The sequence below is a fragment of the Xanthobacter variabilis genome, assembly GCF_043831965.2.
Taxonomy (GTDB): Bacteria; Pseudomonadota; Alphaproteobacteria; order Rhizobiales; family Xanthobacteraceae; genus Xanthobacter.
The window spans coordinates 2,326,370-2,436,597 of the sequence record NZ_CM195533.1; the positions used below are offsets into that span (position 1 = coordinate 2,326,370).

105 protein-coding genes, 4 tRNA genes and 1 riboswitch (2 of these 110 running past the window's edge) are annotated in these 110,228 nt (G+C 67.3%); of the genes, 71 read left to right on the forward strand and 38 right to left on the reverse strand.

The genetic code is table 11. From position 1 onward, the window contains the following. Positions 1–341, forward strand: the 3' end of a protein-coding gene (gene uvrB / locus V5F26_RS10030; protein ID WP_394945845.1) for an excinuclease ABC subunit UvrB. Its footprint begins 2,407 nt before the window's first position; 341 of the gene's 2,748 nt are visible here — the last part of the coding sequence; its start codon lies beyond the left edge, outside the window; its stop codon occupies positions 339–341. Between the two features lie 141 nt (positions 342–482). Here the strand turns inward: uvrB and V5F26_RS10035 are convergent, their stop codons facing one another. Then, positions 483–1,322 carry a hypothetical protein gene (locus V5F26_RS10035; protein ID WP_394945846.1) on the reverse strand — a complete coding sequence of 280 codons (840 nt, stop codon included), beginning with the start codon at positions 1,320–1,322 and terminating at the stop codon, positions 483–485. A 258-nt stretch (positions 1,323–1,580) separates the two neighbouring features. Here V5F26_RS10035 and V5F26_RS10040 point away from each other — a divergent pair, with 258 nt between their 5' ends. Next, entirely contained in the window at positions 1,581–2,210 is a 630-nt protein-coding gene (locus tag V5F26_RS10040) for a trimeric intracellular cation channel family protein (protein ID WP_394059232.1), read from the forward strand. A 15-nt stretch (positions 2,211–2,225) separates the two neighbouring features. Here the strand turns inward: V5F26_RS10040 and V5F26_RS10045 are convergent, their stop codons facing one another. After that, a complete protein-coding gene (locus V5F26_RS10045; protein WP_394059233.1) occupies positions 2,226–2,639 on the reverse strand; it encodes a DUF930 domain-containing protein in 414 nt (137 codons plus the stop codon). Positions 2,640–2,840: 201 nt separating this feature from the next. On the opposite strand from V5F26_RS10045, the gene V5F26_RS10050 reads away from it, so the two are divergent. Beyond that, a complete protein-coding gene (locus tag V5F26_RS10050) occupies positions 2,841–3,395 on the forward strand; it encodes a DUF2478 domain-containing protein (RefSeq protein WP_394059235.1) in 555 nt (184 codons plus the stop codon). A gap of 64 nt (positions 3,396–3,459) precedes the next feature. Here V5F26_RS10050 and V5F26_RS10055 read toward each other — a convergent pair whose 3' ends face one another. Further along, positions 3,460–4,932 carry an MFS transporter gene (locus tag V5F26_RS10055; protein WP_394059237.1) on the reverse strand — a complete coding sequence of 491 codons (1,473 nt, stop codon included), beginning with the start codon at positions 4,930–4,932 and terminating at the stop codon, positions 3,460–3,462. Positions 4,933–5,148: 216 nt separating this feature from the next. On the opposite strand from V5F26_RS10055, the gene V5F26_RS10060 reads away from it, so the two are divergent. Continuing rightward, entirely contained in the window at positions 5,149–5,895 is a 747-nt protein-coding gene (locus tag V5F26_RS10060; RefSeq protein ID WP_394945847.1) for a hypothetical protein, read from the forward strand. A 244-nt stretch (positions 5,896–6,139) separates the two neighbouring features. Further along, positions 6,140–6,496, forward strand: a complete 357-nt coding sequence (locus tag V5F26_RS10065; RefSeq protein ID WP_394059240.1) for a c-type cytochrome — start codon at positions 6,140–6,142, stop codon at positions 6,494–6,496. A 26-nt stretch (positions 6,497–6,522) separates the two neighbouring features. Here the strand turns inward: V5F26_RS10065 and V5F26_RS10070 are convergent, their stop codons facing one another. Further along, complete coding sequence (locus tag V5F26_RS10070; protein ID WP_234052175.1) at positions 6,523–6,969, reverse strand: GtrA family protein; 447 nt, start codon at positions 6,967–6,969, stop codon at positions 6,523–6,525. Between the two features lie 289 nt (positions 6,970–7,258). Between V5F26_RS10070 and carB the strand changes: the two genes are divergently transcribed. Both carB and greA read left to right on the forward strand, forming a co-directional pair. Continuing rightward, the gene (carB, locus tag V5F26_RS10075; RefSeq protein ID WP_394945848.1) at positions 7,259–10,624 is read left to right on the forward strand and encodes a carbamoyl-phosphate synthase large subunit; all 3,366 of its coding nucleotides are present in this window, start codon (positions 7,259–7,261) and stop codon (positions 10,622–10,624) included. A 243-nt stretch (positions 10,625–10,867) separates the two neighbouring features. After that, entirely contained in the window at positions 10,868–11,341 is a 474-nt protein-coding gene (gene greA, locus V5F26_RS10080) for a transcription elongation factor GreA (protein WP_234052173.1), read from the forward strand. A 915-nt stretch (positions 11,342–12,256) separates the two neighbouring features. Here greA and V5F26_RS10085 read toward each other — a convergent pair. Further along, a complete protein-coding gene (locus V5F26_RS10085; protein ID WP_234052172.1) occupies positions 12,257–13,183 on the reverse strand; it encodes a LysR family transcriptional regulator in 927 nt (308 codons plus the stop codon). Between the two features lie 97 nt (positions 13,184–13,280). Between V5F26_RS10085 and V5F26_RS10090 the strand changes: the two genes are divergently transcribed. Together V5F26_RS10090 and V5F26_RS10095 are read left to right on the forward strand one after the other, a co-directional pair. Then, complete coding sequence (locus tag V5F26_RS10090) at positions 13,281–13,727, forward strand: CidA/LrgA family protein (protein ID WP_394945849.1); 447 nt, start codon at positions 13,281–13,283, stop codon at positions 13,725–13,727. After that, entirely contained in the window at positions 13,714–14,412 is a 699-nt protein-coding gene (locus V5F26_RS10095; RefSeq protein WP_394059248.1) for an LrgB family protein, read from the forward strand. The genes V5F26_RS10090 and V5F26_RS10095 overlap by 14 nt, the downstream gene beginning before the upstream one ends. On the opposite strand, the gene V5F26_RS10100 is transcribed toward V5F26_RS10095, so the two are convergent. Beyond that, positions 14,369–15,481 (reverse strand): COX15/CtaA family protein, encoded by a 1,113-nt coding sequence (locus V5F26_RS10100; protein WP_394945850.1) that lies wholly within the window; start codon positions 15,479–15,481, stop codon positions 14,369–14,371. The genes V5F26_RS10095 and V5F26_RS10100 overlap by 44 nt on opposite strands. A gap of 184 nt (positions 15,482–15,665) precedes the next feature. On the opposite strand from V5F26_RS10100, the gene V5F26_RS10105 reads away from it, so the two are divergent. Continuing rightward, entirely contained in the window at positions 15,666–15,884 is a 219-nt protein-coding gene (locus tag V5F26_RS10105) for a DUF2842 domain-containing protein (protein WP_370640725.1), read from the forward strand. 43 nt (positions 15,885–15,927) lie between these two features. On the opposite strand, the gene V5F26_RS10110 is transcribed toward V5F26_RS10105, so the two are convergent. Then, positions 15,928–17,379: a hypothetical protein gene (locus tag V5F26_RS10110; RefSeq protein WP_394945851.1), complete on the reverse strand. Its 1,452-nt coding sequence runs from the start codon at positions 17,377–17,379 to the stop codon at positions 15,928–15,930. 115 nt (positions 17,380–17,494) lie between these two features. Then, complete coding sequence (locus V5F26_RS10115) at positions 17,495–18,313, reverse strand: enoyl-CoA hydratase (RefSeq protein WP_394059252.1); 819 nt, start codon at positions 18,311–18,313, stop codon at positions 17,495–17,497. A 123-nt stretch (positions 18,314–18,436) separates the two neighbouring features. On the opposite strand from V5F26_RS10115, the gene V5F26_RS10120 reads away from it, so the two are divergent. From V5F26_RS10120 to rpsI, 3 genes are all read left to right on the forward strand, one after another. After that, entirely contained in the window at positions 18,437–18,892 is a 456-nt protein-coding gene (locus tag V5F26_RS10120) for a PaaI family thioesterase (RefSeq protein ID WP_394059254.1), read from the forward strand. A 215-nt stretch (positions 18,893–19,107) separates the two neighbouring features. Next, complete coding sequence (gene rplM, locus V5F26_RS10125; protein WP_234052165.1) at positions 19,108–19,569, forward strand: 50S ribosomal protein L13; 462 nt, start codon at positions 19,108–19,110, stop codon at positions 19,567–19,569. A gap of 1 nt (position 19,570) precedes the next feature. Then, the gene (gene rpsI, locus V5F26_RS10130) at positions 19,571–20,053 is read left to right on the forward strand and encodes a 30S ribosomal protein S9 (RefSeq protein WP_234052164.1); all 483 of its coding nucleotides are present in this window, start codon (positions 19,571–19,573) and stop codon (positions 20,051–20,053) included. Positions 20,054–20,222: 169 nt separating this feature from the next. Here rpsI and V5F26_RS10135 read toward each other — a convergent pair whose 3' ends face one another. Continuing rightward, complete coding sequence (locus V5F26_RS10135) at positions 20,223–20,555, reverse strand: hypothetical protein (RefSeq protein ID WP_234052161.1); 333 nt, start codon at positions 20,553–20,555, stop codon at positions 20,223–20,225. A gap of 206 nt (positions 20,556–20,761) precedes the next feature. Here V5F26_RS10135 and V5F26_RS10140 point away from each other — a divergent pair, with 206 nt between their 5' ends. Next, positions 20,762–21,550: a hypothetical protein gene (locus tag V5F26_RS10140; RefSeq protein ID WP_394945853.1), complete on the forward strand. Its 789-nt coding sequence runs from the start codon at positions 20,762–20,764 to the stop codon at positions 21,548–21,550. Here the strand turns inward: V5F26_RS10140 and V5F26_RS10145 are convergent. The 4 genes from V5F26_RS10145 to V5F26_RS10160 form a co-directional block, all read right to left on the reverse strand. Continuing rightward, a complete protein-coding gene (locus tag V5F26_RS10145; RefSeq protein ID WP_394945854.1) occupies positions 21,522–22,046 on the reverse strand; it encodes a DoxX family protein in 525 nt (174 codons plus the stop codon). The genes V5F26_RS10140 and V5F26_RS10145 overlap by 29 nt on opposite strands. Then, positions 22,043–22,813, reverse strand: coding sequence for an HvfC/BufC family peptide modification chaperone (locus tag V5F26_RS10150; protein WP_394945855.1), 771 nt, complete (start codon positions 22,811–22,813; stop codon positions 22,043–22,045). The genes V5F26_RS10145 and V5F26_RS10150 overlap by 4 nt, the downstream gene beginning before the upstream one ends. Before the next feature lies 1 nt (position 22,814). Beyond that, complete coding sequence (gene bufB, locus V5F26_RS10155) at positions 22,815–23,702, reverse strand: MNIO family bufferin maturase (RefSeq protein ID WP_394945856.1); 888 nt, start codon at positions 23,700–23,702, stop codon at positions 22,815–22,817. Positions 23,703–23,808: 106 nt separating this feature from the next. Then, on the reverse strand, positions 23,809–24,084 hold the full coding sequence (locus tag V5F26_RS10160) for a BufA1 family periplasmic bufferin-type metallophore (protein ID WP_394059260.1): 276 nt from the start codon (positions 24,082–24,084) through the stop codon (positions 23,809–23,811). 198 nt (positions 24,085–24,282) lie between these two features. On the opposite strand from V5F26_RS10160, the gene V5F26_RS10165 reads away from it, so the two are divergent. From V5F26_RS10165 to V5F26_RS10195, 7 genes are all read left to right on the forward strand, one after another. Beyond that, the gene (locus V5F26_RS10165; protein ID WP_394945857.1) at positions 24,283–24,870 is read left to right on the forward strand and encodes a sigma-70 family RNA polymerase sigma factor; all 588 of its coding nucleotides are present in this window, start codon (positions 24,283–24,285) and stop codon (positions 24,868–24,870) included. Further along, complete coding sequence (locus tag V5F26_RS10170) at positions 24,867–25,505, forward strand: NrsF family protein (protein ID WP_394945858.1); 639 nt, start codon at positions 24,867–24,869, stop codon at positions 25,503–25,505. Before V5F26_RS10165 ends, V5F26_RS10170 begins: the two co-directional genes overlap by 4 nt. Positions 25,506–25,807: 302 nt before the next feature. Next, complete coding sequence (locus tag V5F26_RS10175; protein ID WP_234052147.1) at positions 25,808–26,032, forward strand: hemin uptake protein HemP; 225 nt, start codon at positions 25,808–25,810, stop codon at positions 26,030–26,032. A gap of 259 nt (positions 26,033–26,291) precedes the next feature. Further along, entirely contained in the window at positions 26,292–28,025 is a 1,734-nt protein-coding gene (locus V5F26_RS10180; protein WP_394945859.1) for an ArnT family glycosyltransferase, read from the forward strand. Further along, entirely contained in the window at positions 28,022–28,930 is a 909-nt protein-coding gene (locus V5F26_RS10185; RefSeq protein ID WP_394945860.1) for a phosphatase PAP2 family protein, read from the forward strand. Before V5F26_RS10180 ends, V5F26_RS10185 begins: the two co-directional genes overlap by 4 nt. Further along, positions 28,924–29,673, forward strand: a complete 750-nt coding sequence (locus V5F26_RS10190) for a glycosyltransferase (RefSeq protein ID WP_394946472.1) — start codon at positions 28,924–28,926, stop codon at positions 29,671–29,673. Before V5F26_RS10185 ends, V5F26_RS10190 begins: the two co-directional genes overlap by 7 nt. Further along, on the forward strand, positions 29,673–30,002 hold the full coding sequence (locus tag V5F26_RS10195) for a lipid-A-disaccharide synthase N-terminal domain-containing protein (protein WP_234052139.1): 330 nt from the start codon (positions 29,673–29,675) through the stop codon (positions 30,000–30,002). Before V5F26_RS10190 ends, V5F26_RS10195 begins: the two co-directional genes overlap by 1 nt. A 25-nt stretch (positions 30,003–30,027) precedes the next feature. Here V5F26_RS10195 and V5F26_RS10200 read toward each other — a convergent pair whose 3' ends face one another. Continuing rightward, positions 30,028–30,951 carry a bestrophin family protein gene (locus V5F26_RS10200; protein WP_394945861.1) on the reverse strand — a complete coding sequence of 308 codons (924 nt, stop codon included), beginning with the start codon at positions 30,949–30,951 and terminating at the stop codon, positions 30,028–30,030. 15 nt (positions 30,952–30,966) lie between these two features. Continuing rightward, on the reverse strand, positions 30,967–32,166 hold the full coding sequence (metC, locus tag V5F26_RS10205) for a cystathionine beta-lyase (protein WP_234052137.1): 1,200 nt from the start codon (positions 32,164–32,166) through the stop codon (positions 30,967–30,969). Positions 32,167–32,326: 160 nt separating this feature from the next. On the opposite strand from metC, the gene V5F26_RS10210 reads away from it, so the two are divergent. The 4 genes from V5F26_RS10210 to V5F26_RS10225 all read left to right on the forward strand — a co-directional run bounded on the left by V5F26_RS10210 (position 32,327) and on the right by V5F26_RS10225 (position 36,969). After that, a complete protein-coding gene (locus tag V5F26_RS10210) occupies positions 32,327–33,337 on the forward strand; it encodes an amino acid ABC transporter substrate-binding protein (protein WP_234052136.1) in 1,011 nt (336 codons plus the stop codon). Between the two features lie 131 nt (positions 33,338–33,468). Beyond that, positions 33,469–34,764 (forward strand): amino acid ABC transporter permease, encoded by a 1,296-nt coding sequence (locus V5F26_RS10215; RefSeq protein ID WP_394059271.1) that lies wholly within the window; start codon positions 33,469–33,471, stop codon positions 34,762–34,764. A gap of 4 nt (positions 34,765–34,768) precedes the next feature. Continuing rightward, the gene (locus V5F26_RS10220; RefSeq protein ID WP_394945862.1) at positions 34,769–36,178 is read left to right on the forward strand and encodes an amino acid ABC transporter permease; all 1,410 of its coding nucleotides are present in this window, start codon (positions 34,769–34,771) and stop codon (positions 36,176–36,178) included. 14 nt (positions 36,179–36,192) lie between these two features. Further along, complete coding sequence (locus tag V5F26_RS10225) at positions 36,193–36,969, forward strand: amino acid ABC transporter ATP-binding protein (protein WP_394945863.1); 777 nt, start codon at positions 36,193–36,195, stop codon at positions 36,967–36,969. A gap of 71 nt (positions 36,970–37,040) precedes the next feature. On the opposite strand, the gene panC is transcribed toward V5F26_RS10225, so the two are convergent. Then, positions 37,041–37,889 carry a pantoate--beta-alanine ligase gene (gene panC / locus V5F26_RS10230; RefSeq protein WP_394945864.1) on the reverse strand — a complete coding sequence of 283 codons (849 nt, stop codon included), beginning with the start codon at positions 37,887–37,889 and terminating at the stop codon, positions 37,041–37,043. Positions 37,890–38,067: 178 nt separating this feature from the next. Between panC and V5F26_RS10235 the strand changes: the two genes are divergently transcribed. Together V5F26_RS10235 and V5F26_RS10240 are read left to right on the forward strand one after the other, a co-directional pair. Further along, complete coding sequence (locus V5F26_RS10235) at positions 38,068–38,811, forward strand: vWA domain-containing protein (protein WP_394945865.1); 744 nt, start codon at positions 38,068–38,070, stop codon at positions 38,809–38,811. Between the two features lie 167 nt (positions 38,812–38,978). Then, the gene (locus tag V5F26_RS10240) at positions 38,979–39,740 is read left to right on the forward strand and encodes a DnaJ domain-containing protein (RefSeq protein ID WP_394945866.1); all 762 of its coding nucleotides are present in this window, start codon (positions 38,979–38,981) and stop codon (positions 39,738–39,740) included. Positions 39,741–39,759: 19 nt separating this feature from the next. Here V5F26_RS10240 and V5F26_RS10245 read toward each other — a convergent pair whose 3' ends face one another. Beyond that, the gene (locus V5F26_RS10245) at positions 39,760–41,592 is read right to left on the reverse strand and encodes a serine hydrolase (protein WP_394945867.1); all 1,833 of its coding nucleotides are present in this window, start codon (positions 41,590–41,592) and stop codon (positions 39,760–39,762) included. Positions 41,593–41,904: 312 nt separating this feature from the next. On the opposite strand from V5F26_RS10245, the gene V5F26_RS10250 reads away from it, so the two are divergent. The 4 genes from V5F26_RS10250 (at position 41,905) to V5F26_RS10265 (ending at position 46,096) form a co-directional block, all read left to right on the forward strand. Further along, entirely contained in the window at positions 41,905–42,237 is a 333-nt protein-coding gene (locus tag V5F26_RS10250; RefSeq protein ID WP_234052124.1) for a phasin family protein, read from the forward strand. Between the two features lie 345 nt (positions 42,238–42,582). Then, a complete protein-coding gene (gene clpS, locus V5F26_RS10255; protein WP_234052218.1) occupies positions 42,583–42,909 on the forward strand; it encodes an ATP-dependent Clp protease adapter ClpS in 327 nt (108 codons plus the stop codon). 203 nt (positions 42,910–43,112) lie between these two features. Beyond that, positions 43,113–45,566 carry an ATP-dependent Clp protease ATP-binding subunit ClpA gene (clpA, locus tag V5F26_RS10260; RefSeq protein WP_234052121.1) on the forward strand — a complete coding sequence of 818 codons (2,454 nt, stop codon included), beginning with the start codon at positions 43,113–43,115 and terminating at the stop codon, positions 45,564–45,566. 200 nt (positions 45,567–45,766) lie between these two features. Continuing rightward, complete coding sequence (locus V5F26_RS10265; RefSeq protein ID WP_234052119.1) at positions 45,767–46,096, forward strand: hypothetical protein; 330 nt, start codon at positions 45,767–45,769, stop codon at positions 46,094–46,096. A gap of 156 nt (positions 46,097–46,252) precedes the next feature. Here the strand turns inward: V5F26_RS10265 and V5F26_RS10270 are convergent, their stop codons facing one another. Genes V5F26_RS10270 through pabB form a run of 3 tightly spaced genes read right to left on the reverse strand, consistent with a single transcriptional unit; the run spans position 46,253 to position 49,007 of the window. Then, positions 46,253–46,819, reverse strand: coding sequence for a GNAT family N-acetyltransferase (locus V5F26_RS10270; protein ID WP_394945868.1), 567 nt, complete (start codon positions 46,817–46,819; stop codon positions 46,253–46,255). Then, positions 46,819–47,613 carry an aminotransferase class IV gene (locus tag V5F26_RS10275; protein ID WP_394945870.1) on the reverse strand — a complete coding sequence of 265 codons (795 nt, stop codon included), beginning with the start codon at positions 47,611–47,613 and terminating at the stop codon, positions 46,819–46,821. Before V5F26_RS10275 ends, V5F26_RS10270 begins: the two co-directional genes overlap by 1 nt. Next, positions 47,610–49,007: an aminodeoxychorismate synthase component I gene (pabB, locus tag V5F26_RS10280; protein ID WP_394945872.1), complete on the reverse strand. Its 1,398-nt coding sequence runs from the start codon at positions 49,005–49,007 to the stop codon at positions 47,610–47,612. Before pabB ends, V5F26_RS10275 begins: the two co-directional genes overlap by 4 nt. 243 nt (positions 49,008–49,250) lie before the next feature. On the opposite strand from pabB, the gene V5F26_RS10285 reads away from it, so the two are divergent. Both V5F26_RS10285 and V5F26_RS10290 read left to right on the forward strand, forming a co-directional pair. Then, positions 49,251–50,000, forward strand: a complete 750-nt coding sequence (locus V5F26_RS10285; RefSeq protein ID WP_394059285.1) for an AzlC family ABC transporter permease — start codon at positions 49,251–49,253, stop codon at positions 49,998–50,000. Continuing rightward, positions 49,997–50,344, forward strand: coding sequence for an AzlD domain-containing protein (locus tag V5F26_RS10290; RefSeq protein ID WP_234052111.1), 348 nt, complete (start codon positions 49,997–49,999; stop codon positions 50,342–50,344). The genes V5F26_RS10285 and V5F26_RS10290 overlap by 4 nt, the downstream gene beginning before the upstream one ends. A gap of 4 nt (positions 50,345–50,348) precedes the next feature. On the opposite strand, the gene rfbC is transcribed toward V5F26_RS10290, so the two are convergent. Beyond that, positions 50,349–50,909: a dTDP-4-dehydrorhamnose 3,5-epimerase gene (gene rfbC / locus V5F26_RS10295; protein ID WP_394059288.1), complete on the reverse strand. Its 561-nt coding sequence runs from the start codon at positions 50,907–50,909 to the stop codon at positions 50,349–50,351. A 125-nt stretch (positions 50,910–51,034) separates the two neighbouring features. Continuing rightward, positions 51,035–51,142: riboswitch (TPP riboswitch) on the forward strand. Between the two features lie 111 nt (positions 51,143–51,253). Between rfbC and thiC the strand changes: the two genes are divergently transcribed. Further along, entirely contained in the window at positions 51,254–53,137 is a 1,884-nt protein-coding gene (gene thiC / locus V5F26_RS10300) for a phosphomethylpyrimidine synthase ThiC (protein ID WP_394059289.1), read from the forward strand. A gap of 437 nt (positions 53,138–53,574) precedes the next feature. Then, positions 53,575–54,705, forward strand: coding sequence for a GSCFA domain-containing protein (locus V5F26_RS10305; protein ID WP_394059290.1), 1,131 nt, complete (start codon positions 53,575–53,577; stop codon positions 54,703–54,705). 450 nt (positions 54,706–55,155) lie between these two features. Here V5F26_RS10305 and V5F26_RS10310 read toward each other — a convergent pair whose 3' ends face one another. Then, positions 55,156–56,154, reverse strand: a complete 999-nt coding sequence (locus tag V5F26_RS10310) for an aldo/keto reductase (RefSeq protein WP_394945873.1) — start codon at positions 56,152–56,154, stop codon at positions 55,156–55,158. Between the two features lie 20 nt (positions 56,155–56,174). After that, positions 56,175–57,053 (reverse strand): NAD(P)-dependent oxidoreductase, encoded by an 879-nt coding sequence (locus V5F26_RS10315; RefSeq protein ID WP_394059294.1) that lies wholly within the window; start codon positions 57,051–57,053, stop codon positions 56,175–56,177. A gap of 158 nt (positions 57,054–57,211) precedes the next feature. On the opposite strand from V5F26_RS10315, the gene V5F26_RS10320 reads away from it, so the two are divergent. Then, the gene (locus tag V5F26_RS10320; protein ID WP_394945875.1) at positions 57,212–58,147 is read left to right on the forward strand and encodes a LysR family transcriptional regulator; all 936 of its coding nucleotides are present in this window, start codon (positions 57,212–57,214) and stop codon (positions 58,145–58,147) included. An 18-nt stretch (positions 58,148–58,165) separates the two neighbouring features. Here V5F26_RS10320 and V5F26_RS10325 read toward each other — a convergent pair whose 3' ends face one another. Both V5F26_RS10325 and V5F26_RS10330 read right to left on the reverse strand, forming a co-directional pair. Further along, complete coding sequence (locus V5F26_RS10325) at positions 58,166–59,527, reverse strand: (Fe-S)-binding protein (RefSeq protein WP_394945876.1); 1,362 nt, start codon at positions 59,525–59,527, stop codon at positions 58,166–58,168. A gap of 59 nt (positions 59,528–59,586) precedes the next feature. Next, the gene (locus V5F26_RS10330; RefSeq protein ID WP_394945877.1) at positions 59,587–60,591 is read right to left on the reverse strand and encodes an LLM class flavin-dependent oxidoreductase; all 1,005 of its coding nucleotides are present in this window, start codon (positions 60,589–60,591) and stop codon (positions 59,587–59,589) included. A gap of 393 nt (positions 60,592–60,984) precedes the next feature. Here V5F26_RS10330 and V5F26_RS10335 point away from each other — a divergent pair, with 393 nt between their 5' ends. Further along, complete coding sequence (locus tag V5F26_RS10335) at positions 60,985–61,836, forward strand: NADPH-dependent oxidoreductase (RefSeq protein ID WP_394945878.1); 852 nt, start codon at positions 60,985–60,987, stop codon at positions 61,834–61,836. A gap of 130 nt (positions 61,837–61,966) precedes the next feature. Here V5F26_RS10335 and V5F26_RS10340 read toward each other — a convergent pair. From V5F26_RS10340 to rlmB, 3 genes are all read right to left on the reverse strand, one after another. After that, positions 61,967–62,042: transfer RNA gene (locus V5F26_RS10340), tRNA-Thr, on the reverse strand. A gap of 288 nt (positions 62,043–62,330) precedes the next feature. Continuing rightward, a complete protein-coding gene (locus V5F26_RS10345) occupies positions 62,331–63,998 on the reverse strand; it encodes an MFS transporter (RefSeq protein WP_394059301.1) in 1,668 nt (555 codons plus the stop codon). A gap of 344 nt (positions 63,999–64,342) precedes the next feature. Beyond that, the gene (rlmB, locus tag V5F26_RS10350; RefSeq protein ID WP_394059302.1) at positions 64,343–65,191 is read right to left on the reverse strand and encodes a 23S rRNA (guanosine(2251)-2'-O)-methyltransferase RlmB; all 849 of its coding nucleotides are present in this window, start codon (positions 65,189–65,191) and stop codon (positions 64,343–64,345) included. A 289-nt stretch (positions 65,192–65,480) separates the two neighbouring features. On the opposite strand from rlmB, the gene V5F26_RS10355 reads away from it, so the two are divergent. The 19 genes from V5F26_RS10355 (at position 65,481) to V5F26_RS10445 (ending at position 88,638) form a co-directional block, all read left to right on the forward strand. Beyond that, positions 65,481–65,565: transfer RNA gene (locus V5F26_RS10355), tRNA-Tyr, on the forward strand. A gap of 252 nt (positions 65,566–65,817) precedes the next feature. Next, positions 65,818–65,891 (forward strand) — tRNA-Gly (locus V5F26_RS10360). A gap of 131 nt (positions 65,892–66,022) precedes the next feature. Next, on the forward strand, positions 66,023–67,213 hold the full coding sequence (tuf, locus tag V5F26_RS10365; RefSeq protein ID WP_234052099.1) for an elongation factor Tu: 1,191 nt from the start codon (positions 66,023–66,025) through the stop codon (positions 67,211–67,213). 578 nt (positions 67,214–67,791) lie between these two features. Continuing rightward, positions 67,792–67,868: transfer RNA gene (locus V5F26_RS10370), tRNA-Trp, on the forward strand. Positions 67,869–68,123: 255 nt separating this feature from the next. Then, positions 68,124–68,321 (forward strand): preprotein translocase subunit SecE, encoded by a 198-nt coding sequence (secE, locus tag V5F26_RS10375; RefSeq protein ID WP_234052098.1) that lies wholly within the window; start codon positions 68,124–68,126, stop codon positions 68,319–68,321. Positions 68,322–68,339: 18 nt separating this feature from the next. After that, positions 68,340–68,870, forward strand: a complete 531-nt coding sequence (gene nusG, locus V5F26_RS10380; RefSeq protein WP_234052097.1) for a transcription termination/antitermination protein NusG — start codon at positions 68,340–68,342, stop codon at positions 68,868–68,870. Between the two features lie 168 nt (positions 68,871–69,038). Then, positions 69,039–69,257: a cysteine rich repeat-containing protein gene (locus V5F26_RS10385; RefSeq protein WP_394945879.1), complete on the forward strand. Its 219-nt coding sequence runs from the start codon at positions 69,039–69,041 to the stop codon at positions 69,255–69,257. Between the two features lie 266 nt (positions 69,258–69,523). After that, a complete protein-coding gene (gene rplK, locus V5F26_RS10390; protein ID WP_234052095.1) occupies positions 69,524–69,973 on the forward strand; it encodes a 50S ribosomal protein L11 in 450 nt (149 codons plus the stop codon). Between the two features lie 5 nt (positions 69,974–69,978). After that, a complete protein-coding gene (gene rplA, locus V5F26_RS10395; RefSeq protein ID WP_234052094.1) occupies positions 69,979–70,677 on the forward strand; it encodes a 50S ribosomal protein L1 in 699 nt (232 codons plus the stop codon). Positions 70,678–71,280: 603 nt separating this feature from the next. After that, positions 71,281–71,799, forward strand: a complete 519-nt coding sequence (gene rplJ, locus V5F26_RS10400) for a 50S ribosomal protein L10 (RefSeq protein ID WP_234052093.1) — start codon at positions 71,281–71,283, stop codon at positions 71,797–71,799. A gap of 72 nt (positions 71,800–71,871) precedes the next feature. Continuing rightward, complete coding sequence (rplL, locus tag V5F26_RS10405; protein ID WP_234052092.1) at positions 71,872–72,252, forward strand: 50S ribosomal protein L7/L12; 381 nt, start codon at positions 71,872–71,874, stop codon at positions 72,250–72,252. A gap of 283 nt (positions 72,253–72,535) precedes the next feature. Further along, a complete protein-coding gene (gene rpoB / locus V5F26_RS10410; protein WP_394945880.1) occupies positions 72,536–76,612 on the forward strand; it encodes a DNA-directed RNA polymerase subunit beta in 4,077 nt (1,358 codons plus the stop codon). A gap of 99 nt (positions 76,613–76,711) precedes the next feature. After that, complete coding sequence (gene rpoC, locus V5F26_RS10415) at positions 76,712–80,908, forward strand: DNA-directed RNA polymerase subunit beta' (RefSeq protein WP_394057447.1); 4,197 nt, start codon at positions 76,712–76,714, stop codon at positions 80,906–80,908. A gap of 1,211 nt (positions 80,909–82,119) precedes the next feature. Beyond that, positions 82,120–83,136, forward strand: a complete 1,017-nt coding sequence (locus V5F26_RS10420) for a L,D-transpeptidase (RefSeq protein ID WP_394945881.1) — start codon at positions 82,120–82,122, stop codon at positions 83,134–83,136. Continuing rightward, on the forward strand, positions 83,136–84,026 hold the full coding sequence (gene mepA / locus V5F26_RS10425; RefSeq protein WP_394945883.1) for a penicillin-insensitive murein endopeptidase: 891 nt from the start codon (positions 83,136–83,138) through the stop codon (positions 84,024–84,026). The genes V5F26_RS10420 and mepA overlap by 1 nt, the downstream gene beginning before the upstream one ends. 17 nt (positions 84,027–84,043) lie before the next feature. Next, positions 84,044–84,952: an alpha/beta fold hydrolase gene (locus V5F26_RS10430; protein WP_234052087.1), complete on the forward strand. Its 909-nt coding sequence runs from the start codon at positions 84,044–84,046 to the stop codon at positions 84,950–84,952. 181 nt (positions 84,953–85,133) lie between these two features. Further along, on the forward strand, positions 85,134–86,183 hold the full coding sequence (locus tag V5F26_RS10435) for a GHMP family kinase ATP-binding protein (RefSeq protein WP_394057454.1): 1,050 nt from the start codon (positions 85,134–85,136) through the stop codon (positions 86,181–86,183). 15 nt (positions 86,184–86,198) lie between these two features. Beyond that, positions 86,199–87,464 carry an HAD-IIIA family hydrolase gene (locus V5F26_RS10440; protein WP_394057456.1) on the forward strand — a complete coding sequence of 422 codons (1,266 nt, stop codon included), beginning with the start codon at positions 86,199–86,201 and terminating at the stop codon, positions 87,462–87,464. A gap of 13 nt (positions 87,465–87,477) precedes the next feature. Further along, a complete protein-coding gene (locus V5F26_RS10445) occupies positions 87,478–88,638 on the forward strand; it encodes an AGE family epimerase/isomerase (protein ID WP_394057458.1) in 1,161 nt (386 codons plus the stop codon). Positions 88,639–88,651: 13 nt separating this feature from the next. On the opposite strand, the gene V5F26_RS10450 is transcribed toward V5F26_RS10445, so the two are convergent. After that, complete coding sequence (locus V5F26_RS10450) at positions 88,652–90,073, reverse strand: exopolysaccharide biosynthesis polyprenyl glycosylphosphotransferase (protein WP_394945885.1); 1,422 nt, start codon at positions 90,071–90,073, stop codon at positions 88,652–88,654. Positions 90,074–90,349: 276 nt separating this feature from the next. Between V5F26_RS10450 and V5F26_RS10455 the strand changes: the two genes are divergently transcribed. Both V5F26_RS10455 and V5F26_RS10460 read left to right on the forward strand, forming a co-directional pair. Beyond that, complete coding sequence (locus tag V5F26_RS10455) at positions 90,350–90,592, forward strand: hypothetical protein (RefSeq protein ID WP_234052082.1); 243 nt, start codon at positions 90,350–90,352, stop codon at positions 90,590–90,592. Beyond that, the gene (locus V5F26_RS10460) at positions 90,589–90,801 is read left to right on the forward strand and encodes a type II toxin-antitoxin system HicB family antitoxin (protein ID WP_394945886.1); all 213 of its coding nucleotides are present in this window, start codon (positions 90,589–90,591) and stop codon (positions 90,799–90,801) included. The genes V5F26_RS10455 and V5F26_RS10460 overlap by 4 nt, the downstream gene beginning before the upstream one ends. Positions 90,802–90,808: 7 nt before the next feature. On the opposite strand, the gene V5F26_RS10465 is transcribed toward V5F26_RS10460, so the two are convergent. Further along, the gene (locus V5F26_RS10465; RefSeq protein WP_394057462.1) at positions 90,809–91,153 is read right to left on the reverse strand and encodes a hypothetical protein; all 345 of its coding nucleotides are present in this window, start codon (positions 91,151–91,153) and stop codon (positions 90,809–90,811) included. Positions 91,154–91,243: 90 nt separating this feature from the next. Here V5F26_RS10465 and V5F26_RS10470 point away from each other — a divergent pair, with 90 nt between their 5' ends. The 4 genes from V5F26_RS10470 to V5F26_RS10485 are packed head-to-tail and all read left to right on the forward strand — an operon-like array spanning position 91,244 to position 93,734. After that, complete coding sequence (locus V5F26_RS10470) at positions 91,244–92,263, forward strand: threonine aldolase family protein (protein WP_394945887.1); 1,020 nt, start codon at positions 91,244–91,246, stop codon at positions 92,261–92,263. Further along, the gene (locus V5F26_RS10475; RefSeq protein WP_394945888.1) at positions 92,263–92,778 is read left to right on the forward strand and encodes a hypothetical protein; all 516 of its coding nucleotides are present in this window, start codon (positions 92,263–92,265) and stop codon (positions 92,776–92,778) included. The genes V5F26_RS10470 and V5F26_RS10475 overlap by 1 nt, the downstream gene beginning before the upstream one ends. After that, positions 92,775–93,233 carry a thioredoxin family protein gene (locus V5F26_RS10480; protein WP_394945889.1) on the forward strand — a complete coding sequence of 153 codons (459 nt, stop codon included), beginning with the start codon at positions 92,775–92,777 and terminating at the stop codon, positions 93,231–93,233. The genes V5F26_RS10475 and V5F26_RS10480 overlap by 4 nt, the downstream gene beginning before the upstream one ends. 33 nt (positions 93,234–93,266) lie before the next feature. Beyond that, positions 93,267–93,734 (forward strand): SRPBCC family protein, encoded by a 468-nt coding sequence (locus V5F26_RS10485; protein WP_394945890.1) that lies wholly within the window; start codon positions 93,267–93,269, stop codon positions 93,732–93,734. Between the two features lie 62 nt (positions 93,735–93,796). Here the strand turns inward: V5F26_RS10485 and V5F26_RS10490 are convergent, their stop codons facing one another. From V5F26_RS10490 to V5F26_RS10500, 3 genes are all read right to left on the reverse strand, one after another. Beyond that, entirely contained in the window at positions 93,797–95,008 is a 1,212-nt protein-coding gene (locus V5F26_RS10490; RefSeq protein ID WP_234052075.1) for an ABC transporter substrate-binding protein, read from the reverse strand. Between the two features lie 124 nt (positions 95,009–95,132). After that, positions 95,133–95,939, reverse strand: coding sequence for an SDR family NAD(P)-dependent oxidoreductase (locus V5F26_RS10495; protein ID WP_234052074.1), 807 nt, complete (start codon positions 95,937–95,939; stop codon positions 95,133–95,135). A gap of 64 nt (positions 95,940–96,003) precedes the next feature. Continuing rightward, on the reverse strand, positions 96,004–97,551 hold the full coding sequence (locus tag V5F26_RS10500) for a class I adenylate-forming enzyme family protein (protein WP_394057468.1): 1,548 nt from the start codon (positions 97,549–97,551) through the stop codon (positions 96,004–96,006). A 211-nt stretch (positions 97,552–97,762) separates the two neighbouring features. On the opposite strand from V5F26_RS10500, the gene V5F26_RS10505 reads away from it, so the two are divergent. Both V5F26_RS10505 and V5F26_RS10510 read left to right on the forward strand, forming a co-directional pair. Then, positions 97,763–98,320: a LuxR C-terminal-related transcriptional regulator gene (locus V5F26_RS10505; RefSeq protein WP_394057469.1), complete on the forward strand. Its 558-nt coding sequence runs from the start codon at positions 97,763–97,765 to the stop codon at positions 98,318–98,320. A gap of 146 nt (positions 98,321–98,466) precedes the next feature. Then, entirely contained in the window at positions 98,467–98,919 is a 453-nt protein-coding gene (locus V5F26_RS10510; protein ID WP_234052071.1) for a hypothetical protein, read from the forward strand. 3 nt (positions 98,920–98,922) lie between these two features. On the opposite strand, the gene V5F26_RS10515 is transcribed toward V5F26_RS10510, so the two are convergent. Then, positions 98,923–99,417, reverse strand: coding sequence for a GNAT family N-acetyltransferase (locus V5F26_RS10515; RefSeq protein ID WP_234052070.1), 495 nt, complete (start codon positions 99,415–99,417; stop codon positions 98,923–98,925). 350 nt (positions 99,418–99,767) lie between these two features. Between V5F26_RS10515 and V5F26_RS10520 the strand changes: the two genes are divergently transcribed. After that, positions 99,768–100,739, forward strand: a complete 972-nt coding sequence (locus V5F26_RS10520; protein ID WP_394057473.1) for a glutathione S-transferase family protein — start codon at positions 99,768–99,770, stop codon at positions 100,737–100,739. Positions 100,740–100,892: 153 nt separating this feature from the next. Further along, positions 100,893–101,591 carry a VIT1/CCC1 transporter family protein gene (locus tag V5F26_RS10525; protein WP_234052068.1) on the forward strand — a complete coding sequence of 233 codons (699 nt, stop codon included), beginning with the start codon at positions 100,893–100,895 and terminating at the stop codon, positions 101,589–101,591. Positions 101,592–102,827: 1,236 nt separating this feature from the next. On the opposite strand, the gene V5F26_RS10530 is transcribed toward V5F26_RS10525, so the two are convergent. Both V5F26_RS10530 and V5F26_RS10535 read right to left on the reverse strand, forming a co-directional pair. Beyond that, positions 102,828–104,015 carry an FAD-dependent monooxygenase gene (locus tag V5F26_RS10530; protein WP_234052067.1) on the reverse strand — a complete coding sequence of 396 codons (1,188 nt, stop codon included), beginning with the start codon at positions 104,013–104,015 and terminating at the stop codon, positions 102,828–102,830. A 38-nt stretch (positions 104,016–104,053) separates the two neighbouring features. Further along, positions 104,054–104,314: a zinc-finger domain-containing protein gene (locus V5F26_RS10535; protein WP_234052066.1), complete on the reverse strand. Its 261-nt coding sequence runs from the start codon at positions 104,312–104,314 to the stop codon at positions 104,054–104,056. Positions 104,315–104,447: 133 nt separating this feature from the next. Here V5F26_RS10535 and V5F26_RS10540 point away from each other — a divergent pair, with 133 nt between their 5' ends. From V5F26_RS10540 to V5F26_RS10560, 5 genes are all read left to right on the forward strand, one after another. After that, entirely contained in the window at positions 104,448–105,671 is a 1,224-nt protein-coding gene (locus V5F26_RS10540) for a hypothetical protein (protein WP_394945891.1), read from the forward strand. Positions 105,672–105,719: 48 nt separating this feature from the next. After that, positions 105,720–106,472, forward strand: a complete 753-nt coding sequence (locus V5F26_RS10545) for an alpha/beta fold hydrolase (protein WP_234052064.1) — start codon at positions 105,720–105,722, stop codon at positions 106,470–106,472. 105 nt (positions 106,473–106,577) lie between these two features. Continuing rightward, positions 106,578–107,480, forward strand: a complete 903-nt coding sequence (gene cysE / locus V5F26_RS10550; RefSeq protein WP_394945892.1) for a serine O-acetyltransferase — start codon at positions 106,578–106,580, stop codon at positions 107,478–107,480. A 162-nt stretch (positions 107,481–107,642) separates the two neighbouring features. Further along, positions 107,643–107,855 (forward strand): DUF3126 family protein, encoded by a 213-nt coding sequence (locus tag V5F26_RS10555; RefSeq protein ID WP_234052062.1) that lies wholly within the window; start codon positions 107,643–107,645, stop codon positions 107,853–107,855. A 473-nt stretch (positions 107,856–108,328) separates the two neighbouring features. Next, positions 108,329–109,201 (forward strand): cation diffusion facilitator family transporter, encoded by an 873-nt coding sequence (locus V5F26_RS10560; protein WP_394945893.1) that lies wholly within the window; start codon positions 108,329–108,331, stop codon positions 109,199–109,201. A 22-nt stretch (positions 109,202–109,223) separates the two neighbouring features. Here the strand turns inward: V5F26_RS10560 and V5F26_RS10565 are convergent, their stop codons facing one another. Both V5F26_RS10565 and fdhD read right to left on the reverse strand, forming a co-directional pair. Continuing rightward, positions 109,224–109,454 (reverse strand): formate dehydrogenase subunit delta, encoded by a 231-nt coding sequence (locus V5F26_RS10565; RefSeq protein WP_394057482.1) that lies wholly within the window; start codon positions 109,452–109,454, stop codon positions 109,224–109,226. Further along, positions 109,444–110,228 carry the 3' portion of a formate dehydrogenase accessory sulfurtransferase FdhD gene (fdhD, locus tag V5F26_RS10570; RefSeq protein WP_394057484.1) on the reverse strand. 100 nt of this gene lie beyond the right edge of the window, so the window shows 785 of its 885 coding nt (coding positions 101–885); the start codon falls outside the window, past its right edge; the stop codon is at positions 109,444–109,446. The genes V5F26_RS10565 and fdhD overlap by 11 nt, the downstream gene beginning before the upstream one ends.

The following is a 110,228-nucleotide window of genomic DNA, read 5'->3' on the forward strand; positions in this document are numbered from 1 at the left end:
AGGCGGCGGAAACGCCGTTGCCGCCGGCGCAGGAGCCGGTTGCGGCTGCTCCAATCAGTGGGCAATCCGGCGCAGGGGCGCCCGCCAAGGCGCCGTCCACCGCGCCGGCAAGGGCGCCGGCAAGGGCGAAGACGGATCTTGAGGCGGCGCTCGAAGGGCTGGCCGAGAAGCCGGTGCCTTACAAGGCCCCCCGTGCCTCCCGCGCCCACAAGCCGTCCCTCGACGACATGGGCCCCGGTACCGATCGCGCCGTTCCCCTCGCCGAGGACGCGTTCCGCCCCGGCCCCCGGCCGGACCTCGGCACGAAGGGCTATCGCAAGGGCGGTCGGCGGAAAGGCTAGGGCGGGAAGGCTCGTGAGCTCGACTCTCGAGCCTTCGCTCAAGCCGCGAAGGAGGTGACAGGCCTCCTCTTCGAGGTGGATGCTTTAGTCATCGGCTCGCCCCACGCTGGCGCTCAGAGGGGGAGCTGGGGGCTGCGGCCATCAAAACGTGACGTTCAGCGTGATGCCGCTTCTGTCGACCAGGTCCCTTTGCTCTCGGAGCGGAACGGTATCGTAGAGCGCGGGCACGCATTCGACAACGTTCTCGATCAGGTCCAGCGGTTTTACTTTCTCCGCCTTGAGGCTGCCAAGCTCATTGTCGCTCAATACGAGTTGAACGATGCCGACGCGGTATCGTTCGGCATAATACATCATTCCTTTCGGCATTGCTTCTCCATCATTGGAGACTCTGTAGCAGAACCAGGATCTGTTGCTAAATCGCTTGTGTGAGATGGCTTCAAAAATGAATTGCTGCCAATTGTCGGCACTCAATTTCACCTCGCACGAGGCCAAATCGATGTCGACCGCTCCGAAAAGCTCGACGCGATCAGCGCCGATGATGTCGGGATTGCCCCATTTCCCTCCACTTTTTAGATTTGACATATCCTTGGATTTATATCCCTTCTGCTGGAGCCAAAGCTCCACCAGTGGGTATAAATCTTTTTCGCGGACATCAATCTCTTGTCCTTTTTCTAGCTTTACCACCTCTTTCTCGGGAATGTCGCATGTCTCGCCTTCCGGGGGTAAGGGTTCATACCAATATCCGCGGTGCGGGCCTCCGCTTTTGATCCCGGAATTCGCGTCGCTGTTGGCGGCGGTGCTGATGTAGGACAGGATGGTCCCATCCGTCGCATCGACGCTCAGCTCATTTGCCTCAATCTTTTTTCGAATGTGTTTGATAATGTCTGAGCTGTGCTGAGTTTTTTCGGGGCCATTGCACTTTTTTCCATTCAGGTATTCTTCAACTGCGCGAACTATGGTGTCGTAAGTTGAGCTTGCCACGGGCCTCATCCCTTATTTTGAAATCGTTGTGTCAATGTGCGGACGGTAGGGATGTATGTAGCTTGTCGCGTCGCGGTTGTGCTCGCAAGGCTGTTGAGGCGGGGGGTATGCCCGGGCCATTGGATGCGGGGCTGAGGTCCGCGCGATGCGTAATCCGCGAGCGACGGCTCGCCAAGCCCCGCGAATGCGGTGGTTGGTGAGGTCCGCCCAGGATGTGTTACCTCTGGGTGTCGCAGTCGCCATAACGGGGGGCGAGGCATGGAAACGACGCTCTTCTTTAAGGCGATCTATATCGTCGCCATCGTCGCGGAAGCCATGACGGCGGCGCTGGCGGCCGGGCGGCGGGAGATGGACTGGGTGGGCGTGTGCCTGCTGGGTTCAGTCACGGCGCTGGGCGGGGGCTCGGTGCGCGATGTGCTGCTGGGGCGCCATCCCTTGACCTGGATCGAGCATCCCTCCTACCTGCTCATCACGTGCGCGGCGGCGCTCGGCACCATCGGCATCGCGCGCTACATGCACCATTTGCGGCACATGTTCCTGTTTCTCGATGCGGTGGGTCTTGTCGTGTTCACCATCATCGGCTGCAACATCGCCATGGGGCTCGGCATGCCGGTGGTGGTGGTCATCGCCTCGGGCATGATCACCGGTTGCGTCGGCGGTGTGCTGCGCGACGTTTTGTGCGCGGATGTGCCTCTGCTGTTCCGCGCCGAGCTCTACGGCACCGTTTCCATCGTCACCGGAGGGCTTTACGTGGCCGGGGCGCAGCTCGGCGTGTCCCATGATCTGCTGATGATCGGGGCCATGCTGGTGGGGCTGGGCCTGCGCCTTTTGGCCCTGCACTATGGCTGGCGCATGCCCAGGTTCGTCTACACGAACGACCTGCACTGACCATGCGCGGGCGGCTCAGGGCACCAGGTAATGGGCGGACCAGTCCGCCCGCGGCACCTCGTGGCCGAGCACGTAGCTGAATTCCTTGATGTCCATTCCGTCGGCGGAGGTGCGGCAGCGGTAGGAGAGACGGTACCAGTGGCCAGAGCTGCGCACGGCGGCGCCGGGGGCCACGATGTTGTCCGCGCCCACCTTGGTGTCCGCGAAGGCGTAGGCGACCAGCTCGTCCGGGCGCATGTCGTGATGCTCGCGGCTGATCACCCCCATGGCGCGCGCATTGCAGCGCTGTTCGACGCGGGCGGCGGGGGCAAGATGCAGGATCATCTGATCGCGCTTGGGCGTGGTCGCCGAGGCGGGCCCCATGCCGGCAAGGCTCGTAGACAGGATGAGGGCAGTCGCCGCCGCGACATGACGATGGCTGGTCTTCAAGGGATGTCGTCCTCGCTGGGGAGCCGGTCAGGCAGGCCGACTTAAGTCGAATCTGTGGCGAGGATGAGGACAGGCGCGGTTCCGTCGAGCGCCTCGGTGAATGAACGCGTCTGGCGCCCGCGGGCCGCACTCTGCTATGGTTCGATATATACCAACACGATACAGCGCCATGGGCGGCCTGCGCCCGTGCGGAAGATGGCCATGGTGGACGTTTCAAGCCGGCCCACGATCCTTGCCGTTCAAGGCGCCGATCGGGAGGTGATCCAGTCTCTGCTCGCCGAGGCCGCACGCCGGCTGCGGGCGGACGGCGTGCATGTGCTCGGCGTGGTCGAGGACATGGTACCCGGCATCGCCCATCACGAGGTGATGCTGCTTGATCTCGCCTCCGGCGCCACCCACCGCCTGCACCAGGATCTCGGCCCCGGTTCATCCGGCTGCGCGCTGGATCCAGAGGGGCTGGCGGCCGCCTGCGCCGGGGTGGAAAACGCTATTGCCGCGCGCCTCGCCCAAGGTGGCGCGGGGGCGGATACCGTGGTGATCCTCTCCAAGTTCGGCCGCCAGGAAGCGGAGGGGCGCGGCCTCACCTCCGCCTTCCACGCGGCGGTGGCGGCGGAGTTCTCGGTTCTCACTTCGGTTTCCCCCTCCGTGGCGGGCGAGTGGGTCAATTTCGCTGGTGACATGGCCCGCGTGGTGCCCGCGGAACTCGATGAGGTGGATGCCTGGTGGCACGCAGTGCCCGCGGTGGCGCCCCTTTAGCGCGCTGGGGCCTCCCTGGGGGCGCGTTTTCCGCGCGCCCCGTCCCGTGTCGTCCGGTTGGGCCTCAGGTGCCGATGTCGTCCAGGCTGCGGCCCTTGGTTTCGATGCGGAACGCATAGGTCACCACCGCGCCCAGCACGGATGTGCCCACCAGGATATAGAGCAGGGTCGCCGTTCCGATTTCCGCCAGCAGGATGGGAAAGAGGAAGGCGGTGGTCACCGCCCCGATCTTCGCGAAGGCCGCGGCGAAGCCGGCACCCATGCCGCGAATGTGGGTGGGGAAGACCTCTCCGGCCAGCAGGTAGGTCTGCGCGTTGGGGCCGAGATTGGTCATGAAGTTGAACAGCATGAAGCCCGCGAAGATGAGGGTGATGCGCGGCCCGTCAGCATAATAGGTGGACAGGGCGGCGATCAGCAGGCCCGCCGCGCAGCCCAGGAACCCCACGATCTGGAGCGGAATGCGCCCCACCCGGTCGGCCAGGACGACCGCCGCGCCGATGCCCACCAACAGCAGCAGGTCGATGGCGGCGGCCCCTTCCGCCGCCAGCTCGTCATGGAGGATGAGCGCGCTCAGGTGCTGGTCGTGGCTGGCGGCCATGCCCAGCGACGCCGCCAGGATGGTGGGGGTGAAGATGCCGATGCCGTAGGTGCCCAGGTCCTGCAGGAACCAGGGCACGGAAGCCAGGATGGTGGCGCGGCGGTTGCGCGCGTTGAATAGGGCGGAGGGGTGGCGCTCATCCTTCGAGTGGGCCTTGTGCTTCGAGGCGAGCTTGATGTGCTTGGGATATTGGGGCTTGCGCTTGAGCAGCTTGTGCGCCTCGCGCTCGGCTTCGGTATGGCGGCCGTGCACCATCAGCCAGGACGCGCTTTCGGTGACGTAGAAGCGCCCGATGACCACCGCCAGCGCCGGCAGGATGGCCACCGCGTACATGAGCCGCCAGCCGGTCACGTCGGAGAGATTGGAGAGCACCAGATAGCCCACCAGCGTGCCCAGGAGCGCGCCCACCGCCTGGAAGCCGAAGGCGCCCAGCACCAGCCGCCCGCGCGCGCTGGTGGGGATGCTCTCCGAGATCACCATGTGGGCGGTGGGATAGTCGCAGCCGAGAGCCACGCCCATGCCGAACAGAAAGGCCACCGTCCAGCCCAAGCTGGGGCTGACCGAGAGCAGGGCGAGGAAGATGATGAAGATCACCATCTCCACGATGAACATGACCTTGCGCCCGAACTGATCGGCCAGCCCGCCCAGGAGCAGCGCGCCCACCAGGATGCCGGCGAGGCTCGCCGCGCCCACCAGGCCGTGCTGGAAGGCATCCATGCCGAATTCCTTCGACATCAGCGGCATGGCCACGCCGGTCATGAATACGACGAGGCCCTCGAAGAACTTGCCCGCCGCGGCCAGCCACCAGATGCGCCATTGCATCGAGGTCATAGGCACGGCGGCGACAGGCGTGCCATCGGGCCACGCCGGCGCCTCGTCGATATAGTCCTGAACCGAGCGGGCGGCCGTGGCCGCCGTGTTCCCACTCATGTCGTTCATGGTGGCCCCCCTTCGTCAACCATGAGGGAAACCTCTTTACCGTGAAGCCGTTGTGACGTTCGAGGCCCCTGGCGGGTGGCTCCGCGACTCGCTATGGGTGGAACAAGGCGCAGGTGCATCCGGGAACGGCGGTGGGGGCCGCTGCAGCCGGCTCGCCGCGACCGCCCGGTCCGCCGCGTGTGGGCCGCTCTGTCCTCCGGTTGCACGAGGCTGCCCATGACCATGAAATCGCGCATCAATCCCGCATCGACGACCGTGTCGCGCCCCACGGCCGGCCTGTCCGCCGCGGCCCTCCTGGTGCTGTCCGCGACCGTGCTTTCCGCCTGCCAGGGCTCGCCCGACAGCTGGGGCACCGGCGTCGTGAAGCAGACCGACGGCTTCGGGGATTATTCCGAGACCGTGGTTTCCATCCCTAAGCCAACGGCGGGCCCGCGCCAGTTCCAGTGCACCGGCCCCTTCGCGCCCAACACCACGGCGCTCAACCTCGCCGCCGATTTCGGCCAGGCCAATGTCGTCACCGGCACCGTGACGTCGCCGGACGGCAATTCGTCGCCGGGCGTGGTGGTGCTGCCCAACGATCCCGGCCTGGCCATGGAGATTTCTTTCAAGGACCCGGCCAATCTGGCCTCGCCTCGGCGGATCTCCTTCACTGAGGAAAGCGCCTGGAGCGTGAACGGCATCCGCATCGGCTCCACCATCGCCGATCTGGAGAAGGCCAATGGCGGTCCGTTCCGGGTGCAGGGGTTCGGCGGACAGGCCGGTGGCGTGGTGGCCGACTGGCAGGGCGGGCGCCTCTCCAATATCGGTGGCGGATGCCGGCCCGGCGTCCAGCTCGCGCTGCCGGCGACCGTGAGCTCCGCCGTACAGGGCAAGCTTTCCGGACCGGGGCGCATTTCGTCCGGCGACGCCAACTTGCGGGCGGCGAATCCGACTGTGGGCGTGTTCTGGATCAACTACCGCTGAGGCGGGCGTAGCTGAACCCCGCGTTCACTGGTGCCTTCCCTTCCGGCAGCGTCAAGATGCCCGTGGGGCAGGGCGGCCCGCTGGCGCCCGTAATCTGGACACTTTCCAGGCTGCTGACTACCGTCCCTCCCCGGCTGGGCGGCTGATGGGGGGCCTGTTGGACGTTCGGACCGATGGACCGTGACCCGGACCGCACGGGCCTGCCGAAGAGGGCGGTGGTGCGGCCGTTTCCCTGGAGATCCGAATGTCGAGGCTTCTGATCGGCGCTGCCGCCGTGGCGCTGTTGTTCACGACGTCTGCCCAGGCGGCCGATGCGCCGCGCGCCTTCAACGCGTGCAAGGCCTGCCACCGGGTGGAGCCGGGCAAGAACCTGGTCGGCCCCACCCTGTTTGGCGTGGTGGGGCGCAAGGCCGGCACCGAGCCGGGCTTCAAGTACAGCCCCGCGATGGAGGCTGCCGGCTGGACCTGGGACCCGGAGAACCTCAGCGCCTACATCGCCGATCCCAAGAAGACGCTGCCGGGCAACAGGATGGCGTTCATCGGCCTCAAGAATCCGGAGGATGTGAAGGCCGTCGTCGCGTATCTTGAAACCCTGAAGTGAGCCTTCGCCGGTGCGGCGCGCGGGGCTCAGGCCCCATGAGCGCCGCGCCGTGCCCCGGCGCGATGGGCGAAGGCCCAGACGCGGTAGCCCGCAAAGGTCCACACCATGGTGATGCCGGTGGTGATGACCTGGGCCAGCAGGTAGAACACCCCCAGCCGGTGAACCAGCAGATCCATCAGCAGCCCGTTGAGGGCGAACGAGATGAGCGCCACCACCATGAAGCGTGGAACGGCGCCCGCATGGGTGCGGGTCGATTCGAAGGTGAAGGCGCGGTTCAACAGGTAGGAGACGATGGCTCCCACCACCGCGCCGAGGGAGGAGGCCACCACCGGGCCGGCAATATCGCGCTCCACCACCAGCGCCAGGGTGGCGAAATGGGCGCCCGTGGCGAGGACGCCAACCCAGGCGAATGATGCGATCTGCAGGATCAGCGGCCGGTAGCGCCGGGCGAGGGCCGCGAGATTTGCGTGCAAGACGTGATGCTCCCGCAGGGCAGGAATGGGAAAGACGTCTTCCGTCGCCGGAAATTATGGTCTAAGGAAGCCCATCAGTGAGCCGGCACGCACGATTTTTCGCGCGTCACGCCGGCTTGAACCGCATCCGCCGCGCTCGTGCGCCTCGTCCTCGAGCGGTGGACTGTTCCTATAGGGGGCGCGCGACCCGCGGCCCTTTTTTTGCGCCTGAAGCATTTCTCTCCGGCCGTTCCACGGCTCGGGAGAGGTGCATGCCAGGGGCCAAGGTGAGCCAGAGCGCCAGAGAGACATGCCGAAACGCACAGATCTCGAAACCATCCTCATCATCGGCGCCGGCCCGATCGTCATCGGCCAGGCGTGCGAGTTCGATTATTCCGGCACCCAGGCGGTGAAGGCGCTGAAGGAGGAGGGGTACCGGGTCGTCCTGGTGAACTCCAATCCCGCGACCATCATGACCGATCCGGACATGGCGGACGCGACCTATATCGAGCCGATCACCGCCGAGATTGTCGCCAAGATCATCGAGAAGGAGCGCGGTGACCGCTCCAAGGGCTTCGCCCTGCTGCCGACCATGGGCGGGCAGACCGCGCTGAACTGCGCGCTGTCGCTCAAGAAAATGGGCACGCTGGACAAGTTCGACGTCGAGATGATCGGCGCCACGGCCGAGGCGATCGACAAGGCCGAGGATCGCGAGCTGTTCCGCGAGGCCATGACCAAGATCGGCCTTTCCACCCCCCGCTCGCGCCAGATCAAGACCCTGGCCCAGGCGCTGGACGCGCTGGAGGAGGTGGGGCTGCCCGCCATCATCCGCCCGTCCTTCACCATGGGTGGCACCGGCGGCGGCATCGCCTATAACAAAGCCGAGTTCATCGAGATCATCGAGCGCGGCATCGATGCTTCCCCCACCAATGAGGTGCTGGTGGAAGAGAGCGTGCTCGGCTGGAAGGAATATGAGATGGAGGTTGTCCGCGACAAGGCGGACAACTGCATCATCATCTGCTCCATCGAGAACATCGACCCCATGGGCGTGCACACCGGTGATTCGATCACCGTGGCGCCGGCCCTGACGCTGACGGACAAGGAATACCAGATCATGCGCGACGCCTCGCTGGCGGTGCTGCGCGAGATCGGTGTGGAAACTGGCGGCTCCAATGTGCAGTTCGCGGTCAATCCCGCGGATGGGCGCCTCATCGTCATCGAGATGAACCCGCGCGTCTCGCGCTCCTCGGCGCTGGCGTCGAAGGCCACCGGCTTTCCCATCGCCAAGGTCGCGGCGCGCCTCGCCGTGGGCTACACCCTCGACGAGATCGAGAACGACATCACCGGCGGCGCGACTCCGGCTTCCTTCGAGCCCACCATCGATTATGTGGTGACCAAGGTTCCGCGCTTCGCCTTCGAGAAGTTCCCGGGCGCCGAGCCGACCCTGACCACCGCCATGAAGTCGGTGGGCGAGGCCATGGCCATCGGCCGCACCTTCGCCGAATCGCTGCAGAAGGCGCTGCGCTCGCTGGAAACGGGCCTCACCGGCCTCGACGACATCGAGATCGAGGGCCTCGGCCAGGGCGACGACAAGAACGCCATCCGCGCCGCCTTGGGCACGCCCACTCCGGATCGCCTGCTCTATGTGGCCCAGGCCATGCGCCTCGGCCTGTCCGACGAGCAGATCCACGCCGCGTGCAAGATCGACCCCTGGTTCCTGGGCGAGATCCGCTCCATCGTGGAAGCGGAGGAGAAGATCCGCCGCCTGGGCCTGCCCGCCACTCCCGGCGCCTTCCGCAAGCTGAAGGCCATGGGCTTCTCGGATGCGCGGCTCGCCACCCTCACCCGCCGCACCGAGGCGGACGTGCGCGCCCAGCGCCGCGCCCTCGACGTGCATCCGGTCTATAAGCGCATCGACACCTGCGCCGCCGAGTTCGCCTCGCCCACCGCTTATATGTATTCGACCTACGAGACCCCGTTCGCGGGCCAGCTCGCGGACGAATCGCGGCCGTCCGACCGCGAGAAGGTGGTCATCCTGGGCGGCGGGCCGAACCGGATCGGCCAGGGCATCGAGTTCGACTATTGCTGCTGCCACGCGGCCTTCGCCCTTGAGGACGTCGGCTACGAGACCATCATGGTCAACTGCAACCCGGAGACCGTCTCCACCGACTACGACACCTCCGACCGGCTTTATTTCGAGCCGCTCACCGCGGAGGACGTGCTGGAGCTGATCGAGCGCGAGCGGACCAATGGCAAGCTGAAGGGCGTGATCGTCCAGTTCGGCGGCCAGACCCCGCTGAAGCTCGCCAAGGCGCTGGCGGACGCGAACGTGCCGATCCTCGGCACCTCGCCCGACGCCATCGACCTCGCGGAGGACCGCGACCGCTTCAAGCACCTGCTGGAGCGGCTGAACATCCGCCAGCCCGCCAACGGCATCGCCTATTCGGTGGAACAGGCGCGGCTGGTGGCGTCCGACCTCGGCTATCCCATGGTGGTGCGCCCCTCCTACGTGCTGGGCGGCCGGGCCATGCAGATCATCCGCGAGGAGAGCCAGCTCGGCGACTACCTGCTGGAAACCCTGCCGGGCCTGGTGCCCCAGGAGATCAAGGCCCGCTATCCCAACGACAAGACCGGCCAGATCAACACGGTTCTCGGCAAGAACCCGCTGCTGTTCGACCGCTATCTGTCGGACGCGATCGAGGTGGATGTGGACGCCCTGTGCGACGGCACGGATGTGTTCGTGTCCGGCATCATGGAGCACATCGAGGAGGCGGGCATCCATTCGGGTGACAGCGCCTGCTCGCTGCCGCCTTACTCCCTGAGCCCCGAGATCCTGGCGGAGCTGGAGAAGCAGACCGCCGCCATGGCCCTGGCGCTGGGCGTCGGCGGCCTCATGAACGTGCAGTACGCCATCAAGGACAAGGATGTGTATGTCCTCGAGGTGAACCCGCGCGCCTCCCGCACGGTGCCGTTCGTGGCCAAGGTGATCGGCCTGCCCATCGCCAAGATCGCGGCGCGGGTGATGGCGGGGGAGAAACTCGCCTCGTTCGGGCTGACCAAGCCGAAGTTCGACCACATCGCCATCAAGGAGGCGGTGTTCCCCTTCGCCCGCTTCCCGGGCGTGGACACCGTGCTCGGCCCGGAGATGCGCTCCACCGGCGAGGTGATGGGGCTGGACACCGATTTCGGCGTGGCCTTCGCCAAGAGCCAGCTCGGCGGCGGCACCAAGGTGCCGCAGTCGGGCACCGTGTTCATCTCCCTGCGCGAGCAGGACAAGGCGCGCATCCTGCCTTCGGTGCAGATGCTCCAGAGCCTGGGCTTCAAGGTGATCGCCACCTCCGGCACCCAGCGCTTCCTGGAAGAACACGGCGTCGCCGCCACCAAGATCAACAAGGTGCTTGAAGGTCGCCCGCATATCGTGGACGCCATCAAGAACGGCGAGGTGCAATTGGTGTTCAACACCACCGAGGGGGCGCAGGCTCTTGCGGACAGCCGCTCGCTCCGGCGCGCGGCCCTCTTGCAGAAAGTGCCGTATTACACCACGCTGTCGGGTGCCGTCGCGGCGGCGGAGGGGATCAAGGCCTATGTGGGGGGCGACCTGAAGGTGCGCCCGCTCCAGGACTATTTCCACGCCGATCATAATCCGCTCGTGCGGGGCAAGTCCTCCGTCGCCTGACGGATGGACGGGGAGAGTTGAGCAGCGCGGGCGTTTCGGCGTCCGCGCATTCTTGTCGTTTGGTCTCCTGTGTCTGGCAGGCCGGTCGCTTCGCGCCGGCCAGGGCGACCGGCCGATTGGGCCGGTGGGGGCCACGGTCCGTGCCGCAGGGTTCCGCGTTGCGCGGGCACGGAGGATTTCAGGGCGGCAGGCCGCCGGGCGGCGTGTCGCGCGCATCAGTTTCGGGAGGTCTTGAAAGGACCCATGGAGAAGATTCCCATGACCGTCGGCGGCTATGCCGCCCTCGCGGAGGAGTTGAAGAAGCGTCAGCAGGTGGAGCGCCCGCGGATCATCACCGCCATCGCCGAGGCGCGCGCTCACGGTGACCTGTCTGAAAACGCCGAATATCACGCCGCCAAGGAACTGCAGTCGCTCAATGAAGGCCGCATCGCCGAGCTCGAGGACAAGCTGTCCCGGGCCGAGGTCATCGATGTGTCCAAGCTCTCCGGTGACGTGGTGAAGTTTGGCGCCACCGTGACCCTGGTGGACGAGGACACGGAGGAAGAAAGGGTGTGGCAGATCGTCGGCGACAGCGAAGCTGACGCCAAGGCGGGCCGTATCTCCATCTCCTCGCCCATGGCGCGCGCGCTCATTGGCAAGAAGAAGGGTTCTTCCGTGGAAGTGGTGACGCCGAAGGGCGCTCGCTCCTTCGAGATCGTCGAGGTGCGCTGGTCCTGACCGCGCCGAGCCTCGCGCCAGGCGGGGCGATGACTGCCGGGACCTAATCCGGTTTCCGGTCGGTACCATGGCGGCGCCGCCGTGCCTTGCCTCGATGGCCTCCATCGGGGGCGGAGGCGAGGGCGGCGCCGCCCGCACATCTCCTCTGAATACGCGGGTCATGCTCCGCTTCCTGGCGGCCAAGGGCCGCACGGTCTGCGCGGCGTTTGTGCTGCGACGGCCGTGGTTCCATCGCGGCCGCCGCGCCTTCCGGGCGCGAGGGCACGCGTATCTAGGGGCGGGGGGCTGGCCATGTCCGGTACTTCCGCTGCGGCTGAAGCCGGTCCTTGCTTGGCTGTCGCAGGGAAATCCTCCTGGCCATTGCGCGGGCCCGTTTTTCGAGCAAACCGTTGTCGGTTCTGCTCGAAAACGCTCCGGGCGGAGGTCCCTCCGTCCCGCCTCGGTGTGGGCTGGTTGCCGTTGGGTCTTGGTGCCAGCCGACTTTCGCAGCAGCCTGCGGAGCCTGTGGTCCCCCAAGGTGTTCCTGAAGCCGCAGGGCGGGGGCATAACTTGGGAATGCGGACCCGGCGGCGCGCCAAAGGGGCGATGCCTTGAGGGCGATGCCTTGGGCGGGGCCCCTCGACTGTTTCAGATTTTCATGGACGTGGCGAAGCCGTTTAGTCGGCTGTTTTCGCGGGCATCCACTGCCCAAGCGGGTTCCGGCCCCGCTTGCAGGCGCGCCAGCCGCGAAGGCGAACGACCCGCGACGCCAGGGCGGTCGCGGCTGGTTCACTCATCCGGAACCGGGGGAGAAGGCCGCATTACCTCTTGTTGCCTGAGTGCTGGTCGGCCGGCGACGGGCCCATCCGCGAGCAAGTTCTCATCCCTGTGGCGAGGTTCGCGGAATCGCGGACGTTGGCTCCCGGTTCGCGCGGATCAGGACCGCGGCGCGGCCGGCGGTGCGCCGGTGCCGCTGTCGGGCGTTGCGCCATAGACTTCGCGGGTGAGCTCGACCCAGGCGCGCGCGGCGCGGGAGAGGTAGCCGCCCCGGCGCCACACCAGGGCCATGTGCCATTGGGTGTCGGGTTCGTCCAGCAGCACCAGGGAAACGGCCGGCGTGCGGCGCAGGCTGGCGATGGTCTGCGGTAGGAAGGCCACGCCCAGCCCCGCGCCCACCAGCTCCACGATGAAGTCGATCTGCCCGCTGCGGGCCGCCACCATGGGGGCGAATCCGGCACGATCGCAGGCGTCGATCAGTACCTTGTTGAGCGCGAAGCCCCGCTCGAACAGGATGAAGGGCGATGCGGCGAGCGCCGCGATGCCCACCGCGCGCTCGCCCGCCAGGGGATGGTCCTTGGGCATCACCACCATCAGCGGCTCGCAGCGCACCGGCTGAAAGTCGAAGTCGTCCGAGGTGGGCAGCAGCGAGGCGGCAAGCTCCACCTCGCCCGCTAGCACGATCTCCTCCAGCCGCTTGGAGCCTTGTTCTGTCAGGCGGATGTCGATGCCCGGATAGCGCGCCCGATAGATGGCGAACAGAGGCGCGAACAGGGTGCTGGCGCCCAGCGGCGGCAGGCCCAGGCGGAGCGTGCCGGTCTTCAGCCCGCGCAGGTCCGCGAGCTCGGCGATCATGTCGTCGCGCTCGGCCAGCATGGTGAGGGCGCGGCGGTAGACAATCTCGCCCGCCGCGGTGAGCATGCTCTTGTGGCCGATGCGGTCGAGCAGGGGCACCCCCAGCTCGTCCTCCAGCTGCTTCACCGCCTTGGAAATGGTCGGCTGGGTCGCGAAAACCACCTTGGCGGCCTGGGAAAAGCCCCCCTGGCGTACCACCTCCACGAAGGCCCTGAGCGTGCGAAGTTCCATACCATTCAAATACGGAATGGACTGAATTCAGTCAATTCATTTTCATAATAGACAGGGCACGCCTATCTTATGGGTAACGGCACTGGAGGTGCCTCCCATGTTTACCAAAATGCCTGATCCGGCGCGCGCATTTCGGCGCAGCGCTCTCCTATTCCGCGCGGCGCTCCATCGCTCCGGCCTGCTGCAGATTGCCGTTCTGGCGCTGTTCTGGATGCTGGGCGAGGCGCTGGTGCGGCTGGCTCATCTGCCCTTTCCCGGCGGCATCGTCGGCATGGCGGTGGTGCTGGCGCTGCTGATCTCCGGCTTCATCCGCCCCATCGCGGTGCGACGCGGCGCGTATTGGCTGATCGCCGAAATGCTGCTGTTCTTCGTGCCGGCGGTAATGGCGGTGCTGGACCATCACGAATTCATCGGCCTGCTGGGCCTCAAGATCGTCGCGGTCATCCTGGTGGGCACGGTGCTCGTGATGGGCGGCACGGCCCTCACCGTAGACCTGTGCTACCGCTGGCGCGCGCGGCGGGAGGAGACCCATGCCGGCGCTTGACCTGATTGAGACGACGGTCCTGTGGTCCGCCGTCACCATCGGCTGCTATCTGGTGGCGCGCTTCATCGCCCGCCGGTGGCGGTTCTGGTGGACTTCGCCCTTGCTGCTCACGCCGATCATGGTGGGGCTTGTCGCCGTCAGCCTGCATGCGGGCTATTCCGAATACATCCGCTCCACCCATTGGTTGGTGTTGATGCTTGGCCCGGCGACAGTGGCCTTCGCCATTCCCATCTATGAGCAGCGGGCGGTCATCCGCCGGCATTGGCCGGTGCTGCTGCTGGGCGTGCTGGTGGGCAGCTCCATCGCCATGGTCGCGGCCTTCTTCATGGCCTCATGGCTCGGCCTGTCCTCCACCATGCAGCTGTCGCTGATGCCGCGCTCCACCTCCACCCCGTTCGCCATGGCCGTGTCCGACGATATCGGCGGCCTGCCGGACCTGACGGCGGTGTTCGTGATCCTCACCGGCGTCTGCGGCGCGGCCCTGGGCGAGTTGCTGCTGAAGGTGATGCCCCTGCGCTCCTCTTTGGCCCGCGGCGCGCTGTTCGGCATGGGCGCCCACGGCGCGGGCGTGGCCAAGGCGCACCAGATCGGGGGCGAGGAAGGGTCCATCGCCGGTCTCGTGATGGTGCTGGCCGGCCTGTTCAACGTGATGATGGCCCCTGTGGTGGCGTTCCTCCTGCGCTGAGGGGCTGGCGCGTCACATCCACCGCGTGCGCCGTGGCGGCGATCAGCACCACCGTGGCGCCAAGCTGATGGGCCAGGGCGATCGGCAGCGGCACATGCAGCAGAAGCGTCGCGATGCCGAGCCCCGCCTGCGCGCTCACCAGCACCAGCAGCCCCGCCGCCCCACGCCCCGCGCGTGAGCGGCGGGTATCGACAGCGTGCAGCAGCGCCAGCGTCCATAGGCCATAGGCGATCATGCGGTGATCGAACTGCACCGTGAGGGCATTCTCGAACAGATTGCGCCACCACGGCCGCGCCGCGCCGAGCTGCTCCAAAGACGGGACGAATGACCCGTCCATGAGGGGCCAAGTGTTGAAGGCGAGCCCCGCATCAAGGCCAGCGACCAGCCCTCCGGCGAAGACCTGCACCAGCACCAGCGCCACCAGCGCCACCGCCGTCGCGCGCTGTCGCAAGGGCGCGCTCGGGCCTTCACGGGCGGGCACGAGGGTGCGCGCCACGGCCACTGTGGCGGCGAGGATGATGCAGGCGAGGGTGAGGTGCACGGCCAGCCGATAGGGGCTGACGGAGGTGCGGTGCACGAGGCCCGAAGCCACCATCCACCACCCCACCGCGCCCTGCAGCCCGCCGAGGGCGAACAGGCCGAGGCAGCGGGCCAGCAGCCGCCCCCGCACGGCGCCGGTGATCACGAAATACAGAAAGGGCAGCAGGAAGGCGATGCCCACCAGCCGCCCCAGCAGGCGGTGCGCCCATTCCCACCAATAGATGCGCTTGAAGCCGTCGAGCCCCATGCCGCGGTTGAGGGCCTCGTATTGGGGAATGGTCTTGTAGCGGTCGAACTCGGCCTGCCAGTCGGCTGCGGAAAGCGGGGGGATGACCCCTGTCACGGGTTTCCATTCAGTGATGGAAAGGCCGGATTCGGTCAGCCGGGTGGCCCCGCCCACCACCACCATGGCGACGATCAGCAGCGCCACGCCATAAAGCCAGAACCGCACCCGCCACAGCGCAGGCGCGAGAGGACGCGCGGGGGATGAAAAGGGCGCGGCCGCGGCTCCACCTCTCGCCGGTCCCATGGAGGTGGGAACGGCTCGGGGATGGGCAACATCGCGCGAAGCCTGCCACGCAGCGTGGCCGCCTGGATCCGGCATGGCGTCTCTCCCAGCCGGCGGGCCATTCTGTCGTGGCTCTCACCGTGGATCCGTTATAGAGGGCAGTCGCCGGCCCTCACAAGGCGATCGCGAACAGGAGAGACGGGAGATGATGCCTCAGCGCATCCGCAAGCTCATCGGCACGGTGCTGCTGCTGGTTCTGGTGGTGGTGTGGGCGCTCGGGGCCATGGCGGTCGCGCAAGGGCGCGTCACCGAGCTGCACTGGGCGCTGCAAACCGTGTGCTACGTGCTGCTGGGCACCTTGTGGGTGATCCCCGCCGGCGCCCTCATCTGGTGGATGGAGCGCCCGGACCGGCCCAAGGCCTGAGGCGCGTTTTCGCGCTTCCGCCACGCCGGCCTTGCCGCCGATCTCAGGCGGCGCGCTTGCGCAGAATCAGCGGCTCCTCGGCGATGGGCTCGGGCGGCAGGATCTCCTCCTGGGCCAGCTCCTCGGCCACCGTCTCGCCGGTGGCGAAGCGCAGCATCACGATGCGGGACAGGCGCATGGCGGCCAGCGCGTCGAAGCTTTCCACCGCCGCCGTACGCGGTGCGGTGTCGGCGGTCAGGCACACCACCAGCGGGTCGCAGCCCGCGAAGGCGGCATCGTCCGGCTCCAGGCGCGGATTGGCCATCACCACGTAATCGTAGGTTTCGCGAAGGGCCTGCAGGACGGCGGCGAGCCGCTGCGTGTCCGCCTCGTCCGATGCGGTGCCTTCGCCCTGCGTGCCAGTGGCGGAGGTCCAGCCGGGGGGCAGGTGGCCGGGCGGAATCACATGGGCGCGCGAATGGGGGTCGCGATGCACCGCCTCGCCGAAATGGGCGCGGCCCAGGATGAGCTCGCGAAGGCCCGGGGCTCCCACTTCGCAGCCGATGTCGACCAGATCTGCGGTGTCGGCTGCCTGGTCGAGCACCACCAGCACCACGCCCGCCTCGTCACCCAGCCGGCGGGCCAGGGCGCGGGCGCAGCGGCCGGCGGCATCGGGCAGGCCATCGGAAGTCACGCAGATGAGGCGGCCGCGCACGCGCACCGGGCCCTCGGCCCAGGTGGTGGCATGGGGCAGGAGCTGGTCCACGGCGGCGTCCAGTTCCAGCCCGCGCGCGGCGGCGCCGTCGAGCCAGGTGATGCGGTGGGGCGTGTCGAGCTGGCGCGGCAGCGCCTCGCGCGCAAGGATGCCCTGGGGCAGGGGCTCGCGCCGCTGCTGCCGGCGGCCCAGCAGGAAGGTGACGGCGGCGGCCGCGAGCAGCGTGAAGGGCAGGGGCCCGGGCACGTCGGGCGTGAGCGGCGCGATCGCGGCGGCGCCCCGGCTGAGGCCCGGCAGATCGGAGGCGGCGGCCGGGCGCGCCTCAAGGTCGAGGGCGGCCGACACATAGGCATCCGCGAGGCGGGCCGCCAGGGCGGGGGAGGGGGCGGCGACGGCGAGATCGTATCCGCGCCCGCCATTCACGGGCACGATGGACACATCCTGCACCACCCGGCGGGCCGCGATGCCGGTGAGCGAGGCGATATCGGCGCTGGCCGCGGCCGGGAACAGGCTGTCGGAGGCCAGCCGCGCCACCTCGCCGGGCGCGAGCTTCTCCAGCGCATCACGGGCGAGCTCGCGGGAGCCGAGCACCTGGGCAATGCCGCGCACGGTGGCCGCGGGCGGCTGGGTGGCGACATCAAAGGAGAGGTTGGCGGTGGCGGTGAAGCGCAGCGGCAGCGCGCTGACGAGCGCCAGCGCCGCCAGACCCGCCGCGACGGCATTGAAACCGCTGAGGCGACGGGCGCGCGCGGGCGCCGCCAGTGCGACGCTCGATCCGATCTCGGCGACGTTCATTGCCATGCGCCGCTGTCCCGCTCCTGCCACCGCGCCATGCGGCTGCTTCTAGCGGACAGGAAAACCCGTTTATGGTTGAGAGATGGTTAAAGCGACGCGCGGCGGCTTGTTGCCCCGTCGCTCACCGGTCCTCCCAGCTGGGTGCGCGCTTGCCCAGAACGGCGGAAATGCCTTCCTCCGCATCGCGCGCCAGCATGTTTTCGGTCATCACGCGGGAGGCGTAGGCATAGGCCTCGTCCAGCCCCATTTCGATCTGGGCGTGGAAGGCCGCCTTGCCGAGTTTCACCGGCACCTGCGACTTTTCGGCGATTCGCCGCGCCAAAGCGGTGGCGGCCGCCAACGCGGAGCCCTTTTCCACCACGCGGTTCACCAGGCCCATGCGGAAGGCGTCCTGCGCCTCCACCCACTCGCCCAGCAGCAGCATCTCCATGGCATGCTTGCGGGACACGTTGCGGGTGAGGGCGACCATGGGCGTGTGGCAGAACAGGCCGATATTGACGCCCGGCGTGCAGAAGCGGGCCTCGGCCCCGGCCACGGCGAGGTCGCAGCTCGCCACCAGCTGGCAGCCGGCGGCGGTGGCCATGCCCTCCACGGCGGCGATGACCGGCTGGGGCAGGCGGACGATGGCGGTCATGAGGGTGGAGCAGCGCTTCAGCACATCCTCGAAATAGACGCGGCCGCGATCGGCATCGCCGCGGTGGCCCTGGATCTCCTTCAGATCGTGTCCGGCGGAGAAGACCGGCCCTTCCGCCGCCAGCACCACCGCGCGCACGGCGGGATCGGCGCCGATGTCCGCAAGCGCCGAGGTGAGGGCCGCCATCATGGCTTCCGACAGGCTGTTGCGGGATTGCGGCCGCGCCAGGGTGAGGGTGGCGACGCCGTCGGCCACCTCGGTCTTCAGGATGAGGCCATCGGCGGCGGTGGCGGGGTGCGCGGACATGGGCAATCCTCCCGGGGATGCTGATGCTTGATCTTGTGGCGCGGCATTCTATGCACAGGGGCGTGCCCCATGCGAGCCGCGCGGCGCGGGTGGGGCGAGAATGACAATAAAGGGAGGAAAATCATGGGGATGGAGCCCGCCACCGCCTCTGCGATGAGCATCGCGGAGCTGGAGCAGTTCCTGCACGGGGAGTTCCCGCAGGCGTTCGGGCCCGGCAAGCCGCACCATATCGAGACCGTGGGCCGGCGCGCCGCCACCATCCGGCTCGATGCGGACGAGGAGCATCTGCGCCCCGGCGGCACCGTGTCCGGCCCCGCCTTGATGGCGCTGGCCGACATTGCCGTCTATGTGGCGCTGCTGGGAGAGATCGGGCCGGTGGCGCTGGCGGTGACGACGAATCTCTCCATCAATTTCCTGCGCAAGCCCGCCCCCGGCGCGATTTATGCCGATGCGCGGCTGATCAAGCTCGGCAAGCGCCTCGCGGTGGGAGACGTGGGCATCCGCAGCGCCGGTGTGGACGATCTCGTGGCCCATTGCGTGGCCACCTATTCCATCCCCGACCGGCCTGCGAAGGGCTGATGCGGCGGGAATAGGCCCAACTTTCTGCGAAATCAGAGCCTTTTTGAGTGGTGTTAAAATACCAAAATAATAAGCCATTGTTTTACAATGACTATTCAAGGTGGGCTGACGTTGACGAGTCCGCGGGCCTCGGATACAAGCCGCCTCCATCGCCACAGGGGCCCGCGGATTTTCGTTCCGGGTCCGTGCGGCAGTCACAATCGGAAAACGACCCCATGAAGACGTATTCGGCCAAACCCGCCGATATCGAAAAGAAGTGGGTGGTGATCGACGCCAGCGGCCTTGTTGTGGGTCGTCTCGCTTCCATCATCGCCATGCGCCTCAAGGGCAAGCACCTGCCCATCTACACCCCCCACGTGGACTGCGGTGACAATGTCATCGTCGTGAACGCTGAGAAGGTGGTGTTCACCGGGCGCAAGAAGGACCAGAAGGCGTACTATCACCACACCGGCTTCCCGGGTGGTATCAAGGAGCGTACCGCCAAGTTCATCCTCGAGGGCCGCTTCCCTGAGCGCGTCATCGAGAAGGCGGTGGAGCGCATGCTCGCCCGTGGCCCGCTCGGCCGCAAGATCCTCGGCAACCTGCGTGTTTACAAGGGCCCGGCCCATCCGCACGAGGCCCAGCAGCCTGTCGCCCTCGACGTGGCCGCGCTCAACCGCAAGAACGTGAGGAACTGACATGGCCGAGGTTCTCCAGTCCCTCGAAGATCTTGGCGGCGCCGCCATCACCACCGAGGAAGTGTCCGCTCCCGTCCATGTCCAGAAGCTGGACAAGTACGGCCGCGCTTATGCCACCGGCAAGCGCAAGGACGCGGTGGCCCGCGTGTGGGTTCGTCCCGGCACCGGCAAGATCACCGTCAATGATCGCGACATCGAGGTGTATTTCGCCCGTCCGGTGCTGCGCCTCATGATCAACCAGCCGTTCCAGGCTGCGGCCCGCGAAGGCCAGTATGACGTGATCTGCACGGTCACCGGCGGCGGCCTCTCCGGCCAGGCCGGCGCGGTGCGTCACGGCATCTCCCGCGCGCTCACCTATTACGAGCCGGAGCTGCGCACCCCCCTCAAGAAGGGCGGCTTCCTCACCCGCGACAGCCGCGTGGTCGAGCGCAAGAAGTACGGCCGGGCCAAGGCGCGTCGTTCGTTCCAGTTCTCCAAGCGCTGATCCGCGCTTCGGGTTTGCAGTGTCGAGAAACGGCGGGGGCTTCCCCCGCCGTTTTTCTTTTGCGCCCTGGTCCGCGCCCTTCTGGGGTCGCGGACCAGGGCGCAAAAGAAAAAGGGCCGCCTGGCGATGCCGGCGGCCCTTTTCGTATGGTTTGCCCTCGCGGGGCGCATCAGAAGCTCGGCGTGTTCCCGGCCAGCGGGCTCCACGAGCCGTTATTGGTGGGGTCGCCGGGCGGGCCGGAGCCGTAGCCACCGGACAAATCGGGCGGGAACACGTAATCGTTGTTCTCGCCCCGGCCGATCTTCACGTCAGGGCGGATGGCCGGGCCTGGGCCCGGATCCAGATAATTGCCCTGGGGAATCACCGGCAGCTGGATCACGTTCGGCGTGATAACCACATGCGGCCGCGAGGCCGTTTGCGCCAAGGCCACAGTGGTGAGGCTGGCAAGACCCGCCAGCAGCATCATGGTGTGTGCGCTGGACCCCAACCTGATTGTGAGCATGGCTCACCTCCGCCTCGAACCCGAACAGTCATTGTCGCGTTGAAGCATGTTCGCGCGAGGGTGTGAAGGCCCTGCCGGCTCCACCCGTCCAGATTTAACCCGCCGGCGCGACGTTCTGGCGGGGCCGAGCCGAATCTGTTTCGCTCGCGAGGATATCGGGACCGGGACAGTGGGGGCGGATCGGCATGGCGGCATGGAGAAGCTGGATGGCCGCAGGGCTGTGCGCCGGGACATGGGCGCTCGTGGCGGCGGATGCGGTGGCCTTGCCGAGCCGGATCATCCTGCTGCGCCACGGCGAGAAGCACGACGCCTATCGCCTGTGCGCCGTGGGCGACCTGCGGGCGCAGGCGCTGGCCGCGCAATATCTCGGCCGGGAGGCCGCCACCAGCCTGTTCGGCCCCGGCGAGGCGCCCAAGGCGTTCTTCGCCATGACCCTCCACACGCTGGAAACCATCGCTCCTTCGGCGCGCAGCTGGGGGATGCCGGTCAATCTCTTTCCCGCGCTGCCGGATGCCTCGGGCGCCATCGCCGAGACGGTGCTGAACGGGCAGACCCAGCAGCTCGCCCGCGACCTTCTCACCGATCCGCGCTGGGATGGCGCCACGGTGGTGGTGACCTGGGAGCACGACCATATCGCCAAAACCCTGTCCGGCCACGGCAAGAAGAGCACAGAGCAGAAGGACAGGGCGGCCGCCAGGGAGGCCGCCCGTACGCCCGCCGAGCTGGAAGCCGTCGTCGCCAAGGATGACGCCCGCCCCGAGGCGCCCTCCACGCTCTATGACCTGTTCGGCCTCGCCCGCTTCAGGGAAGCGCTGAGCGATTGGCCGAGCGAGACCTATGACTATTTCTGGATCATCGATTTCGATCCGGCGACCCGGCAGGCCGCTTCGTTCCGGATGGTGAAGCAGAGCTACGGCGCCCCCTATGCCGGCGTGCCGCAGAACGACTGGGGCCAGCCCGAGGGCCTCACATCGGCGAGCGGCTGCCAGCTTTAGCGGCCTCTGCCCGGCAGAAGAACCGGCCCAGCAGGTGGTCCAGGCTGAAGCGTCCCGGTCCGCGTGCCACCAGCAGCAGGAACAGGGTGGCCCAGGCGCCGTGGGTGGGCCAGGCATCGGGATAGACGAAGATCTCGATCACCATCGTCATGCCCAGCAAGGCGAGGGCGGAAAGGCGCGTGGCGAGGCCCAGCACCAGCAATATGGGAAAGCTCAGCTCCGCTGTGGCCGCCGCGTGGGCGGCCAGCCAGGGGTCCAGCAGCGGCAGGCGGTATTCCTCCTGAAACAGGAACACCGCATTGTCCGAGACGCGCCAATGCTCATCGAGTTTGGTGAGCCCCGATTGCCAGAACACGGCTGCCGGAAAGATCCGGGCGCCGACGGCGATGAGATCGTAGGGCACGGCTTCCGCCCGGCGCCTCAGTCCGCGCAGCCATATGGCGAGCGGGGCCAATGCGGGTGCGGAGCCGGTGGGGAAAGTGGTCTTGATGGTCATCGCTGGTCTCCTTGTGGCGGGCTCGCGCGCCGCAGGGCGCCAGCGTCGAGCAGTGGCGGCAGCGCGCCGGCCAGGCCGCCCACGGGCTCCATGGCCTCGGACAGCGCGGCGAGGGACAATGGCGTTTCGAGCAGGGACAGAAGCTGATCCCCGCCCGCCGGCAGCCCCGTCAGCATCACGTCCAGCTCGGGCCGGGTGACGAGCGCGCTCTCACCGGCCCAGTGAGAGAGGGGGGTGAGGGGCAGGTGCCCGGCATTCATCCGCCACAGGGTCACCACCGGCCACGGCGAGCACAGCCAGCGGGCGGCGGGGTGACGGGCGAGGGCGAGCGGCGCCGCCTCCTGCGGGCTGAGGCCCGCCAGGCCGGCACGTGTTTCGGGCGGGGCGTCGGCGGAATGGTATGAATCGACCATCAGCCGTTCCAGCCGCGCCACGTCGGGCAGATAGGGCAGCTCCGCGGCGGGCGGGAAGCGCGCGAGGAAATCGGCGAACCCGGCGCCATAATCGGCCAGCACCGGGGATGTGGGCGGGGCGGCGGTGACGAAGGCGCGGGCGGCCGCGGCGAAGAAGTCATCACCCACCAGCTGACGCACCACGGGAAATGCGACGGCCAGGGCCTCGGACAGGGTGACACCCACCGTGTTGCGGTGGATGGCGAAGCGCCGGGCCACCGCGTCACCACCGGCGGCGGTGAGGCCGGGCGGCGGCGCGCCATCGGGCGCGAGCAGGGCGTGGGCGAAGCGCTCATCGGCATGGAGGGCGGGCATGTCAGGCCGCCTTTCGCGCTTGGAGAAGCTGGGCGCCGGCGTGCTCCGCCTCGGCCCGCAGGGTGGGCCAGTCGGGCACGTCATTGTCCCATTCAATCAGCGTGGCGACGGGACCCGTGCGGCGCAGCACCTGCCCATAGAGTGCCCACACCCGTGCCGCCACGGGGCCGCCATGGGCGTCCACCAGCAGCGGGGCGGTCCCGGGGCTTGCCGCGGGCGCGTGCCCAGCCAGATGGATCTCGCCCACGCGGTCGAGGGGCAGGGCCGCCAGCATCCGGTCCGGATCGAGGCCATGGTTGATGGCGGAAACGAACAGGTTGTTCACATCCAGCAGCAGCCCGCAGCCGGTGCGGCGGGTCAGCTCCGCGAGGAACTTCCCTTCGGGAATCGTGCTTTCCGCGAAGGTGAGATAGGTGGCCGGATTTTCGATCAGAATCGGGCGCTTGAGAGCCTCCTGCGCCTGCTCCACATGGGCCGCCACGATGGCCAGCCGCTCTGGCGTATAGGGCAGGGGCAGAAGGTCATTCAGGAACATGCCGCCATGGCCGGCCCAGGCCAGATGCTCGGAAAAACTCTCCGGCTCATAGCGTTCGCACAGGCGGGCGAGGCGCGCGAGGTGGGCGCCATCGAGGGGCCCTGAGCCGCCCAATGCGAGCCCCACCCCGTGGATGGACAGGGCGTGGTCACGCCGCAGCCGGGCGAGCTGCGCGTGGGGCCGCCCGCCTTCGCCCATATAGTTTTCCGCATGGACCTCGAAGAAGGCGAGCGGCTGGGGCGCGGAGATGATGTCGGCGAAATGCTGCGGCTTGAAGCCGACCCCGGGGCCGGGCGGCAGGGCCGGGGCGCGTGCGGCACCGCTGCGTTGGGGCATCATGGAAACCTGGGACATTTCGAACCTCCCGGAAGTCGCTTGCGCCAGCGGCCCCCTCCCGCGGGAGGGGGTCGGGCCAGAGGCCGTCGCCCCTTGCGGGAGGGGCGATGCTTCGGAGCGCGGATCAGGACTTGATGGGCATCAGCGCGCCCATGCCGTGGGGCGTCTTGATGCTGACGCAGGTGCCCTTGGGCACGAGCTTCCAGGAATTGCCCTGGTAATCCACCTTGGAGGTGCCGGCGCAGGTGGTGCCGGGGCCGGCGGCGCAGTCGTTCTGGCCCTTCAGGGCGACGCCGTAGCACTTCTCCTTGCCGGCATCCTGGGCGGCGGCCGGCGCCGACACGGCGGCGAGGGTGGCGGCCAGAGAGCCGAGGACGGCGAGAGTGGCGACAGGCTTCATGGGTCTTCTCCAGTTTCAACACCGGCCACGCTCATCGCGGCCATGACCTGAATTCGCCGCCATGCCGGCACCCGTTACGCCGATCACGCGCCTGTGTTCCCATCACCGGTCGCGACGTGCGAAATGGCGGGGCCGGGCTGCGGGATGTAACGTTCCGCTCTTTGCCGGCGAAGAAGAGGGGTGCCGTCCCGCGCCACCATGACCCGAGCCGTCGACACCGCGACCGCCCAGGCCGCTTCCAGAAGCGAGCAATGGGCCGACTTGATGCGCTCCGCTCTGAACGGGGACGCGGCCTCCTATCGCCAGCTGCTGGTGGCGCTGGCGCCGGTGCTGCGCACGGCCGCCCGGCGCATTCTGGAGCGCGCCGGGCACGGCACGGGGGATGTGGAGGACGTGGTGCAGGAAACGCTGCTCGCCCTTCATCTCAAGCGGCAGAGCTGGGATCCCGCCTCGCCGCTGATGCCCTGGGTTTGGGCGATCGCCCGCCACAAGGCGCTGGACGTGCTGCGCCGGCGGGGGCGGCGGGCGGAAGTGCCCATCGACGAGCTGGAGGCCGTGCTGGCCGATACGGCCGAGGTCGATGACGGATTGGCGGGGCACGATGTGGCCCGCCTCACGCAGAGCCTCTCGGGGCGCGAACGGGAAGTGGTGGAGGCGGTCTACCTGTCGGGGGCGAGCACCAAGGAAGCGGGGGCGCGGCTGGCCATGAGCGAGGGCGCGGTGCGGGTGGCGCTGCACCGGGCATTGAAGCGCCTGGCCGCCATCTATGGAGGAGGAGAGCCATGAAAACCGACGAGCTGATCCTCGCTTTGTCTGCCGATGTGCGCCCGCGCGGGCCTTCGCTTGCGGTCGCCCTCGCCGTGGCCGTCACCTTGGGCGCGATCGCTGCCGCCATCGGCATGCAGCTGACGCTGGGCATCCGGCCGGATGTCCTGGCGGCTCTCGGCTCGCCGCGCTTCCTCTTCAAGTTCGTGGAAACGGCGGCTCTGGCGGTGGTGGCGGTGCGCCTGGCGGCTCGCATGTCGCGCCCCGGCGCCGAGCTTTGGTCCGCCGAGGTGGGGCTGTTCGTTCCCGCCTTGCTGCTGTTCACGGCCGTGGTTCTGGAGCTGGCCAGCGTGCCCGAGGCGGCGTGGGAGCGCCGGCTGGTGGGCACCAACTGGGCAGTGTGCCTTATGGCGGTTCCCGCCTTCTCCTTGGTGCCGCTGGGCCTGCTGCTGTGGGCGCTGCGGCGGGGGGCGAGCGAATCGGGTGCGCTCACCGGCCTGGTCGCGGGGCTGGCGGCTGGCGGCATCGGCGCCTTCTTCTATGCGGCGCACTGCCCCGATGATTCACCGCTGTTCGTGGCGGTCTGGTACACCATCGCCATCGCCGGAGTGGCGGGGCTGGGCGCGCTGCTGGGCGCGCGCATTCTGCGCTGGTAGGGCCTGCCCCGCAATCGGGGCCGGCGCCGCGCGGATCTGAGCCAAAGACCCGAAAAGATACCTACGCCAAAGCGCGGGGCAACGCGCGGGGGCAAGGCGCGGAGGAGCTACGGCGCGGGCGCGCGCCTGCCCGCCGCCGCGCGCCCTATCGACATGCGAATGCCATATTGCGAGTTGATCCGAACAAGCTCGTGTATTATCCAAATAAGACGGTCGGAAGAAGCAATATTGAATGCTTCTAATGTGGCCAATTAGAATTGAATACTGTGAATATCCAAACGGGCAATTTGGAGCGATTCAAAATGACCAAGCAAGATTATCTTCAGGCCACCTGGTCCGCGGATCGGTCCTCGGCCGAGGGCTGGGCGGGCGGTGCCATTTCCAGCGCGCGGGCCATTCCCATGGTGGATGCGCAGCTCGACAGCCGAGACCTGTTCGCCGCCGGGCGGCTGATCACCATCGCCCATGGCGACCAGACCTATCAGCTGCGCCTTACGGCACAGAACAAGCTGATCCTGACGAAATAGGCCGCGACCGGCGGCCTTCTGGGCGGGGCCGGCAGCCGGCCTTGAGGCCGCATCGGGCTGGCGCCGCTGTCCGCGGGGCGGGATGCTGCCTTGCGGCGAGGTGGTAGCGGCGTGGCAATTCGCGCCTTTCCTTCGCCCTTTTCCTTTGCCAGAGGTCCGCCGGCTGGGGGAAGGGGCTGCGGCTTCTCTCCGCCGGGCCTTTCCGGTGTGGGCGGTTCTGCTATTGTCCGCGCCCAATTCGAGCGGATCCGACCAAAGCATGGCCATCTCTGAGCCCGCCCCCCATCAGGGCCGGGCGTTCGACCTCGACCTTCCGCGCCGCCTTCCGCGCGTGCTTGACCGCGCCGCGGCGAGCCATAAGCGGGCCTGCCTGCTGCTCGTCATCGTGGCGCTGGCCGCCTTTCTGCCCGGCTTCTTCTCGCTGTCTCCCATCGACCGAGACGAGTCCCGCTTCGCCCAGGCCACGAAGCAGATGCTGGAGAGCGGCAACTACGTGGACATCCGCTTCCACGTGCAGGTCCGCTACAAGAAGCCGGTGGGCATCCACTGGCTCCAGGCCGCATCGGTGAAGCTGGGCGAGGCGATCATCGGCCCCTCGGCGCGAACCTCCATCGCCTTTTATCGCCTGCCTTCGCTCATCGGCGCCATTGGCGCGGTGCTGCTCACCTACTGGACGGCGCTGGTGTTCGCCTCCCGGCGCGGCGCGCTGCTCGCGGGCCTGATGATGGCGAGCTGCGTGCTGCTGGGGGTGGAAGCGCGGCTCGCCAAGACCGATGCGGTGCTGCTCTTCACCATCATGGCGTGCATGGGGGCGTTGGCGCGGGCCTATCTGAAGGCGCCCGGCGAGCGTATGAGCGATTTCAAGCTCTCCGCCATCTTCTGGACCGCCATGGCCGGCGGCATTCTGGTGAAGGGGCCCATGGCGCCCCTGTTTATCGCCCTGCCGGTACTGGCGCTCGTCATCGCCGGGCGCTCGGGGCGTTTCCTCAAAGCGCTGAAGCCGTTGATGGGGCTGTTGTGGTGCCTGCTGCTGGTGCTGCCCTGGTTCATTGCCATCTATTATGTCACCGCCGGCAAGTTCTATGAGCTCGCCGTGGGCGTGGACATGCTCGGCAAGGTGACGGAAGGGCAGGAGGGCCATTGGGGGCCGCCCGGCACCTATCTCCTCGCGGTTTGGGGCACTTTCTGGCCCAGCGTGGTGCTGGCCGCCATGGCGCTGCCGTTCGGCTGGCGCGCGCGGCGCGAGCCGGCGGTGCGCTTCCTGATTGCCTGGGTGGTGCCCACCTGGATCGTGTTCGAGATCGCGGCCACCAAGCTGCCCCATTATGTTCTGCCGCTCTATCCGGGGCTCGCCATCCTCGCCGCCATGGCGCTGGAGCGCGGCGCCCTGGCCAAGGCGGGCAGCCGGCTCGCGGGGCTGGTGTGGCTGTGGCCAGTCATGGCGGGGCTGCTGGCGGTGGGGCTGGGCGGGGCCTATGTGTGGCTCGGCAGCGGCTTCGGCCTGCTCGCCTGGCCGCTGCTTCTGGTCGCTGTGGCGCTGGCGGTGATCGCCGCGCGGGCCATGGCGCGCACGGGCGCGGAAGGGGCTTTCCTCACCATGGTGGCGGGGGCGCTGTTCCTCTATCTCGGCGTCTACCAGATGCTGCTGCCGCAGATGCGGGCGGTGTGGATCTCCGAGCGGCTGGCGGCCATCGCCGCCGAGAGCGGATGCCCGGCGGAGAACATCGCCTCGGTGCCTTATCAGGAGCCCAGCCTGGTGTTCCTGGTGGGCACGAAAATCAATTATGTCGGTCCGCTGGAGGCGGCCGACCTTCTGAAGAAGGGCGGATGCGCGCTGGCTTTCATCGATCGCCGGATGCAGCCCTTCTTCGAGGCGCGGGCGGCGACGCTGAAGTTGAAATACAGCGCCATCGCCACCGTGGAAGGCTTCGCCTATAACGGCGGCCGGCCGGTGAGCATCACCGTGTACCGCTCGCAGGAGGCCGCCGAGTGAGTTCCGCCCTGCCGCCCCGCGAGCTGCTGCGCCGCCTGGCCGAAGGTGGACGTGACGTGATCGTCGATGCCGTGCTGGCCTTCCGCGACCTCTGGCGCCGCCCGGTCCGCATGCCGCAGCCGAAAATGGTGCGCGGGGGCCTGCTGGAGATCGTCGCGCTCGCGGCGCTGGTGGTGGGGGTGGTGGCGACGTGCATGCTGCTGGTGGATCCGCTGGCGCCCGGCCTGCGGGCCCGCCTGCCGGTGAGCGCCCTCATCCTCACCGAGCGTCTCACGGCCCTGGGCCTCGGTGGCGTCGTGCTTTGGCCGCTGGGCCTGGCGCTGGCGGCGGTGCTGGCGCTGCGGCGCTACCTTGCGGCCGCGTTCGACGACATGGGCCGGCGGGTGGCGAGCGCGCTGCTGGCGCGGATCGGCTTTCTGTTCGTCTCGGTGGCGGGCGCCGGCCTGCTGGTGACGGTGGTGAAACGCCTCATCGGCCGGGCCCGGCCCCATGTGGCCCTGCGCATGCCGGGGCCGGAGGCGCAGCTCACCTTCGACTGGCTCTCGTGGAAAGCGAGTTATGCGTCGTTTCCATCGGGCCACAGCACCACCATCTTCGCCACCGCGGTGGCGTTCGGCCTGCTGTTTCCCCGGGCGCGGGGGCCGCTGATCGCCCTCGCGGTGGTGGTGGCGGCGACGCGGGTGCTGCTCGGCGCCCATTATCCGAGTGATGTCATCGCCGGCGCGGCGGTGGCGACGACCTTCGTCCTGTGGACGGCGAAGGTCTTCGCTTCGCGCCGGCTCGTATTCCGGGTTGACGCGCGCGGCGCCATCACGCCCATGGCAGGGCCGTCCGCGCGCCGGCTCGGGCGGCTGCTGCCCTGGAGCGGCCGCTTCCCCGTGTCCCTTGAAGAGGCGAGATCGTGACCTCCGCTGATGCACCCACCGCCATCGTCCCCCGCCTCTCGGTGGTGATCGCCGTTCGGGACGAGGCGGAGAACATCGCCCCGCTCATCGACGAGATCGACGCCGCGCTCAACTTCGAGCCGTTCGAGCTGATCTTCGTGGATGACGGTTCCACCGACGCGACCCTGGCCGAGCTGCGCAAGGCTGCCGCGACCCGGCCCTATCTGCGCATTCTGGTGCACGCCAAGTCATGCGGGAAGTCCGCGGGCGTCGATACCGGGGCCCGTGCCGCGCGCGGCGACCTGCTGCTGTTGCTGGACGGCGACGGGCAGAACAACCCGGCTTACCTGCCTGAAATGGTCCGTGTGCTCGATGCGGGCGGTGAGAAGGTGGGCATGGTGCAGGGCGAGCGGCAGGGCCGCAAGGACACGCGCTTCAAGCGCTTCCAGTCCCGCCTCGCCAATGCCGTGCGCCGGGGCATGCTGAACGACGGTAACCGCGACACCGGCTGCGGCCTCAAGGTGGTGCGGCGCGAGGTGCATCTGCGGCTGCCGGTGTTCGATGGCCTGCACCGCTTCATGTCCGCTTTGGTGAAGCGCGAGGGCTACGACATCCTCACCGTGAAGGTGGTGGACCGCGAGCGCTGGCACGGCGTGTCCAAATACGGCTTCTGGAACCGGCTGTGGGTGGGCATCGCCGATCTGCTCGGCGTGTGGTGGCTGGTGAAGCGCCGCCAGGTGCCGCAGGTGGTGGAGCGCGGCTGATGCTCTATTACCTGGGAGAAATCGGCAAATACCTGCACGAGGTCTTCATCGACCAGTTCGACTGGTGGACCGTGCTCGGCCTCGTGGCCCAGTTCATGTTCACCATGCGCTTCGTGGTGCAGTGGATTGCCTCGGAGAAGGCGCAGCGCTCGGTGATCCCGTTCGCGTTCTGGACCTTCTCCCTGGGTGGCGGCACGCTGCTGCTGGTCTATGCCATCTACCGGCGCGATCCCGTCTTCATCGCCGGGCAGGCGCTCTCCACCTTTATCTATATCCGCAACCTGCAATTCGCCCTGCGTGAGCGGCGGGCCAACCGCGCGGTGACCTGAGAGGCCCCTGCGGCCCTTCCGGCGGTCAGACGAGGATGTGGTCGGCGGGCTCGGGGGCGGGCGGCAGCTCCCGCTCGCCGATGGCCTCCAGCAGGCCAATCTCGATCTGGGTGGCGAGGGCGGCGATCGGCAAATCGTTGGGCAGGGTGCCGAAGGGTTCCTCCAGCTCGCTGCCCAGCGCATCCAGGCCGAAGAAGGTGTAGGCGACGAGGCCCGTGGCCACCGGCGTGGCCCACCCCAGCACGTCCGCAAAGCCGAATGGCAGCAGGAAGCAGAACAGATAGGCCGTGCGGTGCAGCAGCAGCAGGTAGCCGAAGGGCACCGGCGTGCCCTTGATGCGCTCGCAGGCGGCCAGGACATCGTTCATCCGCGTTACGGCATCGTCGAGCGCGCGGTATTCGATGTCGCTGACGTGGCCGTTCTGGCGCAGCTCCGCAAGCTCGCGTCCCATGGCGCGCAGCACCAGCTCCGGCCCATTGCCGCTGGCGGCGAGGGCGGCAGCCAGATCGGGCGGCGCCGTGCGGGTGATCTCGGCGGTGGCTGAACCTGGCCGAAGATGGGCGACCAGAGAATGGCCGAAGGCTGCGGCCAGCCGCACCAGCCGGTCGCGGGTGCGGTGCGCATCTGCCCCCCGGCGCTCCAGGATAAGGCCCCGGCGCACCAGGTCACGCGTGGTGGCCACCAGCGCGCCCCAGGCCTTTCGCGCTTCCCACCAGCGGTCGTAGCAGGCGCTGTTGGAGAAGCCGAGAAACACCGACAGCGCGATGCCGAGCAGCGCGAACGGCGCCCCGCTGAAGGAGGGCACCAGCCCCGGCTGGCGCCCATGGAGCAGCACCACGAGCGCCGACAGGACCATGACCACCATCACCTGCGGGAAGATGCGCTGCAGCACCGAGCCCCGCAGGATTAGGAACAGGCGAATGAGGCCGGGGCGCTCGCGGACGATCATGTGCGACGGCTCCGCTCACACGCCGGAGGCGCGCGCATTGAGGGCGGAGAAGGCGCGATCGAGATCGGCCTTCAGGTCTCCCACATCATCGAGCCCGATATGCAGGCGCACCGCCGGCCCTTCCACCGCCCAGCTGGTGGCGGTGCGGTAGTCGCGGCAATCGAACGGGATGGCGAGGCTCTCATAGCCGCCCCAGGAATAGCCCATGCCGAACAGGGTGAGCGCATCAAAGAAGGCCGCCACCGCCGCCTCGGGTACCGGCTTCAGGATGAGGCTGAACAGGCCGGAGGCGCCGCAGAAGTCCCGCTTCCAGATGGCGTGGCCCGGATCGGTGGGCAAAGCGGGGTGGAGCACCCGCGAGACCTCCGGCCGGGCCTGGAGCCATTCGGCCATCTCAAGGCCCGAGCGCTGGTGGTGGGCCAGGCGCACCCCCAGGGTGCGCAGCCCGCGCGCGCCGAGCGCGGCATCATCGGGGGAGATGGTGATGCCGAGATTGCCATGGGTGGCGCTCACCTTCTTCCAGGCTGGCCCGATGGCGGAGATGGTGCCCAGATTCAGGTCGGCATGGCCGCCGATATACTTGGTTCCGGCCTGGATGGAGATGTCCACCCCCACCGCATGGGGCTTGAAGAACAGCGGCGTGGCCCAGGTGTTGTCGATGAGGGTGGTGATGGAGCGGGCGCGGGCCACCGCCGTGATGGCCGGCACATCCTGCATCTCGAAGCTCTGCGAGCCGGGCGATTCGAGGAAGATGGCGCGCGTGTTCTCGCGGATGAGCGCCTCGATGCCGGCGCCGATCAGCGGATCATAATAGGTGGTCTCCACCCCCATGCGCATCAGCACGCTGTCGCACACGGTGCGGGTGGGGCGATAGGCGGTGTCGACCATCAGCAGGTGGTCCCCGGCACCGAGCACGGAGAGCAGGCCGATGGAGACGGCCGACAGGCCCGAGGGCGTCAGCACCACGCCGTCACCGCCCTCCAGCGCCTTGAGCGCGGTTTCCAGCCCCTCGGTGGTGGGGTTGCCGCGCCGGCCATAGCTGTAGCGGCCGCGGTGGTGCATCAGGTCGTCATAGGTGGGCGAGAGTACGGTGGAGCCGCGTACCACCGGCGTGTTGACGAAGCCGTCGAACCGCTTCGGGTCGCGTCCGAGATGCACGAGCTGCGTCGCCGGTGCCAAGGTCGCGTTCCTGCTTTCGTCTTCCGAGCCCGCCATCCCGGCCTCCTCTTCCTGCTACTGCATAACCACTGGGTCTCTATTGACCGTACCGCAACATCGGTCTGTGATGGGCGGGATAGACGGCCCGGGGCGCTGCGTCGAGGCTAGACCTTGAGCAGGGGCCCAACGGGACGTTATCCGAAAGAAGGAACCTTCCGTGAAACGCTTCCTCCTCGCAGCTGCCGGCCTTCTGTCCCTGGTCGGCGCCGTCCACGCCGGCACCCTCGACGACGTGAAGACCAGGGGTGCCCTCAACTGCGGCGTGTCTCAAGGTTTGCCGGGCTTCTCCACGCCGAACGACAAGAATGACTGGAGCGGCTTCGACGTGGACTTCTGCCGCGCCATCGCGGCGGCCATCTTCAACGATCCCACCAAGGTCAAGTTCACCCCCCTCTCGGCCAAGGACCGCTTCACGGCCCTGACTTCGGGCGCGGTGGACGTGCTTTCCCGCAATACCACCTGGACCATGTCGCGCGACACCACGCTGGGCTTCAACTTCGCCGGTGTGACCTATTATGACGGCCAGGGCTTCCTGGTGCGCAAGTCGCTGGGCCTGAAGGGCTCCAAGGAGCTGGACGGCGCCTCCATCTGCGTGCAGACCGGCACCTCGAACGAGCTCAACGTCTCCGATTATTTCCGCGCCAACAACATGAAGTATCGCGAGGTGATCGCCTTCGGCACCCTCGACGAGACCGTGAAGGCCTACGAATCCGGCCGCTGCGACGTGTTCACCTCCGACCGCTCGCAACTCGCCGCCGTGCGCCTGAAGCTCACCAATCCGGCTGACCACGTGGTGCTGCCCGAGACCATTTCCAAGGAGCCCCTCGGCCCGCTGGTGCGCCATGGCGACGACCAGTGGTTCGACCTGGTGAAGTGGACCTATTTCGCGCTGCTGGACGCCGAAGAGCTGGGCGTGAACCAGAAGAACGTCGACGAGATGCTCTCCTCTCCCAATCCCGAGGTGAAGCGCCTGCTGGGCACCGACGGCAAGTATGGTGAGGGCGTCGGCCTGACCCCCGACTGGGTGGTGCGGATTGTGAAGGCCACCGGCAATTACGGCGAGATCTATGACCGCAATCTCGGCCCGGCGACCCCGCTCGGCCTGGAGCGTGGCCTGAACAATCTGTGGAACAAGGGCGGCATCCAATACGGCATGCCGGTGCGCTGAGGCGCCAGCACCAGGGCCGGGCGCGCTGTTGCGGGCCGCCGGCACTGGACGAGATGCGGAGCGGGCCACGGCCCGTTCCGACCCTAAAAATATAAGGAAGCCCTCGAGGCTTCCGAACCTCCGAGGGTTTCATGTCGGATGCTCGCCTTTCAGACCCCGCGCCCCCGCGGGGACGGCGGTGGTCATGGACCGATCCCAAGCTGCGAAGCTCGGTGATCCAGATCACGCTCGCCTTGATCCTGGTTTGGCTCGCCTGGTCGTTCTATGCCAACGCCGAGGCCAACCTCTCCCGCCTGGGCATCGCCTCCGGCTTCGGCTTCCTGGATGATCGCGCCGGCTTCGCCATCAGCCAGACGCTCATTCCCTACAACGAGAACATGAGCTATGGGCGGGCCTTCCTGGTGGGCCTGCTCAATACGCTGCTGGTGGCTTTCTTCGGCATCATCCTCGCCACCATCCTGGGCTTCCTGGTGGGCGTGGCGCGGCTGTCCAAGAATGTGGTCATCAAGGCGCTGGCATCCGCTTATGTGGAAATCACGCGCAACCTGCCGCCCCTGTTCCAGATCATGTTCTGGTATCTGGCCGTGCTCGCCGCCTTGCCCACGCCGCGGCAGAGCTGGGGCATCGGCCTGCAGCCCATTTTTTCGGGCATCGCCTCCGGCCTGTCGGCTATCGGGCTCGGTGGGCTGGCCGCGCCGTTCTCCGGTCTCGCCGAGGGGGTGGGGGCGCCGGACGTCTACATCAACAATCGCGGCCTGATCCTGCCGCGGCCAGTCTTCGGCGAAGGCTCGTCCGGCATCCTCATCGCGCTCGCGGTGGCGGTGGTGGTGAGCTTCATCATCGCGCGCTGGGCCAAGAAGAGGCGCGAGGCTACCGGCCAGCAATTCCCGGTGTTCTTGACCGGGCTCGGGCTCATCATCGTGCTGCCGTTCCTCGCTGCGGCCGCGGCCGGCTTTCCCGTGCACCTCGAGGTGCCGCAGCTTCGGGGCTTCAATTTCGCGGGCGGCGTCAGCGTCATTCCCGAGTTCGTGGCGCTGCTGATTGCGCTGTCCACCTACACGGCGGGCTTCATCGCGGAGATCGTGCGCTCCGGCATCCTGGCGGTGTCGAAAGGGCAGTCCGAAGCGGCCCATTCGCTGGGGCTGCGCGGCGGGCCGACCCTGCGGCTGGTGGTGATTCCCCAGGCCATGCGGGTGATCGTGCCGCCGCTCACCAGCCAGTATCTCAACCTCACCAAGAATTCCTCGCTCGGCGTGGCGGTCGGCTATCCCGACCTGTTCGCCGTGTTCGCGGGAACCACCCTGAACCAGACGGGACAGGCCATCGAGATCATCGCCATGACCATGGCGGTCTATCTCGTGATCTCGATCGTCACCTCGCTTGTCATGGGCTGGTACAACAAGCGCGTCGCGCTGGTGGAGCGGTGAGGCCATGAGCGATTCAACCTCGGGCCAGGCCCTTTCTCCCCACGCTTTCGTCTCCGCCGCCTTCCGCGAGCCGGAGCCGCCCCCCACCTCCGATCGCGGGCCGCTGCGCTGGGCGCGGGCGCATCTGTTCGGCTCGGTGCCGCAGGTGCTGCTCACTTTTTTCGGCATCTGGCTGCTCTATGCGGTGATCCCGCCGCTGGTGCGCTTCTTCATCACCGACGCCGTGTGGGAGGGCACCAACCGCAATGCCTGCCTGCCGGCGGATGTGGGCCATTCGGTGGGGGCCTGCTGGCCCTTCATCTGGGCCAAGATCAACCAGCTCACCTATGGCTTCTACCCGGCGGACGAGCGCTGGCGGGTGAATGTGGTCTACGCCCTCGGGGCGCTGCTGCTGCTGCCACTGCTGATCCAGAAGGCGCCGTACAAGCGGCTCAACGCCATCGTGTTCTTCGGCGTCTATCCGGTGCTGGCCTTCGTGCTGCTCACCGGTGGCAATTTCGCCCTGCGGCACTTCCTGCTGGGCTACCTCGGCTTCGACGGCCTGTTCCCCGCCGGCGCTGAGGTGGGCGGGCTCTCCGTCGCGTTCTGGGCGGATTTCATCCTGTCGAGCGCGCTGCTGGCGCTCGTCGCGGCGGGCATCTCGCGCGCCGTGGCGGGACCGGGCGCGGGCAGGGGTGCGGCGCGGAGCACGCTCATCGTCATGGCCCTGCTGGGCGTGGTGCTGCTGGCGGCGGATGTGAATTTCGGACTGGTGCCGGTGGAAACGCGCCTGTGGGGCGGCCTGCTGGTGACGCTGGTGATCGCGGTCACGGGCATCACGGTGTCGCTGCCGTTCGGCATCGTGCTGGCATTGGGGCGGCGCTCCAAGCTGCCCTTGGTGAAGATCAGCTCCATTCTCTTCATCGAGTTCTGGCGCGGCGTGCCGCTCATCACGGTGCTGTTCTTCGCCACCTACATGCTGCCCTTGTTCCTGCCCGGCCAGCTCACCATTGACGGGCTGCTGCGGGCGCTGGTCGGCGTCGCCCTGTTCGCCTCGGCCTATATGGCGGAGGTGGTGCGCGGTGGTCTCCAGGCTATTCCCAAGGGGCAGTATGAAGGCGCCATGGCGCTCGGCCTGCCGGGCAGCCTCATGATGCGCCTCGTGGTGCTGCCCCAGGCGCTGAAGCTGGTGATCCCGGGGATCGTCAACAACTTCATCGGCCTGTTCAAGGACACGACGCTGGTGCTGATCGTTTCCATCTTCGATCTGCTCGGCGCCATGCGGGCGGCCTTCACCGATCCCAATTGGGCGACGCCGACCACCCTGTTCACGGGCTTCGGCTTCGCCGGCATCGTCTATTTCGTCTTCTGCTTCGGCATGTCGCGATACTCCATGGCGCTGGAGAAGCGTCTCGACCGCGCGCAGCGCCATTGAAAAGGGTTCAGATCATGTCCACCGATCCCGTGATCGCCCAGGCCGAAGCCGGCGCTCCGAAGCTCGCCGTCGAGATGGTCGGCGTGAATAAATGGTATGGCGAGTTCCACGTGCTGCGCGACGTGAACCTCACGGTCGAGCGGGGCGAGCGGCTCGTCATCTGCGGGCCGTCCGGCTCCGGCAAGTCCACCCTCATCCGCTGCATCAACCGGCTGGAGGAGCACCAGAAGGGGCGCATCATCGTCGATGGCATCGAGCTCACCGACGATCTGAAGCGCATCGACGAGGTGCGCCGCGAGGTGGGCATGTGCTTCCAGCACTTCAACCTTTTCCCCCACCTCACGATTCTGGAAAATTGCACGCTCGCCCCCATGTGGGTGCGCAAGATGCCGAAGAAGGAGGCGGAGGAGGTGGCCATGCACTTCCTCGAAAAGGTGAAGATCCCCCATCAGGCGGGCAAGTATCCCGGCCAGCTTTCCGGCGGCCAGCAGCAGCGCGTGGCCATCGCCCGCGCGCTGTGCATGCGCCCGCGCATCATGCTGTTCGACGAGCCCACCTCGGCGCTCGATCCGGAGATGGTGAAGGAGGTGCTCGACACCATGGTGGAGCTGGCCCAGGACGGCATGACCATGCTGTGCGTGACCCACGAAATGGGCTTCGCGCGGCAGGTGGCCAACCGGGTGATCTTCATGGATGCCGGCCAGATCATCGAGATGAACGAGCCGAACGCGTTCTTCTCCAATCCGCAGCATGAGCGGACGAAGCTGTTCCTCAGCCAGATCCTGCACTGAAAAACAAGGCGGGCCCCCTTTCAGGGTGGCCCGCCACGATCTGTTCCACGCGCCTTCGCGAGGCGGGTACCTCAGACGCCGATATTGTCGATAAGGCGGGTGGTGCCGAGCCAGGCGGCGGCCAGCAGGCGAATGGGCTCGCCCTCGGCTCCGGTCAGCGCCGCCAGCGTCTCGGCATGGCGCGCGGTCACATAGTCCACCTTCAGGCCCTTGGCGGCGATGGCGTCGGCCGCCTTCTTCACCGCATCCTCTGGCACGGCGCCCCCGCGAATGTTGAGCGCGGCGCTCTTCAGCGCGGTGTAGATCACCGGCGCCGTGGCGCGCTCCTCCGCGCTGAGATAGGCGTTGCGGGAGGACAGAGCGAGGCCGTCCGCCTCGCGCGTCGTGGGCACGGGCACGATCTCGACACCCAGGTCGAGGTCCCGCGACAGGCGCGTGACCACCTTCAGCTGCTGGTAGTCCTTCTCGCCGAACAGGGCAAAATCCGGCGCGCAGCGGATGAAGAGCTTGCCCACCACCGTGGCGACGCCAGCGAAGAATTGCGGGCGAAAGTCCGTCTCCAGCCCCTCGGCGGGGCCGGCCATGGTGATGCGCGTGGCAAAGCCTTCCGGATACATCTCGGCCGGCGTCGGGGCATAGACCGCGTCGGCGCCAAGCTCGGCGAGCTTTTCGATATCCGCCTCAAGGGTCCGCGGATAGCGTGAGAAATCCTCGGTGGGGCCGAACTGGGTGGGGTTCACGAAGATGGAGACCACCACCTTCTGCGCCACCTCCTGCGCCCGCCGCACCAGCGCCATGTGGCCCGCGTGCAGCGCCCCCATGGTCGGCACCAGCGCGATGCGCGCGCCCTCCGACCGGAAGGCGCCGGTGAGCGCCCTCAATTCCCGAACCGTCTCCACCACAATGGGTTTGCTGGTCATCGTACCGCGACTCCCCGCGTTTCGCGCGGGCGGACCCTAGAACTTGCAGCCCCCGGAGGGAAGCGCCGGCCGGCTGCGGCCGGCGCGCGGCATGTCCGCCGGGATCGCCGCCCTTGGTTCGGCAGCCGGCGCGGCCTATCTGTAAGGTTCTGGTCCCAAAGGAAACGGCACGGCAGCCATGGCGCGGTCCGACGACAAGACAAAGAGCGAGCTTGAGGCCCGGCGCGGCGCCGCCCCGCCTGCCGCCGCCTCCAGCGATGCCGAGATCGCCCGCTTTCTGGGGGATGTGCGGGCCATGGCTCCCGCACGGGAAGGGGAGGGGCGCGGCCGGCTGGCCTTCGCGCTGGATGCCACCGCCTCGCGCCAGCCCACCTGGTCGCTTGCCTGCGAGATCCAGGCCGACATGTTCGCCGCCGCCGCCGCCCATGGCGGGCTTCAGATGCAGATCGTTTATTATCGCGGCATGGGTGAATGCCGGGCCTCGCCCTTCGTGGGCGATGCCGCCACCCTGCGGCGGCTCATGGGCGGCATCAGCTGCGAGGGCGGCCTGACGCAGATTCACCGGGTGCTGTCCCATCTCTCGCGGGAAGCCGAGCGCAGCGGGCTGAAGGCCGCCGTGTTCGTGGGCGATGCGCTGGAAGAGGATGTGGATGCGCTGCACGCGGCCGCCGGTCAGCTCGCCTTGCGGGGCGTGCGCCTGTTCATGTTCCAGGAGGGGGAGGACCCGGAGGTGGAGCGCACCTTCCGCGCCCTGGCGAAGATCACCGGCGGCGCCTATTGCCGGTTCGACATTCGCGCGGCGGGCGAGCTGCGCGCCCTGCTCTCGGCGGTCGCGGCCTATGTGGCGGGCGGGCGCCCGGCGCTGGAAGCACGCCGTGATGCCGGCGCCCGCCAGCTGCTGCTGGCCATGGGCGGGCGCTGAAGGGGCGGCACCGACGGGCTGTCCGCCAGAGAGGGGCGGGGCCCTCGCGCACCCTGAGCGCAGCCATGCCTGTCGATATTGCGCAACGGAACTTCCCGACGCGCGGTGGGTATCGGCGTCCTCCGCTCGCGGGGGGCGGCGGCGCCTGCTATCCCTCTTGAACGAATGTGCGGGATTCCGGGCGGCTGCTTCGGAATGGCAAGGAGGGCCATGTGATCAGTCTCATCGCCGGCGCGCTGCTGCTGGTCATCGGCCTGTACGGCCTCAAGGTGTGGACGCGCGCGGACCCGAAGGTGCTGGCCGAGATGCTCATGCGCGCGGTGGCCTATGCGGCGCTGCTGGGGGCGGTGGGGGCCCTGCTTCTGGGGCGTATCGGGGCGGCGGTGCCGCTCGCGGCGGTGGCGTTCGCCCTGCTGGGCCGGCTTGATCCCGGCGGCATCGGTGGCTGGCTGGGGAGCCTGTTTCGCAAGCGGTCGGCGCCGCGCAGCTCACAGGTCCGTTCCGCCTTATTCGAGATGGAGCTGGATCACGCCACCGGCACTCTTTCCGGGCGGGTCATTGGCGGCCCTCATGCGGGCCGCGCCCTGGACGATCTCGATGTGCCGACCTTGGTGAGCCTGCGCGCCGCGTGCGACGCGCAGTCCCTGAGCCTACTCGAAGCTTATCTCGACCGCCGGGCGCCCGCCTGGCGTGAACACGCTGAGGCTGATGCGGACCGGGGGCAGATGGGCGCCGCGGGCACGAGCGGCGCGATGACCGAAGAGGAAGCCTACCAGGTCCTTGGGCTTCAGCCGGGTGCGGACGCCGCCGAGGTGCGCTCGGCCCATCGCGCCCTTATGAAGAAGCTTCACCCCGACGCCGGTGGTTCCAGTTACCTGGCGGCGCGGATCAACCAAGCCAAGGATATGATCCTGCGCAAACATGGCTGAAGCTCTCTCCTGCATGTGCTCAATTCTTGATAGTCATGCAGGAGAACGAGTTACGCTGGAGTAAACGGCAGGCTTCCTGCGCGCCCTTCTTGTCGAAACCTGCGAAGCGGGCCCGATAGAGGGTGGAAGAGCCCTTCGTGGTCTTCTCCGTGTACGGGTCGGCACTGCCCAGCACGGAGCGCGCCTTTGTCTGCGCAAGGTCGAGCTTGGCACGCGCCTCACGCTCGGCACCGAAAGCGCCAATCTGGATGCACCAGCCGCTGCGGGCGGAGGAGGGGCGGTCCGACCTGTCGGTGTCCTCGGGGATGTGCGTGGGGGCGAGGGACGCGGTGCGCACGGGCTTCTCGAAGCTGGTGGAGGGCTGGACCGCGCGCGGCTGGGCCGGGGGCTCCAGGGCGGCGACGCTGGCCGCGCGCTCGGCCAGGGTGGTGGGGCGCGGCGGCGGGTTGTAACGGCTGGCGTCCTTCTCGCCGGAGGCGAGCACTTCGGGCTTCGGCGCGGCGGGCTGGCGGGCGCGGCCCTGGGCGGCGCGGGTCACGGCCTCGGTGGCGGGAGCCGCGGCGGGGGCGGGCTCCAGATAGCCGAGCACGCCGGCGGGATTGCTGAAGCCGCGGGCCGCGGCGGTAGCGGAGGCGGCCGCGGAAACCGAGGGCGTCGCCGCCGCGGCGGCCACCGGCCGCTGAATGGACACGGTCTTCACCGCCACCGGGCGAATGGGTTCCACCGAGCCGCGCTTCACGGCGCCGGAATTGGGAATGGATGCGGTGGTGACCGGGTCCGGGGTCATCATCGCCATTTCGGGCTTGGGCAGCGGGGCGACCGCATGGACGGGCACCTCCTCGCGCTCTGCCGGCTGGGGCAGGGGCGCGGCCATGGCGAACAGCCCGCTATCCTCGGAAACCTTGGGCGCGGTGCGCGGGCCGGAGGAGGCGCGCGGCAGGTTCTCCGCCAGCAGCGAACGCATGCGTGCATCGCGCGATCCGGCGGAGCGTCCGCCCAGCACCACGGCCACCATGTAGCGGTCGTCGCGCTTCATGGAGGTCAGCAGGTTGAAGCCGGAAGCGGAGGTGTAGCCGGTCTTGATGCCGTCCACCCCATCCACGGAACCCAGAAGGCGGTTGTGGTTGCCGATGGACTGGCCGCGGAAATAGAAGGTGCGGGTGGAAAAGTAACGGTACTCCCGGGGGAAGCGATCCTGGATCGCGCGGCCCAGAATGGAGAGGTCGCGGGCGGTCGTCACCTGCTCGGGGTTGGGCAGGCCGGAGGCGTTGCGGAAGGTGGTGCGCGTCATGCCGAGCGCGCGCGCCTTCTGCGTCATCATCGCCGCGAAGTTGCTCTCGGTGCCGCCGATGGCCTCGGCGATCACCACCGCCGCGTCATTGGCGGAGCGGGTGACGATGCCCTTGATGGCGTCTTCCACCTCAAGGGTGGAGCCGGGCCGCAGGCCGAGCTTGGTGGGAGACTGGGCCGCCGCCTTCGCCGAAACCGGCAGGTCGCTGGAGGGCTTCAGGCGGCCGGCTTCCATCTGCTCGAACAGCAGATAAAGGGTCATCACCTTGGTGACCGAGGCAGGATGCCGCAGGGCGTCGGGATTATCGTCGTAAAGGACGCGGCCGGTATTGGCGTCCACCACGATGGCGGACGAGCCGTAATGCCAGCGCCCGCTGTCGTCGCGCGAGATGTCACGCGCCACGGTGGTCTTCTTCGATTTGCCGGAGCTCTTGGAGCGCTCCGCCTGGGTGCGCTTGCGCGGCTTGGCGTCGGCGGTGGTCGTCGAGAAGACGAAACCCGCAAGGACAGCCACTGCAAGGGCTTTGGTCAGGAGCGAGAGGCTCGCGGAAGCTGTACGCATGGACATTTGCCCCGTCTGATCGGTCGCTGGACTGACGCGGCTCCCACGCCGACGCCCTGCGCCACGGCCCGGCACTGGCGGGCGCATCAAGGGCAGGCGGCGGGGAAAGCGACCAGGCAAGAAGCCTAAGAAGGCGGAGTTACCAAGGCGTGAATCCGGCCACGGAATGGCTTGGTCGGTTCGTTGTGCAGTGCACAAAATTCCTTGACATTCATGTTGCAGTGCATATTCTCAACCTGGGCGAAAGATATAAGTCGCCCACTCGGAAACGGCAGATCCGGCATTGCGCCGGCGAGAGGAATGAGGACTCCCATGGTGCAGAGCGCAGAAGAGCTCCAGCAGCTCAGCAAGGACAACATCGAGAACGCCCTCAAGAGCTTCGGCCTGCTCTCCAAGAGCGCGCAGGCGATCGCTGTGGAAGTGGCGGACTACACCAAGACCTCTTTCGAGCAGGGCACTGCCGCGCTGGAGAAGCTGCTCGGCGCCAAGACCCTCGATCAGGCCATGGAAATCCAGCAGTCCTACATCAAGGGTGCTTACGAAGGCGCCGTGGCCCAGGCCACGAAGCTCGGCGAGCTCTACACCGAGCTGGCCAAGGAAACCTACAAGCCCTTCGAGAGCGCCTTCAGCAAGGTGGCCCGCTGAGCTTTCGGCTTTTCAAGCCCCGACGTTGCATCTGCCCATGGCGTTGAGGGACGAAAGTCCAAGAGGCCCGACCTTGCGTCGGGCCTTTTTCGTGACGACATAGCGGTGGGGCGCGCCGGCCCCGGCCGCGCCCATCCTCGCGCCAGCGGGACGGATTTCGTGTCGGACACTGGCGTGCTTCGAGCTCATTTTCTATGATTGTGCGGATTTGCGCCAAGCCGGGTCCGCATGGCCCGCGCAGCCGGCCGCCCTCGCCAACAGGCCGGCGGGAGGGGCCAGGGCGCGACGCAAGTGATCGCGACGGATATGATGCACGAACGATTTTCTTCTCCCCCGCCGGCATTCATGGCGGGATCTGACGGCGATCGCCGGGATGGCAGCGGAACGGCGGTCATCAGCCGCACCCGCCCGCAGACCAAGCGGCCGAGCCTCTACCGCGTGCTGCTGCTCAATGATGATTACACGCCCATGGAATTCGTGGTGCACGTGCTGCAGCGGTTCTTCAACAAGGACACCGACGAGGCCAACCGCATCATGCTGCATGTCCACCACCATGGTGTGGGCGAATGCGGCGTGTTCACCTACGAGGTCGCCGAGACAAAGGTGACGCAGGTGATGGACTTTGCCCGCAAGCACCAGCATCCGCTCCAATGTGTGATGGAAAAAAAATAACCTCCGGCGAAAGAGCCGGGACGAGAAAAAGCAAGCGCGGGCGGGAGTTTGCGGAGGTCAATTTCAAAACGGTGAAGCCTTGATGCGCTTTGGGGGACTTGCGCGCTGCGGAATCCAGTACGAAGTTTGTGTGAATGGTGCACAAGCCTTCGAGGTCTGCGGCCCTTCCGCGGATCCGCGGGTGATGCGCGAAAGAGGTGTCAATGCCTACATTTTCACGCAGCCTCGAGCAGTCGCTTCATCGCGCTCTGGCCCTCGCCAATGAGCGTCATCACGAATACGCCACGCTGGAGCATTTGCTGCTCTCCCTCATCGACGATCAGGACGCCGCCGCGGTCATGCGGGCGTGCAATGTCGACATGGAAAAGCTGCGGCGCAACCTTGTTGAATACGTTGATTCCGAGCTCGAGAACCTCGTTCAGTCCGGCTCTGACGATTCCAAGCCCACGGCCGGCTTCCAGCGCGTCATTCAGCGCGCGGTGATCCATGTGCAGTCCTCCGGCCGCGAGGAGGTGACGGGCGCGAACGTGCTGGTCGCCATCTTCGCCGAGCGCGAGAGCCATGCCGCCTATTTCCTGCAGGAGCAGGACATGACGCGGTATGACGCCGTGAACTACATCTCCCACGGCATCGCCAAGCGTTCCGGCCTCTCCGAGAGCCGGCCCGTGCGCGGCGCCGACGAGGAGACCGAGACCAAGCCCGGCGAGGAGAAGCAGAAGAAGACCGATGCGCTCGAAGCCTATTGCGTGAACCTCAACAAGAAGGCGCACGAGGGCAAGATCGACCCGCTCATCGGCCGCGACGCGGAAATCCAGCGCACCATCCAGGTGCTCTGTCGCCGCCAGAAGAACAACCCGCTGTTCGTGGGTGAGCCCGGCGTCGGCAAGACCGCCATCGCCGAGGGCCTCGCCAAGCGCATCAATGAGGGCACGGTTCCCGAGGTGCTCGCCACCGCCACCGTGTTCGCCCTGGACATGGGCGCGCTTTTGGCCGGCACCCGCTATCGCGGTGATTTCGAAGAGCGCCTCAAGCAGGTGGTCAAGGAGATCGAGGCCTATCCCAACGCGATCATGTTCATCGACGAGATCCACACGGTCATCGGTGCCGGCGCGACCTCGGGCGGGGCCATGGACGCCTCCAACCTGCTGAAGCCCGCTTTGGCTTCCGGTGCCCTGCGCTGCATGGGCTCCACCACCTACAAGGAATACCGCCAGTATTTCGAGAAGGACCGGGCCCTCGTCCGCCGCTTCCAGAAGATCGACGTGGCCGAGCCGTCCGTGGCCGATGCCATCGAGATCCTGAAGGGGCTGAAGCCCTGCTTCGAGGACTATCACAAGCTGCGCTATACCTCCGAGGCCATCAAGGCCGCGGTGGAGCTCTCCGCCCGCTACATCCATGATCGCAAGCTGCCCGATAAGGCCATCGACGTGATCGACGAGAGCGGCGCAGCGCAGATGCTGGTGCCCGAGGCCAAGCGCAAGAAGACCATCGGCATCAAGGAGATCGAGGCCACCATCGCGACCATGGCCCGCATTCCCCCGAAGTCCGTCTCCAAGGACGATGCGGAGGTGCTGGCCAATCTGGAGGCGACCCTCAAGCGGGTGGTCTATGGCCAGGACAAGGCCATAGAGGCCCTGGCCGCTTCCATCAAGCTGGCCCGCGCCGGCCTGCGCGAACCGGAGAAGCCCATCGGCAACTATCTGTTCTCCGGCCCCACGGGTGTCGGCAAGACGGAAGTGGCCAAGCAGCTCGCCTCCACGCTGGGCGTGCCGCTGCTGCGCTTCGACATGTCGGAATACATGGAGCGCCACACCGTGAGCCGCCTCATCGGCGCGCCTCCCGGCTATGTGGGCTTCGACCAGGGCGGCCTGCTCACCGACGGGGTGGACCAGAGCCCGCATTGCGTGCTGCTGCTGGATGAGATCGAGAAGGCCCATCCGGACCTCTTCAACATCCTGCTTCAGGTGATGGACCACGGGAAGCTGACCGATCACAACGGAAAGCAGATCGACTTCCGCAACGTGATCCTCATCATGACCACCAATGCCGGCGCGGCCGATCTCTCGAAACCCGCTTACGGCTTCACCCGCACCAAGCGGGAGGGGGACGACAGCGAGGCCATCAACCGCACGTTTGCTCCCGAGTTCCGCAACCGGTTGGATGCGGTCATTCCGTTCGCCCATCTCACCACGGACATCATCGCCCAGGTGGTGGAGAAGTTCGTGCTGCAGCTGGAAGCGCAGCTCGCAGACCGCAACGTGACCATCGAGCTCTCGGACGACGCGAGTAAGTGGCTGGTGGAGCGCGGCTATGACGAGCAGATGGGCGCCCGCCCCATGGCGCGGGTGATCCAGGAGCACATCAAGACCCCGCTGGCGGACATGGTGCTGTTCGGCGCCCTGAAGCATGGCGGCCACGTTCAGGTGGTGGTGGAAGGCGAGGGGCGCGAGTCCAAGCTCGGCTTCCAGTTCCCGGAAGGGCCGGTCACGCCCAAGCCGGAAAAGATCGCCGAGGAGCCCAAGCGCGCGGCGCGTCGCAAGCCCGCGGCGGCGGCCAAGGCGGCCTCGAAGTCTGGTTCCGGTCCCAAGTCGGGGCCGAAATCTGGCCCGAAGTCCGGTCCGAAGTCGGGCCCCAAGCAGCCGCTGGTGAAGGCCTGAAGGCTGCGCAACGATAGGAAAACGTTGGGAAAAGGCGGCTTCGGCCGCCTTTTTCATGAGCCGCATAGGCTGGCGGCCTGGACACCACTGCCGCCGGGCGGGTTAGGCATGCTCTCCCGGGTGGTGCCCTCTGCTTGCCTGCTACTGCGGCCTTAGGGTAGTGCGGAGAGGTGAGTTATTACCAGATTGGATCTGTCTTCATGCTCTCTTTCCGTAGTGCCGCCATTGCTGCGTTGATGGTCTGCGCGGTCGCAGCCCCGGCTGCCGCCAAGAATCGCAAGGTCGACATCATCAACAAGACCGGGCACACGATGACCTCGTTCTTCGCCTCCAATGTCGACGAGGAGAGCTGGGAAGAAGACATGCTCGACGGCGACACCTTGAAGAATGGCGAAACCCTGGAAGCCGACATCAATGACGGCACCGGCGCCTGCATCTTCGATTTCAAGGCGGTGTTCGCGGACGGCGATTCCGTGGTGAAGCGCAAGGTCGACGTCTGCAAGGTCGGCGAGTTCACCTTCCTGCCCTGAGGCCTGACGCGCTCGTCTTCAGGCGGGCCGGATCTGGCGCGCGTGAAACACGTGCCGGAATTCAATAAGCTAAAGCAAGAGCCTTGGGCGATCGCCACCGGTTGGTCGCCCAGGGAACGCCGCGTTATCGGGGGCGTCGGGTCAGCGGTCCGGCCCTCATTCCTCGGCTGAATGCAGCGCAAAGTGCTCGCGCGTCATGCGATAGAGCACGTGACGGCGCAGCCGGTGGCCCACGGGGACGGTGGGCATGTCGAAATCACCCCCCTCCACCCGCTCCATGCCGAGCCGCTCCATCACTGCCCGTGACCGGCGGTTGGCGGGCACGGTGATGGCGACGATCGAGTCGAGGCCCAGCTCAGAAAAGCCCAGTGCGAGGCATTGGCGGGCGGCCTCGGTGGCATAGCCGTGACCCCAATGGGCGGCGAGGAAGCGCCAGCCGATCTCCACCGCCGGGGTGAAGTGCTCGTCATAGGGCACGTGCACAAGGCCGGCATAACCCGCAAATTCGGTTACGCCCGGCACCTCCACCACCCACAGGCCGAAGCCGTGATCGGTAAAATGCCGGGCAATGCGATCGGCGACCGCGTCGCTGGCGGCGCGGTCCGCCACGGGCATCAGGAATTCCATCACCGCCGGATCGGATTGCATCCGCCACAGGGCGTCCCGGTCGCCCGGCCGCCAGCCCCTCAGGCGCACCCGCGGGCCCGGTTGGGGCATCAGCATCAGCCCAGCTCCCCAAGCGCCTGCCGCAGCCGCTGCACCGTGTTGTCGCTAGCCAGCGCGCGGCCCGCCAGCGCGGCGACCGGGCGAAGGCCCAGGCTGGACGTGAGGAAGATCTCATCGGCCCGCTGAAGGTCCGCCACGCTCAGGCTGCGCTCGCTCCCCTCCCGTTCGAGCACCGCGGCACGCATGATGCCGGGCAGGGCGCCATCACCGAGGGGCGGGGTGACGAGCTGCCCGCCAATGACCGCGAACAGATTGGCGATGGAGGTTTCCGCCACCCGTTCGCGGGTGTTGAGAAGAATGGCGTCGTCCGCCCCGGCGGCGGCGGCCTCCTGGCGGGCCAGGATATTGTCGAGATAATTGAGCGACTTCACCCCCGCGAGCGGGGAGAATTCATTGCGCCGTGTCCGGCCTGCGATAACGAGGCGGGCCGGCGGCGCCGGCGGCGCCATGGGCGCGGCCGTGATGAGAAGGGTTGGGTGGGGATGAGCCGGCGGCAGCACGCCGCGTGGTCCCTCGCCTCGGCTCACGGTGAGCCGCAGCACCGCTTCGCAGAGGTCATTGGCGGCGCGGGTGGCTTCCAGGGCCGCTGCAAGGTCGATATCGGGCAGGGCCAGGCCGATCACGGCGGCGCCATGCGCCAGCCGGGCGAGGTGCGCTTCGAGGCGCAGGACGGTGCCGTTGCGGACCCGCAGTGTCTCGAACAGGCCATCTCCAAGGGTGAAGCCGCGATCGCCGGGGGCGATGCGCGCCTGTTCGGGTTCCACCAGGGCCCCGTTGAGATAGAGCTTCACCGGCCGTCTCCGGAAAGGGCGCGCAGCATGGGCGAGAGCTTCACGAGGCTTTCCTCATATTCGTCGGCAGGGTCCGAATCGGCCACGATGCCACCGCCCGCATGGGTCAGCAGGGTGTCGCCGGCGCGGGTGATGGTGCGGATGACGATGGAGGAATCCATTGCGCCATTGAAGCCGATCCACGCTACGGAGCCGCAATAGACCCCGCGCGGGAAGGGCTCCAGCTCGTGGATGATCTCCATGGCGCGGATCTTCGGCGCGCCGGTGATGGAGCCGCCGGGAAAACAGGCGGTGAGCAGGTCCACCGGCCCAAGCCCCTCATTCAGGCGGCTTTGCACCACCGAGACGAGGTGATGCACGCTGGCGAACGTTTCCAGCCCGCACAGCACCGGCACCTTCACGCTGCCCACCCGGCTGACGCGGCTGAGATCGTTGCGCATCAGGTCCACGATCATCAGATTTTCGGCGCGGTCCTTCTCCGAGGCCAGAAGCTCGCGGGCAAGGGCGGCGTCGGCGGCGGGGTCGGCGGCGCGGCGGCGGGTGCCCTTGATGGGGCGGGTCTCCACCTGACCGTCTGCGTCGAGGCTGAGGAAGCGCTCGGGCGAAGCGCTCAGCACCGCCAGCTCGGGCCCGCAGCGCAGCAGCGCGGCGAACGGCGCCGGGCTCACGGCACGAAGGCGGCCATAGAGCTGAAGGTCGCTAAGGCCCGATGGCATCGACGTCCGCATCTGCTGGGTGATGTTGGCCTGGAAGATATCGCCGGCGCGGATGTATTCGATGGTGCGTGCCACCGAGGCTTCCACCGCCGCGCGCGGCTGGTCGGGCGTGAACTGGCCGGTCTGAGCCCAGTCGGGCGGGGGCGCGGCGTCCGGCGCGCGGTCAAGCAGGTCGAGGATGCGGGCGGCCCGTGTCTCGGCGCGCGCCCTGCGGCGGGCGGTGTCGGCCTCGGGACGGCCGGAGGAAAACAGCGCCGCGCGCCGGTTCTGGTGATCGAACGCGATCACCGTGTCATAGAGCCCCATCGCCATTTCCGGGATGGGCGGATGGCCGGGCCGCGGCGGCGGCAGGCGCTCCAGATGGCGGCCGAGCTCGTAGCCGAGGAAGCCCACGGCCCCTCCGGTGAAGGGGAACGCCGCGGGCACCTGCTCGACATCCGCGCACTCCGCAAGCGCGCGCCTGAGGGCATCGAACGGTGTTCCCGTCGCCGGCTGGCCGTCCACCCTCACCCCCGCATCGTCGGCGATGATGATGCGGTAGGGGTCGATGGCGATGTAGGAGAAGCGCGCCCGCGGATCGCCCAGCGCTGCGCTGTCGAGCAGCGCGCAGAAGGGCACCTCGGCGAAGGCGTGGAAGGCGGCGAACGGGTCGCGATAGGGAATGTCGAAACGAAGCACGGGCAGGCGACCGATTCGGAACTGGCGGATTGAGGATGACGTCGCGACGCTCCCACGGCAACCGCCCGCGCGCGATCCCGTTCTGCCTACAGGAGCGAGGCGCCGAGGAAAAGCACGCAGGCGTGCGTGGGCGGCCGGGGCCGGGCCCGCCTTGGAGAGGCGGGCCTGTTTCATGGCCCTTGCAAATGTTATGGCGACCTTATCAATTACTCCCGCGTTCTCAGACTTTCGGCCAATGCCTTCATGCCCCAGCGGACCCCTTCTTCCCCCACCATCGTGCCGCCGCATCGCTCGGCGCTCGGGTGGTTTTTCAGCGGCGCGCGCCATGCCATCTCGGTTCCGGCGCTGGTGCTGTTCGCGAGCTATACGGGGTTCGGCGCGCTGCTGCAGGGCGTGGGCTTTCCCCTTGGCGCGGGAATGCTCTCCACCCTGCTCATCTGGGCATTGCCGGCGCAGGTGATTCTGGTGGGTGGGCTGGTGGCGGGCACGGCGCTGCCGGCCCTGGCCTTCGCCATCGCTTTGTCGTCGATCCGTCTGCTGCCCATGGTGGTGTCGGTGGCGCCGCACATGCGCGGCCCGCGCCGCAGCACCTTTCTGGAGCTCCTGTGTGCGCATTACGTGGCCATGACCCTGTGGGTGGAGGGCCAGAGGCTGTTGCCCCACCTGCCGGGTGAGGCGCGGGTGCCGTTCACCCTGGGCCTTGGCAATACCTTCATTTCCATCAGCATGACCGGCACGGTGCTGGGCTTCCTGATGGCCGGCAGCCTGTCCGGCCCGCTGGCCGCCATGCTGCTGGCGCTGACGCCGCTTTCCTTCTCGGTGCTGATGGTGCGCAACGCCTCGCAGCTGACCGATTGGCTGGCGCTGGGCGCGGGCTTCCTCATCATGCCGCTGGTGGTGGGGCTGGATGGCGGGCTTGATCTGCTGATTGCCGGCGTGGGCGGGGGAACGGCGGCCTACCTGGTTGGCCGCTGGCATCGGAGGCGCGCATGAGCACGACCCTGACGGAAGGCGCCGCGATTCTCATCGTCGTGCTGGTGGGCTTCCTGCCCACGGAGATATGGCGCTCCCTGGCGGTGCTCGCCGGCCGCCGGGTGGAGGCGGGCAGCGAGGTGTTCCACTGGGTGAAGGCGGTGGCCACCGCCTTGCTGGCGGCGGTCATCGCCCGGCTCCTGTTCGCCCCCGCCGCGCCGCTTCTGGTGGTACCGCTGGCGGTGCGGCTGGGAGCCGTGGCGGGGGGCGTCGCGGCCTTCGCGCTCATGCGCCGCTCGGTGTTCGCGGGCGTGCTGGTGGGCGAATTGCTGCTCGGCGCCGGCATCCTCTTCTTCGCGCGCTGAACCTTCAGCGATACTGGAAGAAGGCGGGCAGATCCTTGAGCCGGGGGTGCTTGCGGTCCTTGTCCGACAGCACCGCGGACGCCGGCTCCACCGGCCAGGCGATGGCGATATCCGGGTCGTCCCAGGCCACGCCGCCGTCATCGGCGGGGCTGTAATAGTCAGTGACCTTGTAGACCACCTCGCAATTGTCCTCGAGGGTGCAGAAACCGTGCAGGAAGCCCGGCGGCACCCACAATTGCGCGCCATTGGCGGCGTCCAGTGTCACCGCCACATGGCGGCCGAAGGTGGGCGAGCCATGGCGGATGTCCACCGCCACGTCGAAGATGGCGCCGCGCACCACCCGCACCAGTTTGCCCTGGGCGGTGGGGGGCTTCTGGTAATGCAGGCCGCGCAGCGTCCCCTTCTGGGCGGAGAGGGAATGGTTGTCCTGCACGAACCCCATGTCCGCCACCTCGGCCCGGAACTCCCGGTCGGTCCAGGTCTGGCTGAAGAAGCCGCGATGGTCGCCGAACCGCTTCGGCGTCACCAGCTTCACATCGGGCACATCGAAGGTCTGAACATCCATTCCTGAGGTCCTCGTATGGCGGGCGAACCGCCTTTGCCGGTCCCTATAGCGCAAAGCCGCCGGCCTGTGTCCGCCTCTTTCCGCAAGGCGCGGATTGACAAAGGCGCGCGCGGCGCGGACAGTCTCCCCGTTCCGAGGGGGGCCCCAGAGCGGGGGCTGAGAGTGGGCGCGCGGCCCTGACCCTTGAACCTGATCCGGCTCATACCGGCGGAGGGACGGGAACCTGCTGCGCGCACACCACGCGCCGGCAGTGGCGAAAGCCGCACCCAATCTGCCCCAGGCGAGTCCGGATCCCGCGTTTCGATCAGGAATTCTGATCGCTCGTGTGCCAGAGAGGATGCGCCATGAACACAGCAGCCGATCCCAGCCAGTTGAGCACGGGCGGTCCCAAGGACGGTCCAAAAAGCGTCACCACCGGCCCCATCGTGGGCTCGCGCAAGGTCTATCTCGATGTTCCCGGCACCCCCGGCATGCGTGTGCCGGTGCGGGAGATCGCGCTTTCCGATCCCGCCGAGCCGCCGGTGCATGTCTATGATTCCTCGGGCCTTTATACCGAGTGCGCCCCCTCCATCGATCTTGATGCCGGCATCCATGGCCAGCGCGAGGCGTGGATTGCCAGGCGCGGCTTTGAGGCCATCGCCCCGCGGGAGGTGAAGCCCGAGGACAACGGCTTTGCGGGCGACCGGCTGGTGGCGGCCTGCCCGGCCGAGCGCACCGTGCGCCGCGCCGCGCCGGGCCAGATGGCGACGCAGTATGAGTTCGCCCGCGCCGGCATCATCACCGAAGAAATGGTGTTCGCTGCCGCCCGCGAGAATCTCGGCCGCGCCGAGAAGCTGGAGCGGGCCGAGCAGGCGCTCCGCGACGGCGAGAGCTTCGGCGCGGAGATCCCGCCCTTCATCACTCCGGAATTCGTGCGCTCGGAGATCGCGCGCGGGCGCGCCATCATCCCCGCCAACATCAACCACACCGAGTTGGAGCCGATGATTATCGGCCGCAACTTCCTGGTGAAGATCAACGCCAATATCGGCAATTCCGCCGTCACCTCCTCCGCCGCCGAGGAAGTGGAGAAGATGGTGTGGTCGATCCGCTGGGGCGCGGACACGGTGATGGACCTCTCCACCGGCCGCAACATCCACAACATCCGCTCCTGGATCGTGCGCAACTCGCCGGTGCCGATCGGCACGGTGCCGATCTACCAGGCGCTGGAGAAGGTGGGCGGCGACCCGCTGAAGCTCGACTGGGAGGTGTTCAAGGATACCCTCATCGAGCAGGCCGAGCAGGGCATCGACTATTTCACCATCCATGCGGGCGTGCGGCTGGCCTATGTGCCGCTCACTGCGCGGCGCACCACCGGCATTGTCAGCCGCGGCGGCTCCATCATGGCGCGCTGGTGCTTGGCGGAGCATCGCGAATCGTTCCTCTACGAGCGGTTCGACGAGATCTGCGACATCATGCGGGCCTATGACGTCTCCTTCTCCTTGGGCGACGGCCTGCGCCCCGGCTCCATCGCGGACGCCAACGACGCTGCCCAGTTCGCCGAGCTGGAGACCCTCGGCGAGCTCGCCAAGATCGCCTGGGACAAGGGCTGCCAGGTGATGATCGAGGGCCCGGGCCACGTGCCCATGCACAAGATCAAGGCCAATATGGACAAGCAGCTCAAGGCCTGCGGCGAAGCGCCGTTCTACACCTTGGGCCCGCTCACCACCGACATCGCGCCGGGCTATGACCACATCACCTCCGGCATCGGCGCGGCTATGATCGGCTGGTTCGGCTGCGCCATGCTCTGCTACGTCACGCCCAAGGAGCATCTGGGCCTGCCCGACCGCGACGACGTGAAGACCGGCGTCATCACCTACAAGATCGCCGCCCACGCCGCCGACCTCGCCAAGGGCCACCCCGCCGCGCAGATCCGCGACGATGCGGTGAGCCGGGCGCGGTTCGATTTCCGCTGGCAGGACCAGTTCCACCTGGGCCTCGATCCGGACACGGCGCAGAAGTTCCACGACGAGACCCTGCCCAAGGACGCGCACAAGGTGGCGCACTTCTGCTCCATGTGCGGGCCGAAATTCTGCTCCATGAAGATCACCCAGGAGCTGCGCGCCGAGGCCAAGCTGATGGAAGGCGCCGACCCGGCGCTGACCGCCGAGGCCGCCGCCGAGGGCATGCGGCAGAAGTCGCAGGAGTTCATGGCCGAGGGCGGCAAGCTCTATGTGAGTGCCGCCGAATAGGCGGCCCGCACGCCCGATCCTTCGAAGCCCGGCCGGTATCCGCACCGGCCCGGGCTTTGTTTTTGCGGCTTCCGTGCGAATCTTGCGACGCATCGGCCGCCCGCGCCACACTGGCGACCAGTGGAAATGGTATCTCCACCAACAAGTCGTGGCGGCGATCCCGCCGGCCGGGCAGGATGTCGTCCGCGCGGAGCAAGAGAGGGGACGCCGATACGATTTCCGCCCCAGAGAATGGGGTTGAATTCGAATTGGGCTTTCGGCTAAGCCCGAAGGGTGAGCTTGTTCCTGGCTTTCTCAAGGCCGTGGCGGATGCTGCCATTTGCTGATCGAACTTGAAAGCGCGAACCGGAACATCGCACGCGAGATTGTGCGAGTTAGCGTTCCGAAAGCGCTACCCTTGTACAACCTGTTGGCTGTCATGATGAGGGCGGGTTGTCATGCAATTTATTCGTGGTGAATTGGCTTGGAAATCTCTGGCCGCCGCTCGATACACTCGGTGGAGTGAGAATATTGAGCGCTTCAAGGAAGCGCCAATCGGTATATTCCACAAGCCTAAATTCACGATCGATGCAAAGAGCTCATTTTTTTGCATCGGCTCGTGCTTTGCACGCAATATTGAAGAGCATTTGATTTATAGAGAGCGGGCCGTTCTCTCCAAGAAAATTGTCGCTCCCAAGAGCGAGGCGCCGGCGCGCCCCAATGGGTTTGTGAACAAATTCACGACCATGTCGATGGTGAATGAGCTGAAATGGGCTGTGTCGAAGCCTGTTATCAATAAAACTTTGTTCGAAGAGGGGCCAAATGGTTGGTCAGATTTGCAGCTTGGGCCTGGAATCCCGCCAGTTAGTCTTGAGCGCGCAATCGAGCGCCGGACATATTTGATTGAAGATTATTTTTCGCGCGTCCGGAATGCGTCCGTCGTTGTTGTCACGCTCGGGTTGAATGAGGTGTGGTGGGATAATAAGGCAAACTGCTATCTCAATTGCGCGCCGTCATTCACCTCGGTTCGTCGCGAGCGTGATCGCTACCGCCTGGTGATTACCGATGTGGCGCAGAGTGTTGCCGACCTGGAGGAAATGCGCTGGCTGATCAAGAGCATGAATCGCCACGCCCGTCTCATCGTGACCGTTTCGCCGGTCCCGATGAGCGAGACGTTTTCCGGGCAGGATGTTGCTATCGCCAATATGCGGTCAAAAAGTACATTGCGCGTCGCCGCTGAGCAATTTGCGGCGTTGCACCCCGATGTGGACTATTTCCCCAGCTACGATATCGTCTCGCTCGCGCCGCGCAATCTGGCGTATGGGGTCGACTGCCTTCATGTTTCCAACGCGGTTGTTGGCGAAATCATGAGGCTTTTTCTTTCCCTGTATGTTGGGATCGATACGGCTCCGCCCGCCTTTACCGAGCTGGGCTATCTGGCTGCAAATCCCGACGTCGACGAGGCCGTTCGGCGCGGCGAATACGAATCCGGCTTCGAGCATTGGCGGCGCTATGGGAAGGCTGAGGGGCGGCCATTGATGCCGGCTGAGGGGCCGACCGAGCTGATGATTGCTGCCGGTGCCGTATAGGGCGCGGCCCTCGTGCGCGATCAGCGGGGTGGAGTTTTCTGGAACCGCCATTCAGGACCGACGTAAGTTCCGCTGATCGCGAAAACCCGCGCCTGCCGATGTGGTGGGCGCGGCAAGGGGTGTGCTGCTGCGTTTTCTCGCGAAGTTCAGCGAAGCGTCGGGATATCAAGAGCCGGCACCGCGCAGAGGAGCTTGCGCAACCTCTTTTCCGGGCCTCTTGCTGAGGGCGGCCTGGAATGTTGCGGCCGGCGTTCTGCCGCCATGGGTGGGGAACATGGCGGTGGGGCAGGCTTTGGGTGTTTGTCCTCGTCCTGCCCCCTCTTGAGCGCGGCAGCCCCGCCGCTGAGGCCCCCGACAAGCCTTAGAAGTTGGCTTTGTGCGTCGCCAAAGGCTCATAAGTCCTGTCGACGGGCGCGCTGCGAAGCCCGCCGTCTGTTGTTCCGGACTTCGTCACGCCACCTCGGCCGGCCGCTTGCTGGGCGGGGCCATGAAGGCGGGGGAGACGGGGTCGATGACCGTGCGGGCCAGGATGGCGTCGATCTCCGCCTTGGTGTCGGCGTCGATGTGGAAGCCGTCCACCTCGCCCACCGGATCGAGCTGGCCGGGATGGCGCGCGCCCCACAAGGCAATGGTCGGCCCCTGGTCCAGCACCCAGCGCACAGCCAGCGCCAGCACCGATTTGCCGTAGCGCGTCTTGGCGAGCGCCTTCAGCTCCTCCACCGCCTGGAGATAGTGCGGGAAACGGGGCGCGTTGAACTTGGGGTCCACCTTGCGCAAATCGTCGCCCTCGAAGGTGGTGGTGGGCGTCATGCGGCCGGAGAGCAGGCCCCGGCACAGGGCACCGTAGCTCAGAACCGTGAGGCCGGTGCGCACCGCATAGGGCAGTACGTCCGCCTCGATCTCCCGCTCGAACAGATTGTAGGGCGGTTGCACCGCGTCGAGGGGCGCGACGGCGCGGAAGGCGTCCATCTGCGCGGGCGAATAATTGGAAACGCCGATGGCGCGGATCTTCCCTTCGCGCTTCAGCTCCGCCAGCGTCCGCGCGGTCTCCTCGAACGGGGTTTCGAGGTCGGGCCAGTGGACCTGATAGAGGTCGATGGCATCGGTTTTCAGCCGGCGCAGGGAATCCTCGATCTCCTGGCGCAGGCGGGCCGGGCGGCTGTCGCGGAACACCTTGCCGTCCTTCCAGGCCAGGCCCACCTTGGTGGCGATCTGCACCTTCTCGCGCAGCCCGCCCGCCAGGGCCTTGCCTACGATCTCCTCGGAATGGCCGAAGCCGTAGACGGGGGCGGTGTCGATCAGCGTGATGCCCCGCTCCACGGCGGTGCGGATGGTGGCGATGGCGTCCTTCTCGTCCGACCCGCCCCACATCCAGCCGCCAATGGCCCAGGTGCCGAGGCCGATGCGGGACGTCTTGATGCCGGACGTGCCGATTTCGATCTGTTCCATGGGATGTTCCTTATGGACGGTCAGGCCTGCCCGGAATCGCGGGCGGCGAGGTGGCCGATGGCGGACCAGTCCTGGTCCGCGCCGCCCTGGGCGAGGAGGGTGATGAAGCGGTCGCGCAACAGGCTGGCCAGCGGCAGGGGCACTTCCAGCGCCTCGGCGGCGGACAAAGCGAGCTTCACGTCCTTGAGGCCGAGCGGGGCGGCAAAGCCCACGGGGTGCTCGCCGGGCTCGGCCAGCATGCGGCCATAATTCTTGTAGACCGGCGCGCCGAACAAAGTGGAGGTGAGCAGCTCCAGATATTGCGTCTTGTCGATGCCCGCTTTGCCCACCAGAGCGAAGGCTTCCCCTAAGGATTCGATGACGCAGGCGATGAGGAAATTGCCGGAAAGCTTCACCAGATTGGCGCGGGAAGGCGTCTGCGAGACCTCGAAGGTGCGCTGGCCCACCGCCTCGAACAGCGGCCGGGCATGGGCGATGGCCGCTGCCTCGCCGGCCGCGACCACGAACAGATTGCCCGCCGCCGCCACATCCGGCCGCCCGAACACGGGGGCGGACACATAAAGCTGGCCAGCGTCCGCGTGGGCGGCGGCGAGGCGCTCGGACAGCTCAACGGAAATGGTGCTGGCGGACACGTGCAGCGCGCCCTTGGGCAGGCTGGCAATGATGCCGCCGGCGCCGAACGCCACCTCTTCCACCGCCGCGTCGTTCGACAGCATGGTGATGACGGCCTCGCCGCCGCAGGCCTGCGCCACGCTTTCCGCGCGCAGGGCGCCTTCCGCCACCAAAGCGTCTGCGCGGGCAGGGGTGCGGTTATAGACAGTGACGGCGTGTTCGGCCTTCAGCAGGTTCCGCGCCATGCCGGAACCCATATGGCCCAATCCGATGAACCCGACTTTCATGGAAATCTCCTCTTTGGGAGAAGAATCCGGCGGCGCCAGAGTCGCCCTCCGGATCGAATGCTTGCGCACCATGGGCCGGGGCTATTAATCTTTCAAATGGAATATCGAGATGGCATTTATCTCGATCTTGAATGAATGGCCGGGGCGGGTGGCGCATCATGGAATTGCGGCAGCTTCAGCATTTCATTGCCGTTGCGGAAGAGGGGCATTTCACTCGCGCGGCCCGGCGGGTGAACATTGTGCAATCGGCTTTGTCCAATTCGGTGCGGGCGCTGGAGGAGGAGCTGGGCGCCCAGCTCTTCGTGCGCACCACCCGCCAGGTGCGCCTGACCGCTGCCGGGCGGGTGCTTCTGGAGAAGGCGCGGCCGGTGCTGGCGGCGGCGCGCGAGGCGCGCGAAGCGGTGGCCGCCGTGGCGGGGCTGGAGCGCGGCTCCCTGTCCATCGGCACCGTGCAGAGCCTGCCCGCGTTTCTCGACCTGCCGGCGCTCCTGGCGCGCTTCCACGCCTCCTTTCCCGCCATCGAGGTGCGGCTGTGCCAGGGCGGCACCGATCAGCTCCTGGAGAAGGTGCGGGCGGGAGAGCTCGACCTTGCCATGCTGCCTTTGTGCCGCGCTCCGGTGGACATCGCGACCACCCTCATCGCCTGCGAGGCGCTGGTGCTGGTGTGCCCCAAGGGCCATCGCCTGACGCGCCGGCCCGAGGTGACGCTGGCGGATCTGGCGGACGAGCCGTTCGTGGATTTCGAGCCGGGATGGGGCACGCGGGGGGTGGTGGATCGCGGCTTTGCGGACGCGGGCGTGGAGCGGCGGCTCGCGTTCGAGGTGAGCGATCTTGAAACCCTGCTGGCGTTGGTGGCGCGGGGGCTGGGGGTCGCTCTGGTGCCGGACGCCATCGCGCGCACGCGGGCTCCGGCCCTGGCCGTGGTGGAGCTGGCTTCCCCGGAATTGTGCTGGGAGTTGGTGGTCGCCCATATGGGCGCCGGCCCGGCCTTCGAGAAGGACCGCCGCGCAGCCTTGGATGGCGCCGCGCGGGCCTTTCTCGATCTGCTGGTGACGCCGGATCTTGCCGCGCCGGCGGAGAGCCAGCCGGCTTGAGCGCGTCGCGTCCCGCCCTCAGCGCACCGGGGCGGCGAGGGCGTCGCGCAGCAGCAAGGCGATGTGGCGGGCCTTGCGGCCGGTGCCGTGCTCGATCTGGTGGCGGCAGGAAAAGCCGTTCGCGATCAAGGGTGTGCCCGCCGTCGCCTCGCGCACGGAGGGCAGAAGCTTCAGCTCCGCCATCGCCATGGAGGCGTCATAGTGCTCGGCCTCCAGGCCGAAGCTGCCGGCCATGCCGCAGCAGCTCGTTTCCACGATGTCATAGGAGAAGCCGGGAATCCAGGAGAGCACCTTTCGGGTCGCCTTCATCACCCCGAACGCCTTCTGGTGGCAGTGGCCGTGCAGCAGGGCCTTGGGCAGGTCGAGCGCCTTCAGCTCCAGCCGAAGACCCTTGTTCTGGTGCTCACGGGAGAGAAATTCTTCCAGCAGATAGAGCTGTTTGCCCAGATCCCCCACCTCCGGGCCGAGGCCCAGGCTGTAGAGTTCGTCTCGCAGCGAGAGCAGGCAGGAGGGTTCGAGGCCGATGATGGGCGTCTTGGCGGCGATCTCGTCCTTGAAGGCGGCGAGCACGCGCTGGGCCTCCCCGCGCGCTTTGTCCACCATGCCGGTGGTGAGATAGGTGCGCCCGCAGCACAAGGGCCGGTTCGGCTCCGGATCCGTCGGGGAGGGGCGGGCCATGCGCACGCGATAGCCGGCGGTTTCCAGCACCGTCTGGGCCGCTTCCGCGATGTCCGGATCGAAATGATGGCAGAAGGTGTCCACGAACAGGATCACCTCCCCGCGCGGCGCCGCCTCGGGCGCCAGGGTCGGGGCGGGGGAGAAGGGCTTGGCCGTGGGTTCGGGAATGGGACGGCGGGCGGTGATGCCGAGCCACTTTTCGGCCACCCGCGCGGCGAGCCGCCAGCGATTGCGCAGGCGAATGGCGGCGCGCAGCAGGCGGCGATGGCGCCCGGTCCATTCCGGCACGCCGCCGAACAGGCGGGTGCGGGCGGGCACGCCTTTGATCTCATGGCGCTGGGCGAGGTATTCGGTCTTGATGAGCGTCATGTCCACGGCGCTCGGGCATTCCTTCTTGCAGGCCTTGCATGACACGCACAGGTCCATGGCGGCGTCCAGCCGCGGGTCGGCGAAGGCCTCCGCATCGGAGCCGTCATTGAGCGCAGCCTTGAAGGCGGCCACCCGCGCCTCGGTGGAATGGGCCTTGTCGCCGGTGATGCGGTAGGAAGGGCACATCACCCCTTTGCCGGTATTCTGACAATCCCGGCTGTGCATGCACACGGCCACCGCCTTCGCGTAATTCCCGCCGGTTGCGGGGATTCCGGAATAGGCGTCGCCGATGCCGTAAGTGTCGTAAGCCGACCAGTCGAGAAAGGTTTTCATGCGCAGGGCTCCTGCCCCGCGCACATGCAAGAGTTGCGCCTTCAGGTCCGGCGTGCGTCTCAGACCGGCGGCGGCGATCCCTCGTCCAGCCCCAGGCCGGCGATGATCTCGAAGGAGCGCAGGCGCAGGATGGGGTCGAAGATGTCAGAGACCACCATCACCTCGTCCACCCCCGTTTCCGCGATGAAGGTGGCGAGGCCCGAGCGCACCGTTTCGGGCGAGCCGACCACCGAGCAGGCGAGCATGCGCTGGGCCTGGGCCTTCTCCGCCGGGGTCCAATAGGTCTCGATGTCGTCGATGGGCGGCAGGCTCAGACCCCGCGCGCCGCGGAAGATGTTGGCGAACGACATCTGCTGGGTGGTGGCGAGGCGGATGGCCTGCGCATCGGTTTCCGCCGCGATCACGTTGATGCCGGCCATGGCGTGGGGTTTGTCCAGCATCGCCGAGGGCTTGAAGCGGCTGCGGTAGACGTGGAGCGCCTCCATCAGCTGGGCCGGCGCGAAATGGGAGGCGAAGGCGTAAGGCAGCCCCAGCTCCGCCGCCAGATGGGCGCCAAAGGTGGAGGAGCCGAGAATCCACAAGGGCACGTCCACCCCGGCCGCCGGCACGGCCTGGAGCGTCTGGCCGGGCTGCACAGGCTGGAAATAGGCCTGGAGCTCCAGCACGTCCTGGGGGAAGTGGTCGGCGTCCGCGTGCGTGCGGCGCAGGGCACGGAAGGTGAGCTGATCGGTGCCGGGCGCGCGCCCGAGCCCGAGATCGATGCGGCCGGGAAAGAGGCGGGCCAGGGTGCCGAATTGCTCGGCTACCACCATGGGGGAATGGTTGGGCAGCATGATGCCGCCGGCCCCGACCCGGATGCGGGAGGTGCCGGCCGCGATATGGCCGATGACCACGGCCGTGGCGGCGGAGGCGATGCCCGGCATGTTGTGATGCTCGGCCACCCAGAAGCGGCGATAGCCCCAGCGCTCGGCATGGGCGGCAAGGTCGCGGGCATTGTCGAGCGCCGCGCGGGCGTCCGCGTTTACGGTCACCCGGACGAGATCCAGGATCGAGAAAGCCGTCATGAAAAATCCCGAGTTTGGCCGTGTCCGGCCGCGCCGCCCCCTCGCGCTGGTCCTCATGTAGGGGCCGCGCGGCCATCGGCAAGGGCGGCGCAGCCATCGGCAAGGGCGGCGCAGCCATCGGCAGGGGCGGCGCAGCCATTCGCAACGGTGGCGCAGCCACGAGCAGGGGCGGCGCGGGCGCTCTTCGCCTGTATGCAGGGGCTGTACAAAGCTCCGGCGCAAGGGCACCTTGCCGGCGACGTTGCCGCTGGCAGAAGGCCTGCAACTGGTCCGCCCGGCATCGCGTCGCTCTTCCGGTGGCCGCTGCGTTTCGGCCTGCATCTTGCCGCAGGGGGCCGGGTGCGGGTGGTGAGGGCCGGCCGCTCGAAGCCGCATCCGCTCAAGGAGTTCGAGATGTCCACCAGCCGATCCGAAACGCCTGCCGAGACCCTTTCGCCCGCAGACCTCCTGGCCGCCCGCTATGGCGCCGACGAGGCGCCGGCCAAGCTGATCCTGAATGACACCATCGCGGCCCTGCTCTCGCACCGCACCGTGCGCGCCTATTCCGACCGGCCATTGCCGGATGGACTGGTGGAAACGCTGGTGGCGGCGGCCCAGTCGGCACCCTCGTCCTCCAACCTCCAGACTTTCAGCGTGATTTCCGTGCAAAATCCGGAGACCCGCGCGGCCTTGTCCGAGGTGACCGGCGGGCAGAAGCATGTCATCGCGGCGCCCCTGATGCTGGTGTGGCTGGCGGACCTCTCGCGGCTGGAAGCCCTCGGCCGCCGCAATGACACGCCCACCACCGGGCTCGATTTTCTTGAGAGCTATGTCGTCGCCGTCATCGATGCCGCGCTGGCGGCGCAGAATGCGGTGGTGGCGCTGGAATCCCTGGGGCTCGGCTGTGTCTATATCGGCGCGCTGCGCAACAAGCCGCAGGAGGTGGCGCGGCTGCTGGGCCTGCCGCCCAATGTGATGGGCGTATTCGGCATGTGCATCGGCTATCCCGATCCCGAGCGGCCAGCTGACGTGAAGCCGCGCCTCTCGCAGAAGCTGGTGCTCCACAAGGAACGCTATGATGCGAGCCTGCCACAGGAGCCCATCGATCATTACGAGGCGACCATGAAGGGCTTCCAGCATGGCCAGGGCATGGCCGAGGTGGGCTGGGTGAGCACCGCGCTGGCCCGTGTGAAGGCGCCGGAATCCCTCACCGGACGCGATCAGCTGGGCACGGTGCTGAAGTCCCTGGGTTTCCCTCTGCGCTGATGGAGAGGTGCAAGCGGCGTCCTTCGGGCGCCGTTTGTCGCGCGCCCGCTGGTGACGCGCTCGCTGGTGACGCGCTCGCTCGTGGCGCCCCACTGGTCGCGTTCCGGTGAGGGCGATGCTGGGAAGGGGGTGGTGCCGCGTGTCCGAATCGAACGGACGACCTACCGCTTACAAGGCGGTTGCTCTACCTGCTGAGCTAACGCGGCCCATGGACCTTTCGTGCCGGCGCTTTGTGGCTTTGTGAAAGCCGTTGCCACGCCGGAGGAGGCGTTCGCCCGTAGCCCCGGTGTATTCCGAAGGCTGTACGCCCTGGGCGAAGCTATCCCCTGAAGCGGGCCCGCGCGTCAAGCCGGCTTATGCCGGTCCGCTCGCGCGCCCGCCGCGGCTGGGGCCCCAAAAAAAGCGGCCCCGCGTCATGCGGGGCCGTCCCGGGAGGGGCGCGGCTGAAGAGGCCGCGCCAGAGGTTGGTGGCGAGCGCCCGTCGTAAAGGGCGCTCAATGCCAGTGATCGATGTTGCGGTCCTTCGTCTCCGGCACGAACAGAAGACCGATGACGAAGGTCATCAACGCAATCACGATCGGATACCAGAGACCAAAATAGATGTCTCCGGTGGCCGCGACCATGGCAAAAGACGTCGCAGGCAGAAGTCCGCCGAACCAGCCATTGCCGATGTGATAGGGCAGCGACATGGAGGTGTAGCGGATGCGCGCCGGGAACAATTCCACCAGCGCCGCCGCGATGGGCCCGTACACCATGGTGACGAACAGCACCAGGATGAACAAAAGCCCGATCACCGCCGCCACCTGCGGGCGGAAGATGTCGAACGGGTGGGACATCTTCACCACCTCATTGTTGGCGCCAGCCTTGGGGTAGCCGGCCTCCTGCAATGCGGCGCCGGCATTCTTGGCGAAGTCCGGCCCGAACGGCACGCTGAGCCCATCCACCTTGAGCTCGACCGGGGCACCGGGCGTGCCGGGGACGCTGCTGTATTTCACGCCCGCTTTGGCGAGGAAGTCGCGCGCCAGGTCGCAGGGCTGGTTGTAGACCCGCGTGCCCACCGGATTGAAGAGCGAGCCGCAGCCGGCCGGGTCCGCCACCACCGTCACCCGCACATTCTGCACCGCCTTCTCAAGGGGCGGGTTGGCATAGGTGGTGATGAGGTTGAACAGCGGGAAATAACTCGCCGCCGCGATCAGGCACCCGGCCAGGATGATGGGCTTGCGCCCGATCTTGTCCGACAGCCAGCCGAAGAAGACGAAGAAGCCGGTGCCGAACACCAGCGACCAGGCGATCAGCAGGTTTGAGGTATAGCCGTCCACCTTCAGGATCGATTGCAGGAAGAACAGCGCGTAGAACTGGCCCGTGTACCAGACCACGCCCTGGCCCGCGACGAGGCCGAACAGGGCGATCAGCACGACCTTCATGTTGCCCCAGTGCCCGAATGCCTCGGAAATGGGGGCCTTGGAGGTGGTGCCTTCTTCCTTCATCCGCTTGAAGGTGGGTGATTCGGAAAGCTGGAGGCGGATCCACACCGAGATGCCCAACAGTAGCACCGACACCAGGAACGGCACGCGCCAGCCCCAGGTGCGGAACGCTTCCTCGCCCGTGAGGGTGCGCGTCAGCAGGATGACGATCAGGGACAGGAACAGGCCAAGGGTCGCGGTGGTCTGGATCCAGGACGTGTAGAAGCCGCGTCGTCCGTGGGGTGCGTGCTCGGCCACATAAGTTGCCGCGCCGCCATATTCGCCACCGAGCGCCAGGCCCTGCAGCAGCCGCAGGCCGACCAGGATGACGGGCGCCAGAATGCCGATGGCCGCCGCATTGGGCAAAATACCCACCAGGAAGGTGGACAGGCCCATGATGAGAATGGTGATGAGGAAGGTGTATTTGCGCCCGACAAGGTCACCCAGCCGGCCGAAGACCAATGCCCCGAACGGGCGCACAAGAAAGCCCGCGGCGAAGGCCAGCAACGCGAAGATATCGCGGGTGGCTGGCGGATAGGCGGAAAAGAACTGGGCGCCGATGATGGCCGCAAGCGAGCCGTAAAGATAAAAATCGTACCATTCGAAGACTGTGCCGAGGGATGAGGCGAAGATGACCCGCTTCTCCTCCCGCGTCATGGGGCGAGGGGCTGCTGCCTCCCGCGCGGTTGTCACGCTCATGGACATGTCCTCCCACGTCGAGGCCCCTGCCGCCCTTGGGCGGTGGAGCTGAGCCAGGCTTGGTCCCTGCCATGGCGTGGGCCGCGGGGGAGGACTTGGGCGAGCCGCAGCGCGCGCGGCCATGCTCAGCGGCATGCGCCGACGTCAGGCGGTGGACAGGCGTTCCTCCTTCGGCTCGCGGGCCGCCTCTTGAAGCGGGCGGTAAGGCAGAGCTGAGCGCTCACGCGCCCGCCGGTATTGTGACGGGGATGATGAAATGCGACGATAGTCTATTAGTCTTAGGTGCAATGCCGCAAGGTGAGTTGCGGCGGTAGCGCAATGGCGCCTTGCACGAAAAGCGTGGCTCAGCCCCGCTTCAGGGCGTGGCGGGCGACCCCCAGAGAGAGCGCGGCGGCGTTGGAGACGTTGAGGCTCTTGATGGCGCCCGGCAGGTCGATTCGCGCCAGCACATCACAGGTTTCGCGCGTGAGCTGCCGCAGCCCCTTGCCCTCGGCGCCGAGCACCAGTGCGAGCGGCGCGCGCAGGGGGGTATCCTCCAAATCGGCGGCGCCCTCGCTGTCGAGGCCGACCACCAGCATGCCGTTGTCCTTCAGCTCTTTGAGAGCGCGGGCGAGGTTCTGCACCAGGCAGATGGGCACATGCTCCAGCCCCCCGGAGGCGCTTTTGGCCAGAACGCCCGTGGCCGCCGGGCTGTGGCGCGCGGTGGTGACGATGGCGCTCACCGCGAAGGCGGCGGCGGACCGCACGATGGCGCCCACATTGTGCGGATCGGTGATCTGGTCGAGCACCAGCACGAGATCGGTCTTGGCAATGTCCTTGAGCGCGGGGGAGGGCAGGTGGTCCACCTCCGCCAGCAGGCCCTGGTGCACCGCGTCCGCGCCCACCAGCTTGTCGATGTCCGACGGGCGCACCAGCTCGGGCGTCACCGGCAGGGCGAGCCCGGCTTCCTCGATGCGGTGAACGGCATTTTCCGTCGCCAGGATCTTGCGGAAGCGACGCTGGGGATTCGCCAGCGCCTCCGCCACCGTGTGCCAGCCGTAAAGCAGCGCGATGTCATCCTCGCCCGCCCAGGCGGGAGCGCCGCCCTTGCCGGGATGGCGCGGGCGTCCGCCCGCTGCGCCGAAGCTCTTGCCGCCAAAGGGACGCCGGGGACCGCCGGAGCGCGGCGGCTTATGGGGAGGACGATCGGACATGGTCGAGGCTTTGTCAGAGCCGACGCCCCGACGCAAGAGGGAGAAGGCCCCGCAACGTCCGCGAGACAGCTGGCAACAGCCGCGTCATCCACAGCTCGATCGTCCTGCTGCGCTTTTGCGGTTGACTTGAGCGAGGTCGCCTTACATAAACCCGGTCCTCAGCCGGCGTCCGACACGTTCGCGTCGCTGGCTGACGGTTCGGAACACATGAGATTCGCTTGCGCATCGCATGGAGCCGGGCCGTGATGACCCGCCCGAATAGGGCGGTCACGACGACGGGCCGTCGTATGGAGGGGTGCCCGAGTGGTTAAAGGGGACGGACTGTAAATCCGTTGGCTCTGCCTACGTTGGTTCGAATCCAACCCCCTCCACCACCCGTCGTCGCGGAGGCCGGCAACGGCCGCCATCGCTCGCAAGAGCATTCAATTTCCCACACGCGCTGCTGAGTGCGCCGGGTGGGCCGACAGGCCTGCCGGGCTTGAGGCGATGTGTCGCGAAGGCGCGCATCGGCCCGTGGGGCTGCGTGGTGTCCAAATGCGCTTCCGGACGGGTGCTGGGAAGTTACCCCCAGGCTTGTTTGCGGTCTCTTCCGCCGCGGCGATGCGCGTGTTATGGCTCACCACGAGGCGGGTGTAGCTCAATGGTAGAGCAGCAGCCTTCCAAGCTGAATACGAGGGTTCGATTCCCTTCACCCGCTCCAATCTCCACGCGATTCGCACGCAGGGCGCCGGCCACCTGAAGCACGGGTCTTGCATCCGCGCGCGAAACCACCTATCCCACGGCGGCTTTTTTTGCGGCCCGTGCGGGCGCCCGACCGACTGAGAGAAAACGATGGCCAAAGAGAAGTTCAACCGTTCGAAGCCGCACTGCAACATCGGCACCATTGGTCACGTCGACCACGGCAAGACCTCGCTGACCGCGGCGATCACCAAGATCCTGGCCGAGACCGGCGGCGCCACCTTCACCGCCTACGACCAGATCGACAAGGCGCCGGAAGAGAAGGCGCGCGGCATCACCATCTCGACCGCTCACGTCGAGTACGAGACCCAGAACCGCCATTATGCGCACGTCGACTGCCCCGGGCACGCCGACTATGTGAAGAACATGATCACCGGCGCGGCGCAGATGGACGGCGCCATCCTGGTGGTGTCCGCCGCTGACGGCCCCATGCCCCAGACCCGTGAGCACATCCTGCTCGCCCGTCAGGTCGGCGTTCCGGCCCTGGTGGTGTTCCTCAACAAGTGCGACATGGTCGACGATCCGGAGCTGCTCGAGCTCGTCGAGATGGAAGTGCGTGAGCTTCTGTCCAAGTACGACTTCCCCGGCGACGATATCCCGATCGTCCGTGGCTCGGCCCTCGTGGCCCTCGAGAACGGCGACCCCGTGCTCGGCCGTGACGCCGTCCTGGAGCTCATGACCCAGGTCGACGCCTACATCCCGCAGCCGGAGCGTCCGGTTGACCTGCCGTTCCTGATGCCCATCGAGGACGTGTTCTCCATCTCCGGCCGCGGCACCGTGGTGACCGGTCGCGTGGAGCGCGGCATCATCAAGGTCGGCGAGGAAGTGGAAATCGTCGGCATCCGTCCGACCGTGAAGACCACGGTGACCGGCGTCGAAATGTTCCGCAAGCTGCTCGACCAGGGTCAGGCTGGTGACAATGTCGGCATCCTGCTGCGTGGCACCAAGCGTGAGGACGTGGAGCGCGGCCAGGTCGTGTGCAAGCCCGGCTCGGTGAAGCCCCACACCAAGTTCAAGGCCGAAGCCTACATCCTGACCAAGGAAGAGGGCGGCCGTCACACTCCGTTCTTCACCAACTATCGCCCGCAGTTCTACTTCCGCACCACGGACGTGACCGGCGTGTGCACGCTGCCGGAAGGCACCGAAATGGTGATGCCCGGTGACAACGTGTCGATGGACGTGGCGCTGATCGTTCCGATCGCCATGGAAGAGAAGCTGCGCTTCGCCATCCGCGAAGGCGGCCGCACGGTCGGCGCCGGCGTGGTTGCCTCCATCATCGAGTGATGATGGGGGATGGACCTTGTGTCCATCTCAAGAGTTCGGAAGGGGCGGTGCTTCGGCGCCGCCCTTTTCTTTTGCGTGTGTCTTTGTGCTCCGGCTTTTGGTGCCATCCTGCCCCCCTCGTCGTCGGTGCAGGGGAGGCAGCTGTGCCCAGTCCGGCCGCCTTGCGAAGGGTGTGGCTGCAAAGGCGCGCCGGGCTATCGGGGCCCCGACGGTCGCTGCGTGCGTTTCAGGAATCTCGACCGGGTCGTGCGGGGATCCGCGCACGACCCGTTGTGTCTTCGAGAATGCCCCGGGGACCGGCGCGAATCAGGACTGTGCGGGTTCAGGCAAGCCGTATGGTTCGCGCACGGAGCCCAAGGGTGGCGGCAAGCCGGAACCGTGAGCCATTCAACTTTCAACGCCGATGGGCTGGGGACGACACCATTGCCGGTGCGCGATCCCCTTTACAGATGCCCCGCATGCCTCTACACACACGCTACCGATGCGCTGGGTCGCTTCCCGGCGCGGCGGGCTTTACCCTCGGATGCCGCGCGCCCAATGCTTCAAGCAGGTCGGCTGCGCCATGCGGGGCGAGGCCTAGGAGTGTAGCTCAACTGGTTAGAGCACCGGTCTCCAAAACCGGGGGTTGGGGGTTCGAGTCCCTCCACTCCTGCCAGCTTCCGCCATCGGGCGGGGCGGCAGGGTCAAAAGCGGCGGTTCGGGATGGGGTCGGCGCGAGGGGCGCTTCAGCCCGCGCTTTGAGCATCCCATATCAACCCGGCTCGGTTCAGCGCTCGCACCCTTCCGGAAAGGGCTAAGGCGGGCTATTTGAGTTTCCGGCGGCGGCGCGCGCAATCGGGCGCGGGGCGTCCTCGAACAAGGAGAGGTGGCGGTCACCGGGAGCTTTTCCCAAAGGGCCGCCGTGTCACGCATGGCGAAGAACAGTCCTGTCGAGTTCTTTCAACAGGTCCGCGCCGAAACGGCGAAGGTCACCTGGCCGACCCGGCGCGAGACTCTGATCACCACGGCCATGGTGTTCGTGATGGTGTTCCTCGCCGCCATCTTCTTCTTCGTCGCCGATCAGGTCATCCGGTTCGGCGTGTCCACCCTGCTCACCATCGGGCACTGAGGCGGCGGGAAGGGTTCCATGGCAAAACGTTGGTACATCGTCCACGCCTATTCCAACTTCGAGAAGAAGGTGGCCGATTCGATTCGCGAGCAGGCGGAACAGCGCGGCCTGACCGATCTGTTCGATGAGATTCTGGTGCCGACCGAGAAGGTCGTCGAAGTGCGTCGCGGCCGGAAGGTCGACGCCGAACGCAAGTTCTTCCCCGGCTACGTGCTGGTGAAGATGGACCTGACGGACGAGGCCTTCCACCTCATCAAGAACACCCCGAAGGTGACCGGCTTCCTGGGCGCCGATAACAAGCCGATGCCGATTTCCGAATCGGAGGCCATGCGCATCCTGCAGCAGGTCCAGGAAGGCATCGAGCGTCCCAAACCCTCCGTGTCGTTCGAAGTGGGCGAGACGGTGAAGGTGTCCGACGGGCCGTTTGCCTCCTTCAATGGCATTGTCGAGGAAGTGGACGACACTCGCTCCCGCCTCAAGGTTGCCGTGTCGATCTTCGGCCGCGCGACCCCGGTGGAGCTGGAGTTCAATCAGGTCGAGAAGGTCTGACGGCTTTCTTCGATCCCTTTCCGACGTGGAGGAGGCGCGGGCGACCGCGCCTTTTCTTTTGCCCGCACGGTTGGGTCCATTTTCTGCATGGTGCGCGTCTCGGGCGCCCCCTAGCGTGCCTTCGGGCGGCCAACTCCTCCGCACATGGTCGCTTCCGGAGGCTTGGATATGAAGAGGGTTGTTTTGGCGCTGGCCATCGCCGGCAGCACGGTGTTCGCGTCGTCGAGCTTCGCGCAGGAACAGGTCATCCAGTACTGCAAGCCGGATATCGAGCGCCTGTGCCCCACCGTTCCGCCCGGTGAGGGGCGCCTGCTGAAATGTTTGAAAGCCCATGGCGAGCAGATTTCCGTGGGCTGCGCTAAGGCGCTGCAGAAGCTGAAGGGCTGAGGCACCCGCGCCCCGCTTTCTTGCCTGCGGCGGCGCGAAAATGCACGGGCGGGGGGCCGCAGGGCCTTCCCCCGCGGCGGCGTATCATGTAGATGACCTCAGCACTCGGCTGCCGAGTGCATCCATACGCGGGAGGCGTGCCCGGTTCGCCAGCCGGAATTCGCCCGCCGAACCGCGGTCCTCAGTCCGCACGCCCGTGATCTTCCGATCGCGCCGGCGTGCATTGGCATCTTCGGCCGGCTGCCGAAATGCCGGGGAGTTTTTTGATGGCGAAGAAAATCGCAGGTTACATCAAGCTGCAGGTGCCCGCCGGCAGCGCCAACCCGGCGCCGCCCATCGGCCCCGCGCTCGGTCAGCGCGGCTTGAACATCATGGAGTTCTGCAAGGCGTTCAACGCCCAGACCGGCCAGCTCGAAAAGGGCATGCCGATCCCGGTGGTGATCACCGCCTACCAGGACCGCTCCTTCACCTTCGAGCTGAAGACCCCCCCGGTCTCCTACTTCCTGAAGAAGGCCGCCGGCCTCGACACGAAGAAGAAGCCCGGCACCGGCTCCAAGACGCCCGGCAAGGGCGGCTTCGTCGGCAAGGTCACGCGCGCCCAGATGGCCGAGATCGCCGAGAAGAAGATGAAGGATCTGAACTGCGACACCGTTGAGGCGGCCGTTCAGATGATCGAAGGCTCGGCCCGTTCCATGGGCCTTGAGGTTCAGGGGTGAGCGTCATGGCGAAGGAAGGTAAGCGCATCCGCGCCGCCCACGAGGGCATCGACCCCACCAAGCTCTACGCCCTGGATGAGGCCCTGGCCCTCCTGAAGGAGCGTGCCACCGCCAAGTTCGACGAGACCATCGAGGTCGCGATGAACCTGGGTGTGGATCCCCGCCATGCGGACCAGATGGTTCGCGGCGTCTGCAACCTGCCCAACGGCTCCGGCCGCACGGTGCGCGTTGCCGTGTTCGCCCGCGGCGCCAAGGCTGACGAAGCCAAGGCTGCCGGCGCGGACATCGTGGGCGCCGAGGATCTCCTGGAGACCATTCAGGGCGGCAAGATCGACTTCGATCGCTGCATCGCGACCCCCGATCTGATGCCGCTGGTCGGTCGTCTCGGTAAGGTGCTGGGCCCGCGCGGCCTGATGCCGAACCCGAAGGTCGGTACCGTCACCATGGACGTGAAGGGCGCCGTCGCCGCCGCCAAGGGCGGCGCCGTGGAGTTCCGCGTTGAGAAGGCGGGCATCATCCACGCCGGCGTCGGCAAGGCGTCGTTCTCGGCCGAAAAGCTCGCCGAAAACATCCGCGCCTTCGCGGACGCGGTGGTGAAGGCGAAGCCCGCGGGCGCAAAGGGCACCTATGTCCAGCGCATCGCGGTCTCCTCCACCATGGGGCCGGGCCTCAAGGTGGAGCCGGGCTCCGTCGTCAGCGCCTGATCCCAGGCTCATGCAGCTCTGCAAGACCGCGGCGGGATCCCTCGCCGCGGTCTTGTCGTTTTAAATGCATGAAGGGCGTGACAAGTCGTCCTTAGCGCATTATATGAGCTCCTTCCCGATGGGTCGTTCCGCGGGGAAAATGAGTTTCAAGCTTTCGCCCGTGACTGGGCGAAAGGGCTGGGAGGGTTCGCCCGCCCGGCCTCGTCGTCTATCCTGGTGCCAATTCTTAACGGAATTCGGTGGCGGGGTTGGCGGCAGTCCTGTCCGAGACTGCAGGCGCCTGAGCTCCGAAAGGTGGCTTCAGGCTTAATTCTTGCGCCGCTCCAAGGGGTGGCATGGCAGAGCCCGCATAGACGGGGAAAACCGGAATTTCGGATTGGCCATCCCGTGGGGTGGTCGGTGGAGATCGGTTCGAACCAGCGCCTTGTGTGTCGTCCCCGGTGATTGTGCCGGTGGGGATCCGAGGGGACAGGGCATGAGCGCCGCGCGCTGCGGCCGGCATGCCGTTTTTGACGGGTCCGGCCGCGACGTGCGGCAAGGCGCAACCGGCGGAGGTCTTCCCGCAAGGGGAGTGTTCCGCCACAGGCTTAAAGAGAGCCAGACGTGGATCGAGCGGAAAAACAAGAGCTCGTCACGGCGCTTTCGGAAGTGTTCAAGACCACTTCCGTCGTCGTGGTCGCCCACTATTCCGGCCTCACCGTGGCCCAGATGTCGAACCTGCGTCGACAGATGAAGGCTCAGGGTGCGACCGTGAAGGTGGCAAAGAACCGCCTCGCCAAGATCGCTCTGGAAGGCTCCGACGTCGCCCATGTGGCGCCCCTGCTGAAGGGGCCCACGCTGATCGCTTATTCGAGCGATCCGGTGGCGGCGCCGAAGGTGGCTGTCGACTTCGCCAAGGCCAACGACAAGTTCGTGATCCTTGGTGGCGCGATGGGCACCACGGCCCTCAATGCGGATGGTGTGAAGGCGCTTGCCACCATGCCGTCCCTGGATGAACTGCGCGCAAAGCTCGTCGGCCTTATCCAGGCTCCGGCGACCAAGATTGCGCAGCTCAGCACCGCGCCGGCTGCAAAGCTGGCCCGCGTGTTCGGGGCCTATGCCAAGAAAGACGAAGCTGCGTGAGGACCTGGCCGCCGACATTGGCGGCCTGATCTCGCAAATCTCGAATTCGAACCTATCTCAAGGAAGACACCCATGGCTGATCTGACCAAGCTCGTCGACGAGCTCTCCGCCCTCACCGTGCTCGAGGCTGCCGAGCTGGCCAAGCTTCTCGAGGAGAAGTGGGGCGTGTCCGCGGCTGCCGCCGTGGCCGTGGCCGCCGCTCCCGGCGCCGCCGGCGGCGCTGCCCCGGCTGCCGAGGAGCAGACCGAGTTCACTGTTGTCCTGGCTTCCGCCGGCGACAAGAAGATCGAGGTCATCAAGGAAGTGCGCGCCATCACCGGTCTGGGCCTGAAGGAGGCCAAGGATCTGGTGGAAGGCGCTCCCAAGCCCGTCAAGGAAGGCGTGGCGAAGGACGAGGCCGAGAAGCTCAAGGCCCAGCTCGAGAAGGCTGGCGCCAAGGTCGAGCTCAAGTGAGCCTTTGATGGTTGCGCCCCGCTTCGCGGCGGGGTGCAGCTCAGGGATCGCCCGGGGCTTCCGCCCCGGGTGGTGCCGATGAGGTTGGAGTGTAGGACGGTTCCCCCGGCTGCGGTCAGGCTTAAGGCTTGCCGCGGCCGGGAGAGCCGTCATGGTGCTGAAAGGGGAGGGCGCTTGCGCCTGTTCTCTTGCGGCGGACGGCGAAGTGGTTCCGGTGCCGGCATGGCGAGCCTTCCTTGGGAGGGTGCCGGCCCGAAGGGGACCTGGACGGACGAGGATCGAGATGGCGCAAACGTTCACCGGTCGTAAGCGGATCCGCAAGTTCTTCGGCAAAATCAAGGAAGTGGCCGAGATGCCGAACCTCATTGAGGTTCAGAAGGCGTCTTATGACCAGTTCCTGCAGATCGAGGAACCTAAAGGCGGGCGCGACGACGATGGTCTGCAGGCGGTCTTCAAGTCGGTGTTTCCGATTTCCGACTTCGCCGGCGCGGCCATGCTGGAGTTCGTCCGCTACGAGTTTGAGCCGCCGAAGTATGACGTCGACGAGTGCCGTCAGCGTGGCATGACCTTCGCGGCGCCGCTGAAGGTGACCCTGCGCCTCATCGTGTTCGATGTGGACCCGGATACCGGCGCTAAGTCGGTGAAGGACATCAAGGAACAGGACGTCTACACCGGCGATATTCCGCTGATGACGATGAACGGCACGTTCATCGTCAACGGCACTGAGCGCGTTATCGTCTCGCAGATGCACCGCTCGCCCGGCGTGTTCTTCGACCACGACAAGGGCAAGACCCATTCCTCGGGCAAGCTGCTCTTCGCCGCGCGTATTATTCCCTATCGCGGTTCCTGGCTCGACATCGAGTTCGATGCCAAGGACATCGTGTATGCGCGCATCGATCGGCGTCGCAAGATCCCGGTGACGAGCCTGCTCTATGCGCTGGGCCTCGATGCCGAGGAAATTCTCGACACCTTCTACGAGAAGATCATGTTCTCGCGGGACAAGGACGGCTGGCGCATGCCGTTCGATCCCAAGCGCATGAAGGGCTACAAGGCGGTTTCCGACCTCATCGACGCGGATACGGGCGAAGTGGTGCTGGAGGCCGGCAAGAAGCTGACCGTGCGCGCGGCGCGCCAGCTGGCCGAGAAGGGGCTCAAGGCCCTCAAGATTTCCGACGAGGAAATGGTTGGCCAGTATGTGGCCGAGGATCTGGTGGATGCGCAGACCGGCGAGATCCACGCGGAGGCCGGCGACGAGCTCACCGAAAAGAGCCTCAAGCAGCTGGACGAGCTGGGCTATGGCGAGATCCCGGTGCTGGACATCGATCACGTCAATACCGGCGCCTATATTCGCAATACCCTGGCTGCCGACAAGAACGTGGCCCGGGAGGACGCGCTCTTCGACATCTACCGTGTGATGCGTCCGGGTGAGCCGCCGACCCTCGATTCGGCGCAGGCCATGTTCCATTCGCTGTTCTTCGATGCGGAGCGCTACGACCTCTCTGCCGTGGGCCGCGTGAAGATGAACATGCGCCTGGATCTCGACTGCCCGGACACGGTGCGCGTGTTGCGCCGCGAGGACATCCTCGCCGTCATCAAGACGCTGGTGGAGCTGCGCGACGGCAAGGGCGAGATCGACGATATCGACCATCTGGGCAATCGTCGCGTGCGTTCGGTTGGCGAGCTGATGGAGAATCAGTATCGCGTCGGCCTGCTGCGCATGGAGCGCGCCATCAAGGAGCGGATGTCGTCCGTCGACATCGATACCGTGATGCCGCAGGACCTTATCAATGCGAAGCCGGTGGCGGCTGCGGTGCGCGAGTTCTTCGGTTCGTCGCAGCTGTCGCAGTTCATGGACCAGACCAACCCGCTCTCCGAGATCACGCACAAGCGTCGTCTCTCGGCCCTGGGCCCGGGTGGTCTGACACGCGAGCGCGCGGGCTTCGAGGTGCGCGACGTGCACCCGACTCACTATGGCCGCATCTGCCCCATCGAGACGCCGGAAGGCCCGAATATCGGCCTCATCAACTCGCTGGCGACGTTCGCCCGCGTGAACAAGTACGGCTTCATTGAGGCGCCCTATCGCCGGGTGGTCGACAGCAAGGTCACCGACGAGGTGGTCTATCTGTCCGCCATGGAGGAGGGGAAGTACTACGTCGCCCAGGCGAACATTCCGCTGAATAAGGATGGCGGGTTCGTTGAGGACCTGATCATCTGCCGCCATGCCGGTGACGTGCTGATGGTCTCGCCTGATCGCGTGGACTTCATGGACGTGTCGCCGAAGCAGCTGGTGTCGGTTGCCGCAGCGCTCATCCCGTTCCTCGAGAACGACGACGCGAACCGCGCGCTCATGGGCTCGAACATGCAGCGCCAGGCGGTGCCGCTGGTGCGTTCGCAGGCTCCGCTGGTGGGCACGGGCATGGAAGCCGTGGTGGCCCGCGACTCCGGTGCCGCAATCGCAGCGCGGCGCACGGGCATCATCGACCAGGTGGATGCGACCCGTATCGTGATCCGGGCGACGGAAGAGCCGGATCCGTCGAAGTCGGGTGTGGACATCTATCGACTGATGAAGTTCCAGCGTTCGAACCAGTCCACTTGCATCAACCAGCGTCCGCTGGTGCGTGTGGGCGATCAGGTGCGCAAGGGCGATATCATCGCTGATGGCCCGTCGACGGAACTGGGTGACCTGGCCCTCGGCCGTAACGTGCTCGTCGCGTTCATGCCGTGGAACGGCTACAACTACGAAGACTCCATTCTGCTCTCGGAGAACATCGTCAAGGACGACGTGTTCACCTCGATCCACCTCGAGGAATTCGAGTGCATGGCCCGCGACACCAAGCTGGGTCCGGAGGAAATCACCCGCGACATTCCCAACGTCTCTGAAGAGGCGCTGAAGAATCTCGACGAGGCGGGCATCGTCTATATCGGCGCCGAGGTGAATGCCGGCGACATCCTGGTGGGCAAGATCACCCCCAAGGGTGAGAGCCCGATGACGCCGGAAGAGAAGCTTCTGCGCGCCATCTTCGGTGAGAAGGCCGCGGACGTGCGCGACACGTCCCTGCGCCTGCCGCCGGGCACCAAGGGGACCATCGTCGAAGTGCGCGTGTTCAACCGTCACGGTGTGGACAAGGACGAGCGCGCTCTGGCCATCGAGCGCGAGGAGATCGAGCGGCTCGCCAAGGACCGCGATGACGAGCAGGCGATCCTCGACCGTAACGTCTACGGCCGACTGACCGAGATCCTCGACGGCAAGACCGCCATTGCGGGCCCGAAGGGCTTCAAGAAGGACAGCGTGGTTACGCGCGAGATCCTGACGGAGTTCCCGCGTTCGCAGTGGTGGCTGTTCGCGGTGGCGGATGACGCCATCATGAGCGAGCTGGAGGCGATCCGCGCTCAGTACGACGAGTCGAAGAAGCGGCTTGAGCAGCGGTTCCTCGACAAGGTCGAGAAGCTGCAGCGTGGCGACGAGCTGCCTCCCGGCGTGATGAAGATGGTGAAGGTCTTCGTCGCCGTGAAGCGCAAGATTCAGCCGGGCGACAAGATGGCCGGCCGTCACGGCAACAAGGGTGTCGTGTCGCGCATCGTGCCGATCGAGGACATGCCCTTCCTGGCGGACGGCACGAACGTCGATATCGTGCTGAACCCGCTGGGCGTGCCCTCGCGCATGAACGTGGGCCAGATCCTGGAAACCCATCTGGGCTGGGCCTGCGCGGGCCTCGGCAAGCAGGTGGCGGCAGCGGTCGACGCCTATTATGCCCAGAATGACCTCAAGCCTCTGCGCGAGCGGCTCGAGACCATTTACGGCAAGCCGGAGATCGAGCAGCTCAAGGACGAGGAGCTTCCTGAGCTGGGCGAGAACCTGCGCAAGGGTGTGCCGATCGCGACTCCGGTCTTCGACGGCGCCCACGAGGATGACATCGAGCACCAGCTGGAGATGGCGGGTCTCGACCCGTCGGGCCAGTCGACGCTGTTCGATGGCCGCACCGGTGAGCCCTTCGACCGTAAGGTCACTGTCGGCTACATCTACATGCTGAAGCTGCACCATCTCGTGGACGACAAGATCCACGCGCGCTCCATCGGCCCTTACTCGCTGGTCACCCAGCAGCCGTTGGGCGGCAAGGCGCAGTTCGGTGGCCAGCGCTTCGGCGAAATGGAGGTGTGGGCGCTCGAAGCCTATGGCGCCGCCTACACGCTGCAGGAAATGCTGACCGTGAAGTCGGACGACGTGGCCGGCCGCACCAAGGTCTACGAGGCCATCGTGCGCGGCGAGGACACGTTCGAGAGCGGAATTCCGGAGAGCTTCAACGTGCTCGTGAAGGAAATGCGCTCGCTCGGCCTCAATGTGGACCTCGAGAACAGCTAAGGGGCTCGCGACCCTTTCCGCTTGAAGCGGACTGCCGCCCCGGCGTGAGCGCCGGAGCGGCCTAACGGAATAGCCGCCCACCCCGTTTGGGAGCAGCACATGAACCAGGAAGTCCTGAACGTCTTCAATCCGACCGTTCCGGCCCCGAGCTTCAATCAGATCCGCATTTCGATCGCGAGCCCGGAGAAGATCAAGTCCTGGTCCTACGGCGAGATCAAGAAGCCGGAGACCATCAATTACCGCACGTTCAAGCCCGAGCGTGACGGCTTGTTCTGCGCGCGCATCTTCGGTCCCATCAAGGACTATGAGTGCTTGTGCGGCAAGTACAAGCGCATGAAGTACAAGGGCATCATCTGCGAGAAGTGCGGCGTGGAAGTCACGCTCTCGCGGGTGCGGCGCGAGCGCATGGGCCATATCGAGCTCGCCGCGCCCGTGGCCCATATCTGGTTCCTGAAGTCCCTGCCGAGCCGCATCGGTCTGCTGCTTGACATGACGCTGAAGGACCTGGAGCGCATCCTGTACTTCGAATATTTCGTGGTGACCGAGCCGGGCACGACGAAGCTGAAGTATCGCCAGCTGCTCTCCGAGGAAGAGTATCTGCGCGCCCAGGACGAGTACGGCGAGACCAACTTCACGGCCCTGATCGGCGCCGAGGCCATCCGTGAGCTTCTGCGCTCCATGGACCTGGAGAAGATCGCGGCCGACCTGCGCGTGGAGATCGCGCAGGCGACCACCGAGCTGAAGCCCAAGAAGCTCGCCAAGCGCCTGAAGATCGTCGAGGCCTTCCAGCTGTCGGGCAACAAGCCCGAGTGGATGATCCTGACGCACGTTCCCGTGATTCCGCCGGACCTGCGCCCGCTGGTTCCGCTGGATGGCGGCCGCTTTGCGACCTCCGACCTGAACGACCTCTACCGCCGCGTCATCAACCGTAACAACCGCCTGAAGCGGCTGATCGAGTTGCGCGCGCCGGACATCATCATCCGCAACGAGAAGCGCATGCTTCAGGAAGCGGTTGACGCCCTGTTTGACAACGGCCGTCGCGGCCGCGTCATCACTGGCGCCAACAAGCGTCCGCTGAAGTCGCTCGCCGACATGCTGAAGGGCAAGCAGGGCCGGTTCCGCCAGAACCTGCTCGGCAAGCGCGTCGACTATTCCGGCCGCTCGGTGATCGTGGTGGGTCCCGAGCTGAAGCTGCACCAGTGCGGCCTGCCGAAGAAGATGGCGCTGGAGCTGTTCAAGCCCTTCATCTATTCGCGTCTGGACGCGAAGGGCCATTCGGCGACGGTGAAGCAGGCCAAGAAGCTGGTGGAGAAGGAGCGTCCCGAGGTTTGGGATATCCTCGACGAGGTGATCCGCGAGCATCCGGTGATGCTGAACCGCGCGCCGACGCTCCATCGCCTGGGCATTCAGGCGTTCGAGCCGGTGCTGATCGAAGGCAAGGCGATCCAGCTCCATCCGCTGGTCTGCTCCGCCTTCAATGCGGACTTCGACGGCGACCAGATGGCCGTCCACGTTCCGCTTTCGCTGGAAGCCCAGCTGGAAGCGCGCGTGCTCATGATGTCCACCAACAACATCCTGCACCCGGCGAATGGACAGCCCATCATCGTGCCGTCGCAGGATATCGTGCTCGGGCTCTATTACCTCTCGCTGATGCGGGAGAATGAGCCTGGCGAGGGCATGCTGTTCGCCAACATGAACGAGATCGACCATGCGCTGAATGCGAAGGCGATCACGCTTCATACCAAGATCAAGGGCCGCTACACCGGCATCAATGCCGATGGCGAGGAATACACGAAGATCTATGAGACCACCCCTGGTCGCATGAAGATCGGTGAGCTCCTGCCGCGGCACAAGAAGATCTCCTTCGACGTCGTCAACAAGGCGATGACGAAGAAGGAAATCTCGAACATGATCGACACGGTCTACCGCCACTGCGGCCAGAAGGAGTCGGTGATCTTCTGCGACCGCATCATGTCGCTCGGCTTCTACAACGCGTTCCGCGCCGGCATCTCGTTCGGCAAGGACGACATGGTGGTGCCGAAGAAGAAGTGGGAGCTGGTGGAAGAAGCGCGTGCTCTGACGAAGGAGTACGAGCAGCAGTACAATGACGGCCTGATCACCCAGGGTGAGAAGTACAACAAGGTCGTTGATTGCTGGGGCAAGTGCACGGACCGCATCGCCGAAGAGATGATGAAGGAAATCTCGTCGGTGAAGAAGGATCCGGAGACCGGCCGCGAGAAGCCGATCAACTCCATCTACATGATGAGCCACTCCGGTGCGCGTGGTTCGCCCACCCAGATGCGCCAGCTGGCCGCCATGCGCGGCCTGATGGCCAAGCCCTCCGGCGAGATCATCGAGACACCGATCATCTCGAACTTCAAGGAAGGCCTGACCGTGATGGAGTACTTCAACTCCACCCACGGCGCCCGTAAGGGCTTGGCCGACACCGCCTTGAAGACGGCGAACTCGGGTTACCTTACCCGCCGCCTCGTGGATGTGGCGCAGGATTCCATCATCACCGAGCGCGATTGCGGCTCGGATAAGGGAATCCACATGCGCGCCATCCTCGATGCCGGCCAGGTGGTGGCCTCGCTGGCCTCCCGCGTGCTCGGCCGCACGGCGGTGGAGGATGTGGTGGAACCCGGCACCGGCAACATCATCGTGCCCAAGGGCGCGATGATCGAGGAGCCGCATATCGACCGCATCAACAAGGCGGGCATCCAGGAGATCAAGATCCGCTCCGTGCTCACCTGCGAGACGCGGAACGGCGTGTGCGGGACCTGCTACGGGCGCGACCTCGCCCGGGGCACCCCCGTGAACATGGGCGAGGCGGTGGGTGTCATCGCCGCCCAGTCCATCGGCGAGCCGGGCACGCAGCTCACCATGCGTACGTTCCACATTGGTGGCGCGGCGACGCTGGCGGACTCCTCGTTCGTGGAGTCGAACTTCGAGGGCTCGGTCAAGATCCGCAACCGCAACGTGGCGCGGAACTCCGACGGCGACCTCGTGGTGATGAGCCGCAACCTCGCCGTGGTGATCGTCGACCACGATGGCACCGAACGCGCGGTCAACCGTATCCAGTACGGTGCCCGTCTGAAGGTGGACGAGGGCGATACCATCAAGCGCGGCCAGCGCATTGCCGAGTGGGACCCCTACACCCGTCCGGTTCTCACCGAGGTGGACGGCACGGTGGCCTTCGAGGACCTGGTGGAAGGCGCGTCCATGAACGAGACGGTCGACGAGTCGACCGGCATCGCCAAGCGCGTCGTGACCGACAGCCGTTCCGGCCGCGGGCCCGAGCTGCGCCCGGCCATCCTCATCAAGGGGCCGGACGGCAAGGTGTCGAAGCTGGCGCGTGGCGGTGACGCTCGCTATGCCCTTCCGGTGGAGGCCATCATCTCGGTGGACCCGAACCAGAAGATCAAGGCCGGTGACGCGGTGGCCCGCGTGCCCATGGAGAGTGCCAAGACGCGTGACATCACCGGCGGTCTGCCGCGGGTGGCGGAGCTGTTCGAGGCGCGGCGTCCGAAGGATGCGGCGATCATCGCCGAGATTTCGGGCACCATCCGCTTTGGCCGCGACTACAAGAACAAGCGCCGGCTCTCCATTGAGCCGTCGGACGGTGGGGATCCGGTGGAGTACCTGATCCCGAAGGGCAAGCACATCCATCTCCAGGACGGCGACGTGGTGGAGAAGGGCGATTTCATCGTCGACGGCAATCCGGCGCCGCACGACATCCTGGCGATCAAGGGCGTGGAAGAGCTTGCGGCCTTCCTCGTGAACGAAATCCAGGAGGTCTACCGGCTGCAGGGCGTGAACATCAATGACAAGCACATTGAGGTGATCGTCCGGAACATGCTGCAGAAGATGGAGATCGACGACGCCGGGGAGACCGACTTCCTGGACGGCGAGCAGGTCGACCGCATCGAGTTCATCGAGGCCAACGAAAAGGCGGCCGAAGAGGGCAAGAAGGGTGCGACCGGCCATCCGGTGCTGCTCGGCATCACCAAGGCTTCGCTTCAGACGCGTTCCTTCTTCTCGGCTGCCTCCTTCCAGGAGACCACCCGCGTCCTCACCGAGGCGGCGGTCAATGGCAAGGTGGATCCGCTGGAAGGTCTCAAGGAGAACGTCATCGTCGGCCGCCTGATCCCGGCCGGTACTGGCGCGCAGATGAACAAGCTGCGGGCCGTGGCGAACTCCCGCGACGACCTGATCGTCGCCACCCGCGACGAGCAAACCGAGGCCCCCGCCGCCTTGGTGGAAGGCCCGTCCGAAGCTCCGCCCCCGGCGGAGTGAGGCGACAGCGCAGACGTTTGAGAAAGGGCCGCCTCGTGCGGCCCTTTTTCGTTCCTGGCGGTAGTATTTGCAGACGGGGCGCGGTTGCCATGCGCCTCGGGCGGGCTCGCGGCTGGTCCGGCGGCGGGGGCAAGATCGACGGATGTCACGCGGTCGGATGGGTGGGCGGGAGCGGGGCGCTGGTGCCACCGAGGGGCGTGAATGCACGCTGGCGATTGGGTGCGCGGGAGCGCCGCGCGGAGGCCCCTGGGGACTTGAGCGGTGGGTTGCCGGGAATGCGGTGTAGATCATTGCGGACTGTGTGATGCGCGATCGGAGGTGCTGACGCAGTCAGGGCCGATATTTTGGCCGCGTTTCCTCCAGAGGAGACGGTGCCCGCGTGGCTCGGAAAACCCTGAGGCGCTGGTGGGGCTGAGGGTGCGGCCCATCCGGCCGCCGACCGGGGCATTGACCCTGTCGCTTTTGGCTGGGGCACAGGTGGTTCTGGCGAAGTCTCGCGCTGGCGGGGATTGACGCGGGAAAAGGGTTGGCGGCGTTCGGCAAGGGGAGCAACGCTGTCACCGTCGCAGCCGCTGATGGCCTCGAACGCGACGACGATGTCGCGTGCCAGTTCGGGGGTTCAGGCGACGACGGCCTCCGGAGTGTTGGAGATTCTCCGCGTCCGTTCGGATGGCAGGGGCCAGAGGTCGGGGACGGCACGCGACAGATCGCAGCCGACGACAGGCTGGGGCGCGGTGATGGCTCCTCTCCAGGTCGTGCGGGATCGGCAGTCCCAAGCAACGGTTCAGGGTTCCGCGACAGCGGAAGGGCCCGTTGCTCTCATGCTGGCTCCATGCCGTCAGGGGGGAGGGGCTCCCTTGCGCCGCGTCACTCTCTCACAGACCAAACCGACAGGGGCGCCGCGGGCGGGTGCTGGTCCTGGCGCGGAGCGTCCGCGCCCAGCTGCCGGCGGGTGCGCGTTCGGCCCTGCTGCGGCGGCGCATGGGGTTACGCATCGGGTGGCGGTATGCAGGAGCCAGGCCGGCGTCGGCTTCGGCGGGTTCCGGTGCGCGGATGCGCGCGCGCTGGCGTGCCGGAGCGAGGGCCCGCGGCTGCGGTCTCCGCCGGGAGATGTGCGGTGGGAGGGGCCAAGGGCGGACCGGAGCGTGGATATCAGAGGTTAAGCTCTGGCGCCCATAATCGCGCCGATGATTCGTCCGCGGAGTGCCGCCATGACCGACACGATCCGCCGCATGCCGCGCCTCGTCGCCCGGCGCGGCTTCCTCAAGATGGGGGCGGGGCTGGCCTGCGGGCTCGGGCTCGCGGCGCTGGCGCCGGCCACGGCGGCGGATGACCCGGACCTTGCCACCATCGCCGCGCTGAAGCCTGGGGAATATGTCTGGTATCCGGACCGCGCGCCTGCGGGCTTTGTGGCCGTGGTGGTGAATATCTCCGATCAGCGGGCCTATGTGTATCGCAATGGCCTGCGCATTGGCGTGTCGACCGTGTCCACGGGACGCGAGGGACATGACACGCCCACCGGGGTTTTCACCATTCTGGGCAAGGACGTGGACCACCATTCCAACGTCTATAACGAGGCGCCCATGCCTTATATGGAGCGGCTCACCTGGTCGGGGGTGGCGCTGCATGCGGGCGGCTTGCCGGGATACCCTTCGTCCCACGGCTGCGTGCATCTGCCCTTGGCTTTCGCCAAGCTTCTGTTCGCGATCACCCATGTGGGCACGCCGGTCATCATCGCGGATCGCCACACCGCGCCGCAGGATTTGCTGCATCCGGGGCTGGTGATGAGCGAGGGGTTGGAGCAACAGCTCGCCGTGGACGCCACCGGCGCCGGTGCGCCGGAGGATATGGTGAGCGCGGGCGAGGCGGTCTCCATGGTCGCGAGCGCGGCCGACCGCTCTTTGACCGTGCTGCAAGGCGCGCAGATGGTGCTGCAGGGCGGCATCAGCATCGCCAATCCCACGGCCCCGCTGGGCAATGTGGTTTATGTGCTGGCGAACCGTCAGGGCATGCCCCGGTGGACCGCCATTTCCTATGAGGGCGCCGGTGGTCCGGGCGGGGAGGCGCAGCAGGCGCTCGCGCGCATCACGGTGGATCCCTCCATCAATCGGCAGGTGGCCGCGCTGGCGAGGCCGGGCACCACGCTGTTCGTCACTGACCTGCCAGCCCATCCGGGCACCCGCAGCGACGACGGTTTCGTGATCCTCACGCACAAGATGGTGAGCTGATGGGCGCGCGCGCCAGTCTTGGGGCGGCGCTGGTGGCGCTGCTGGTTTCGGGCGCGGCGCTTGCGCAGCAGGCGGCGCCCGCCAAGGAGCTGTTCGGCCGCGTGCGGGCCCCGGCGGAGCAGTTTCTGCCCGAGGCCATCGGCTTTTATTCCAAGGGCTGCCTGGCCGGGGGCGAGGCGCTGCCCATCACCGGCCCGGAGGCGCGCGGCCCGCTGTGGCAGGTGATGCGCCTGTCGCGCAACCGCAATTACGGCCACCCGATGCTGGTTGCCTTCCTTGAGCGGTTCGCCCAGAAAGTGACGGAGGTGTCATCCTGGCGTGGCATCCTGGTCGGCGACATGTCGCAGCCGCGGGGCGGACCCATGCTGACCGGCCATGCTTCCCACCAGGTGGGGCTCGATGCGGACATCTGGCTCACCCCCAGCCCCGGCCGGGTGCTTTCCCGGGAGGAGCGCGAGAATATTTCCGCCACCATGATGGTGCGCAAGGACCGGCGCGACATCGACCCCGCCAGCTGGCGGCCCGACCACTGGAAGGTTGTTCGCGCCGCTGCGAGCGATCCGGAGGTCGAGCGCATTTTCGTCAATGCGGCCATCAAGAAGGCCCTGTGCCGGGATGCGACGGGCGATCGCTCGTGGCTCGCCAAGGTGCGCCCCTATTGGGGGCACGACTATCACATGCATGTCCGCCTCGGCTGCCCCAAGGGCAGTGCGGAGTGCAAGCCCCAGGAGCCTCCGCCGGGCGGCGACGGCTGCGGCGCGGAGCTCGACTGGTGGTTCTCCGACGAGGTGCTTCACCCCAAGCCCGACGAGAAGCCGGCCAAGCCGAAACCGCCCCTGACCCTTGCGGACCTGCCGGGTGCCTGTGCGACAGTGCTCAGCGGAAAATAAGCGAAGCCGAGGACATCATGACTGATCTTGACGACCTCTTTCCGGGCTTTTCCTCCCACCATGTGGACACCGCGGCCGGCCATATCTTTCTGCGCCAGGGCGGCAAGGGGCCGCCGCTGCTGCTGCTCCATGGCTTTCCCGAAAGCCATGTGATGTGGCACGAGGTGGCGCCCAAGCTGGCGGAGAGCTTCACCGTCATTGCGCCGGACCTGCCCGGCTATGGCTGGAGCGCGGCGCCCGAGCCCGGCGACGATCTGTTTCCCTACACCAAGCGCGCCATGGCGGCGGCCATGGTGGAGGTGATGGAGCATCTGGGTTTCTCCCATTTCAACCTGATGGGCCATGACCGCGGCGCGCGGGTGGGTTACCGGATGGGCCTTGATAATCCCGGCCGCCTCGACCGGCTGGTGCTGCTCGACATCATCCCCACCTACGCCATGTGGCACCAGATGGACCGGGCGCGGGCGCTGCAGGTCTACCACTGGTCGTTCCTGGCGCAGCCGCACCCCCTGCCTGAAAAGCTGATCGCCGGGCATCCGGCCTTCTACCTGGACTGGACCATGGCGAGCTGGACCGGCACGAAGGATCTCACCCCCTTCGACGTGCGGGCGCTGGCCTATTATCGGGCCGCCATCTCTTCGCCGGACCGCATCGCCGCCATGTGCGCGGACTATCGGGCCGGCGCCACCTTCGATCTGGCCCTTGACGAGGCGGACCTCGCCGCCGGCCGCACCCTCAGCTGCCCCACCTTCGTCGCCTGGGGCGAGGCGGGCATTCCCAGCCGGGGGGCGAGCCCGCTGGACGCATGGCGCGCCTTCGCGCCCGACGTCACGGGCGCTCCCGTTCCCGGCGGCCACTTCGTGTGCGAGGAGGCGCCGCGCCCGGTTCTTGATGCGGTGCTGCCCTTCCTGCTCGGGGATGCGTGACGCGGGGGCACGCGGGGCGAAAAGTTGCTCGCCGTCAATGCGCCCGGCGTGCTTCCATACCAGCGTGTTCCAGGCTAGGCCTGTTTCGCCAGCGATGATTTGAAGCGAGCAAACCGGCTCGGCCGGCCCCTCCACGTGACCCATCCCGCCTTTATAAGACCCCCAGGAAGGACGACATTCCATGGCCATCGGCGATGCGCTGAACGTTCGCGCCCGTGCACCCCTGCGCCTCGGGCTCGCGGGCGGCGGCACTGATCTCTCGCCCTATTGCGACGAGTTCGGCGGCAATGTGCTGAACGCCACCATCGACCGCTATGCCTATGCCCACATCCGCACCAACCGCATCGGCGCGCTGGTGCTGCGCGCCCGCGACGTGGACATGGAAGAGGTGTTGGAACCGAGCCTGGAGCACTCCATTCACGAGGGGCTGGTGCTGCATCGCGCGGTCTATGCCCACATGATGCGGACCTATTGCGACGGGGTGGCGCTGCCGCTCACCATCTCCACCACCATCGACGTGCCGGCGGGCTCGGGCCTTGGCGCGTCGTCGGCGCTGGTGGTGGCGCTGATCGAGGCATTCCGCTCGGCCCTGCAGCTGCCCCTGGGCCCCTATGACGTGGCGCGCCTCGCCTTCGAGATCGAGCGCGTGCATATCGGCCTCGCGGGCGGGCGGCAGGACCAGTATTCGGCGGCTTTCGGCGGGCTCAACTTCATCGAGTTCCTGCCCGGCGACCGCGCCATCGTCAATCCTCTGCGCATCCGGCGGGAACATTTGAACGAGTTCGAGGCCTCCCTCGTCATCTGCTTTTCCGGGCAGTCGAGGCACTCCGAGAACATCATCAAGGAGCAGGTGGCGGGCTTGAAGCAGCTCGATGGCAAGACCATCGAGAACATGCACAAGCTGAAGCAGGACGCCATTGAGATGAAGGTGGCGCTGCTGAAGGGCGACATTCGCGGCACGGCGGAAATCCTGGGGCGTTCCTGGGCGGCTAAGAAGGCCACCGCGGCCGGCGTCGCCACCGAGCAGGTGGATCGGCTCTTCAACGAGGCGATGGCGGCCGATGCCTGGGCGGGCAAGGTTTCCGGCGCGGGCGGCGGCGGCTTCCTGATGTTCCTCACCGATCCGGAGAACGTCTATCGCCTGAAGAAGGTGCTGAACGCCGCCGGCGGGCAGGCCAGCTCCGTGAAGTTCAATTTCGACGGCGCCGAGGGTTGGCCCATCTGCACCTGAGCGGCGGAGCGGGTGATGCGCGCGGACATGGAAGGCCAGAGGGGGAATGGGCCGGTGGTGAAGCAATGTGTGATTCTGCTCGGGGGCCTCGGCACGCGTCTGGGGGCGCTCACGGCTGACACGCCCAAGCCGCTGCTGCCGGTGGGCGATGTGCCGTTCGTGGAAGTGCTCATCGCCGAGGCCCGCCGCCGTGGCTTCACCCGCTTCCTGCTGCTGGCCGGCCATCGCGCCGAGGTGGTGAGCGACTATATCGACCGCACTGACGTGCGTGGGCGGTTCGACGCCAGCGTGGAGATCGCGGTTGAGCCGACCCCGCTCGGCACTGGCGGCGCGCTGGTGAATGCCCTGCCGCTGCTGGACGAGACCTTCCTGCTCATCAATGGCGATACCTGGTTCGACTTCAACTGGCTGGACCTGGTCGCCGAGACGCTGGCCCATGGCAGTGATGTGGGCATGGCCCTGCGTCTGGTGGAAAAGCCGGACCGCTACGAGACCATCATGCTCGAAGGCCGCCGCATCGCCGCCTTCCGCCCGCGCGGGGCAGGGCTGGACCGGGCGCTCATCAATGGCGGCGTCTATGTGATGCGCCGACGCGCGGTGGAAACCCTGGGCTGCCCCTCCTCGGTGGAGAGCGACCTGCTGCCCCGCCTGGTGGCCGAGGGCAAGGTGACGGGTATCGCCTATGACGGCTTCTTCATCGATATCGGCATTCCCGAGACCTATGCCGACGCGCAGGTCTCGGTGCCCGCCCGCCGGCGGCGCCCGGCGGTGTTTTTCGACCGGGACGGCGTGCTGAATGTGGATACCGCCTATCCGCACCTGCCGGCCGACATCACCTGGATCGAGGGTGCCAAGGAGGCGGTGAAGCGCTTCAACGATCTTGGCTTCTACACCTTCGTGGTCACCAATCAGGCCGGCGTCGCGCGGGGCTATTATCCGGAGAGCGACATTCCTGCTCTCCATGCCTGGATGGGGGAGGAGCTGCGGGCCGTCGGCGCCTCCATCGATGATTGGCGCTATTGCCCGTTTCATCCCGAGGGCACGGTGGAACGCTTCAAGGGCGTCCACCCCTGGCGCAAGCCGGCGCCGGGCATGCTTCTGGACCTGTTGGCCCACTGGCCCGTGGACGTGAAGGCGAGCCTGCTGATCGGCGACAAGGAATCCGATCTCCAGGCGGCGACCGGCGCGGGCGTGACCGGCCACCTGTTCACTGGCGGCGACCTGCTCGCCTTCGTGGAGGGGCTGCACCCCTCGGCCTTTCGTCTTTCCGCCCCTCGCTGAAGGTCATGTCGTGATGCCCGCCGCGCCCGTTTCGCCCGCCGTCCAGAGCCTTGAGGACATTGCCGCCGACGCGCGCCGGTGGCTGCTGGAGGTGGCCGCGCCCCTGTGGTCGACAAAGGGGCGGCTGGAAAAGGGCCTGTTCGCCGAGCGCCTCACCCGCGCGGGGCTGGCCGATGATGCGCCCCGCCGCCTGTTCGTGCAGGCCCGCCACACCTATTCCTTCTGCGAGATGGGCCGGCTTGGCTGGGCGGGGGATTGGCGGGGCCTTGCCAATGCCACGGTGGACTATCTGCTGCAGCACGGCCGGCGGGACGATGGCCTCTTCATCCACGCCTTCACGACCGATGGCGCGGTGCTGGACGCGCGCGCGGATCTTTACGATCAGGCCTTCATGCTGTTCTGCCTGGGCCATGCCTCCCGGGCGCTGGGGCGGCCGGAGCTGCTGGAAGCGGCGGAGGCCCATTATCGCGTGCTGGAGGCCGATCACAGCCATCCGGCCGGCGGCTTCGTGGAGAAGGATATTCCCCGCCCGTTCCGCCACCAGAACCCGCACATGCATTTCTTCGAGGCCTTTTCCGCCCTTTATGCGGTGAGCGGGCGGGCGGAGTGGAAGGCGCGGGCGGAGGCGATGGCGCAGCTCTGCCGGGATCATTTCATCGACGCGGCCACCGGCGCCCTGCTCGAATACTTCACGGACGACCTGAAGCCCGCGCCGGGCCTCGATGGCACTATCGTGGAGCCGGGCCACTGCTTCGAATGGGCGTGGCTGTTCGAGGGGCTGGTGCCGTGGGGCTGGCCCGGCGCCGCGCTTTCGGACCGGCTGACCGCCTTCGGCCGCGGCCATGGCATCGATGCCATGCGGGGCGTGGCCATCAATGAGGTGACGACGGCGGGCACGGTGCACAAGGCCACCGCCCGCCTGTGGCCGCAGACGGAGCGGCTGAAGGTGGCATTGGCCCGGCTGCGCCGCCTCGGCACGCCGCAGGAGGCGGACGAGGCCCGGCGCGCCTATGCGGGGCTGAAGCTCTATCTGGACATGCCGGTGCCGGGCACCTGGCAGGATGTGTCGAACCCGGACGGAAGCTGGGTGGAGATGCCCGCGCCCGGGTCCTCGCTCTACCACATCACCTGTGCCATGGCGGAGCTGATCGATACCGTCGGCGGCGAAGGCTGAGGGCGAGAGCCTTTCAAAACACCGACGGACCGGCCATGCCCTTGGTGATGGTGAGCACCATGATGCGGATGTCGAGCCAGATCGACCAGTTCTCGATGTAATAGAGGTCGAGGGCCAGGCGCCGCTCGGCCTTCTCCACCGAGAGCACGGGCCCGCGCGAGCCGTTGATCTGGGCCCAGCCGGTGATGCCCGGCTTCACCCGGTAGCGCGACACATAGTGCTGGATCGCCTCATACACCACGTTGGTGGACACCAGCATGTTGGGCACGTGGGGGCGCGGGCCCACCACCGACATGTCGCCCTTCAGCACGTTCAGCAGCTGCGGCAGCTCGTCGATGGAGGTGGCGCGCAGGAAGCGGCCGACGCGGGTGATGCGCGGGCTGTCGCGCCGCGTGCCGGCGGAACCGTCGTCATTGGGATCGACCGTCATGGTGCGCAGCTTGAAGACGTCGAACACCTTGTTGTTGCGGCCCACGCGCGGCTGCTTGAACAGCACCGGCCCGGGCGATTCCAGCTTGATGGCGATGGCCGCCGCCAGCAGGATCGGCGAGGTGAGGATAAGGCCGATGGTGGCGACCACATAATCCTCAAGTGCCTTCAACAGGCCCAGGGAGCCCTTGAAGGGCTGCTGCTGCACCTGCAGGGCGGGCTCGCCGGCCAGCATGGTGAGGTGGGCATAATTGAGGGAGAAGGAGTGGGGGTCCAGTTCCACCACCACGTCGGTGGCGATCTGGTGCAGCTCGCTCACCATCTTGGAGATGGCGGCTGGATCGGCCCAGGTCTTGGTGATGACCACCATGTCCACCTGGGTGTTGCGGGCGTATTCGAGCAACGCCTCGATGCCGCGCTGCTCGCGCGGGTAGGGCTTGCCGGTGGTGGGCGAAATGGCGTCGTCGGCGGGCTCGGCATCGTCGGTGAAGATGCCCACGAAGGAGAGCAGGCCGCTGGCGCCTTCCTCCTCCTCGTAGCGGTCCACCAGGTCACGGGCCCGCGCCCGCTCGCCGAGCACGACCACGTTCCGGCGCAGCACGGCGTGGCGCTTCACCAGCACCATGCCCAGGCGCACCAGCACCAGGCGGCCGAACAGCAGGGCGATGGCCGTGGTGACGCCCCAGCCCACCAGGGCCTTCAGGCTCGTGGCCTCGTGCGGGATCATGGCATAGTAGCAGATGGCCACCACCGCCCCGGCGGGGATGCCGCCGACCAGGATGTGCCCCATCTGGCGGCGCACCCGCGAATAGTGCTCGACCCGATAGGCCCGGCCGAACAGCAGGATCTGCACGAAGCTGAAGATCCCGATCATCCAGAGAATGCCGACCTGACTCCAGGACAGGAAGTCCCAGTGCACGTGTGCCACCGCTGCCGCCAGTAGCGACATGGCAATATCGCACGCGATGACGAGGCGATTGATCAGGCCGTGGGTCCAACGAGTCATGGTGCCGCATTCCCGCAAGCCCAATCCTTGGAGACGAGAGGGCTTTGTCCCAACTTCTCCTGAATTGAAGCGGTAGCGTCAAGGGTACCCGGCCACTGACTTTAAGGTTTGATTAACGCCATCGCCCTCACGAATTATGTCTGTTTCCAACACTTTGCGTGGAGGCGGCCAAAGCGGGGGTAAAACCGCGCGGATTTCGTCTTGCCGTCGCAACGGGCGCGCCTAAACTGAAGGCTTTCCAGCGTTGCTTTTCATTCTTCCGACGGATTTTTTGCCATGTACAACAAGCGCCTTGAGGCCTTGCGCAGCAATCCGGGTGGCGATTGGCGCCCGGCGGATCTTGAGATCACGGCCTCTCAATATGCGGTGAAATTTCGCAAGGTCACCGGCACCCATGTGGTGTTCACCCATCCCTCGGTGCCCGACTGCGTCGCGGTGCCCATGAAGGCGAAGATCCGTGCGCCTCATGTGCGGGCCTTCGTCGCCATGATCGATCGCATGGATGGGCTCGACCAATGACCGACCTTGCAGCCTATCCCCATGAGGTGCGGCCATTGTCGCCGGAGGATGGTGGCGGCTTCGTTGCGAGCTTTCCCGACATTCCGGGCTGCCTGGGTGTCGGTGATACGCCAGAAGCGGCGCTTGCCGACGGGCGGCAGGCCCTGTTCGCCTGCATCGACGCCTTGAAGGCCGCCGACCGCGAGCCGCCCGCGCCTTCCCTTCCGTGAAGCGCCGTCAGCGCCCGTTCTGAGGGTGGCGCTGCGCCTGCTCCTCCAGCCAGGTGGAGACGGTGTCGAGCAGCCGGATGGCGGCGGGAAGCTGGGCGTGGGCCTCCACCTGCGCCGGCGTTTCCGGCTCGAGGGTGCGCCACCACGCGATGAAGCGGGAGATCAGCGCCCGCGCCGGGATCTGGTCGAAGGCCAGGCCCGGAAAGGCGGTGAAGCCGAAAGCCTCCTCCACATCCCGCAGGCGGCCGGAGACATAGGCCCGGTCATCGTCGCCGAAGGGGAAGGGATGTTCCGGCGCCCGGCGCACCATGCGCACTTCGCTGAGCTCGGGAATGTAGTCGGTCCTGGTCACGGATGCCTCTTTGGTGCCTCGCCGCGCCGAAAGAGGCCGGGTCCGCGCGGCGCCCTTCGGGTTCGGCCGCATTCTTGCAGGTTTGGTGCCATGGAGTTCGCGAGCGACAATACCGGGGGCATCGCGCCGCCCATTCTGGACGCCATCGCCCGCGCCGGGGAGGGCCACGCGCCCTCCTATGGCGCCGATGAGGCGTCCGCGCGGCTGGACGCAGCCTTCGGCGCGCTGTTTGAGACTGAGGTGCGGGTGTTTCCGGTGCTCACGGGAACCGCGGCCAATGCGCTGGCGCTCGCCCATCTCCTGCCGCCGTGGGGCGCGGTGCTTTGTCACCAGGACGCCCATGTCCACACCGACGAGTGCGGCGCGCCGGAAGCCTTCAGTGCCGGGGCCAAGCTGCTGCCCCTGGCGGGCGCGCACGGCCGCATCGATCCGCAGGCTTTGCTGGCGCAGCTTGCGGTGCCCGGCAGCGTGCACCAGGTGCGCCCGTCCGTGCTTTCCCTGAGCCAGGCGAGCGAGGCGGGCACCTGCTATGGGGCGGCCGATGTCGCCCGCCTCGCCGGCTCGGCCCGCGCCCACGGCCTTCGGGTGCACATGGATGGGGCGCGGTTCGCCAATGCGGTCGCCGGCCTCGGCGCGGCGCCGGCCGATCTCACCTGGCGGGCGGGGGTGGATGTGCTGTCCTTCGGCGCCTCCAAGAACGGGGCGATGATGGCCGAGGCGGTGGTCTTCTTCGATCCCGCCTTGGCGGAAGGCTTCGGCTATCGCCGCAAGCGCGCCGGCCAGCTTCTGGCCAAGGGGCGGTTCCTGGCGGCTCAGCTCCTTGCCTCCATCGCCGATGGCCTGTGGCTGCGCCTTGCCGCCCACGCCAACAGGCGCGCCCGGCAGCTGGCCGAGGGGCTTGCGGCGGCGGGCCTCGCGCCGGTCCATCCGGTGGAGGCGAATTCCGTGTTCGTGCACATGCCGGAGGCGCTGGCGGCGGCCTTGCGCCGGCAGGGCGCGCATTTCTACGACTGGCCGGCCCTGGGGCCGCAGGGCCGGCGCTTCGTCACCTCCTTCGCCACCGGCGAGGATGAGGTGGGGCGCCTGATCGCGCTGGTGGAGGCCGGTTGATGGATGCGCGATCCGCGGCATCGCACCAGGAGCCCACGGCCATTCATGCCGTGCCGGCGGAGCTGCGACCGGCGGGTTTCCGCGTGCTGCTGCTGCGCGAGTTCCGCATCGGCGGGCCGCCGGGCTTCGCCCTGGTGGAACAGCATCTGCTGCGCCTGCCGCACCGGCTCAATCGCCATGGCGTGTCCTTCGCGCTCACCTTCCGCCCGGAGGTGATGGCGGGCCTGAGCGCGGATATCGGCCGGCCTTCGGCGCGCGATGGCGCGGGGCGGGTGGCGCGCAACCCGCGCTGGCCCACCTTCGGCTGGTGCTCGCGGCCGCGCAGCTGGCCCGATGGCACCACCACGGTTGAATGGCTGGCCGAGGTGGCTTTTCCGGGCGCCGAAGACTGGGCGGCCTTCCGCGCCCGGTTTGCCGAACGCCTCGCCGGCCGGCTGGAGAGGCCGGGCTCCGGCACGCCTTCCGCCTCAGGAGACCTGTCCTCAGGAGACCCGCCATCAGGAGACCTGCCATGAGCGTGCTCACCATCGCCTGTCCCCATTGCGACGCGCGCATTCCCCAGGCCACGGGGGTGGAGCTGAAGGCGGCCCGCTGCGGCGCCTGCGGCGGGGCGCTCTTCACCGGCCAGCCGCTGCATCTCACCGTCGCGCGCTTCGAGGCACACACGGCGGAGGGCGGGCTGCCGCTGCTCATCGACTTCTGGGCCGACTGGTGCGGCCCGTGCCGCACCATGGCGCCCGTGTTCGAGGCGCTGGCGGCCGAGTTCGAGCCCCATGTGCGCTTCGCCAAGGTGGATACGGAGGCCGAAGGCGCGCTCGCCAATTATTTTCGCATCCAGACCATCCCCACCGTGAGCCTCATCCACCACCACAAGGAAGTGGCGCGGGTGTCCGGCGCCATGACGGCCACCGAGCTCAGCCGCTGGATCTGGAGCGCCCTTTCCGAGGCGGAGGCCGAGCCGACGCCCTGAACCCCTTTTCATCGCCAGACTGGGAGCTGCCCCGTGACCACCCTCGCCGAGACCCGCGCCATTCTCAAGGAAGCCGAGTTCGCCTTTCCCGTGGAGACGGTGTGGCGCGCCATGACCGACTCCGAATGGCTCGCCGTGTGGTTCTTCCCGAATGACATCCAGCCCGTGCTGGACCACAAGTTCACCATCTGGAGCCGCCCCATCGAGCGGTGGGACGGCGAGTTCCAGTGCCAGGTGGTGGAGGTGCAGCCGGAAAAGCTGCTCAAGTTCACCTGGCGCGGCGGGCATGAGGAGCTGAAGGGCTTCGGCCGCTATATCGACTCCGCCGTGACCTGGACCCTCACCCCGACCGAGACCGGCACCAGGCTCACCTTCCTGCACGAGGGTTTCCCCACCGACGAAGCCTCCAACGGCGTCTATGAGATCATGGCCAAGGGCTCGGAAAGCGTGCTGCGCTCCCTCGCCAAGCGCCTGCCGGACCTGGTGGAGCACGGCGCCTGAAACGAGAAAGGGCCGCGTGCGGAACGCGGCCCTTTCCCCTTTTCGCGCTCAGAGGCGGGCGATCACTTCGCCTGCGCCACCAGCGGGCAGCCGCCATCGGCCAGCGGGCGGAAGGCCTCGTTGGCGGGAATGGTGGCCACCAGCTCGTAGAGGTCCCACGGGCCCTTGGAATCCGCCGGCTTCTTCACCCGGAACAGATACATGGGATGGGTGGCGCGGCCATCGATGCGGACCTCGCCCTTGCCGAACAGCGGATCGTCGATGGGGGTGGCGCGCATCTGCGCCATCACCTTCTGGGCATCCTTGGTCTTGGCGTCCTTCACCGCGTTCAGATAGTGCATGGCGCTGGAATAGACGCCGGCCTGGGCGCTGGTGGGCATGCGGCCGTTGAACTTCTCCGCGAAGCGCTTGGAGAAGGCGCGGGTGTCGTCGTTCAGGTCCCAGTAGAAGGCCTCGGTGAGCAGCAGGCCCTGCGCCGCCTGGAGCCCCATCGCCTTCACGTCGCTGGAGAAGATCAGCAGCCCCGCCAGCGACTGGCCGCCCTGGGTGATGCCGAACTCGGAGGCCTGCTTGATGGCGTTGATGAGATCGGAACCCGCATTGGCAAGGCCGATCACCTTGGCGCCGGAGGCCTGGGCCTGCAGCAGGAAGGACGAGAAATCGGTGGCGCTGAGCGGGTGCTTCACGCTGCCGGCCACCTTGCCGCCGGCCTTCTTGACGGCGGCGGAGGCATCGCGCTCCAGCGCCGCGCCGAAGGCATAGTCGGCGGTGATGAAGAACCAGGGGGTGCCGCCCTGCTTGGTGAGGGCGGAGCCGGTGCCGTTGGCCAGCGCCCAGGTGTCGTAGGTCCAATGCACCGTGTTGGGCGAGCACTTGGCGCCAGTGAGGTCGGAGGTGCCGCCGCCGGAAACCAGGAAGATCTTGTCCTTCTCACGCGTCACGTCATTCACGGCCAGCGCCACCGAGGAGGTGGTGGTGTCCATGATGACGTCCACGCCCTCCTGGTCATACCATTTGCGGGCGATGGCGGAGCCGACGTCGGGCTTGTTCTGGTGATCGGCGCCGATCACCTGCACCTTGACGCCCTTGTTCTTGGCCATGAAGTCGTCGGCCGCCATCTGCGCGGCGACCACGGAGCCGGGGCCGGAAATATCGGCATAAAGGCCGGACATGTCATTGAGCACGCCCAGCTTCACGTCGATGTCTTCGGCATGGGCACCACCGGCCGCAAGGCCAAGCAGCGCCGCCGCCAGCAACAGGCTGCGTCTTTTCATCGGGTTTCCTCCCTCGTTTTTCGTCCGTTCATAGCGTTTTCAAGCGAAGTGGAGACCGCTTCACGTGAAGAAAACGCGTCACATCAATAGAGCAGAACGGGGCCCGACCCGGGCCCTTTTCTGCTCAGGCGATCTTGGCGGTGATGCCGCCGTCCACCACCAGGTCCAGCCCGGTCACGTATCTGGATTCATCGCTGGCGAGGAACAGCGCGGCATGGGCCACGTCCCAGGCGGTGCCCATGTGGCCCATGGGCACCTGGGCGTCGCGGGCGCGCCACATGGCTTCCACGTCGCCGCCGCCATAGCTGCCGGCAAGGCCAGCGGACTTCTCCACCATGGGCGTCTTCATCAGGCCCGGCAGCACGCAGTTCACACGGATGTTCTTCGGCGCGTACTCCACCGCGGTGGTGCGCGAGAGGTGGTTCATGGCCGCCTTGGTCGCGTAATAGGTCGCGTAGGGCACGCCCGTATAGCGGATGGAGGCGATGGACGAGATGTTGATGATGGAGCCGCCGCCCTGCCGCTCCATCACCGGGATGGTGTGCTTCATGGCCAGAAAACAGCTCTTGAGGTTGACCTGGAACACCCGGTCCCAGTCCTCTTCCGGCAGCTCCACCACGCCACCCACCTCGGCGAGGCCCACATTGTTGTCGAGCACGTCGATGCGGCCATAGCGCTCCAGGCAGGCCGCGACGAAGCCGGCAATCTCGGCGGGCTTGGACACGTCCGCCCGGAAGGCCTCCGCCTCGCCGCCCTCGGAGCGGATGATGTTCACCGTCTCCTCGGCGGCGGCGGCGTTCACGTCCACGCAGAACACCTTCGCCCCCTCGCGGGCGAACAGCACTGCGGTGGCCTTGCCATTACCCCAGCCCGGCCCCGCCGAGCCCGCGCCCACCACCAGCGCGGTCTTTCCTGAAAGGCGCTCTCCCATGCGCAATCTCCTTCCCCGGGTGATTGGTCCCGCCCTGTTGGCCGGGCGGTGATCCTTGGATTTGTCAGCTTTCGCCGCGCGCGGCCCGTTCGGCGATCTCGGCGCGCAGCACCGTCTTGAGGATCTTCCCGTAATTGCTCTTGGGCAGTTCCTCGCGCCGCTCGTAGCGCTTGGGCCGCTTGAAGCGGGCGATGGTGGCGAGGCAGTGGGCGTCGAGCTCGGCGTCCGACACCTGCGCCCCCGGCAGGGTCACCACATAGGCCACCACGTTTTCCCCCCATTCCGGGTCGGGCTCGCCCACCACGCACACCTCGGCGATGGCCGGGTGGGTGAGCAGCGCTTCTTCCACCTCGCGCGGATAGATGTTGGTGCCGCCGGAAATGATGACGTCCTTCGAGCGGTCGGTGAGGGTGAGAAAGCCGTCCGCGTCCATACGCCCGAGATCGCCGGTGAAGAGCCAGCCCCCTTTGAGGGCGTCGGCCGTGGCCTTGGGGTTGCGCCAGTAGCCCAGCATCACCGTGGTGCCCTTCACCACGATCTCGCCCGTTTCCCCCGGTGGCAAGGTGTGGCCGGAAACATCCGCCACCCGCACCTCCACCACGCTCTGCGCCACCCCCACCGAGGCGAGGCGCGCTCGGCCCCGCTCCGTGGCGGTGTCGGCATGATAGGGGCGGGCGAGGGCGGTGATGGCCATGGGGCTCTCGCCCTGGCCATAGATCTGCACGAAGCGCTGGCCCATCACCGCGATCGCCTCTTCGAGGTCGGCCAGGTACATGGGCGCGCCGCCATAAATGATGGTCTTGATGCCGGTCCCGTTCTCGCCCCGCCGCCGCGCGGCCTCGGTGAGGCGGCGCACGATGGTGGGGGCGGCGAAGAAGGTGAGATTGCCCACCTGGTGGCCGAGATCCAGCACCTCATCGGCATCGAAACCGCCGGAGGCGGGCACCACATGGCGCGCCGCCACGCGCACATGGATGAAATTGTAGAGCCCCGCCCCGTGCGACATGGGCGCGGCATAGACAATGGCGTCCTGCGCCTGGGCCGTATCCACGTCCGCGAGATAGGACAGGGACATGGCGACCAGGTTGCCGTGGCTCAGCATCACCCCCTTGGGGCGGCCGGTGGTGCCGGAGGTGTAGAACAGCCACGCCAGGTCATCCGCCTCGCGCGGCTCGGGCTCCGGTGCGGCGGGCCCCGAGCGCAGGGTCTCGAATGCCGCGCTGTCCACATCCAGGAGGGGCGGCAGCGCCACGCTGTCGGCGACCTCGTTCAGCGCCTCCAGGGTGTGGTCGGCCGCGAAGGCGAGGCTGGCCTGGGCGTCGTCCAGGATCCAGGCGGCCTCGCGGCCATGCAGCTTGGCATTGATGGGAACCGCCACCGCGCCGGCCCACCAGATGCCGTACAGCGCTTCCAGGTAGCGGGTGCGATTGCCCATGAACACGCCGATTCGGTCGCCGGGCGAGATGGCGTGGCGTTCACGCAGGCCATGGGCGATGGCGCCGGCGCGGCGGGCGAAGGTGGCGTAGTCGGCCTCCACCCGCGCACCTTCCAGGAGCGCCGGGGCATGGGGCTGGAGCTGGGCGCTCGACAGGAGCCAGCGGGCGACGTTCATGGCCGGTGCCCGAGGCGCCGGACGCAATGGGGGCGTTTGCCGGCGCGGCGGCCAGCCAGAATTGGCGTCATGTTTCCTTCCCTTTGGGGAGGTTTCCTCCCCATCGCGCCGGTGGACCGGCGTCGCTTCAGGTCTGCACCCAGGTAAGCCCTGGTGACAGGTCGGCGGCAATGCGTAGAATTACGTGATTTGTCGTGCCCGGAGCGCAGCCATGCCGAGCGAGGATCCCGATCTGGCGGCGGGCTTTCTGAATGCCCCGGTGGCGCTGGTCCTGTCCCGCCATCGCATGATCGAGGCCTGCAACACCGCTTTCGCGGCCCTGTTCCGCGCCGAGCCGGAGGCCTTGGCGGGCCGTTCCCTGGCGCAGCTTTATCCCTCGGTCGATGCATTCGCGCAGGTGGTCGAGCGCTGGCTTGTGCCCCTGCGCGAGGGGGCGGCGTTCGCGGACGAGCGCTTCATGAAGCGCGGTGACGGCGACCTTTTCTGGTGCCGCGTGGCCGGGCGCTCCCTCACGCCGTGCGATCCGCTGGCGCGGGCGGTGTGGAGCTTCTCCGAGCTGCCGACGCCGTTGTACCTGGACGCCACCTTGTCGCGGCGGGAACGGGACGTGGCCTGCCATGTGGCGCGCGGGCGCACAAGCAAGGAGATCGCCAAGCTCATGGGCCTGTCCCCCCGCACGGTGGAGGGGCACCGCCTGCGCCTCATGCGCAAGTTGAAGGTGGGCAACGCCGCCGAGCTGAACGCGCGCATGGGCGCCGGGCCGGCATAGATGTGCCGAGAATGTCCCGGGGGCTCGCTTTCCAGGGCATCGATGGCTGTGCGGAAGGCGCTGGCGACGCGCTTTCAGTCTCCCCTCGGAGCCTTATCCGTCATAGCTTGGCGGTGCCGGCCGCGGAGCGCGGCGAGGGGGAAGCCATGTATCTCGGCGTCGTCATTGCCACCATGCTTGTGCTGCCCCTCGTTTCCCTGGGCATCGACCTGGTGATGCACGGCGGCTGGGTGGTGGCCCTGGCGGGCAAGTGGTTCACCTTCTGGGGCGTGGGCGTGCGCATCATGCTGGCGGCGGTGAAGCAGATGACGCAGCCCGAATTCACCCGGCGCATTCTGAAGATCGAGGATCCGCGCGCCAATATCGTGGTGCGGGAGCTGGGCTTCGCCAATGCCTCCATCGCCAGCCTGGCGCTGCTGTCGCTGGCCTGGCCGCCCTTCGTGGCGCCGGCGGCGCTGGCCGGGGCGCTGTTTCTGGGCCTGGCCGGCATCCAGCATGCCGTGCAGGCCGAGCGCAATGCCAAGGAGACCATCGCCATGGTCTCCGATCTCGGCATGGCCGGCCTGCTGGCGCTGTTCCTGGTGGGGCTGTTCTTTTGAGCCTCAGGCGCTGACGGCGCCGCCGACACCCTCGAAGGCGCCATCCTCCAGCTCCGCCACCAGAAGCCGCGCGGGGTCCACCGGGCCGGGCAGGGTGACGCGGCCGGTGGGCACGCGCTTGAAACCGAACTTGGCGTAATAGGGCTCGTCGCCCACCAGGATCACCAGCCGGTGACCGGCCGCCTTGGCGGCCTCCAGGGCCACGTCCATCAGGCGCGCGCCGATGCCCACGGACTGGAACGGCGGTTCCACCGAGAGCGGGCCCAGCAGCAGAGCCGGCGTCGCGCCGATCCGCACCCGCGTGAGCCGCACCGAGCCCACCAGCATGGTGCCCACCCGCGCGGTGAAGGAGAGGGCGCGCTCGTGGCTGGTCTGCTCGCGAATGCGGAAGGCCGTGCGCGCATAGCGGCCGGGGCCGAAGGTGCGCTCGTGCAGCCGGTCCACGGCCACGTCGTCGTGCTGGGTTTCGAGGGCGATGGTGAGGGGAAGTTCGGTCATGGTCGTCTTCGGCGCTATCAGGCAGGGGCAGGCATCCCGCCCGGGCCCCGGCGCGGGGGCGCCGAAGTGCGTCAGGCAGGCAAGGCGAAGCGTGCGCGCAGGCGCACCGCGTTCATTCGTCGTCGCTGCTGGCCGCGGGCCATGGCGCTCATCTCGACGGTTCCTTCATCCGAAGGCGCGGGCGATAGCATGCTCTCCCGCGCGGGTCCAGGGGGCATCTCAAAGCTTCTCAAAAGGCGCCGGGGGCAGGATGCCCGCGTGCAAACGGCGTTTGCCGCCGCGCCCATGGCCATGGGCCCCGCGAGCGGCCATTTGAAAGGCTGTTCCCTCGCAACACAGGAGTGCCACCCATGGGCCTTCTCATCGACGGTGTCTGGCACGACCAGTGGTACGACACCGCCAAGACCGGCGGGCGCTTCGAGCGGCAGGCCTCGCGCTTCCGCAACTTCATCACGCCCGACGGCGCGCCGGGGCCGAGCGGGGAGGGCGGCTTTCCCGCCGCCTCCGGCCGCTACCATCTTTATGTCTCGCTGGCATGCCCCTGGGCGCACCGCACCCTCATCATGCGCGCCTTGAAGGGGCTGGAAAACGCGATCTCGGTGAGCGTGGTGGACCCCTTCATGGGCACCGAGGGCTGGACCTTTGCCGCGCCCGAGCCGGTGCTGGGCAAGACCCGCCTGCACGAGATCTACACCGCCGCCGACCCCACTTATACCGGCCGCGTGACGGTGCCTGTGCTGTGGGACAAGCAGCGCGGCACCATCGTGAGCAACGAATCGGCCGAGATCATCCGCATGTTCAATTCGGCCTTCGCCGCCGTGACGGACGTGGCCACCGATTATTGCCCCGCGCCGCTGCGGGCCGAGATCGACGCGGTCAACCAGCGGATCTATGACGACGTGAACAACGGCGTCTACAAGGCCGGCTTCGCCACCACCCAGGCCGCCTATGAGGAGGCGGTGACGACGCTGTTCCGCCGCCTCGACGCGCTGGAAGCGCGCCTGGCCGAGCACCCCTATCTGGTGGGAGACGTGCTCACCGAGGCCGACATTCGCCTGTTCACGACGCTGGTGCGCTTCGATGCGGTCTATGTGGGGCACTTCAAGTGCAACATCCGCCGTATCGCCGACTATCCCAACCTGTTCGGCTACCTGAAGGCGCTCTATCAGCACCCGAAGGTGCGGCCCACGGTGGATTTCATCCACATCAAGCGGCACTATTACGAGAGCCACAAGACCATCAACCCCACCGGCATCGTGCCCCTCGGACCGCTCCAGGACCTTGATGCGCCCCATGATCGCGATCGGTTCGCAAGAGTTTGACATCACAGCGAATTCCGGCTGTCGTGAAGGTGTCATCCCGGTTGCGCAGGAAGGGGCGAGTGGGTGGCGCTGCCCTGGCGTACCGCTCTGGCGCGCCGTGGGGTGCCGGCGTCGCGTGGTGGTTCGTCTCGCATCCCTCAGTGAGGACTGATCTTGAACCCACCCCTGCACTCCGAGCGCCATGTCGTCGATCGTATTGGCTGGCTCCGGGCCGCCGTGCTCGGCGCCAATGACGGCATCATCTCCACCTCGTCCCTCATGGTGGGCGTGGCCTCGGCGGCCACTTCCTCCTCGGACGTGCTGGTGGCGGGCATCGCCGGCATCGTGGCCGGCGCGCTCTCCATGGCGGCGGGTGAGTATGTCTCGGTCAGCTCCCAGGCCGACACGGAGGATGCGGAGCTGGCGCAGGAACGGCGCGAGCTCGCCACTATGCCGGATCACGAGCGCAAGGAGCTCGCCGCCATCTATGTGAGCCGCGGCGTGGAGCCGGAGCTGGCCGACAAGGTGGCCGAGCAGCTCATGGCCAAGGATGCCCTCGGCGCCCATGCCCGCGACGAGCTGGGCATTTCGGAAGTGGTGGTGGCCCGGCCCATCGAGGCCGCGCTCACCTCCGCCGGAACCTTCTCCGCGGGCGCCATCGTGCCCATCATCGTCGCCGCCCTGGCGCCGGAGAACGTGTTGGCGATCTCCATTTCCGTCGTCTCTCTGCTGCTGCTGCTGGTGCTCGGCGCCATGGGCGCGAAGGCGGGCGGCGCGCCCATGCTCAAGCCCACTCTGCGCGTTGGATTCTGGGGCGCCATCGCCATGGCTGTGACGGCAGGTGTCGGCCATCTGGTGGGCGCGGCGGTCTGATTCCGCTCGCTACGCGCGCGGCCGTTGCGCCGCGCGCTTGTGCGCCGCGGGCTTGGCCCTGCGGCCGATGAAGGCCCCGGACGCATCTGGCGGCCGGGGAGCTGTTCGAGGCTCGATGCTAAGGCGGGCGAGCCGCGCGCCTGACCGATGCCGATATCCTCGAAGGGCGACGGGTCGCGAGACCTGCCGCTGGGCGGCCATGTTCGGCGCGGCCGCCGGGCGCGGACCATGCGTGGGCGCCACGCTCGCTCGTGGGTTCGCCGGGGTCATGGATCAGTGCGCACCTTTGGCGAAGCCGGGCGCTTCCCTTGGTCCGGAATGGCCGTGTCTCCACGCTGCATGCGGCATGATGCGCTCTGGGCAATGGCCTCGGTCGCCTCCGCCCTCCAACCCCGCAGCGGGGCTCCGTGCGAGCGCCAAGTCAGTGCCGGTTATTGCCTGGCGAATGGACCGGGCAGCGGCGCCGGTGAGCCGGGCGCTTCCTTTCGTCCGGAATTGCCAAGTCCGGTTGCGCCACGGGTATGAGGCCGCCGGGCGGGAGTTTTGACCCGAGCCGCTCTTCTGGCCGCGTCGCGGAACCATGCGCGAGTGCCACGCTCGCGCTACGCGTGTTGCCGATGCGGCGGATCGGAATTGCGAAGTTCCGTTGCGCCACCGGCCAGGAGCCCCAGGAGGGCGGCAGCTCCGATCCCTGCGGCCCCCCGGCCCTGGACGTGGGGCGATCTGTGAGCGTCAAGCGCGCCAGAGCAGGCCGGCCGGCGAACGGATCGGCCGACGCCTCGGGCGGAGGAGGGGCTTCTTTCGGTCCGGAGTTGCCAAGTCCGGCCGTGTCACAGGCCCAGAGCCAACCGGGGGGCACTAACTCCGGTCGGCGCGGCTCCCTGGCCCCGGATGCGGGACCATCCGTCAGCTTAAGCTCGCAAGAGCAAGCTGGCCGGCGAACGGACCGGCCAGCGTCGCCGCTGGGAAGGGCGCTCCCTCGGCCCGGAATTGCGAAGTTCCGTTGCGCCACCGGCCAGGAGCCCCAAGAGGGCGGCAGCTCTGGTCCGCGCGGCCCCTTGGTCCCGGATGTGGAACCATCCGTGACATCAAGCGCGCCAGAGCAAGCTGGCCGGCGAACGGACCGGCCAGCGTCGCCGCCGGGAAGGGCGCTTCCTCGGCCCGGAATTGCCCATCTGGGGAAGCTCCGCGCCGATGCGAGCGCTCGCCGTCGTGATGCGCGTGGCTGATTCGCCCTCAGGCGCCGTAGATCCAGCCGTAGCGTTCCAGCAGGGCCGGGCCCTGGCGGCGCAGGACGAGATCACGGGCGAAGCGCGGTGGTCCGGAGAGGTGGTAGATGATGCCGTTGCGCCGTGCCTCGCGCTGGATGCGGGCGGTGCGGGCCATGCGCTCGCTTTCATAGGCCTTCAGGGCGCTGGGCGCGTCGCGGTGGCTGGTGATGGCGCGGGCAAGGGCCGCCGCATCCTCAATCGCCTGGGCCGCGCCCTGGGCGAGGAAGGGCAGCATGGCGTGCGCGGCATCGCCCAGCAGGGTCACCCGGCCCGAGCTCCAGCGGGGCAGGGGATCAATGTCGTAAAGGCCCCAGCACAGGAAATGGGGCGCGCTTTCCAAAAGCTTGCGCACCTCCGCGTTCCAGCCGGCGAAGGCCTGGTGCACCGCCGCGCTCTCGCCGGGGGCATTCCAGCGGGCGACCGGCTTAGTCTCCTTCACGATGGCGACGAGGTTCAAGGTGGCCCCGCCTTTCACCGGATAGGCCACCAGATGCGCGTCGCGGCCGAGATACAGGCGCACTTCCAGCGGATAGTCGTCGGGCACGTTGACGGTGGCGCGATAGGCGACCCGGCGGGCGAATACCGGCGCCCCGGCGGGCCCCAGATGCGCGCGCACGGCGGAGCGCACACCGTCCGCCCCCACCAGGATATCGGCGCCATGGGCGATGAGCTCGCCGCCCTGATTCACCACCGCGCGCACGCTGCCGAAGGCGGGTTCCACGCTGGTGAGATCGGCCCCGAGCGCCATGGTGGCGCCCGCCTCCATGGCCGCTTCCGCCAGCAAGTTCTGCAGGTCGGCCCGGTGCACCACCAGGAAGGGCGCGCCGAAGCGGCTGGCGGCGGCGGCATATTCGGTGCGGGTGAGGGTGGCGCCGGTGCGCCCGTCGCGCACATCGAGGGCATTGGGCGCCACGGCGACGGCTTCGAGCCGCTCCAGCAGGCCGAAATCCCGGATGATGCGGGTGGCGTTGGGGGTGAGCTGAAGGCCCGCGCCCACTTCGCGCAGGCGCTTCGCCCGCTCCACCACCTGGACGGCGAGGCCTGCGCGGCGCAGGGCGATGGCACAGGCCAGCCCACCGATGCCGCCGCCTACGATGACGGCGCTGCGCGCCGCGAGCTGCGGTTTCGGTCGGAAGGGAATCGGGTCGGGCATGTCGGTTCCAGCCGCGGCGCGGCCGGCAAAAGGCGGTGTCAGGCGGCGGCGGAAGTCTCGCCGTCGTCGTGCCACACGCAGGCTTCGGGCTTGGCCGCTCCCGGAGCGAGCTCCGGATTGTAGCGGTAAAGGGTGGAGCAGTACGGGCAGACCTTCTCCGTATCCTCACCGAGGTCGAGGAAGATATGCGGATGGTCGAACGGCGGTTTCGCGCCGATGCACATGAACTCCTTGCTGCCCACCTCGATCGTCGTGAGGCCGAGGTCGTTGCAGAAGTGAGGAATGCCGGTGTCCGCCATGGCTCTGCCTGTAGAGGGTCCAAAAAAGCGTCGCGACCTTAGCCCCTGGCGGCGCCGGATGAAAGGGGGCCTGGCGCGTCACATCCGCCGGGCGCCTCTCGCGCGGGGAGCCGGCGGGGCCATATAAGGCGTGATGGCACGCCTTTTTGCTTCCCTCGCCCTTCTGGCCACGCTTTTTGGCGTCGCGCCCTGGCTGGTGCCGGTGGCGAAGGAGAGCGTGCGCCTCATCGCCGCGCGGGACGATCCGGCGGCGCTCGCGGACCTCGGCCTTTCCGCCTTCACCCCGGCCGACGCACAGGCCGCCATAACCGAGGCGCTGAAAGCGGATGATGCGGCCCTGGCGGCATCCTACCTGGAGCTGGCGGACGCGCGCGGCCTTGCCCTGCCCGCCGATTTGCGGGCGCGCGTAGAGGCCGCCACCGCGCCCACGGCGGAGGCGCTGCGCGCGGCGCGGAGTTTCGGCGCCGGCTTTTTGAGTGGCCAGCCGGAGGATCTGGCCGGCCTCACCGGGGCGCTGACGGGCGATCTGATGGTGTGGGGCGACATCCGCGATGCCTCCCGCGAGGGCTGGAAACTGGCGCGGGGCGAGGAGGTGGACGAGCTCATTCTCGGCCTTTCGGCGGTCGGCATCGCCCTCACCGCGGGCACTTATGCCACCGGCGGCGCGAGCCTACCGCTGCGGGCGGGAATCACGCTGGTGAAGGTGGGGGAGCGCACCGGCAAGCTCTCCGCCGCCCTGGCGCGCACCCTTGCCCGCGCGGTGCGCGAAAGTGTGGATTTCGCCGCCTTGCGCCGGCTCGCCGCCCATCCCGGCGCGGTGGATGGGGCGGCGCTGAAGGGGGTGGTGCGCTCGAATCACGTGGCGGGGCTGGTCCGGATGCTGGATGACGTGGCCGTGGTGCAGGCCAAGGCCGGCACCCGCGCCGCTTTGGAGGGGCTGAGGGTGGCCGATGACGGGCGCGACCTTGCCCGCGTGGCGCGCCTGGCCGAGGCCAAGGGCGGGCAGACGCTGGCCATTCTCAAAACCCTGGGCCGCGGCGCCATCGTCATCACCCGCGCGCTGCTGAAGCTGGTGTGGTGGACGCTGGCGATGGTGGCCTATGCCTATCTCGTGGTGTCTTCCACCAATGCCTTCTGCGTCGCCTGCGCCCGCCGCCTGTGGCGCCGCGGAGGGCAGGCGCGCGGCCGTCACGGGCCGGTGGGCGGGGCGATGGCATCGGAACCCGGCGGGGTTGGCGGCGGCCTGCGGAACTCAACGTCTTGGCGCGACATGTGCTGCGGTGCGCATGAGGAAAACGCGTCGACCTCAGGGACGCGGAGCAACTCCCGGATTCCACGGCGCGGGGAGTTGCTCTAGGTTCTCGCACCCTTTTCCCCGCCTCGCGTGCCACGCGAAGGACTTTCCATGCCCCATTTCAATTCCGACGGCATCGACATCGCCTATCTTGACGAGGGTGCCGGCGATCCTGTGCTCCTCATCCACGGCTTCGCGTCGAACAAGGAGATCAACTGGGTCGGCCCGTCCTGGGTGAAGACCCTGACCGAGGCGGGCTATCGCGCCATCGCCTTCGATCACCGGGGCCACGGCGCTTCCGGCAAGGTCTATGAGCCCGCGCTGTACCACACCGCCCGCATGGCGGAGGACGCCCAGCGCCTGCTGGCGCATCTGGGCATCGAGCGGGCGGATGTGATCGGCTATTCCATGGGGGCGCGGGTGGGCGCGTTCAGCGCGCTGCTGTTTCCCCACATGGTGCGCTCGCTGGTGCTGGGCGGGCTCGGCATCCATCTGGTGGACGGGGTGGGGCTGCCCCAGTCCATCGCCGACGCCATGGAGGCGCCGAGCCTGGAGGCGGTTTCCGATCCCATGGGCCGGATGTTCCGCTCGTTCGCCGATGCCAACAAGCAGGACCTGCGGGCGCTGGCCGCCTGCATCCGCGGCTCGCGCCAGGTGCTGACGCGGGAGGAGGTGGCCCGCATCTTCCAGCCGGTGCTGGTGGCCGTGGGCACCCGCGACAAGGTGGCCGGCGATGCGCGCCCCCTGGTGGAGCTGCTGCCGGACGGCGAGGTGCTCGACATTCCCAACCGCGATCACAACCCGGCGGTGGGCGACAAGGTGTTCAAGCAGGGCGTGCTGGAATTTCTGCGCCGCCGGCCGTGAGCCGCTCGCATTTGTGAATGGCGGCGCTACGCGGCGCGAACTCTCGCGCCGCCGCCGTATGTGCTAAGAATGGAAGCAAGTTCCCCTCATCTCAAGGAGGCACGCATGGGTCAGATTCCGGTGCCGGTTCAGCCCGCGAACGTGGTGCAGGGCGAGACGCCGGCGGTGCGCCTCACCAAGGCGCCCGTGGATCGCTGGCACGACGTGGTGGATCCGGTGTGGGCGCGGGTGCGCGCGGAGGCGGAGGAAGCCGTCGCGCGCGAGCCGCTCATGGCCGCCTTCCTCACCGGCACCGTGCTCGGCCAGCCCAGCCTTGAGGCCGCGGTGGGCCAGCGCATCGCCATGCGCCTCGACCATGCCGACGTGCCGGCGGCGGTGATCCAGACCGCGTATCTTGAGGCGGTGGCCGATGACAAGGCCATCGGCCATGCCCTGCGCGCCGATATCATGGCGGTGGTCGATCGTGATCCGGCGGCGACGCGCGCGCTGGAGCCGATTTTGTATTTCAAGGGCTTCCACGCCATCCAGACCCATCGGCTCGCCCATTGGCTGTGGATGAGGGGCCAGTTCGATCTTGCCCTCTACCTGCAGAGCCGCACGTCGAGCGTGTTCGGCGTGGATATCCACCCCCAGGTGCCCATGGGCCGGGGCATCTTCCTCGACCATGCCACGGGCGTCGTCATCGGCATGACGGCGGTGATCGAGGACGACGTGTCCATCCTCCAGGGCGTTACCCTGGGCGGCACCGGCAAGGAGACGGGGGATCGCCATCCCAAGATCCGCCGCGGCGTGCTCATCGGCGCCGGCGCCAAGGTGCTGGGCAATATCGAGGTGGGGCGCTGCGCCCGCGTGGCGGCGGGCTCGGTGGTGCTGAAGCCGGTGCCGCGCAACACCACGGTGGCCGGCATTCCGGCCAAGGTGGTGGGCGAGGCCGGCTGCGCTGAACCCTCCCGCTCCATGGATCAGGTGTTCGAGGATATCGCCATCTTCGCCGGGGCGGATATCTGACGCAACGGCGGGTCGCCCGTGGTGGAAGGCCGGGGCGGGCGTTCCCCACGCGGCGTCGCGGTGCCTGGCCACCGTGGCGATATCTGGGATTTGCGCGCGATCGTGCCTTGAATGCGCCCGCGTCGGCGGCCATAACGCGCCCTCGGACCTCAGGAGGCCTCCTTGGAAAAGAAAGATCTCGAAAGCATTCAGCGCTATATGCGCAACCTCTTCGGCAACCCCCAGATCAAGGTGATGGGCCGCCCGAAGAAGAAGGATTCGGCCGAGGTCTATATCGGCGAAGAGTTCATCGGTGTCCTGTTCGAGGACAAGGAAGACGGTGAGCTTTCCTATAACTTCCAGATGGCCATCCTCGACACCGATCTCGAGGACTGAGTTTTTCTGCACGCCTGAAAGCCGCTCACGCTCATTTCCTCTCGAAGGCTGGTGACATGCGCCTCACATACTGGTGAGGTATGCTCGTCCGTCGGATCTTCAGGGCGAGGGGGCGTGGCATGAGCGGGCCGGAGGCGGAGGCAGGCACGACCGATAAGGGATCGCCGCGAGCGCAGGGGGCATCTGTCCCGCGCCCGGCATCCGCTTCCTCCGGTGGCGCGCACGAGCACGCCCCCGCGCACCATGACGGCGACACCCACCCGCATTCCGATGGCCCAGGCGCAGCCCACGCGACGGAAGGCCACGCCCATCAGGCGCATGACGAGGCCCTCCACGGGGACCATGCGGGTGAGGACCAGGCTTACGACGCGCATTCCCACTCTGGACATTCCCATTCGGGTCAGTCCCACGCGGGTCATTCCCACACAGGTCACGGCCATGCGGGCCATGACCATGCGGGTCATTCCCATGCCATGCCCCAATCCCTGCGCGCCTTCGCCATTGGCGCGTCGCTGAATTTCGGCTTCGTGGTGGTGGAGGTTCTGCTAGGGCTTTGGGCAGGATCGCTCGCTTTGGTGGCCGATGCCGGCCATAATCTCTCGGACGTGCTGGGCCTGCTGCTGGCCTGGGGCGCGGCGTGGCTGTCGCGCCGGGCGCCCACCGCGCGGCGCACCTTCGGTTACGGGCGCTCCTCCATCCTCGCGGCTCTCGCAAACGCCATTTTGCTGCTGGTGGGCACCGGCGCCATCATCATCGAAGCTCTGTCGCGCCTGGAGGATCCTGAGCCGGTGAAGACTGGCGTGGTCATGGCGACCGCGCTGGTGGGCGTCGCCGTCAATCTTGGCACGGCCATGCTGTTCATGTCCGGACGCAAGAGCGACCTCAATGTGCGCGGCGCCTTCCTGCACATGGCGGCCGATGCGGCGGTCTCGGTGGGCGTGGTGATCGCCGCCGGCCTCATCGCCTTCACCGGGTGGCTGTGGCTCGATTCGGCCGTGTCCTTGGTGATCGCGGTGGTCATCATCGTGTCCACCTGGGGCCTGGCGCGCGACAGCGTGGATCTCGCGCTCGACAGCGTGCCGGCGCACATCGACCGCGCGGAGGTGGAAGCCTATCTTGCCGCCCTGCCGGGGGTGAGCGAGGTGCACGATCTGCACATCTGGGGCCTCTCCACCACCGATGCGGCGCTCTCCGCCCATCTGGTGCGCCCGGGGGCGAGCCTCGACGATACGTTCCTGGACAGCACCATGCGGGAGCTGAAGGCGCGCTTCGGCATTTCCCATTCGGTGCTGCAGGTGGAAGAGGGGCGCATGGCGTGCGCGCTCGCCCCCGCCGAGGTGGTCTGATCAGCCCCGGCTGAAGTGCCGCTCAGGCGGCCCTGACGGGTGGCAGCCCTTCCAGGGCCTCCTTCGCGACGCTGGAGAGACCTTCGCCACCGGCCGCCACATGCTCCGCGATCTTGGCGCGCATGCGCGGATCCCAGAACTTGGCGATATGTGTGCGGGTGGCGTCCACCGCCGCCTCGTGGCTCTGCTGGGCGAAGGCGGTGGCGATCTGGTTCGCCATATAGACGAGCTTTTCCGCGGTGCTATGCGACATAAGCGGGCCGTTCATGTGGGCTGCCGAGCGCGATGCGCCCGGGGTGGGTGAAAATCTCGAAGCCGTCGGTGCGCACCACGGCACACAGCGTGATGCCCGCGGCCTCGGCGGTGCGGATGGCGAGGGAGGTGGGGGCCGAGACCGCCGCGATGATGCCGGTGCCCAGCACCGACGCCTTCTGCACCATCTCGATGGACACCCGACTGGTGAGCAGCAGCAGGCCTTTCGACGTGTCGAAGCCGCCGGTGACGGCAAGGCCCACCAGCTTGTCGAGGGCATTGTGCCGGCCCACATCCTCCGCCACGGCGCGGATGCCGGCGCCGGGCTCGGCATAGGCGGCGGCGTGCACGGCGCGGGTTTCGCGATTGATCTCCTGCAGCGGGCCAAGGGCGGCCATGGCGGCCAGGATCTCCTCTGGGGTCAGCACCAGATCGCAGGCCACATGGGCGGCGGGCTTCACCGCCTCGGCCAGGCTCTCCACCCCGCACAGGCCGCAGCCGGTGGGCCCGGCCAGTGCCCGGCGGCGGGCAGAGAGGGTGCGCATCTTCTCTTCCGCGATCCAGAGACGCGCCTCGATGCCGTCCTCCACCACGATTTCCTCGATGGACAGGATGTCCGCGGGCGACGCCACGATGCCTTCCGTGAGCGCGAAGCCCAGGGCGAAGGCGGGAATGTCCGCGGGTGTCGCCATCATCACCGCATGGGTGGTGCCGTTGAAGGTAAGGGCGACGGGGGTTTCCTCCGGCACGGTGCGGCGGCCCTGGGAAACCGCGC

Excerpts from the sequence above, each read along its gene's own strand:
- V5F26_RS10040 (WP_394059232.1), top strand. The coding sequence starts at position 1,581 with ATGGAAACGACGCTCTTCTTTAAGGCGATCTATATCGTCGCCATCGTC.
- V5F26_RS10050 (WP_394059235.1), top strand. The coding sequence starts at position 2,841 with ATGGTGGACGTTTCAAGCCGGCCCACGATCCTTGCCGTTCAAGGCGCC.
- V5F26_RS10055 (WP_394059237.1), bottom strand. The coding sequence starts at position 4,932 with ATGAACGACATGAGTGGGAACACGGCGGCCACGGCCGCCCGCTCGGTT.
- V5F26_RS10060 (WP_394945847.1), top strand. The coding sequence starts at position 5,149 with ATGACCATGAAATCGCGCATCAATCCCGCATCGACGACCGTGTCGCGC.
- V5F26_RS10065 (WP_394059240.1), top strand. The coding sequence starts at position 6,140 with ATGTCGAGGCTTCTGATCGGCGCTGCCGCCGTGGCGCTGTTGTTCACG.
- carB (WP_394945848.1), top strand. The coding sequence starts at position 7,259 with ATGCCGAAACGCACAGATCTCGAAACCATCCTCATCATCGGCGCCGGC.
- greA (WP_234052173.1), top strand. The coding sequence starts at position 10,868 with ATGGAGAAGATTCCCATGACCGTCGGCGGCTATGCCGCCCTCGCGGAG.
- V5F26_RS10085 (WP_234052172.1), bottom strand. The coding sequence starts at position 13,183 with ATGGAACTTCGCACGCTCAGGGCCTTCGTGGAGGTGGTACGCCAGGGG.
- V5F26_RS10090 (WP_394945849.1), top strand. The coding sequence starts at position 13,281 with ATGTTTACCAAAATGCCTGATCCGGCGCGCGCATTTCGGCGCAGCGCT.
- V5F26_RS10095 (WP_394059248.1), top strand. The coding sequence starts at position 13,714 with ATGCCGGCGCTTGACCTGATTGAGACGACGGTCCTGTGGTCCGCCGTC.
- V5F26_RS10100 (WP_394945850.1), bottom strand. The coding sequence starts at position 15,481 with ATGGGACCGGCGAGAGGTGGAGCCGCGGCCGCGCCCTTTTCATCCCCC.
- V5F26_RS10105 (WP_370640725.1), top strand. The coding sequence starts at position 15,666 with ATGATGCCTCAGCGCATCCGCAAGCTCATCGGCACGGTGCTGCTGCTG.
- V5F26_RS10110 (WP_394945851.1), bottom strand. The coding sequence starts at position 17,379 with ATGGCAATGAACGTCGCCGAGATCGGATCGAGCGTCGCACTGGCGGCG.
- V5F26_RS10115 (WP_394059252.1), bottom strand. The coding sequence starts at position 18,313 with ATGTCCGCGCACCCCGCCACCGCCGCCGATGGCCTCATCCTGAAGACC.
- V5F26_RS10120 (WP_394059254.1), top strand. The coding sequence starts at position 18,437 with ATGGGGATGGAGCCCGCCACCGCCTCTGCGATGAGCATCGCGGAGCTG.
- rplM (WP_234052165.1), top strand. The coding sequence starts at position 19,108 with ATGAAGACGTATTCGGCCAAACCCGCCGATATCGAAAAGAAGTGGGTG.
- rpsI (WP_234052164.1), top strand. The coding sequence starts at position 19,571 with ATGGCCGAGGTTCTCCAGTCCCTCGAAGATCTTGGCGGCGCCGCCATC.
- V5F26_RS10135 (WP_234052161.1), bottom strand. The coding sequence starts at position 20,555 with ATGCTCACAATCAGGTTGGGGTCCAGCGCACACACCATGATGCTGCTG.
- V5F26_RS10140 (WP_394945853.1), top strand. The coding sequence starts at position 20,762 with ATGGCCGCAGGGCTGTGCGCCGGGACATGGGCGCTCGTGGCGGCGGAT.
- V5F26_RS10145 (WP_394945854.1), bottom strand. The coding sequence starts at position 22,046 with ATGACCATCAAGACCACTTTCCCCACCGGCTCCGCACCCGCATTGGCC.
- V5F26_RS10150 (WP_394945855.1), bottom strand. The coding sequence starts at position 22,813 with ATGCCCGCCCTCCATGCCGATGAGCGCTTCGCCCACGCCCTGCTCGCG.
- bufB (WP_394945856.1), bottom strand. The coding sequence starts at position 23,702 with ATGTCCCAGGTTTCCATGATGCCCCAACGCAGCGGTGCCGCACGCGCC.
- V5F26_RS10160 (WP_394059260.1), bottom strand. The coding sequence starts at position 24,084 with ATGAAGCCTGTCGCCACTCTCGCCGTCCTCGGCTCTCTGGCCGCCACC.
- V5F26_RS10165 (WP_394945857.1), top strand. The coding sequence starts at position 24,283 with ATGACCCGAGCCGTCGACACCGCGACCGCCCAGGCCGCTTCCAGAAGC.
- V5F26_RS10170 (WP_394945858.1), top strand. The coding sequence starts at position 24,867 with ATGAAAACCGACGAGCTGATCCTCGCTTTGTCTGCCGATGTGCGCCCG.
- V5F26_RS10175 (WP_234052147.1), top strand. The coding sequence starts at position 25,808 with ATGACCAAGCAAGATTATCTTCAGGCCACCTGGTCCGCGGATCGGTCC.
- V5F26_RS10180 (WP_394945859.1), top strand. The coding sequence starts at position 26,292 with ATGGCCATCTCTGAGCCCGCCCCCCATCAGGGCCGGGCGTTCGACCTC.
- V5F26_RS10195 (WP_234052139.1), top strand. The coding sequence starts at position 29,673 with ATGCTCTATTACCTGGGAGAAATCGGCAAATACCTGCACGAGGTCTTC.
- V5F26_RS10200 (WP_394945861.1), bottom strand. The coding sequence starts at position 30,951 with ATGATCGTCCGCGAGCGCCCCGGCCTCATTCGCCTGTTCCTAATCCTG.
- metC (WP_234052137.1), bottom strand. The coding sequence starts at position 32,166 with ATGGCGGGCTCGGAAGACGAAAGCAGGAACGCGACCTTGGCACCGGCG.
- V5F26_RS10215 (WP_394059271.1), top strand. The coding sequence starts at position 33,469 with ATGTCGGATGCTCGCCTTTCAGACCCCGCGCCCCCGCGGGGACGGCGG.
- V5F26_RS10220 (WP_394945862.1), top strand. The coding sequence starts at position 34,769 with ATGAGCGATTCAACCTCGGGCCAGGCCCTTTCTCCCCACGCTTTCGTC.
- V5F26_RS10225 (WP_394945863.1), top strand. The coding sequence starts at position 36,193 with ATGTCCACCGATCCCGTGATCGCCCAGGCCGAAGCCGGCGCTCCGAAG.
- panC (WP_394945864.1), bottom strand. The coding sequence starts at position 37,889 with ATGACCAGCAAACCCATTGTGGTGGAGACGGTTCGGGAATTGAGGGCG.
- V5F26_RS10235 (WP_394945865.1), top strand. The coding sequence starts at position 38,068 with ATGGCGCGGTCCGACGACAAGACAAAGAGCGAGCTTGAGGCCCGGCGC.
- V5F26_RS10245 (WP_394945867.1), bottom strand. The coding sequence starts at position 41,592 with ATGCGTACAGCTTCCGCGAGCCTCTCGCTCCTGACCAAAGCCCTTGCA.
- V5F26_RS10250 (WP_234052124.1), top strand. The coding sequence starts at position 41,905 with ATGGTGCAGAGCGCAGAAGAGCTCCAGCAGCTCAGCAAGGACAACATC.
- clpS (WP_234052218.1), top strand. The coding sequence starts at position 42,583 with ATGGCGGGATCTGACGGCGATCGCCGGGATGGCAGCGGAACGGCGGTC.
- clpA (WP_234052121.1), top strand. The coding sequence starts at position 43,113 with ATGCCTACATTTTCACGCAGCCTCGAGCAGTCGCTTCATCGCGCTCTG.
- V5F26_RS10265 (WP_234052119.1), top strand. The coding sequence starts at position 45,767 with ATGCTCTCTTTCCGTAGTGCCGCCATTGCTGCGTTGATGGTCTGCGCG.
- V5F26_RS10270 (WP_394945868.1), bottom strand. The coding sequence starts at position 46,819 with ATGCTGATGCCCCAACCGGGCCCGCGGGTGCGCCTGAGGGGCTGGCGG.
- V5F26_RS10285 (WP_394059285.1), top strand. The coding sequence starts at position 49,251 with ATGCCCCAGCGGACCCCTTCTTCCCCCACCATCGTGCCGCCGCATCGC.
- V5F26_RS10290 (WP_234052111.1), top strand. The coding sequence starts at position 49,997 with ATGAGCACGACCCTGACGGAAGGCGCCGCGATTCTCATCGTCGTGCTG.
- rfbC (WP_394059288.1), bottom strand. The coding sequence starts at position 50,909 with ATGGATGTTCAGACCTTCGATGTGCCCGATGTGAAGCTGGTGACGCCG.
- thiC (WP_394059289.1), top strand. The coding sequence starts at position 51,254 with ATGAACACAGCAGCCGATCCCAGCCAGTTGAGCACGGGCGGTCCCAAG.
- V5F26_RS10305 (WP_394059290.1), top strand. The coding sequence starts at position 53,575 with ATGCAATTTATTCGTGGTGAATTGGCTTGGAAATCTCTGGCCGCCGCT.
- V5F26_RS10310 (WP_394945873.1), bottom strand. The coding sequence starts at position 56,154 with ATGGAACAGATCGAAATCGGCACGTCCGGCATCAAGACGTCCCGCATC.
- V5F26_RS10315 (WP_394059294.1), bottom strand. The coding sequence starts at position 57,053 with ATGAAAGTCGGGTTCATCGGATTGGGCCATATGGGTTCCGGCATGGCG.
- V5F26_RS10320 (WP_394945875.1), top strand. The coding sequence starts at position 57,212 with ATGGAATTGCGGCAGCTTCAGCATTTCATTGCCGTTGCGGAAGAGGGG.
- V5F26_RS10325 (WP_394945876.1), bottom strand. The coding sequence starts at position 59,527 with ATGAAAACCTTTCTCGACTGGTCGGCTTACGACACTTACGGCATCGGC.
- V5F26_RS10330 (WP_394945877.1), bottom strand. The coding sequence starts at position 60,591 with ATGACGGCTTTCTCGATCCTGGATCTCGTCCGGGTGACCGTAAACGCG.
- V5F26_RS10335 (WP_394945878.1), top strand. The coding sequence starts at position 60,985 with ATGTCCACCAGCCGATCCGAAACGCCTGCCGAGACCCTTTCGCCCGCA.
- V5F26_RS10345 (WP_394059301.1), bottom strand. The coding sequence starts at position 63,998 with ATGAGCGTGACAACCGCGCGGGAGGCAGCAGCCCCTCGCCCCATGACG.
- rlmB (WP_394059302.1), bottom strand. The coding sequence starts at position 65,191 with ATGTCCGATCGTCCTCCCCATAAGCCGCCGCGCTCCGGCGGTCCCCGG.
- tuf (WP_234052099.1), top strand. The coding sequence starts at position 66,023 with ATGGCCAAAGAGAAGTTCAACCGTTCGAAGCCGCACTGCAACATCGGC.
- secE (WP_234052098.1), top strand. The coding sequence starts at position 68,124 with ATGGCGAAGAACAGTCCTGTCGAGTTCTTTCAACAGGTCCGCGCCGAA.
- nusG (WP_234052097.1), top strand. The coding sequence starts at position 68,340 with ATGGCAAAACGTTGGTACATCGTCCACGCCTATTCCAACTTCGAGAAG.
- V5F26_RS10385 (WP_394945879.1), top strand. The coding sequence starts at position 69,039 with ATGAAGAGGGTTGTTTTGGCGCTGGCCATCGCCGGCAGCACGGTGTTC.
- rplK (WP_234052095.1), top strand. The coding sequence starts at position 69,524 with ATGGCGAAGAAAATCGCAGGTTACATCAAGCTGCAGGTGCCCGCCGGC.
- rplA (WP_234052094.1), top strand. The coding sequence starts at position 69,979 with ATGGCGAAGGAAGGTAAGCGCATCCGCGCCGCCCACGAGGGCATCGAC.
- rplL (WP_234052092.1), top strand. The coding sequence starts at position 71,872 with ATGGCTGATCTGACCAAGCTCGTCGACGAGCTCTCCGCCCTCACCGTG.
- rpoB (WP_394945880.1), top strand. The coding sequence starts at position 72,536 with ATGGCGCAAACGTTCACCGGTCGTAAGCGGATCCGCAAGTTCTTCGGC.
- rpoC (WP_394057447.1), top strand. The coding sequence starts at position 76,712 with ATGAACCAGGAAGTCCTGAACGTCTTCAATCCGACCGTTCCGGCCCCG.
- V5F26_RS10420 (WP_394945881.1), top strand. The coding sequence starts at position 82,120 with ATGACCGACACGATCCGCCGCATGCCGCGCCTCGTCGCCCGGCGCGGC.
- mepA (WP_394945883.1), top strand. The coding sequence starts at position 83,136 with ATGGGCGCGCGCGCCAGTCTTGGGGCGGCGCTGGTGGCGCTGCTGGTT.
- V5F26_RS10430 (WP_234052087.1), top strand. The coding sequence starts at position 84,044 with ATGACTGATCTTGACGACCTCTTTCCGGGCTTTTCCTCCCACCATGTG.
- V5F26_RS10435 (WP_394057454.1), top strand. The coding sequence starts at position 85,134 with ATGGCCATCGGCGATGCGCTGAACGTTCGCGCCCGTGCACCCCTGCGC.
- V5F26_RS10440 (WP_394057456.1), top strand. The coding sequence starts at position 86,199 with ATGCGCGCGGACATGGAAGGCCAGAGGGGGAATGGGCCGGTGGTGAAG.
- V5F26_RS10445 (WP_394057458.1), top strand. The coding sequence starts at position 87,478 with ATGCCCGCCGCGCCCGTTTCGCCCGCCGTCCAGAGCCTTGAGGACATT.
- V5F26_RS10450 (WP_394945885.1), bottom strand. The coding sequence starts at position 90,073 with ATGACTCGTTGGACCCACGGCCTGATCAATCGCCTCGTCATCGCGTGC.
- V5F26_RS10455 (WP_234052082.1), top strand. The coding sequence starts at position 90,350 with ATGTACAACAAGCGCCTTGAGGCCTTGCGCAGCAATCCGGGTGGCGAT.
- V5F26_RS10460 (WP_394945886.1), top strand. The coding sequence starts at position 90,589 with ATGACCGACCTTGCAGCCTATCCCCATGAGGTGCGGCCATTGTCGCCG.
- V5F26_RS10470 (WP_394945887.1), top strand. The coding sequence starts at position 91,244 with ATGGAGTTCGCGAGCGACAATACCGGGGGCATCGCGCCGCCCATTCTG.
- V5F26_RS10475 (WP_394945888.1), top strand. The coding sequence starts at position 92,263 with ATGGATGCGCGATCCGCGGCATCGCACCAGGAGCCCACGGCCATTCAT.
- V5F26_RS10480 (WP_394945889.1), top strand. The coding sequence starts at position 92,775 with ATGAGCGTGCTCACCATCGCCTGTCCCCATTGCGACGCGCGCATTCCC.
- V5F26_RS10490 (WP_234052075.1), bottom strand. The coding sequence starts at position 95,008 with ATGAAAAGACGCAGCCTGTTGCTGGCGGCGGCGCTGCTTGGCCTTGCG.
- V5F26_RS10495 (WP_234052074.1), bottom strand. The coding sequence starts at position 95,939 with ATGGGAGAGCGCCTTTCAGGAAAGACCGCGCTGGTGGTGGGCGCGGGC.
- V5F26_RS10500 (WP_394057468.1), bottom strand. The coding sequence starts at position 97,551 with ATGAACGTCGCCCGCTGGCTCCTGTCGAGCGCCCAGCTCCAGCCCCAT.
- V5F26_RS10505 (WP_394057469.1), top strand. The coding sequence starts at position 97,763 with ATGCCGAGCGAGGATCCCGATCTGGCGGCGGGCTTTCTGAATGCCCCG.
- V5F26_RS10510 (WP_234052071.1), top strand. The coding sequence starts at position 98,467 with ATGTATCTCGGCGTCGTCATTGCCACCATGCTTGTGCTGCCCCTCGTT.
- V5F26_RS10515 (WP_234052070.1), bottom strand. The coding sequence starts at position 99,417 with ATGACCGAACTTCCCCTCACCATCGCCCTCGAAACCCAGCACGACGAC.
- V5F26_RS10520 (WP_394057473.1), top strand. The coding sequence starts at position 99,768 with ATGGGCCTTCTCATCGACGGTGTCTGGCACGACCAGTGGTACGACACC.
- V5F26_RS10530 (WP_234052067.1), bottom strand. The coding sequence starts at position 104,015 with ATGCCCGACCCGATTCCCTTCCGACCGAAACCGCAGCTCGCGGCGCGC.
- V5F26_RS10535 (WP_234052066.1), bottom strand. The coding sequence starts at position 104,314 with ATGGCGGACACCGGCATTCCTCACTTCTGCAACGACCTCGGCCTCACG.
- V5F26_RS10540 (WP_394945891.1), top strand. The coding sequence starts at position 104,448 with ATGGCACGCCTTTTTGCTTCCCTCGCCCTTCTGGCCACGCTTTTTGGC.
- V5F26_RS10545 (WP_234052064.1), top strand. The coding sequence starts at position 105,720 with ATGCCCCATTTCAATTCCGACGGCATCGACATCGCCTATCTTGACGAG.
- cysE (WP_394945892.1), top strand. The coding sequence starts at position 106,578 with ATGGGTCAGATTCCGGTGCCGGTTCAGCCCGCGAACGTGGTGCAGGGC.
- V5F26_RS10560 (WP_394945893.1), top strand. The coding sequence starts at position 108,329 with ATGCCCCAATCCCTGCGCGCCTTCGCCATTGGCGCGTCGCTGAATTTC.
- V5F26_RS10565 (WP_394057482.1), bottom strand. The coding sequence starts at position 109,454 with ATGTCGCATAGCACCGCGGAAAAGCTCGTCTATATGGCGAACCAGATC.